Consider the following 115,343-nt stretch of genomic DNA (forward strand, 5'->3'; position numbering starts at 1 on the left):
GTTGTACTGCTAAATGTTCCACCAGTTAGACCTGTAATAGAAGGAGTTGTATTTGGTTGATTTTCACAATATATTACTTGGTCATAGCTAAAGCTAGGATCATCAATAGGATTAACGTTTATTGTAATTGTTAAGCAATTAGCTGTCGTTTCATCTATACACGTGATATTACCATCTTCTGCTCTTATATAGTATGTAGTGCTGGGGGCAGTTGGAGTCACTTCGAACGTTGAAGTGTTTGTGGTGGTAGTTCCTAGTAAATTTCCTCCACAGGAGTCCGTATAAATAGACCAGGTGGAAGCAATATTAAGATCACCAGATATGGTGATATTAGTCGTTTCACCTTCACATAACTCGGTAGTTGCAGAAATATTAGGAATACTAGGAGCTATACATACTGGAATTTGTTTAAACCAGGCAAACCTTGCTACATTAAAACTACCTAGAATTGCATCTTTTAAACCATCTCCATCAACATCTCCAAAATCAATAGTAGCGAAACTTCCAATTTCTCCACGAGTTAATTCACCATTAAACATATTCTGAACTGAAGCAAAATTAGGAACTGTAGATGTTCCGGTATTTTCTAACCATCTAACAAATCCAGTATCAATCATAAAAAACATGTCTAAGTCTCCGTCTTTGTCAAAATCTTCAAAAACGGGTATTGGAACATCCATATTATTAAAAGCACTTTCATCAACCCAAGGACTATTTGCTTCAGATTGCCGTTCGAAAATGGGATTATTTTTGGTTCCAATATTTTTATAATAAGTTAGTTTATCACTACCTAGTGCTACGAGATCGAGATCAGAATCATTATCAAGATCTACAAAACCTAAACCAGGAAATTCGGCTATCTCTTGATTATCAAGTCCCGATAAGCCATCCGGAATATATTCAAATACAGGAATTTCAGGGGAGCCGATGTTTCTATAAAAAAGAACGTCATTATTTCGGTCGCGTTCATAATCATAATCTGTACCTATAAATAAATCAAGGTCTCCGTCATCATCAATATCTGCAAGTTGAGGTCTATTTTGGTTTCTTACTGTTAAATTTCTATCAATCCAAATAGTATCTAAAGTAGGTATAGATGCCGATACCCAGTTTGGAGATGTAATCGTACCTTCATTTTTAAAATAGTGTACTGTACCTCCTTGGCTACCAGAAATAAAATCTAGATCCCCATCATTATCTAGGTCACCCAATATTGCGGATCGTAAACGGCCTCTTGTGATAGATGTGTTTGGTATTGTTGCGACATCTAATCCTGCAGGTACTGGTCCTGGTCCTGTAGATGTTCCGTTGGGATTATTAAGAAGACTTCCTCCTCTAAACTCCCAACTTACATGATCAACTTGGGAAAATAAGAGTTGATTCCCTAGCATAAGGAGTAAATAAATAGAAATTAATTTTTTTATCATTTTATTCCAAGTATAGCGGTTAGTTCTATAAAATCTAGAGCCTAATTTTAAAGCTTTTTTCTACAATTTTTTAAATAATACTATTATTGATAAAAACCAATTACATAAAAGGCACATAATCGAGAATTGTTTATATCTCGTTGCCTTTGGTTTTAAGAATAGTATTGTAATTATCTAGGGGAGGGGATGTTAGATAATTTTTTCCTTTATTACTTTTCGGCAAAACTAATAATTAAGTTTTTGTTTAACAAAATAAAGTTATATTAATAATTTACTTTGTGATAAGGTAGAATATAGTCTAAAGATTAATTCAACTATTTTAAAAAATATAATGATGTTAAAGGTCATAAAAGTATTCCTAATTATCCCTGTTATACTATTGTCTCTGCAGTCTTGTAAAAATGAACTGAATCCTAAGGAAATAATACTAAAATCATTAGAGGCACATGGTGGGTTAGAAAAATGGAAGAGTGTAAAGGAGATCTCTTATAAAAAAACTACTATTTTATATGATAGTCTTGGAGCTATAGAGAAGAAAATTATACAAACCCATAAAAATACATTCAGTCCAAAATTTAGGGCAGAAATGGTATGGGTAGAGAATACTGTTCAAAAGAAAGTTGTATTCGAGGATGATAAAATTAGTGTGTATTTTGATAACGTTATACAAGGTGATTCAGATTTAAAAGAAAAGTACTATAAATCTGTTATTGCAGCACACTATGTTATCTGGCAACCTTATAAATTGTTAGATGAGGAAGTCATATTATCTTACGTTGGAATAGATACAATAGATAGTAAGGAAGTCTACATAGTGAAAGTTACTTATTTTAATGATGATGGTTCTTCTGCGAATACTTGGTGGTATTATTTTGATGTATTAACGTATAAATTAGTCGGTAATATGGTACATCACGGGACTACTTATAGTTATATTGTTAATACAAAATATGAAGATAAAACGGGCTTATCCCTTAACGCTGAACGTAAAAGCTATATGACGGATAGTTTAAGGAATCCTAGGTTTTTAAGAGCAGATTACTCTTATGAAATTTTAGGATTGAAGAACTAAAATGTATTTGCCTGGTTCAATAATAATAGTTTTTTAAATGAAATTATTTTTTTGTTTATCATATTTGTACTGATGGATAAACAGCTTAAATTTGTTAGTATTAGTTTCAATTTTGTTATTATTTCTTGAGTAAATAGTTTAAAATTGCTTGAAAATTTGTTGAGGAATGCTTCGTATAGAAAAAAATGATGAGATTGAGCAATTGCGTCAAATGGCCAATCATTTTAGAGCGGACTTTAAGGAATATTATAATTCTGGAAAGTTAGTTTTAGATAATGAACGTGGTAAGGGTTATATATCTACTTATCAAGTTTTTCCAGGCTTAGTGGCTAAAACTTATAATGTAAGGTTTAATAAAGAGTTAAAGTTTATAAAGAATGAAAAAGGAGAGCATCCCATTTATTTTATATACTGTGTAAAAGGGTATTATTTTCATAAATTTGGAAATGAAGATTCATTAGAGAAGATTTCTAAAAGTCAAAATGTTATTCTTTCAGGTAATGAATTAGATGGTCATGAAATTATTCTTCCAGGCAATGTAGATCTTGAGATTAGCATTCTATTTTTAAACGTTAGTAAATTTGAAAAACTTGACAATCGAAAAGCGAGACGTTTAGATTCTGCTCTTAAGGAACTTGCTAAGAACTTTAAGCTTGACGAAAACAAAAAGTATTTTGGTGAGATAAATTTAGAAACTTCTCAATTTGCAGAAGTTCTAGTTCGAAATGAGAGGATAGATACCATAGGTATGTTAATTACCGAAGGGTCAATATTAAACACACTAGCATCCCAGTTGATTAATCATGAGGAACATCGAGAGAAAATTAAGCCAAAACGAATATCTAAATCTGATTTAAAAAAGATCATTGATCTTGGTGTTTATATTAAGGAAAACATTGATCGTAAAATAAATATAGATGAGTTGACTAATATTTCGGGATTACGCCCACATAAATTACAAAAAGGATGTAATTATCTTTATGGTGAATCTGTGGGAAACCTAATTCAAAGACTAAGAGTTGAACGAGCAAGGCAATTACTTCAAAACACAGAATTTTCGGTATCTGAGGTTTGTTATAAAGTAGGATTTTCTAGTAGAAGTTATTTTTCTAAAATTTTCGAACAATATTTTGGTATGTTACCCTCGAATTTTAAAATGTCTATTGATAATGGAGCAATGATTTTTGAGCTATGTTATACGTCTAAAGCCATAACAGGATTAACCACTTCAAGTATAGAGGATATCGTTTCGGAATCAATATCTAAAAATTTAGATAATTCTATTACAGGTGCATTGGTTTTTTACAAAAAGGTATTTTTTCAAATTATCGAAGGACCTAAGTCTAACATACTTGAGCTTTATAGAAAACTTCTACAAGACAATAGACATTTCGATGTAGAGTTAATTTGGCAAGGTGTAAAGACAAAGCGTATATTTGATGATTGGTCTATGGCTTTTTTAGCAGAAGATGATAATCAAAGTTCTGAAATGGCTATAGGCAATATTACATATGCAAAGCTAGCTCCAATAATGGAAGGATTGAAAGATTCTGAGGTTTTTTCAGATATTTTATGGAGAAGAGTTCTAAATATTCTTAAAACATCTGCATAATTTTTTCTCTTGAGAATTTTTTGTAAATAAGAACTCGTTTGTTTTTAGTGCTAACCAAGCAATTCTATTTTGGTTAATAGAGTAAATTTACATTAGATAAGAAAACAAAAAAGCCTAAACTTTAAGTTTAGGCTTTTTTTGCTCCCCCTCTTGGACTCGAACCAAGGACCCTCTGATTAACAGTCAGATGCTCTAACCAACTGAGCTAAGGAGGAATATCTCTTTACAATCGAGAAGTGTTTTTCTCTTTTGCGAGTGCAAATATATACTATTTTTTAAAACACAAAAAGATTTTTTTGATTTTTTATTGTTATTCGAAGATAGCTCGATAAATATCATTCCCATTTGCAAAAAGTAACAAAGCGATTAGTATAACAAAACCAACAAGTTGTGCATACTCCATAAACTTATCATTAGGTTTTCTGCCAGCAATGATTTCATATAATAAAAACATTACATGTCCTCCATCTAATGCAGGAATTGGTAAAATATTCATGAAAGCCAAAATAATCGAAATAAAGGCTGTTGTACTCCAAAAGGCAGCCCAATCCCATACAGGTGGAAATAAATTACCTATGGCAGCAAATCCACCAATTTGAGTAGCTCCTTTCTTAGTAAAGACATACTTAAATTGCGCAATATAATCGTGAAGTTTCCAGTAGCTATAATTAAATCCTGCACTGATACTTTCTCCAAACGAAAACTCATCTTTATTTATCTTATAATAAACAGGTAATACGCCAATAGTACCTTCTTCATCGGTTTTTATAGAAATAGTTTGTTCCGATCCATCTCTAAGAAAGGTAACCTGAATTTCTTCTTCTTTTTTTGGTTTTACTTCCTTCTTAAACTGATGCCACCAACTAATTTTTTTACCATTAACAGATAAAATTTCATCTCCATTTCTAAGTCCCGCTTTATATGCAGGCCGATCAGCAACTACGGTATCAAGGACAGGTTTTAGTCTTATTCCAAAAGGTTCCATAACACCTTCTTCAAACATGGTTGTGCCAATGTCTTCCGGGATGTCGATAGTTTTAGTGTTTCCATCAATTGATAATACGGTAATGTTTTTTACATCTCTTAAGAAAAGATACATATTTACATCTCTTGCATCTTTAAAATCTTCACCATTTACCTTAAGGACTCTATCACCATCTTTAAACCCATATTCTTCAAATATTTCTGCAACTTCATATCCATCCGGAATATCATCAGAAGAAACATAAGAAATTCCCCAAGTGTATATAATTGCCATATATATTAAAAACCCAAGGATGATGTTTACTGTAACACCCCCAAGCATAATAATTAATCGTTGCCAAGCTGGTTTTGATCTAAATTCCCATGGTTGTGGTGGTCCAGCCATTTGCTCCTTATCCATGCTCTCATCGATCATTCCAGAAATTTTAACATACCCACCTAATGGTAACCATCCAATTCCATAAACTGTTTCTCCAATTTTTTTCTTAAATAACGAGTATTTTACATCAAAGAATAAATAGAATTTTTCTACTCGTGTCTTAAATAGCTTTGCCGGAATAAAGTGTCCTAATTCGTGAAGAACGATTAGGATAGACAAACTTAATAATAGCTGTAATGCTTTTATAATTATCGGACTCATATGGTCTTATTCAAAATTAAATCACGCAAAAGTAACCTTTTAGAGTAGTTTATGAAAGAAATCAAGGATACAGATTCCGGTTTTAATATTTTTTTAGCGAAAACCATAATTTTGTAAAAGATAAACCTTGTAATTTTGTAACTCTAAAATGTAAGTATGCTTCGATTTTTTGCTAAGTACAAATTCTTTGCCATAGTTTTATTTATACTATCTGCGATTATTATTTCAATAATTTATTCAATTCTAAAACCCAAAAGAATTTTACAGGTATATGAACCAGATATGGTGAGTTTAGAATTAGTAGATAGTACGGTTCAGCATGTACGCAAATACCATAAAATAGCAGATTTTAATCTTCTAAATCAGAATGGTGAGAAAGTTACGCAGTCTAATTATGAAGATAAGATTTATGTTGCGGATTTTTTCTTTACAACATGTCAGACTATATGTCCAATAATGACAGATCACATGAAACTTATCCAGGGAAGATTAAAAAATGATCCAGATATTAAGCTATTATCTCACACGGTAATTCCAGAAACAGATGGGGTACCACAATTAAAAGAATATGCAATTAGAAAAGGAGTTGATGATACTCGGTGGAACTTGGTAACTGGCGACAAAAAGCATATTTATGATCTTGCACGCAAATCATATTTAGTAGCAAAATCGAATGGTGATGGTGGGCGTTATGATATGATTCATACCGAAAATTTCGTGTTAGTTGATAAGAAAAAGCGTATTAGAGGCTTTTATGACGGAACTGATTTAGAAGAAATTGAAAGGTTATTAGAAGATATAGAAGTCTTAAAAAATGAAGGAGTAAAATAACACAGTTGCTTTTTGTGTAAAATTCGGGTTTTTAAAAAACAACTGTGTTTTTCTAGGGAAAAAATAATAAGTGATCTTATGAATTCTATCCATAATATTACCATTCAGGCTCCAGGCCAATTGTAAATGAGGTAGGAGTACATCGTGTATAGGAAACTGCAACACCATCCTTGTTTACGTAGCAAATTAATTTTTCGTCCCATCCATCAGGACAATCTGGTCTCCAAGGAGGTAAATTTTCTGCTGTAGGGATCACTAGTTTATCAAATATAATAGTATTTCCATCTCTTTGCAGAATTTGAAAACTTGTGATATGTGCATTATGTAGTTTGTAAGATAATTGACTACCTGTATGCTCGTTTTTTGCAACTAGATAAACTCCATCTTTTTTAGGTTTTCTAACTGTATATTGATCATATTTTTCGATTTTATCGTTTTTATTTTGACCAGATATGTCCAAACTTTCTTGTTCTAAATTATTCTTTTCACAAGAATAAATAATTGCAACCAAGCAGATCATTAATGCTTGAAGTAATAGTTTTTTATAATTTTTCATTCTATAATTTTTTAATTAGACTTTATTCTATTTAAGGCTTTTTAGTTTCCACCTTTTTCTAAATTTAGATATGATGAAATTAAAGCGACATACCTTCGTAGATATCCGAAAAATTTGAATTTCAATGATTTTGGACTTTTTTTGGGTTGTTAACCCTTTTTTGAATAGGTTTAAAACTGTTTTTATTAATGAAATCTAAAAAGAAAAGACAGGAAGAATATTTTAACAACTCGTAATAGGTTTTTCTAAGAGATAGTTTTTTCAATAGATATTTTTCCACTACTTTTGCCTTGTTTAAAATTATTCTAAATAAAGGCTTGAAAATTACTATAGCAAATCTCAAAAGGGGTCAACGTGCGTTGATTAAGGAAATAACTTCTGATACTATTCCATTAAAGTTATTGGAAATGGGATGCTTGCCAGGTAATGAGGTGCAATTATTACAAACCGCACCGTTTCAATGCCCAATGTATCTTACAATCAATGGTAGCCATCTCGCCATACGTAAAGAAATTGCTTCACAAATTGAGATTGAAATTATTTAATAGGATTACTTTTTATGGCCAAGCAGATTAAAGTTTCACTTATCGGAAACCCAAATACAGGTAAAACATCTGTTTTTAATTTGCTAACTGGATTAAACCAACAAGTCGGCAATTATCCAGGAATTACTGTAGAGAAGAAAGAAGGGGTTTGTAAATTGCCACGAGGAGTTAAGGCACATATTCTTGATTTACCAGGAACATATAGTCTTAATGCTTCATCTTTAGATGAAAATGTAGTTATAGAAATTCTACTTAATAAAAAAGATAAGGATTTTCCTGATGTGGCCGTAGTCGTAAGTGATGTAGAAAACCTTAAAAGAAATCTATTATTATTTACCCAAATAAAGGATTTAGAAATTCCCACGATTCTAGTCATTAATATGGCAGATCGAATGAGTAGGAAAGGGATTTCTCTTGATATTCCACTACTCGAAAAAGAGTTAAATACTAAAATTGCTTTAGTAAGTGCTAGAAAAAATGAAGGAATAGATGAACTTAAAAAGCTGATTCTTTCATATGCTTCAATACCTACTAAACCTTGTGTAGATGCATTGACTTTTGCTCCTGAATATTTTGATAGACTTAAGAAAGCATTTCCTAATCAATCTATTTATAAACTTTGGTTAGTAATTACACAAGATGTCAATTTTAGAAAAATTGATAAAAAGAAGCCCGAAGTTCCGCCAGATTTTGAGATCAAATCGGAAAGTGAGCTCAAGCGATTTCAGCAAAAAGAAACTATTAAAAGATATCAATTTATTAATCAAGTTCTAAAAAAAGGATTGATAATTGATGAAAAAGCGGCAACCGGTATACGTGCTAGATTAGATAGAGTATTAACTCATAAATTCTGGGGGTACTTTATTTTCTTTGCCATATTGTTGTTGATTTTTCAAGCTATTTATGATTGGTCATCATACCCAATGGATCTAATAGACGAAGGATTTGCGTGGTTAAGCGAGACTGCAAAATCAGCTTTGCCGTCAGGACCTTTTATAGACTTAATAACCGAAGGTATAATTCCTGGATTAGGCGGTATTGTTATTTTTATACCTCAGATTGCATTTTTATTCTTATTTATTTCCATTTTGGAAGAAAGTGGATATATGAGTCGTGTAGTGTTCCTTATGGATAGGGTAATGCGAAAATTTGGATTAAGTGGAAAAAGTGTTGTTCCCTTAGTTTCTGGAACAGCTTGTGCAATTCCTGCTGTAATGGCTACAAGGAATATTGAAAGTTGGAAAGAACGTTTGATAACGATTCTAGTAGTTCCATTTACGACATGTTCTGCAAGACTACCTGTTTATTTGATCATAATAGCACTGGTAATTCCTGATGAAAAGGTTGGATGGATATTTAGTTATCAAAGTCTGACTTTGATGTTATTATATTTTATAGGTTTTGGTGCCGCTGTAGGTTCTGCTTGGATTTTAAATAAAATTCTAAAAATAAAAAGCAATAATTACTTCGTGATAGAGATGCCAGGGTATAAAATGCCTTTGTTTAAGAATGTAATATTTAATGTTATTGAAAAAACTAAAGCGTTTGTTTTTGGGGCAGGGAAGATAATTTTAGCCATTTCGATTATCTTATGGGTTTTAGCCAGTTTCGGACCTAATGAGAACTTTAGTAATGCAGAAGAAATAGTAACATCAGAGCACTCTAATCTTTCTCAAGAAGAACTAGATCAGAAAATTGCTTCTTATAAATTAGAATATTCTTTTATTGGTTATGCAGGTAAAGCTATTGAACCTATTGTAGCTCCGTTAGGATATGATTGGAAAATTGGAATAGGGATCATTAGTTCTTTTGCAGCACGGGAAGTTTTTGTTGGTACTTTGGCGACTATTTATAGCGTAGGAAGTGATGAGGAAGAAACCATCAAAAATAGAATGGCTTCTGAAGTCCATCCTGTAACGGGAACCCCATTGTTTAACCTGGCAAGTGGAATATCTCTGTTATTGTTTTATGCATTCGCAATGCAATGTATGAGTACACTAGCTATTGTAAAAAGGGAAACTAACAGTTGGAAATGGCCTATGGTACAGCTTGTGTTTATGAGTGTTTTAGCGTATACTGTTGCATTGGTGGCATATCAGATTTTAAAATAAGTTTTTGTATCTTTATTCGACTAAGAAATTATGAATTTATTTGTCCAGAACATATTAGTATTTGTTGTTTTTGCTATAGCAATAGGATTTTTGATTAAGAAATTTATTTGGAAACCAAAGCCAGTTACTTCAAGTAAAAAGACGCCTGGAAGTTGTGGAAAGAACGGCTGCGGTTGTCACTAGTCAATTAGACCATTAATAATATCTATTATAGTTTTGTCCACTTATTGATGGTGCATCTTATCAAAAAGTAATTTATTTTCTTCGTATCCATTTTAGAGAGCTATTACTGCTAATCAAATAAACACCTACAAAAATTAAAGAACAACATAACAGTTTTACTATTGTTATATCTCCTTTATATTCACTATCAATAATGAAATAGGCAATTCCTGCAACCAACAACATGGCTACTGCGGGCTGTACATAAATATAACTACTAGAAACTGTAGGTTTTACAAATTGTAAAGCAAACATATTTAATAAATAAGCTAAGAACGTTGGGCCTATGATTACATAACATAATGATATCCAATTGGTCGTTTTATAAGAATTAAAATCTGTTTCTAATAATTGACCAATACAAAATGGAAACATAAAGATAAATCCAAAGAAAAAAGTCCAGATAATAACAGTAATTGGTTTATATTTTTGCATTAATGGTTTCACTAGGACTAAGTAAAAAGCAAATGATAATGCATTTAAACCTATAAAAATATTTCCTTTTAACGATCCTGTTCCTAAACCTGAGTTGCCTAAATATATTAATAATACTGCGCCACCACCTCCAATACATATACCTAAAACACGAGATAAAGTAAGAGGCTCTTTTAACAAAAAATAACTAATAATCACTGTAAAAACAGGCATGGCAGTAACTATGATAGCGGCATCTACAGGAGATGTTAAACTTAATCCATTCATTGAGAAGAATTGATTTGTTGCTACACCCAAAAGCCCGCAAAGTGCTAATCTTGGAATATCTTTTTTCTGAGCTTGTTCTTTTACAAAAAACTTTAAAATAAAGAATAACAATCCAGCACCACTTATTCTTAGAAATACTAGGGCAGATGCACCTATTTTATCAGGCATTAAACCTTTTGCAATAAGATAATTTGCTCCATAGATCATATTTACACTTAATAATGCAATATGAGCTTTGGCTTTGTTAGAAATCATTTGGCAAAGAAACTAAATATAGAGATAAGTACTCTCATGGTTTTAGCACTATTTATTTAACCAATAGTTCTAGATAGTAGTTCGAGGGATCTATTTTTTCAGAATTAATTGGATAAGGACTTAGATTGTGACTATAGACTGTCTTCTCCAATGACTTTAATAGTTCTTTTGCTTTAATAGGAGCCTTGATTAAGATTTCTTTTTCTTCTAAAAGTGTATCGTTTTCATAGAGACCAATCAAAATTTTTGCTTGTCCTGCCCATACACAGGATACTCCTTTTGGGCAACGAGAATCTTCTAATACTTTTATAAAATGTATACTTTTATTTCCAAAATTAGCTTTTTTGCCAGTTTTTAATTTGGTAACTATTTGAGGAGTTTTTACCTTTTTATTCGTGTCTTGAGCCTTTATGAAAATAGGGCTGAATATTAAAAGTAGATAAATGAATTGTTTCATTATGAGGATTTTTATTCTTGATTTTTACTTAATATAAAATATCTGTGTTCGTCTAAAGTTTTACCATTTTTAATAATCGCTTTTCGAAAAACCCCTTCTTTACTATACCCGTTTTTTTCTAACGTCCGCATAGAGGCAATATTATTTTCGAAAACACCAGCATAAATTCTAATTAAATTTAGTTTTTTTAATCCGTAATGGGTTATTAGATTCACTGCTTTTGTGGCTATTCCATTTCCCCAATATGGTTGACCTATCCAGTATCCTATTTCTGCACTTTTTCTATAAACATCGTTTTGTATGATTAAACTGATTACTCCGCATAGCTCATTGTTACATTCAATACCAAAACTTTGTGGAGGATCCTGTGTTTGAGTAAAATTAATGAAAGTTTCGGCGTCACTTTCTGAGTAAGGATAAGGGATATAATCTCTTAGGTTATTCCATATGTTTTTATTGTTAGCTAGTTTTGCCAACTGTAATGTGTCAGATAATTCGAGTTTTCTTATTTCAATTTTTTGATTTTCCAAACTAATAAATCTATTAGATACAAGTTAGTTTAAATATGTTTAAAATTAAAGATATATAAAAATCCATACTAAATTATGGCAATTGTCTTCGCTTTATAATTTTTCATAATATCTTTATGCACATAATATGTCAAACAAGAAAGCAATAATTATTGGATCTGGTATTGCCGGTTTAGCCTCTGCAATCCGTTTAAGCGGTCAAAATTTTAGTGTAGAAGTATATGAGACTAATTCTTATCCTGGAGGAAAATTAGCCGAAATTCATAAAGAAGGATATCGTTTTGACTGCGGACCATCCTTGTTTACAATGCCTCAGTTTTTAGAAGAGTTGTTCGCTATCTCTAAGAAATCAATTTCGAATTATTTTGAGTATTCCAAAAAAGAAATAGTATGTAATTACTTTTATGAAGACGGAACTAGATTTACAGCGTTAGCCGATATTAAAAAATTTGCAGAAGAAGCAGAAAAGAAGTTTGAAGTAGAAAGGGATCAGATTTTTAAATATTTTAAATCTAGTAAGCAAAAATATGACTTGACCTCTACTTTATTTCTAGAAAAATCATTACATAAATTATCCACATATCTGTCTTTGGACACTATAAAAGCTATTATTAGAATTAATAGCCTAGGAATAGATAAGAAATTACACAGTTATAATGATGAAATATTTAAGGATGCAAGATTGGTTCAGTTTTTTGACCGATTTGCAACTTATAATGGTTCGTCTCCTTATGTTACGCCTGGAATTATGTCTATGATTCCGCATTTAGAACAGTACTACGGAACTTTTTTTCCAAAAGGAGGAATGTATAGTATTACAAAAGCTCTTTATCAGTTGGCTGTTGATCTTGATGTAAAATTTCATTTTGAATCAGAAGTGGATCAAATAGTTGTTACAAATAAAAAAGCAACAGCAGTAGTTGTTGATGGTTTTATACGAGAAGCGGATGTAATTATATCCAATATGGATGTAGTTCCTACTTACCGTAAATTACTTCCAAATGAGCAAGCACCGAAAAAAACTCTGAAACAACCAAGATCAAGCTCCGCCTTAATTTTCTATTGGGGAATCAAAAAAGAATTTCCTGAATTGGATCTACATAACATCTTTTTTTCTAAAGATTATAAAAAGGAATTTGAATATATTTTTGAAAAGAAGGAAGTAAGTAATGATCCAACCGTTTATATAAATATTACTGCTAAAAATGAACCAAATGATTCTCCTGAAGGATCCGAAAACTGGTTTGTTATGATTAATGTTCCTAGTAATGAAGGACAAGACTGGAAAGAAATAATACAACGGTCTAGAAAAAATATTCTGGATAAATTATCAAAATTGTTAAAAGTAAATATTGAAGAGTTAATAGAAATTGAAGAGATTTTAGATCCTATAAGTATTGAAAGCAAAACACAATCTTATCAAGGTGCATTGTATGGTTCCAGTAGCAATAATAAATATGCAGCTTTTTTAAGACATCCTAACTTTTCTAAAAATATTAAAAATCTTTATTTCTGTGGAGGAAGTGTGCATCCTGGAGGAGGAATTCCATTGTGTTTATTGTCTGGTAAGATAGTTTCTGAGTTAATTGAAAAAGATTTTAATGATTAAACTATGCGTCTAGAAAGAAAACTTCTTATATCCATAATTTTAATTTGGTTGTTTAATATTTCAGGAATAATTGGAATTCTGATAGGATATGAAAGTTGGTTCTTGCCATTAACGCCTCTCAATTTACTATTGTATTTAGGTTTAATGATTTGGAATTCTAGAATTAATAAAAAATTGATTTTAGCATTGTTAATTCCTTTTGGTATTGGAATGATTACGGAGTATCTGGGAGTTAACTATGGATTGATTTTTGGCAACTATCAATACGGTAATAACTTGGGAAGTAAAATTTTAGGAGTACCATGGATTATTGGTGTAAACTGGGCATTACTAGTATATTGTACAGCAGCAATATCAAAAAAGATACACACAAACATAGCTATTTCTTCTTTTATTGGTGCAGTGTTGATGGTGGCATTGGATATTATCATCGAAGTTTCCGCTCCAAGATTTGATTTTTGGGAGTTTGAAGGACAGATAGTACCAATTCAGAATTATATAGGATGGGTCGTAGTTTCCTTTGTAGCACATTTTTTATTTCAAAAAGTATATAAAACTTTGCAATACACGATTTCGGTTCATATTTTCATTGCTATATTTATCTTTTTTACCACATTCTTATTTTACTAGATGCAGAAATATGATTATATTATTACAGGCACCGGAGCATCAGGTTTGATATTGGCTTATTATTTAATTAATGATACTTTTTTTGATCAAAAGAAAATACTGTTAATTGATAAAGAGGAAAAAAATAAAAATGATCGTACTTGGTGTTTTTGGGAAGAAGGAAAAGGAACTTGGGATTCTGTTGTAAGTAAAAAATGGAATAATATCTTTTTCGGGAGTACTGATTTCTCAGATACAATAGATATTTCTCCATATCAATATAAGATGATTCGGAGTAAAGATTTTTACAATCACGTTTTTAAGCAATTAAGTAAAAAACCGAATATCACTATAGTACAGGAAACCGTAATAGGATTTGTAGATGAGGGTAGTATAGTAGAGGTAGAGACTGATCAAAGAATGTATTTGGGCGGTAAGGTTTTTAATAGTATACCATTTTCTAAACAGTTTAAAACACAAAAAAAATACCCTTTATTAAATCAACATTTTATAGGATGGTTTATAAAGGTAGAAAACCATACTTTTGATAGTCAGATAGCTACCTTTATGGATTTTGACATTGATCAAAAAGGGAATACAAGATTTATGTATGTATTGCCGATGTCTAAAACAGAAGCTTTGTTTGAGTACACCTTGTTTTCTAAAGATCTTCTTTCTAAAGAAGAATACGAAAAGGAAATTAAAGCATATTTACATGCGACCGGGATTAAAGAGTACAGTATTATAGAAAAAGAAATAGGATGTATTCCTATGACTTCGTATGAGTTTGGAAAACAAAATTCTAGGAACATCATTCATATCGGAACGGCTGGTGGATGGACAAAAGCTAGTACTGGATTTACTTTTCTGAATACAGAAAAAAAGGTAAAAAAACTCATCAAGTTTCTTAAAAGACGCGGGGATTTATCCAAATTTGAGAAACGAACTAAATTTTGGTATTATGATTTATTCTTTTTAGATCTATTATCAAAAGAAAATCAGAATGGTGCTATTTTGTTTTCACGATTATTCGGAAAAAATAATACATATAAAATCTTGAAATTTTTAAATGAGGAAACCTCATTGATAGAAGATCTAAAGATAATGTCAACAATGCCTACTAGTAAATTTCTTAAAATGGTCTGGAATCGATTGATTAAGTAGATTTATTTATTCAATTTTAAATCCTACCATAGGAATCTCATTTATAAATATAACAAGCTCTTTTGCATTAGGGTGTGATAAGTCTACATTAAAACTAATTTTCCCGTCATTATATGCTATTTTTCCTTTGTAATTGAATTGTTGATTATTAACCAAATAAACAATCGAGTGCACAGGTTGATCGTATTCTATAACGAACTCTTGAATTACGGCATCTCTTTTTTTTAGGATTCCTGTTAATGGAGAAATTAGGCTAAAATCTTTTGACTTTTCATGTTGGTAAAATAATGGAGCTTCAGAAAACTCTTCTTTACTAATATTATCTACTAACAAGCTGTTTTCATAAAAATTTGGATAATGCCCTTTAATAAAAACTTCGGCTGGCGTACCGAAATAGAAATAATTAGGTTCTTCGATAAATTCTTGTGTATCGACATCGTAATATCCTGTACTACCCCAGGTAGCATCTATTAAATACTTTTTAAAATCTATTTCAATAATATTCCAGGCGTGATCAGAGCGGTATTCTTTTCCAATATGATGAATTTGATTTTTACCATTTCCTAAAACGTAGAAGCTAATGATTCCAAGGTGATCACAGACATCTTTAAAAAGTTGAGTGTATCCTTCACAAACTGCTATACCACTAGATATAACACGTTTAGATATTTTTTCTCTATATTTTTTTTCTGTCTGTAGATGCTTTTTAGATCCTGATTTATCCCTATGATAATCTATATAATTGGTAGAACGAAAGCTAGGAAAGGGGTTGTGTTGGACTGATTTATAAGAATTTGCATAATCAGTGTAATATTTTCCTGATTCCTTATAATCATAGGATATGTTTTTTGTAATCCAAGAATATAGGGCTTTGGCCTTATCTATTTCAGAGTCAAAATCCTTGGAGATCTGTTCTGCTAGTTTTTTAGGAGTTTTATATTTTTTAGGGTATAAATGTACAATAGCTTCAATTCTATCAAAATCTTGACTGTAGGATTGACTAGCAGATAATAGGCTTAATAAAATAAATAATACTAGCTTAGGCATATTGTTTTAGCATCAAATATTAAACCAAATAATATACAACTATTAGTTTTATTCTGAAAGAGAAACGGATGATTATGTTAGACCACGCTCTTTTTGGATCTGTTCATAAGCCTTTTGTACTTCTTTAAATTTTTCTTCTGCTCCTTTTATATGCACAGGATCCATATGTTGTACTTTATCAGGATGGTATTTTTTAACCATGGTTCGATATGCCTTTTTTATTTCTGCATCAGTAGCGGTTTTTTCAACTTCAAGAATTTTATAGGCGTGATTTCCGGTCTTAAAGAACATGGCTTTAATACTTTCAAAATCACTAAAATTTATTCGCATAAATCCAGCCATTTTCTGAATTTCTATCGCTTCAGCGTTACTTACATTACCATCTGCATTTGCAATTCCGAATAGGAAATGAAGAATTTGTAACCTTGCTGCATAGCGAGTGCGTTGGGTAAGAAACAAACAGATACGTTGGGCAGAAATCTCTCTACTTTTTATAATTTCATTAAAGGTTCTAAACGTGGCATTAGCACGCTCTTTTCCATAAGCACTTACGAAATACTGACGAACATAATCTAGTTCTGTTTGATTTACATGACCATCGGCTTTTATTACAATTGAAGAAAGAGAAAGTAGATTTAATTCAAAATCTCCGGGACTTACTTTTTTTTCTTGAGAGAATACTTGAGTAAATCCTCCACTTCCTTTACTCTTGGTAGTAGTATCTAACAAACTGCCTAGTATAAAACCTAATATGGCTCCTGGAAATCTAAAAAAAATACCTCCTAATAAAGCAGCAATCCATTTAATCATTCATAGTCAATTTTGAGGGTGTAAAGATAATTGAATTATTTACACAATTTAGAGTATACTTAATTAGTAACATATTCATTAAAAATGTTACGAAAAAATGATTTGTTAGATAGTTGTAAAGATGTTTTACGACTACTTGGCAGTCATATTGATATGGTACATTATTTGTATCTTTGTATCAAAGTTTAAATAAAAAATAGTTAAGAAATATGTATCCAGCAGATTTAGTAAAGCCAATGCGTGAAGACCTAACAAATATAGGTTTTGATGAATTACAAACAGCAGCTGATGTAGAAACTGCGATTGCAAAAGAAGGAACAACTTTAGTCGTTGTAAATTCTGTTTGTGGTTGTGCTGCAGCGAATGCAAGACCAGGAGCGAAAGCTTCTTTGGCAAATGATAAAAAACCAGATAATTTAGTAACAGTATTTGCGGGCGTGGATCGCGAAGCTACTGATAAAGCACGTGGATATATGATCCCATTTCCTCCATCATCACCTTCAATGGCGTTATTTAAAAATGGAGAATTAGTTCATATGTTAGAGCGTCATCATATCGAAGGGAGACCTGCTGATATGATTGCAGAAAACCTTAAAGATGCTTATAATGAGCACTGCTAATATATTTAGATAAAAAATAAAAATCCGGTTAGTACCGGATTTTTTTATTTCTTTTTTTGCATGGTTGGCAATCACTACCTTCAATACTTCCTTGTTCATTTCCACTATCATTAGAGTATCCATCGCATTGACATCCAGTTCCTCCAAGCACTTGTTTCAATGCATTTTAGTTAATAATTTAGCTCCTTCTAGTTTTAAGATTTTGTGTAACATACTGTAAATTTTAAAATTATATAATACTCTGAATAATTATAGATCCACAAAGCATATGTCCATATGTTAATGATTATTTCCCCCAAAATGTTGCCTGAAATTTTTAAAAAAGTTTTATTTAAGTGGTGTGTAACATTTCTTTTACCACATATTTTCATTAAAAAAACCTAAAAATTTTCAGTAGTAAATAGAAAGTTCACTGATTGATTTGATTTTAGTTCTTTAAACTGTTGCTAAACAAAAAATAATATCAGACCTTGCACTGCAGTAACACAAGTCAAAATTATTAATTGCTAAGAGAAGTTATGGGGGCATTAAAAAGGATAATTTCATATCCGCTTTCGATAGTTTTCTATTTATTTTTTGGATTAACATTAGTAGTTTTTCATCCCTTACAATGGTTGGGAGTTAAACTGGGCGGAGCAAAAGGACACAGAGGTGTGGTTAATTTAATGAACCTTTGTCTGCTTCGTTGTTTACACGTTTTAGGAGTAAGAATTAGCTTTAAAAATTCTTTTAAATTACCTAAAAATCGTTCCTTGATTATTGTATCAAATCATCAGAGTATGTTTGATGTTCCTTTGATATCTTGGTATTTGCATAAACATCGACCAAAGTTTATCTCTAAAATGGAGTTAGGAAAAGGAATCCCGAGTATTTCTTTTAATTTAAGAAATGGAGGTCATGCTTTAATAGATAGAAAAAATGCGAAACAATCGATACCAGAGATTTCTAGGTTTGGGAAGTATATTGCCAAAAATAATTTTTCAGCTGTAATTTATCCGGAAGGAACTAGAAGTAGAAATGGAAAACCTAAAAGTTTTGCCCATACAGGATTAAAAATATTAATGAAAAATGCTCCTGAAGCTTTAATAGTTCCGGTAACTATTAATAACAGTTGGAAGTTGGTTAGATTTGGTAATTTCCCTATGGGAGTAGGAATACATCTTACTCTAGAAGTCAAAGAACCTATAAATTCAGAAGGAGTTACTAAAGAAGAAATACTAGATATTGCAGAAAAGAGAGTAATCTCTACCATAAAAACGTAAATAAGTAGTCATGGCTATAGATAATATTAGATTAGAAGTAATGCAATTATTGGAAAAGAAAATAGAATCTTTTATCGATAAATTTTTGATTCCGATAGATAAAGTATGGCAGCCAACAGATTTTTTACCTGATTCACAAAATGAAGATACATTTTTTGATGAGGTAAAGGAGTTAAGAGAGTTGGCAAAAGAACTTCCATATGACTTTTGGGTCGTTTTAGTTGGAGATACGATTACAGAAGAAGCACTTCCTACCTATGAATCCTGGTTAATGGATGTAGAAGGGGTAAATCAACACGAAGGAGAAGGAGGAAATGGCTGGTCTAGATGGGTACGATATTGGACTAGTGAAGAAAATCGACATGGAGATACTTTAAATAAGTATTTGTATTTGTCAGGAAGAGTAAATATGATAGAAGTTGAACGTACAACGCAACATTTAATTAATGATGGGTTTGATATCGGAACCGATAGAGACCCTTATAAAAACTTCGTTTATACTAGCTTTCAGGAGTTGGCAACTAATATTTCGCATACTAGAGTGGCAAAGTTGGCAAAAGGGTATTCAAACAAATCTCTAGCTAAAATGTGTAAAATTATTGCTGGTGACGAGATGCGTCATTTTAATGCATATAGTGAATTTGTAAAAAACATATTCGAAGTAGACCCAAGTCAAATGATGGTAGCTTTTAGTGATATGATGAAGCATAAAATTGTAATGCCAGCGGTTTTTTTAAGAGAATCCGGAAATACAATCGGAAGTGCTTTTGAAGAGTTTTCTAATGCCGCTCAACGAATAGGAGTATATACTTCTCAGGATTATATTGATATTATGCAACGTTTGATCGATAAATGGGAAATTGACAAACTTGTTGATCTTACTGATGAGGCAGAAAAAGCACGTGATTTTGTAATGAGATTACCTGCTAGAATGCAACGTATTAGTGAGAGATTGGTAATTCCAGAAGAAGTTTTTGAATTTAAATGGGTGCAACCTGCTTTAGTGAAATAAATTATTATGGCGTATATGACCAAAGAGCAGATTATATATGAAACTGTTGATTTTGTAAAAAATACGCTGAAAGATGCTGAAGGAGGACATGATTGGTTTCATATCGAACGGGTTTTTAAAACATCAAAAACCATCGCCGAAAGTGAAGAGGTGGATGTTTTTATAGTTTCTCTTGGAGCATTACTTCATGATATTGCAGATTCCAAATTTCATAATGGAGATGAAACGATTGGTCCAAAAGTCGCAAGGAACTTTTTAGAAAGTCTTCAACTAGAAAAAGATATTGTTAATCACGTAGTACTTATTATTGAAAATATCTCCTTTAAAGGAGGTAATACTGAGCAGAAATTTACATCCCCAGAATTGAATGTTATACAAGATGCAGATCGCTTAGATGCTATTGGGGCTATTGGAATCGCTCGTTGTTTTAATTATGGGGGATTTAAAAATAGAACGCTATACGATCCGGAAATAGCGCCTAATTTAAATATGACCAAAGAAGAATATAAAAACTCTACTGCTCCAACGATAAATCATTTCTACGAGAAATTGTTATTGCTTAAAGATAGAATGAACACGAAAACTGGTAGAGAAATGGCAAAAAAAAGACATCGTTTTATGGAGGTCTTTTTAGAGCAGTTCTATAGAGAGTGGGAAGGGCAGTAAAAAGTGTATTTTTTGCGTATAAACTTGCTATAAAAAAAGTACAGAGTCGAAAGCAAAATTGCGTTTACCCTGTACTTTAAAAAAGCATAAATATGACGATTGCTTATAGCTTACTATTGTTTGAGAATCTTTATATTTTTCTGTACTCCATCTTTTTGCATCTTTAAGATGTAGAAGCCTTTTGCTAATTTCTGTGTATCAATTGTTGCCTGTTTTCCATTGATAGAAACTTTAGTTTTCTGAACAGCACCATTTGATCCGATAAGCTGAATGGAACGAGCTGTTTTTTTAGAGCTAATTCCATCTATGGTTATCTTATCTGTAAAGGGTATAGGGAATACTTTGATTCCATCAAAATCGGTAAGATCTACCAATGGTGGAGTAATATCAGTATTTTGAATTGCAGGCATTATATCGGTTTGTTTTGATGTGTTATACCTAACCGTGAATTCTGCAACAGATGCCCATCGTTTATCATCGACTTCAGAAAGTGCTCTGAAATAAAGATAGCGACAATTAAAGGTGTCAAACTCTACTGTTTGTTTTAAAGTAGATTTCTGAAAAGTTCCTACAGATAACTGAATCCAAGCGTTACCATCCCAACCAAAAAGTATATAGTCTTTTACCATTCCAGTGGTACCTGTTTGTCTTCCTTGATAAGAAAATCCAACTAAGTCCCTCGATACACCAAGGTCAATGGCAATAAAATGAGGATGCGATGTATTATCATCGTACCAATTAGAGTGCCAATAGGTGTTTGGGTCACCATCTGCTGCTTTTTCTTTGGCATGATCAGCATTTGTCGTTTCCTCACTATTAGTATCGTAGACCATACAACCTTCACAATTGTCAATAATATCAGGAGGATTAACAATAGTTCCTACTTCTACCTGTATCAAATTTGAATAATTAGAATAACTATCTACATCATAAGCTCTAACTCTATATGAATAAATTCCATCTGCTACGTTTTTATTAATATAGTTGGTTACACCAGTCCCTACATAATCTATCCTTTCGAACGAGTTACCACTACTTCTTTCAATAGTAAAACCATTTTCATTATTAGAATTATCTGTCCAGGTTAAGGTTATATCATTTTGATTAATTTGAGATCTTAACTCACTTGGTGGATTGATTTCATCTGTGTCGGTACCTTCATCAAAAAGATCAGCTTCCCATATTCCACGCCCGTAGGTAGCAACACGAATTTTTCGAGTAGGATAGTGTATTTCTAAATCTGAGGTTTGTACCCTTGGTAATTTTGTAGAGAAAGGTATCCAAGAATCAAGAGTGTCATTAGTATAATATACTCCAGATTGCATTCCTACATATAATCCATTGACAGCAGTGTCATCAAAAACTAAGCATTGAGCAGAAATATTAGGTAGGTTTCCTCTTATGTTTGTCCAAGTATTTCCTGAGTTTGTAGAAATATATACTCTGGATCCTGTAGCGGCTATAGCTACTCTTTCAGGATTGTTAGGATCTACCGAGATAAAGTTTACATCTCCTCTAAAATCACTTACTTCAGTCCAAGAAGGATTATTACTTTGCCCATTTTTGGTTCTCCATACTCTTCCTTCTTCAGCTATATAAATGTAGTTATTGTCAGAGTTTGCAATTGCGATTTCATCTAGTTTACCACTAATATTGATATTTGCTGTAATGTTTCTCCAACTGCCATTACTACCTCCATTATTACTCCGGTATAAGTCGTTATAACCAACATATATCTTTTTATTATCAATTGGATCCATCATAAAGGGAGTTACCCATTCTCCACTAAAGTTTCCTGGTTTACTTATGTTTCCAATGCTATTTCCACCATCAGTACTTTTATAAAGAGATCCGAATTGAACAGTTCCGTAAACAGTATTTTTGTTTTTATGATCTATGAAGCATTCCATTCCATCAGCTCCTAACCATTCTTTAAATTGACGATTAGAACCGCTCATAATATTAGTTCCATTATCCTGAGCACCTCCTACGATCATATTAGCATCCGTTTTAGAACCTCCAATGCGATAATATTGTCTTACTGCTAATCCACCTTGGGTAAGATCGGTTGTATTATTTCCTCTATCTCGACTTCTAAAAATACCACCGTCAGAGCCTATATATATGGAACCTTTTACATACTGCATTACTTCTATATCAGCATGTACATAGGAACGATCACCAGGAGAACTCCAAGTTGCTAAGGTGGTAAAACTCGAACCACCGTCCAAAGATCTGGAATAATTCATTCCTCCTACATGAACTTCATTTGCATTAGTGTCTGATACGGTGATAGCCATATCACGAGAAGCCTGAGTGAAATAAATCTGATCAGTGGAAATATTATTATAGCTTGCACGAATACTAAAACTGGTTCCTTCGTTTAAAGATCTATATAGATATCCAAAACCGCTTCCTCTTTTCTGTACAAGATATACAGCGTTTGGATTTGCTGGCGTCACAGCCATCTTCATACGTTCACTACTAGCAATACCGCTGGTAACTCGGTTAAAAGAGCTTCCACTGTTAGTAGATCGATAAAAACTTGTTCCGCAGGCATACACTATATTTGTGTTTCCAGGTTTAAATGCAACATCTTCAGAACGAGTATTTAGAACATTACTAAAATTGGCACCACCATTGGTGGACCTATAAAGTGCTTTTGTAGTACCGATAAATATAATATCACTATTGGGGTGAATAAGGATAGTCCTTGGTGTACCACTTACCCTGTAAATTTGTGACCAGGAATTCCCACCATTAGTAGATATCATAATTTGACCTGCAGAATTTCCTAAATAAACAATATTGCTGTTATTTGGATCGATAGCGATTGACCATATAGACATATTTGCCATTTGATCTCCTAAGGGTTTCCAGTTTTGACCAGCATCAGTGGACTTCCAGATCCCTCCTCCCGGAGATCCTGCATATATTGTATTTTGTTGATTTGGTTCTACAGCTATTGCTGTAATTCTCCCTAATCCAGGAGACCAGCTTCTGGTACGTGTCCAGTTAAAAGGTCCAAGTTCGGTCCAACCACTATTTTGTTGAGCATTTTTATTTAATGATTCTGTGTTCTTTAGAAATTTTTCAGTTTCATCTACTACTTTGCGGTCACTTATTATATATCCATTAGTGTCAGCATTTCTCTTAGCCCAATATAGATTTCGCATAAATAGCTTATAACCACTTCCTTTTCCTTTATCTCTATTTTCAAAATGACGTTTTCCTATGCGCTCTAATTTTTTTATTTTCACGTTTTCTTCTTCCATAACTTGGAAAAATTCTTGTGCTTTTAATGGTATATAACATATGTTCATAAATAGCAGTAAGAGAAATACCTGCCTTTTTTGTAGTGCATATCTGGTTTTATAAAGTATCATAATATTTTTTTTGGTTAAAAGAATAGTTTGATAATGGATACTGAAAAATCTTCAGTATCCATTATGTTTTTATTGCACGAAGAATTTTTTGGTGCTGATATTATCCGCATTAATTATCTGAATAAAATAAACTCCAGTTACTAATTCATCTATCACAATACTTTGTTTAAAAGATAAATAGCTTGGTTTTTCTTTGGGTTTGATTGTTTTTATAACACGACCATTAATATCTCTTATCAAAATGTGCTCAACCTTATTCGTTGAGTTATTAGCTTCAATATTTAAAACATCACTTGCTGGATTAGGATATATACTAAAACTTGGAGGGAGTGCAGAATCATCAACCTCACCAGGAAAAAGAGAACGAGAAGCATTACTACAGGATGCTAATTGCTCCCAGCCATTAGCAGTCCATTCGAAAAGGTTACCTTGATATATGATTTTATCTCCGACAGCATAAGAAGTATTTTCATTCCAATCATCTACTCCAAAACAAGGATCATTATTTTCACAAGATCCAAGGCTATCCCAATCTTGGTTGTTATTACGTCTAAATAAGTTTCCTTGATATATCACTAGATCTCCAGGTGAGTAAGTAGTATTTTCATTCCAATCATCTACTCCAAAACAAGGATCTATGCTGCATACTCCTAAAGTGTTCCAATCATTGTTTGTGGTTCTTTCAAAAAGATTTCCCTGATATGTAACCTTATCTCCGGCAACATATGTCACATTTTCTGACCATTCATCTATACCTGCGCAACTAACTTCATCACCATTTCCGCCTCCGCCATCTGTGTTACAAGTGTCTACGCAATTAGCTCGATTGATTGTTCTGCGAATTGCATCAGCAGGTTGATTTCCAAACCCTTTACTTAGGTTTATTCCTGCACTAGTTAAATGACAATAACTCATGGTGGTTCCGCCGTTTGATGGAATTCCAGGTCTGCCACAGCTACCTTCTGTATTGTAGCAACCATCGATCGCGGTATTATTTCCGTTCCAAACGCAAGAATGCGTATGATTAGATCCAAAATTATGACCTAGTTCGTGTGCAATGACATTTACTGTCCAGGAATAAACAGGAACATTACTATAATTTCTATTAATACCGGATAAACCATATCGATACGATCCACATAATCCATTTAACCAGGCTACACCACCAGAATAGTTATAGGTAACAAAGTGACCAAGATCACCATTAAATCCATTTTGGTTTCTATAACTGCGATAGTTATCTAAATTATTAAATGGAGCCGAGGATGTCCAGGCTCTTATACCCGATATTTTTATTTTTATTCCTTCGTTGTTATATAATATTGCAACCTGATTAAAAATAGATTGGATATAGTTAGAAGCAGCTTGTGAACCTCCTTTATCTCTAACAATATCATTTCCGATATCAAAAAATATCTCAGGACATTTAGTTTGATTAGCCGCGGGAGCATTTTTTTGATAATCTTTTTTTTTCGGAGTTTCTATCGAACGTAAATTTTCTGTTTGGCAAACAAAATCATTTAGATGATTGATATCTTTATCTTCGTATAGAATATGATCGTCACTAGTATCCAATTTAGCAAGTACTAAATTGCCCTGTCCATCACTAAGACTAATAATTCCAGATATTTCGCCATCTTTAATAGTAATTGCGGCAATAGAGTTTGGACTGTTTTTAACAATACCACGATAATGTGTAATGTTTTTTAATGGTTCGATCACTTTTCCCGAAGGCATTTCTACAATCGAAAAATCATCAGAAACGATAGTCACTCTAACTAATTCAAGAAGCATAGATGATTTTTCACTAGGTAATTGAAGGTTTAAAGCTTCAGGAGCAGCGCCAATTTTTTTCATAGCAGACTGCCGTAATGAAAGAATTGAATAGTTTTTAAATTCTTTTGGAATGATCACATTTGATTTACTAGATTTTAGATTAAAAAGAGAAATTTCTTCAAAATGTTTTCCAGATAATTTAGCAGAAGTTATCTGATGTTTAGGTTTGATATTCTGGGATTGGGCAAAAAAAGGTAATGTCATCAATAAGGTGATGAGCAAAGTAAAAATACGTTTCATAAGTTTAGGTTTTAAGGTATTATTAGTTTTGAATTGATTTTAGTTTTTCATAAAAGGATGCTTAAAAGGGTTATATATTTTATATAGTAAATAGGACCGATTACTATAAATCGATCAAAACGTTTGTAAAATGAAGGATCTGATAAAGAACATTTTTCAGATCATACCTTCAAGTTAATTTTCGGATGTATTCAGAAATAGTTTTATTCTATTTAAGTATTAATTAGAATTTGAAACTAGGAATTAAGTACTAACTTAAATTGAGATTAGCACATAAATTTTGGCAGGGATAGGCGAGGTTTTGCATTGTAAGAGTTTTGAGGTTAGTGTAATGTTAATAATTGTTAAATTGGTTGACCAAATTTACGTTTTTATTATGATAATTAAGCAAAATAGTATTAAATAATTGTTAGCCTATTTATGAATGATTCGAGGGAAGTATTAGGTATTTGTGAGAAGAAATAGGATTTAAAAAGAAGTAATTAGGATAGTAATAATCCTCTAGACAATAAAGTTTTTGGGGTAAATAGATAAATTGTTAATCACAATAATCTTTTACAAAAATTTAAAACTTGGATAAAGTATATAGGTGGACATTGATGAATTGTCCACCTTCTTTGTATTCCAAATGCTCGTTTTTTGATAGAATTTGATTGTCCGTTTTTTGATTATGCGAAAATGCTGATTACAAATTCAACTATAAAAAGAAAATAGTTCAAAATAAAGTCGATTAATAATTTTGTAAGTGCTATCATGATTAGTGATTTATGTTTCCGTTACTTATTGTTACTAGTTTTGATGAATTTCGATTGACAAATTCTAGTGTAAACCTGTCGATTTCTTGATATCCATCAACTTTTTTAATTAATAATTCATTGATTCTATTTGCCTCTGTGGTTAAGTCAGAATATTTACAATTTTTTAGTTCGTACTCTGCAGTTTCTGTAGAAATTCCTTTTTCCGAACTTGCTAAGCCTTTTACATATAAAAATTGTTTTACCTGATCACAGTCGCAATGAGATTGTAATACCTTTAGAATAGCGTTTGATTTATCCTCTACTTTATTTCCGACATACATAGCATAAACTAAAATCCCGGCTAAAATTCCTATAGAAAATAAAACAAGTTGCTTTTTCATCAGATTTTGATACAACCACTATTTAATTGATTGCTTGATCAAAGTACCTTTAAAAAAACCGTAATAACAAGAGGAGTAAACCCAATTTAAAGAAAAACGGGTATGGTTTATTATTATAAATAATTTAATATCAATTATTTATAATAAAACAAGAAGTTTGGTTTCCAAAAATTACTGAGAGCCCTATTTTTATAAATTTAGGGTAATTTGTTCATTTTTTTTGTAAAAGTTAATGGATCAATTTTTAGAATTTAATTGTTTCACATAGAAAGATGGGAGTAGTCCTGTGTGAATTTTAAAGTACTTAGAAAAAGAATCGGCACTTTTATAGCCAACATCTTTAGCAATCGATTTAATAGAATAAGATCTAAATTTAGAATCGTTTTTAAGTCGAACTATTGTATAGTTTATTCTTAGATCATTGATATAGGTGTTGAAATTCTTATTAAAGTGTGCATTAATTACTTTAGATAGGTAAGAAGTATTTGTATTGATCTTCTTGGCTACATTATATAGATTGCAATCTGTTTTAAGATAATATTCTTGGGATTCTATTTTTTTTAATCCAATAAGTATTTGTTCATATAAATCATCACTTATATCTAATTCACTGGATCGGGATTCTAATTTTTTATCTTTAGTGTCGATAATGGGGTCGTTAATTGCAAGGTCATTAACAGTTATTTCCGAAGTATTTGCTTTTTCTTTTCTTTCAATTTCAGCGAGTAATGTTTCAAACTTTTCTTTGTTCTTTCTCTTTGTTTTCTGAAAAAAGAAGGTTACCAAGATAAGTCCAAAAACTACAATAACTAATCCAATCTGAGAATAGGTGAGTTTGCTTTTTTGTTTCTTTTTTTGATTTTCTAGATCGTTTATTTCATTTTGAAAATCATTCATGGTTATGTCTTGAACCTTTCTAGATGCTAATGATCTCTTATTATTGAGTTTACTTAAACTTAAAATATGTTTTTCATAATACGAATTAGATTTTTTTAAGTCACCATCCATTTTATAGGCTTGACCAAGTAATTTATAACATTTGCTTATTTCGTCAGAGTTACTATATTTCTTGGTAAGAATTTCTTCAGATTCGAGTAATACTTCAATGCTTCCTTTGTATTCTTTTAAATCTAGTTTACATTCTGCGAGTAAATTGAGAATTTTTCCTAGAAAGATAATATCATTTGCCTTATAGCACAGCTCTTTTGCCTGGTTTAAAAATGTAAGCGCATTGGTATAATCCTTTTTGTTTTTATAGATAATACCTCGATGCATTAACAGGTCAATATGTATATTATCAACTTTTACTTTTTCAGTATACGATAATCCTTTATTGTTAGCATATAATGCAGAATCTAGTTTATTTAATTTTATATAAGCTTCAGAAATTCGAGCATTAAATAACATGATCCCTATATTAACTCCTTCCTGACTTCTTTTATATGGGTTTATTAAAAGTTCTTCTTCACTATCTTTTAGTTCTTTAAGAGCAGTCTTGTAATCACCTGTTCTTAGTTTTATAAATGCAAGGTTAGTTTTAATTACAGACATATAAGAAGGATTGTTAATCTCTTCTGCTTTAGATAATGCCTTTGAATACGCAGAACTTGACTTATCGTATTCTTCAATGTCAAAGTAGTGATTTCCTTTAAGATTCATTATCTGTACCTGTTTCTGGTACATTTCGTTTTTGGATGCAATAGAAGAAGCGTTGTCGAGATACTCAATAGCTAAATTATTATTTCCAGAATTAAGATTGGCAATACTTAAATGTTCCAGAGCATTTATCATTCCTTTTGGATCATCGTTTTCAAAGGCTATTTTATATAAAATATTACTTAAGGAAATGATTTCATCTATTTTACTTTCCTCAAGTGCTTCTAACTGAAGACGTATATCTTCTTCATTCTTTGTAACAATAATATTCTCAACCTGAGAAATTAAAGTATTACAAAACAAAAGAATAGATAAGATGAATAAACGATGCAATCTCATATAAGCTTAGGGTGAAGGACCAAAAATAACCAAAATAGTGTCAAAATAGCTTTAATTGCCCATCTTTATGAGAATCATGCAAGTCACAATTCAAAAGAATATTGTTTTTTTTGGTAAAGTATTTTTTCCTAGCAATGGTAAACATTTGATGGATCTGATCAGCTATTTTACCACTTCCTTTCATTCTTCTACCAAATTCGCTGTCGTTAAGGTTACCATCATGACATTCCATAATTTGGTGTAATATTTTATCTTTTTTATCAGGTAATGTATGCTCTAGCCATTTAGTAAAAATTTGACCAATGGAACCATTTAGACGGACAATTGTATAACCAATACTTTTTGCCCCTCTATTAGATACTTCTTTAGAAAGAGCCAGAATTTCGTGGCTGTTTATGGATGGGATAATAGGGGCCATCATAACATTAGTTGGAATACCCAATTGATTTAATTTCTCTAAAGCTTCTAATCGTTTTTTTATACTTGCTGTTCTTGGTTCCAGTATTTTTCTAGTAGATTCTTCTAAGGAAGTGATAGAAAGAAAAATCGATACAAGATTATCTTCTGCTAGTTTAGAAAGGATATCTATATCTCTTAAAATTAAAGCGTTTTTTGTTATAATACCTACAGGATGCTTATACTTTAAAAATATCTTAAGCAGTTGTCTTGTTATTTTAAGTTTTTTTTCTGCTGGTTGATAGCAATCAGTGTTTCCTGAAAGAGCAATAGGATATGCTTTCCAATGTTTGCTTTTAAGTTTTTTTTCTAATAATTCTGGGGCATTTTTTTTTACTAAAATTTTACTTTCAAAATCTAGACCTGCTCCATATCCCCAATACTCATGTGAGTTTCTGGCATAACAATATACGCAACCATGTTCACAACCCTGATATGGATTGAGGGAATATAGCATGCCAACATCCGGACTACTTACTTTATTGATAATAGTCTTAGGAAAAGTTTCAATGAATGTTGTCTTGTTATTTTGAATCGGTTCACCTTCTTTTTGCAGATAGTTGAGAAAGTCATCTCTTAGTTCATAATGATTGGCAGAAAAACGATTATGAATTTTTTCTTGAGCACCTCTTCCTGTTATAATTCTTTTTGGTTTCAAAAGCTTTGATTTTTACGGTTTAAAAGTGTAACAACATTAAAATATCAAACTTTATCAGAGAATAAGCCTTGTTTAACAATGTATTGTAATTATTGTTCTAATTTAATTATGCTAAATTTTGTGCTTTTTTGATTATGTTTGTCCCGTAATTGTGCCTTTATTTTGAAAGGGCACAAAAAGTTGATTACAATGAATGTTACTTTAAGAAGGAAAAAACTAAAGGATGGTCGTGAAAGTTTGTATTTAGATTATTATGTACCAAAAGCGAAACAAACACGAAAAAAAGAGTCTTTAAAGTTGTATTTGCTCAAGAATCCAAAAACACGATTGGATAAAGAACATAATAAAAAAATATTGATTTTGGCAGAAAGTATTCGATCTAAGCGACTACTTGCATTACAGCACGAACAATATGAATTTTCCCATTTAATCGAAGATACTAAAAAAACTTCAGATGAATGTTTTGTCGCCTATTTTAGATCTCAAACCGATAAAGTTAAAAATTCTACAGTTTATGGTGTTTGGCAAAGTACATTACGACAGATCGAATCCTATTGTGATGGTAAGAGACCTTTAATTTCAGATGTAGATACTAGGTGGATTGAAGGTTTTATCGATTATCTAAAAAATGAAGCGGTTTCGACTTATGGAAAGAAAATGTCACAGAATACAGTACACGCATATTATTATAAATTAAAAGCGTGTCTAAGACAAGCTATAAAGGATAAGATAATTATAACAGATCCTACTTTGGATATTAAGGCAATAACCAGAAAAGAATCTGAAAGGGAATTTCTAACATTAGAAGAATTAAAGGCGGTTACAAAAGTAAGATGTAAGGTTCCCGTTTTGAAAACAGCTTTTCTTTTTAGTGCTTTGACTGGTTTACGTTGGTCTGATATTGTTAAATTAACTTGGCAGGAAGTACAATATTCTAAAGAACAAGGATGGTACATAAGGTTTAGACAAAAGAAAACAAAAGGAGTTGAAACACTTCCTATATCTGTACAAGCTAGAGAGCTTTTAGGGGATTCCGGAAATCCTGAAGAACTAGTATTGTCTGGTTTGAAATATACGTGGTGGACTGGCACAAAACTGCAGCAATGGATGGATAGAAGTGGCATTACTAAAAAGATCACTTTTCATTGTGCCAGACATACATTTGCTACTTTACAATTAACTTTAGGAACAGATATATATACCTTATCAAAAATGTTAGGGCATAGGGATCTTAAAACAACTCAAGTATATGCTAAAATAATAGATAAAAAGAAAGTAGAAGCTGCTAATATCATTCCGAATCTAAATTTTTAATAATGATTTGTGATAAAATTAACACTTAATTATAGAACATTTTAGGATTTATTGACACTTATATAAAGATGTTAATAAGTCACTGATGCGATACGCCTATTTATTTAATCCAAATGCTAGAACCTTCTTTTTCTTATTATCATATTAATACGGTAGATATCTGGGATTTTGAATATGATAATTTTTTTAATCCACTTATAGAATTTAAGAATTTTTCTGCTATCAGAGTTATGGAAGAACTCTGTAAAAAAATTCAAAGTATTGCTATCCTAGAAACAAGACCTTTTATAACTTTTGATGATTACATAAATGGTGATCAAGATTCAAGAAACTATTATAAAAGTAAATCTGATAGATTTATAAATTCAGGGAGTTTTAGTAATTATATAAGGTTGAACTACTTTTTTAGTGATAATAATGGGTATCAGTATAGAGTCAATAAAGAAATTCTTAGCAATAATACTGACTTTGCCTATTGGTTTTCTTTAAAGCTTCGACAATATGAACTAGGTCTGCATCATATAGATGGTTTTTTAGAGCATCACTTAAAGCATTCTTTTGAAGATTACCTTGTTTATTTTATTGATTTTTTAATGAAAAGAGTATTTAGACAATATGAGAATATCTTTTTTTCTTCAAGAGTTCGAGTAACAGTTTTAGAGTATCTGGAAAGTTTTACGAAAAATGTAGAAACTACTATAGAAAAGAAAGAGAATGTTTATCTGATAAAGTCTAATGGGAAAAGTAATAAGAGACCTCGAACTAGAGAAAACTATAATTCTTATTACCTTACAATTCTACAGAAAGAAGCTACTTATTTAGAAAAGAATTCCAATGGGCTATATGATGCATTTCAGAAACTAGTTTCACATCAATTTATTAAAGCAGACATAGATTTAGATTTTGATAATTTTAAAAAAATATTCTCTGGTAGAGGGGTGACGAAATCAAAGCGGTTTATTTGGTCAGGAGGAGCTATATACCTTAAACTATTTGTACACTACATGTTGAAAACCCAAAAAATTGAAGCTATGGGTAATGAAAACTGGACTACAACTATCAAGTGTTTTTTAAATAAAAATGGAGAAGAATTTAAGACCTCTCAACTTCAGTATGCCAATGGTGGTACTGATAAAAAAATAGAAATCTTATATGGTATAGTAGACTTATTATGATTTTCGGTAATAATCAAATATAGTCAAAGAGAATAGCGATATTTTTAGAATAAATTTAAGGGTGGTTTTAGTGAAACTTCTATTTTGAAAAGTGCATAGGGCTGCATCAAAATAGATAGTTGAACTAATCCCGCCCCATGACGGGACCCCATAAATTCTACCTCTAAGCCTATTAAGTTCAATAAATCGGTTTATTTTATAAGTTTATGAATTAACACTTAAATGAACTAGTATGTTATTTGGATATGCTCCTTTATTACTCTCTCTCAGAATTTGATTTGTAAAAGAAGGATTACAAAAAAAATCAGGGAAAAAATAGTCTATTAATTTTATTTTGTTAATTTAGAAGCAACAAAAAATTATGAATCACCCCATGCCTGAAGATTTCTTCGGGTATGTTTTTTTTTATTAGAGACTAATTGAAAATATGTGGAATATAAAGGGCATATATCCTATATATTATTGTTGGCAACAAGCTCAAAAATGAACTACGAAGAAGATTTTGAAATATCGACATCTAAAACGACAGCAAAAAGAGTTGCTGACAATAAGCTAGTTCACGCTTCAGAAGTTACCAAAAGAGACGGTCCGTTTTACTGTGATGAAACTTTTGAAGAACTCATCGTCAGAAAGTGCATTGAAAAAATTGACCATTTTGCATATAAAGCTAGAATGAGTCCAATTACAAAAAGACAAAGTGAATTACACACAGAATGCCAAAATGAATTATTAGAATTGCTTCAAAAAACTTTTCCAAATGGAAAATGGGAAGCTGAAAGACAAAACTTCACAGAAAATAAAGAAAAAGGTTATAAAAAAGTTATTCCTGACTTAAGTGGGAAAATAAATAACAAAGGAGTAATAATAGAAATCCAAAAGAGTACCTTATCTGTCAAAAAAATATTGCATAGAACTGAACAATATTCTAAACGTGGAGGCTACATTTTGTGGATTGTTCCACTAACGGAACAATTAGGAAGTGAAAACTTTAGACCACGATTATTTGAGCGTTTTTTACATACAATGTATTATGGTCGAATATATTATTGGTACAAAGGAAATGGAACAAAATTAATTCCGGTACATTTGGGAACGGCTGAAAGATGGATTGAGGAAACAACTTGGTTTGACGAAAATGGAGAAGAACAAACTGCTGGTGGTTACGACAAACCATTTTTGAGAGTTAAAAAACCAGAATTAGGAAAAGTTGTTGATTTAACAACGGACTTTAAATTTGACGACCGAAAATCATTTGAACTGGAAAATGATAAACTGTCAGCACCGAAAAGCAAAATATTTATGGATAAAAACAAAGTATGGTGGCAATAAAAAGCCAGTCGCCAACATTGTATCATCGCAATTATGTTGAATTCGACTACCCCACGAATCCACTCGGAATTGCTAAAGTCTGTGCTAAACCGAAAATCAATGCATATAAACCCGTAACTGACTGTTATACATCGCAGTTAGCATACATACGAAAAACAAACTATGGGAACATTTATTACTTTAGTTATTATTGGAGCAATTATAGTTTTAATTGCGAAGTCTTCGAAGAATAATAAGCAACCAAAAAATAACAGAAAGGAACAAAATCCAATAACAGTTGAAATAAAAACCTCATATAGTTCAGGTTCGAGTTCATACCGAGAAGAAAAATTTCCGCCAATTAAACAAGATGCAAATCAAGATTGGATTTTAAATCCCAAATCACCTTTCGAAATTACCTTACAGAACGCTGAAAAGCAAACAGCGGAAAAAATACGAAAGATATTAGATGATGATGAGAGTCGTGGATATAAAAAAGAACAAGAAATTGTCGAACTATTCGCGTTACACAATTTACGGATTAAAGAAATAGAATCTTATAAATCAAAATATGCAAAACAATATTTTGAAAAAATCGAAGAATTAAAAAAGTCATCAAAAGAATGGGAGATTTCAGGAATTAAGGACAAAGAAGATATGCTCGTGGATTTTAGAGAAGAGGCCATCAATGAACTTTACGAAAGAGCAAACTGCGATTTAGAAGTATTGTTTGAATACGAGCCAAAAGACATAACCATTGACGATGAACTAATAAAAGAATACGGATTTGAAAATATTCAAACATATTTAAATTATGCAGACAAATTGGACAAAGTTCGTCTTATATCTGCAGATGCTTATGCTCGACCAATGTTTGAAAAGCTTTCAGAATTAGGTTTAGCAAAACGTGGAAATGAAATACCAAATGATGAAATATTATTGACTTTAACCCTAAAGAAATTAAACGAAATAGCAAATAATCCGGAAAAAAAATATTACAGAAAAAAACAAGCTGTAGAATTCATTTTAGAGCAAGGAAATAAAGAAGAACTTATTGGAAGTAAGATTTCTCTTCGAGAGCTTTTTAAATTAAATCCATTACCAGAAAAATACAATTCTATCAATCCTGATGAACTTTCTCAAACCTGGCGACACCATGAAGAAGAAGTTAAGTTATTAACTCAAACTTTTAGAAATTCATTTTACTCTTGGCGTGAATTGAAAGAGGATAAAGAGTATATTAAAGGCTATACAGTTGAACCTTTGCATAACGAAAATGCTTGTCCAAAGGCTGTTCAATGTTCCAAGAAAAAGTATTCTAAAAATTCACCACCGAAAGTACCCTTTCATATTGGTTGTGACTGTTATTTGAATAAAGAGTTGGACTTTTGAATTGAAAAACGGAATAAGTACGTGTACTAACAACGGTAACCGTTGCACAACCCTATAATTTTTAAATAAATGATAAAAAAAATACTTAATATAGATAAATAAATTAGCAATTATGTTGACGAAATAATATTAGAGACAGATAAATTAAATTTAAATGTGCTATGCGAGTTTAGGTTAGATAAGAATCATATAGAAAAGATTTCTTGGAACACGTTTCAATATATTGGAATATACTTATTTAAAATTAAAAACAATAATCTATACAAAGATTTTCATTCTTGGGTGTCTAATTTTAAAAATAAATGGATGCAACCTAAATACGTTAAGTCTTTTACCCCTAATTTGACAAAAAAACGTGTTTTGGATCATGAAGTTTTAGATGAGTGAATTCCTATTTATATAGGAAAATCAAGGATAATTGAAGGATGTGTTCACGAACATATTTTTAAAGAATTGAAAAAGACAACTTTTACTCTCAAGCTTAATTCAAGAGACAATTTGTACAATGAAGTTTTTAGATTAAGTACTATTAAAATTGATATAAAAAATTATGACTCAATAATGCCTCTTATAGATAGAATCAACACTGAGAAATAAAATTAATCCAATATTAGGGAGACAGTGATTAAAAGTTCAATAAAACGATCTAGTACGTAAAATAATTGCGTAGTTAGTATTTAATTTTGATCTGTCCAATAGTAAAATATTAATAAAATGATTGAAAAGAAAAAATACAGATCCAAAAAAGCCTCTCAAAAAGAAATACATCTTTATACTTTATTGGGAGAATCTCTAAGTGCAGTTCAAATATTAGAGGACGCATTAAGCTATGCGATTGTTTTAAAAAAAACGGAACCGGATCAAAAGAAGGAAGCAGATGATCTTTTAGAAAAGCAACGCTTTTACACATTTGGTAAGGCGATTGAGGTTGCCAAAAAAGAATCTTTATTACCTAAAAATTTGGAGATTGAATTGTCAAAACTTCTAATTGAAAGAAATTGGCTTATTCACGATAGCATTACAAGTAATAAAAATGATTTTAAATCAGATGCTTATTTTAGTAAGCTATTTGAAAGAATAAAACCTATAACGACAAAAGCTCTTAAATTACAGATTTCTATTGAACTTGATCTAATTGAATATTCCAAAAAGAAAGGAATTGACATGAGTAATGTAGAAAATGAAATGAATAAACATTACGAAATTTAAAGTCTAAATAAACGATGATAATAAGGTTGGTAAAGAAAACATATGTAATATTCTGGAGTTTTGTTCTTGTGTTATTGCTGTTATCATTTTGTCAGGATGATCAAACATTAGATATCAATATTCACGATACTTATTTTGTGTTTTCTCAACAACAAATCTTGATACTTATAAGTATGTTTTTTGGACTTACTGGGCTTATATATTGGACCCTAGAAAGATATAGGTTTAAAACCTCAGTTTTATTGAATAGTTTACACGTTATTTTAACGATTGGTATATTTATTACAAATGGAATTAGAAGTCTTGTAAGTGATCATTTTTTAGGTGAAAGATATTATACAAATACTTATGTTCCCGATTCGTCTATATGGTTGTGTATATTTATCATATTCATTGGGCAACTTGTTTTCATTATAAATATTATTTTGTCAATTATAAAAGGAAGGAATTAAAAGTTCAATAAAACGATAAAATATTATACATATAAAAGAGTAAGATTATGACACTTAAACCAGGACCTAAAAGAAAAGCAAAATCTACAGGAAAACCAGATAGAAGACAGAGGGATAATAAAAACACCCCGGGAAACACACTAAGTTAAAACCTTCTATCAACTAAAAAATAGTTTAACGAAGCGATGACTCTGACCAAGCTATTATAGAATATTCGAATTTCTTAATGTATAATTAATAGCGATGATTGGTGGATAGGGAGACAAGGAATTATGCTAAATAACTATCAAAAATTGTATGGAGATATTATTAGAAAAGGAATACAAATTTGTATCCTATTACTTTTAAAGGAATAGATTTTTTTTCATTTAATAGTGTAAATTATGGAATTAATATATGGAAGAAAATAGTTTAAGGGTTTATCCTGCAAATAATGGAGATAGTTTTTTATTAAATTTTCTTGGTTTTACATTTTTAATAGATGGCGGGTATGTTAATACATATAGGAGCTTTATTAAAGATGATTTATTAAAATTACAGAAAAAAACGGGCAAGTTAGATTACTTAATTGTAACTCATATAGACCAAGACCATATTTCAGGTATAAATAAGTTAGTAGAAGAAAATAATCAATCAACATTTATTAAAATTGATAATGTTTGGCATAATTCACTTAAACACCTGAGAGTTAAACGAGGTGAAGCAAAAGAAAATATATCTCCAATTATTGAAAATATAACATCACAAAGTTATTTACGTGAGCAATTAGAAGGTGAAAATGAAATTAGTGCTATACAAGGCTCTACATTAGCGAGATTAATTAATGAAGGTGGGTATAATTGGAATGCTGCATTTGATATGAAAGCCATTTCAATAAATAATAATCCAATTGTCCATATAACAAAAGATATAAAACTTATTTTATTATCTCCGAACAATGATAAAATTGATAAACTATATGATTATTGGAAAAAAGAGTTGTTGAAATATGGATTTTTAGACGAAGTATTAGAGAATGTAATTTTTGATGATGCTTTTGAGATAATGGTGTCAAAGCAGAAATGTAAAAAAAAACCTAGAGCAAAGGACATTTCTAATTCAATAGATCAAGTTGATAGTTTATTGTCATTAAAGTTTAATGAAGATGATTCTGCATCGAATGGATCATCCATTGCGTTTATACTAGAAGGGTGTAATAAAAGAGTATTATTTTTGGGAGATTCACATCCTTCATTGATTTGTAATTCCTTGAAAGCATATTATAAGTCGTATGAGTTTCCTATTCATTTTGATTTAGTAAAACTATCTCATCATGGAAGTTTTGCAAACAATAGTCCCGAGCTTTTCTCATTAATTAACTCAGATAAAATGATATTCTCAACTAATGGAAGAGGTCACGGGCATCCAGATAAAGAAACAATAGCAAACATTATTTCAAAAAAAAATAAAGAATTGAAACTATATTTTAATTACAAGTCAGAAACGTCAACTATGTTCGATAATTCAGAACTTAGAAAGAAATATGGATTTCAAATAAATGCAGGAACTGGTGAAACTCCGTTAGATATAAAATTTTAGAATGGAAAAGATAATTAGCAAATCACAAGTTGAGCAAATTTGTGTAATAATAAAGTGTGGAGATGTTAACGGGACAGGTTTCTATATCGGAGAAGACATAGTATTAACAGCTAGACATAATGTTATTGATTCAATAGATAAAGGAGTTGTTATTGGTATAGATAATATCGAATATGAATCAAAAGCTATCATGGCTCAGGACGCTAAGCTGGATATGTGTTTAATTAAAGTGGAGACTAAAAATCTTAATTATTTGTCATTAATTATTACTCAACTTTTTTTTAAACAAGATTGTAGTACTTACGGTTTCCCAAATTACAGTGATAAAAGTGGAGAGCATTTTGATGGCAAGATAAACACACTTCCTAAAGATAGCCCCTATGATATACGTTTAAAAATAAAAGGAATTGAAGATTATGATTATAGTGGATTATCAGGTGCTCCTGTTATTATAGAAGGAAAACTAATCGGTATAGCGAGGATGCAAATTGATGATGAGATCGGTGTTGTTTCATTTATAAAAGCAAAAGAGTTTCTAAATTCAAATTCTATAAGAGTAATTGAAGATCCCAAAACTATGGATCTACCAGAAGAGATTGAGGATAGTGTTGTTTCTTCTGTAGCAAATTATAAAACATCTGATAAGCTAAACAAGGCTATCAAAGATAAATATAAATGGCTTCTTTGCTCTGGTTCTCCTGGATCTGGCAAAACAACTTTTACAGCAAATTTTAAACCTTACAATGAAGAGATATTAATATGTGGTAAATATTTTATTAAGATTCCTAATGACAAAGAGCCAATAGAGGTTAGAACATCTGTTAGATCAATCCTAAGCTGGCTCGAAGTTTCTATTTCAAAAGCTCTTAGAAATAATATAGATCTATTAGATAAGCTAGAAGATCGAATAAAAAGAGTAGAAACATTGCTTTCAACTTTATCAATTTCTGGTGTTTCAAAGAGATATTTGTTCATAATAGATGGATTAGATGAAGTTAAAAATATAGAATCGTTTCTTGGAATTTTTCCAATTAATATCCCCCAAAATATTCAGATAATTATTTCCTGTACTAATAAAGATATTCTACCGTCAAATATTAAGAATGAGATAGAGAATGAAAACGAAATACGCATTGATCCACTTGAATTAGGTGATTGCGAGACGTATATTAAAAGTAAGCTGAAAAGAAAGAAAGTGAGTGTTGAAATAATTCAGAAACTAGCTATTAAGTCCGAAGGACATCCGTTATACCTTAATTATCTTATAAATTCTTTGAATGCATTAGAGATAAACGATGATGAACTAGAGGAATGGATTAGTAATAATCCAAGTATAGGTGGAGATATTGAAAAATATTATCATAGTATTTGGGATTCGTTCTTTAGGTCTCAAGAAAAGCTTTGGATAATTTCCACAATATCTCAGTTCAGAAATCCTGTAAATGAAAAATTACTGATTAATTGTTTACCAAAAGAACATAAACATTCTTTCTACTCTGAATTACCACAGATTAGATATTTAACTAATGGTAGTAAAAACTTTGAGTTATATCATAGATCTTTTAAGAATTTTATAGGTAAGAAAGTTCCAGAAATATTACCAATTATTAATGATAATATATTTGATTATTGTGATTTGAATAAGGGAGATGTTTATTCTATTGAAAACTGGTTATTTCATAAGCAGCATAGTACTAAATCTCGAGATTCAGTTAGAGATTGTAATCAAGAATGGGCAGATTATTTATGCTTTAACCATATCAATCCAGAGCTGATTATAGAAGATATAAAAGTTTCTGTTTCTAAAGCCGTTGATTTTGAGCTAATATCTGAAGTTGTTAGAATCTTATTGCTACTACAAAGAATAGAGTTTAGGTATGATAGTCTATTTGCTGAGAATAGCTTTGAGTTATGTAAGAGTATGATTTCGATGGGAGAGTTTTCTGCATCGCTTAGATATTTAGTTAGAGAAGATAATTTATTAGTAACCGATTATGATGCATTATATTTCTTACAGCAGTATTATGAGAATAATGCAATCCAAGAAGGAGATCAATTACTTGATGTTCTTGAAAGTAGATTCAGATTATACTTAGAAAATGAGTTTAAGAAACCGGAAGTAGGGTTTTCATTGATGCCATTTCAAATTATGATGCAAGCATTTGCCTTATCTGTACATAGTAAAGGAAAAAAAGCAATATCGTACTGTCTAAATTTAACGGAAGATCTTAAAAGATTTCAAGATGCAGCATTGAAGGATAAAGCTTTTGAATTGTCCGATGTGTTTTTAAATACCAGAGCGATAGGGTCAGCTTGGTTGAATGCCTACACTTTGAGGTGTTTCGATTACTATACTCCAATCGATGAAATTAAGAAGCTACCAAAAAATACATTGAATAAGACTTGGATTCAAATGATAGCTCTAACTGTCATTTTTTATAATGATTTTGATGACTATGACACTGTTCAGTATAATGAAGCTGAAAATTACATAAATCTTATTAAAGATATTGAATGGCTAATTGACAATCATGAAATAGAAGATGATATTAGCTTAAAAAAAATTGTTTTAAAAGCTTTAATTAATGATAGTTCTAGGACTGATATAGTTGAAATGCTTATTACTAGTATTCTGGAATCTGAGAATCCTTCTGAAGGGTTGTTGAAAAGTAAAAATGGAGTTGACGTAAATTTTGAAAAGATGGCATCCAATGAATTTAAATTTCTATGTGAAGGTTTTATTCAAAAGGAAAAGCTTTTTAACGAATTAGAATTAAGTAATAGTGATTGGGAGAGTTATCTTTTTTCAATTTTTAAGGAGGTTCATTTGTTAGAAGGTAAAATTCTAAGGGTTAAAAAACATAGTTCTAGCTATGAATTAATAGATTGTTATAATCATCTAAATAATATAATTAGTTCAATTAGTTTTAACTTATCAGAAAGAGCATATTGGGATAGAAGTTATTTAATCCCTGAAGATACTCTACCTATCATTTTCTCTAAAATAACATCTTTGTATTTGCTGTATTTTCTAGATAAATTAAAATGGTACACTGATTACTTAAAATTAAGATACGATGACCAGTTAGGACTTTATAATGAAGGTTACAGAGCTACATTAATAAAAATAATTCAACAGTTTATTTTTTTCAATATTGAAAAAAAAGAAACTGTTTTAATAATAGATGCGTTATCAAATTTTATAGTTCAAAATATAGAAAACAGATGGGAAAGAACACCAGAGCTTCTATTAGTTAATCAGTTTTATAATTTAGTTGGAGAACACAAAAAAGCTGATAATATATATAAAGAAGCAATAAAAACATCTATGGGACCTTCTTGGTATAAAGAATCTCAATTCTCAATTCTTAACACAGCTTTTTCGTTATCTTCTAAAGGTAACGACGTTATTACTAATGCTAGTAAAGTTGCATATCTATTAAATGAAGCGTCTGGAGAGATGACATTTCAAAGATACGTTCGACAATCAAAAGAATCATTTATTGGTTTACTAACTGAGAAAGGTTGTTATAGTAAAGCAATTGAATTACTGAAATTTGAAACTGTTCCTCCAAATAAAGCTTTAGTTGAAGGAGCTGAATTTTATGATTTTGATTTAATTCGATCTGGATCTGGGTACTCATATGGAGGCAATAACATAGCTATTGAGGCGGGGATTTTAGAATTAATAAAAAAATGTGATGTTAAAAGACCTGAGTTAAAAATAGCACTTGCGTATATTTTTGCGTTACATAATGAGGTTTTTAGACATATTAATGATTTTGGAAAATCAATAGGGAGTAATTTAAACCTTATAGATAATGTTGATTTAAAGAGAGTTGTTTTTAGTTGGATTTTTGAAATATCTAATTCTTCAAAAATTAAAGGAGAAGAAAAAAACTTTATTAATGCTATTGATTCTGTACTGTCAAATATGCTTAAGAAGGATTTTAATACTTGGGCTAATGAAGAATCAGTAGATATTAATTTCAAAATAGTTGAGGTAGAGTCTATAAGTAAAGAAAAAGACGAGGGGAAAAAGAAATTAGATGCATTTGATGAATTTAATGAAAAATATCAAAAAAATCTTTTTGAAACTGATTCTCAGATTATGCAAGAAGCTGCTTTAGTATTTTCTAAAGAGAAAATGAGTGTTTTGATGGGCAGAAGATGGTCAACATCTTCAAAAATAACAAGAAGTATTATTAAGAAAAACACTAAAGACTCATCTCATTTATTAAAAATATTTAATCATTATCTTCAAAATATAGATGAAGAAGCTTGGGAAATTGCGGATGACTTAATATGGTTTGGAAATGAAATATTTTCTGATGAAGAAATAGAAAGTATTCAGGATAATATCTATAACCATATAGATTTATTAGTTTATAGAAAGAAGACTATGAAAGATAGATATAGTTGGTTGTTAGAAGATGAATTAATTAATAATTCTGATGATGAAATCTTTAGATTATTATTATGGTTAATGGATTATCCAGATAATGAAATTAGAAATAAGACAAATAATATTGTTCATCAACTTTTTGATTTTAGTGATGTAAATTTTCTTACAATAGCTATAAAAGAGGCTAAAAGTAGTGACTCAAAAAACCTTCGTATTAAATTATTTAAAATGATATTAGATGTTGCGTATAGTAAGCCAAATGAAGTTAACAATGCTCTTTCTAATATCGGTATCACGTCTTTAATGGAGAATTTGGATTTGATATCCTCTAAATTTTTGAAAGATATAGGAGTTGTTTTGAAAAGTTTTGATTTTAAGGAATTAAGTGATAAAATAGTAAATAAATTTAATGTTAAAAATGATGAGTCGAGGGATGTGTTCTTTGAAGACGATAGATTTGACTGTATAGATTTTGTAATAGAAGACCTAGTTGAAAATGATTTCCTTAGCCCTTCGGTCTGCAAGAATTTAGAAAAAGCGGTTAGAAATGGTTTCAATAATCAAGATATTGAACTGTTAATGAAATCAAATCACTATTTAAGGCAAAGTTTTAGAGAATCTAGAACTCTTAGTAATAGTTATAAGGATAGAGCTATTCTGTGCCTTAATGATGGTATAATGCCAATAGTTAACATAGAAAATATGGATAGAGTTTTTGAATTAATTAATGTATAATCCTTTATGAAAACTAAAAGAGCTCATGTTGAGACTAGGAAAGAATTTGAAAGAAATCTGAACATATTAAGGGAATTGATGATTAATGGTAAAATAAAGTTTTCTAAAAGCTTAGATGATATAGAACAAACAAAAGCAAGTATGCTTCGAGCGCGGGAGTTGCCAAACAAAAGATTTGATTTTAATACGGTTAATGAGTTGTTAAGACTGACAGCTAATACAGCTGGACAGATGCAAGATAGACAACATGAGGAAGAAGAGTAAATATGGAATGCCCCCACCCAAAACTAGAAAAGAGTTCGAGCATAATATAAATCTAGTTTTGGAAGAAGTTTTTGAAGCGAGTGATAAAAATAATTTAGAGTTAATTAGAAATAGAATGGTGTTTACTATACCGCACTTGGAACGTGTTCGTTATTTGCCTAATAGAAGATTAGATTTGAATACTGTAAACGAGATGTTAAGAAATCAATCCAACATGATGCATTGGATGTCTATGATGCCTCCTGTTGAGAGGGTGTCAGAAGAAGAGTAAGAATAAATTTATTGTCGATCTTAAAACTTTTGACTGACTATATCTTATTAATTAGCTGAAAATAGTAACTGTTTTAATTCGATATGAAAATCCTTTTGGAAGTGTCAGTTTTTCAAAACTAAAGTTAAATAAATCGATCTAGTGCGTAAAACTATTACGTAGTTAGTATTTAATTTTGATCTGCCTAATACTAAAATATTAATAAAATGATTGAAAAGAAAAAATACAGATTTAAAAAAGTCTCTCAAAAAGAATTATCTCTTTACATTTTACTAGGAGAATCTCTATCTGCAATTCAAATATTAGAGGACGCGCTAAGCCATTCGATTGTTTTAAAAAAAACAGAACCTGATCAAAAGGATGAGGCAGATGATCTTTTAAAAAAACAAAGGTTTTACACATTTGGTAAGGCCATAGGCATAGCCAAAAAAGAATCGTTACTACCCAAAAATTTGGAAATTGAATTGTCAAAACCTCTAATAGAAAGAAATTGGCTTATTCATGAAAGCATTACAAGTAATAAAAATGATTTTAAATCAGATGCTTATTTTAATAAGCTATTTGAAAAAATAAAACCTATAACATCAAAAGCTCATAAATTGAAGATCTCAATTGAACTTGATTTAATTGAATATTGTAAAAAGAAAGGAATTGGTATGAACAATGTAGAAAATGAAATGAATAATCACTGTGGAATTTAAAGTTAAATAAAACGATGATTATATAACTATGTCAGGAAAAACATAAAATTTATGGAAAAATCAACCTTTTTAGATAAATATGAGCAAATAAGTTCTTCGGATGACTTTAGAAGACTTCTTCGAAAGTGATTAACAAATCTAACTTATAGAGAATTCAAAATACTTTTATTTATTACAATGGAAAATGAATTGAATAAGGAAAATTTCGAAAATGAGGTTAAAAGACTACAATCTATAGTAGATAAACTTAATCTCAAGAACAAAGATTTAGAGTCAAAGTTGGATGAGTTTAATACATCACAACAGAAAAAAAAGAAAGTATTTGGTTGGATTGGTAAAACTGTTTCTAGTGTATTTTTTGGTTTAGGGTTAAAAAAAAGTATACAACAAGGTTTGGATGAATATTCTCAAAATAAAAAATTATCTTCAGATTCCGTTTCAAATATTACTTCTAGTCTTATAAAGAGATTTACCCGTATTCAATTCTTTGGATTTTTAATGGCTGTTATTACAACGACATTTGTAGTTATACAAACAAATTTACTCAGGAATCAAAATATAAAAACTGATACTCAGAATATATCTATTGATAAACAAAACGATCTAATAAACACGCAGAATATCTCATTAGATAAGCAGAACAACCTAATCAACACACAAAATAATCATTTAGTTCAACAAAAATCTTTGCAAGAAGCTAGTAGACGATCCAATTTAGTGTTTCAATTTTCTAATATCTTGGATGCAATGGATAAGGAATTAAAAAGGACTACGAATTCTGAACGCAATTTATCAAGTCAATTAATCGCTCGAATTATTGCATTATCACGCGGTTTAAAACCATACCGATATCTTTCTAATGATACCCTAACTAAATCAATTAGTCCAGAAAGATCGCAACTATTCATAACCTTAGTTAATTCAAAACTTGGAAGTTCAACATACAAGGAGATTTTTGAAAAAGGGAACTTTACGTATTTAGAATTAAAAGATATTTGGATAAGAGATATTCCATTTGGAAGGGTTGACTTTAATTATTCTATATTTGATAATGTCAATTTTGAATATTGCAGTTTTGGATATTCTACTTTTGATTATACTTTTTCGGATGTAATTAATTTTCGAGATTGTACCTTCTCAAGGTTCCGAGCAATTGAAAGTTATTTTGATGATATTAGTTTTAATTCTTACGTTTTTAATAATGGGCTAGAATTAAGAAACTCTTTGGTTAATCGTTTTTGGTTTACGGAGTCTTCGGCGGGAGCAATTCAGGTAGATCACAGTTTTGTAAAAAGAATGAACTTGGAAAATGCCTTTTGTGGTTATTTTCATTATAATTATAATGAAGATGAGTATCTTGAAAAAATAACTTCTTTAATTCCTAAGCCCTTTAATCTTTTTACCAAAAAATTGAACAGTAAAAGTATTGAATGTGAAAAAGGTATTATCGGGGTTAGAAATACCTTTTTAGTCAATTTGTTTGGTATCCCCAATTTTTTTACTGATTTATACAAGCCTTCTAATGAATTAAATATTCATAAATTACATATCAAAAATAAGGAAGAATGGAAATTAATCGATGAATCAGTAGATATCCATCAAGTAGAATATTCAGAAAGTGCTACTTATAACTACACCTTGATTGATACAACTAAAACACCTTCAAAAATGTTAAGACAGATGAAAAGTATTACCAAGGATACTACTTGGGACAGAAATTTTTATCTTGAATATATTCTTGAAAATTCTGAAAGAATTTTAAAAAAACAAATCACTAACAAATTCAATTAGAGATAAATAGTGTTTTCCCTTGTTATACTACAGATAAATAGAACATCTTAAATGAGCTGAATCTTATTTTGATACAATAGAAGTCCACTCTATCCTCTACACTCTACGATTTTTCTTGACATAAAAGAGCAAAATAAACCACCTGTATTTACAAGCCTCATCCAAGAATCTTGATAGTAAACATTTTGTAAACTCTATCCTCTACGTTTTTTTCAAAAAATGCCTTGATATGTTTTGTTATTTAGTCCCAGATATCTGAATAAACAATGCATTACGTAATGCTCATTTCATTTTAAAATAAGTAGTATATGAGCAATTTATCAAAACCTTTGTACACCCTAACTGTAGGAGAGTATAAAGAATTACAAAAGGAAATTTTCAAAGAACAAGCAAAAGATTTATTGGAAAACAATACAGGGAAGTTGCACGAAAAAGAAGATAATGATATCATTTTCTTAGAAGATGTATGCCAGCTAACAGGATATACCAAACCTACTTTATATTCCAAGATTAGCAGGTTTGAAATCCCTGTGCTTTCAAGAGGAAAACCTCTTACTTTCTCAAGAAAAGATATAATTCAGTGGATACATCAAGGTAAACCAAACTTGCTTGAGAAAGAAGCCAATACGTATTTGAATAAAAGAAATATGTAAAGGATATGGTCACGAAAGAAACGATTTTGCGTAAAACCCATTACGGACTAAAGATATTTGCCTATATCCTTCGGCAGTATTATACTAAAGAAACGGTACTACGGGTAAGTGGAAGTAAATGCAAACCTACCTTCAATCCGTTTGCTGCACATCGAAGGAAAAGTTTACAAATAACAATAGTGAACAATAGTGCTGTTTATCAGGATTTGGAAAGCAAAGAATTCCAAGGTGATGTATTTGACTTTGCACAGCTTTATTTTAAAGAAGATACCGAAATAGAACTGTTGCTTAAGATCAATGACATTATGCACCTGAATTTAGAAACAAAACTATCCACATATGATCTAAGGCAAGAGGATATTCAGAATTTGCTGGATGGTATCGGAGATACAGAATGGGAGCCAAGGTTTAGCTATTTTTCTAAAAATCTGTATAACCTTACTCCAACCAAAACTATTGGATTATTAGAAGTATATCAGATGCTTACGGACACATCCCGTAAGCATCATACGGAATACTTGCGCAAGCTCTCATCCGAAAAAGAACAAAAAGACTATAAGAAAAAACACTTTGATTATGTTACTTTTTCAGGAGTGTTTACCAAACGTAACAACAGCTCTCTAAGGACACACTCTAAGTTATTAACTCTTGATATTGATGGAATTCCTAACAAACAGGAATTACTGGATATTAGAAAAACTTTGCTAAAAGACCCTCGCCTTCCATCTCAACTATTATTTGTTTCCCCAAGAGGAAATGGTCTGAAATGGGTTATTAAAATAGCTTTAGATGAAGTTTCCCATGTAGAATACTTTCAGGCTGTGATTAACTATGTCAAAGAAACCTATAGCATCCAGATAGACATTTCGGGTAGTGATGTAAGCCGGGGATGTCTTCTACCTTATGATCCTGAAACTTATATCCATCCAAAATACAAAACTGATGTTGAAATTTGAACCTAAAAAATACCTGCCTTCAGCATCAGAAGCTGAAAATAAAAAAACAAAGAATTCGGAAGTTTCTGAAGCGGCTTTGACAATTGATGATTATGAAAAGGTAAAAGAAGTGGTCACTATACTGGAAACTTCTGGAATTGATATTACTGCAAACTACAATGATTGGATTGTGATAGGGTTTGCCTTTGCAGATGCTTTTGGTAATATGGGAGAGGAATTATTTCTAAGTGTGAGTAGTAATTATCCAGAATACAATGCCGATAGTTGTCGCAAACAATACCAAAAATGTTTACAGAGTAACAATTCAGGAGCTACGTTAGGCACATTTTTCCACTTGGCTAAATTAGCCGGAGTTACGCCTTCAAAGCATAAACCGAAGGTACTTTCATTAACTACACCCAAAAAACATATTTCTGAAAAAGAAGAATTACAGGAGGAAGAACCTTCTTTACCTTCAATACCTCTATCCGTTTACAAACGACTACCTGGTTTTTTCAAAAAAGTAACAGCTTGTGCAACAAGTAATCAGGAAAGGGATTTATTGTTGTTGGGAAGCCTTACAGTAATCAGCAGCTGCTTACCAAATGTATATGGGATCTATGATCAAAGTATAGTATATCCAAATCTATTTTTATTTGTGACTGCTCCGGCTTCTTCTGGAAAAGGAAGAATCAATCTTTGCAGAAAATTAGTGTATCCTATCCATAAACAAAAAAGAGATACTACCAATTCTCAAAAAACACAGTATGAAGTAGAAATGGGTGAGTATTTTGATCTTAAGAAAAGTAAAAAAGGGGAAGCTCCGCCAAAACCTGAAGAACCAAGAGACCAGTTGTTATTTATCCCTGCTAACAATAGTGCTACTGGAGCTTTTGAATTACTGGCAAATAATGACGGCAAAGGCTTGATTTTTGAAACCGAGGGCGATACCCTTGCACAAGCATTTAAAAGCGAACACGGGAATTATAGCGATGGGTTTAGAAAAGCCTTCCATCACGAAGAAATTAGTTACTATAGGCGCACAGCAAGTGAATATGTAGATATTAAAAGTCCTCAGTTATCCGCTGTACTTTCTGGCACACCGGATCAAGTATTGTCTTTAATGCCAGATTCAGAAAATGGACTGTTCAGTAGGTTCATATTTTACAAAATGCAACGGCAAAAACAATGGAAAAATGTATTTGTTAATACCGATAAGGAATCACTAGATAGCATCTTTGATAAGCTTGGTAATCAATATTTTCAATACTACCAAATACTGGAAGGCTTTAACGAAGGAATAAAAGTAAGTTTACAATTGCACCATATTGAGAGATTCAATGCTTTCTTTAGCAAAGAATATGACAAGTTCTTATTCTTACAGAAAACAGGGCTAGAAGCTTCTTTATTGCGGTTGGGATTGATCTGTTATCGCATCGTAATGATATTTACTATCATTCGATCTTTAGAAAATAATTCACTTGCCAATGTGTTGTATTGTCAGGATATTGATATGGAAAATGCGATTACTGTTGTGGAAGGTTTACTGGAGCATACCCAGCAGGTGTATCGTTATTTACCACAAAAGAAAAAAGTATTGCCAAAAAATAAAACCAAAAAAGAAAACTATTTGGATGGATTACCCAGCTCTTTTTCTGCTCAGGAATATAAAAGTATAGCGAATAAGCTTCAAATACCGGATAAGACTGCGGAACGTTACATAAAGCAGTTTGTTGAAAAAGGATATCTACAACGTATCGGTCATGGGCAGTATCTTCATACAGGTAAAAAAGAAGATTAAACTATTTAACGAAATTTAGAAAACCTTAAAAACCTCAAAATAGACTAGTGAGGTTTTTAAGGTTTTTGAGGTTTTGAGTGCAATGAAGCCTATTTCTTTCAATTATTTAGTGGTAAAATCTAACAAAAAGAGTAAAACCTCAATAACCTCAAAACCCGCAGTTCCTTTTTTTTTAGGTTTTGGTTTTATTGATAGGGTAAATTCAAATCATCAAACTATAAGTCAATTCAAATTAATATGCGTTTATGTATGTTCTCATGATTGTGATTAATACTGTAATGGTATGGACATAAATTAATTGATTTTTTACTGATAGATCGAGCCTAACAATACTATCATTAGGTAAATATAATTTTCAGGCTTAGAAGCTTTCTAACGATTTTTACACGTACCTTTTGGAACTGAAAAATAAACATCCCGATTGAGAATCGAATACACATCCCATTGGGGTCTGTATTTTTCAAGAATACACATCCTGATTGAGATTTAGGAATCTGAAGGTTTTAAAGAATTATTTTCATAACACTACGTACTCTTTTTTGAAAATTCTAAATTAGATTATAACTTAACTTTTTTAATGGTAGGAAGTAAGTTTTTCCTATAGGAATGACGCGTAACTTTTTACTATAGTAATGACTTCAAGTATTTTCTATAGGGGTGACACACGTAACTTTTTGCTATAGCAATGACTTCAAGTATTTCCTATAGGGATGACACACGTAACTTTTTACTATAGCAATAACTTCAAGTATTTCCTATAAGAATGATACACGTAACTTTTTACTATAGGGAGGAGCTACAACTATTCCTTATAGGAGTGAGCTGCAACTATTCCCTATAAGAAGGAGCTGTAACTTTTTCCTATAGGAATGAGCTAGAACTATTTCCTATAGGAGTGACCTACAACTATTCCCTATAGGGGTGAGACACAGCTATTCTCTATAGGAGTGAGCTACATCTTTTCATTATAAGGAATAGTTTCATTACGACAATATTAGAAACTAGAAAAGTATTGCATTCTCTTGCGAATCTTTAGCGAACGAAAGCAACTTTTGATAATCAAAGAATGTATTTTAAGAATCTAGTATTTTACAAAATTCGTTGAGTGAGATTTTCAATATTTTAAGCGAATAAAAGCTTCAAAAACATCTTAGTTTACTACTTCTCTGTTTTGATTATTAAAGCTCTTAGAAACCCTTAAAACACGTTTAAACGAAGGATGAACTGTATCTACTAACCATTGCATAGCCTTGATTTACTTTTCTATGAATCAAAGAAATAATGAAGTTGAATTTACCTTCAACTTATTTTTGTACCTCTTTTACTACAGTTTTAGTAGGCTTAATTTATAGGGGGTATAAATTCGCAAGTATTGGTATTGTTGGAGTACGAGATATTTTGAGCTTTTTTTAAGAATATGGTTACGCAACGATACGTACCGTTTATATTTTTTTTGATTTGTGTATGCTATTTATTTTTCAGAAATTTAATCTACTTCATCGGTAGTCATTCTAAAAAATATCCAGAACATCCAATCTTTAGAACAAGGAAGCACAAGTGCTACTTGTAAAACTATTCAATGAAATATTACATATTAACAGCAATAATTATTATGGAAAGAAGAAAAAGAATCAGAAGGAAACAGCTTAAAAATACTCAGTTATTAAAAGACAAAACCAAAAGAACTTTAACAGATCAATCTAAAGAACTACTAAAGAATCCTATCATAAAAGGTATTGCTATTGTAGGAGCGTTTTACGGGGTGCTTTTTATCTCAAAATACATCATAAAGGAATATGCGGAAGTGGTGGCTGCTACCAAAAAGTTAAGGGATGCTCATCGACTTTAATATTTTATTGAAATTATAAGATTATGAATAGAGTAATAGAAAATGCATCAAAAAAAGATGTCATAACAACAGTTCTAAAAGTTCTTTCTGCTGTGTATCTGGTTATGAATATTGTTAGATTAGGAAAAGAATTGAATAAAAAAAGATCAAAAAAGGCAGAATACATCGTAAAAAAATAATGTAAACATGTTTTCCAAAATAATGAAGACCTTTTAATCCAAGCAAAACAAGGGTTTACTTCATTTTAAAGAGCATGTTTTCCAAAAGTGGAAAACATGTTTACATTTTATTAGCAAAAAACCACACTACGTTTCTTATAAGGGCTTTTACCATTTGTGATGTCTTATTTTTCAGGAATTAGAGTTAGTGTTCTTAACATCCAATGTCTGTTTAACTCATTTTTGGTATCATTATTAAGAAGTTCAATATTAACCGATTTATTTGTAATTAGTTCTTTAAGCTTATTTGATATTTCTATTTTGTTGTTCCAATAGGTGTTATGTAAATATGAATTTTCTTGAGACTCTGCAAGTAAAATATGATTAGGTAATGAAATTTGAAAAACGCCGCCTTGTTCAAATATATTCCCTTTCTTTGTTATGAAAAAATCATCAATTGCTAAGACGTCTAACTGATTAGTTAGGAAACAATTAATAGCATCTGCAGCAGAGTCAACAATTGGCTCGACATTGTTGTTGAACGAAGTGTTCAACAAAATAGGAATGTTAGTAATCTCGTTAAATTTACTAATTAGCTTCCAATATTTGGGGTTAGATTTTTTGCATACTGTCTGAATTCTGGATGTCCCATCTATATGAGTTGTTGCGCCTAAGATAGATCTATATTTCTCTTTAACTTTTAGTATGAAAGTCATAAAGGGATAGTCCTTTTTTTCTTCATTGGGAATGTCAAAAAATTCTTCAACTGAGTCTTTTAAAATTGAAGGCGCAAATGGGCGGAATCCTTCCCTCATTTTTATTATGGCATTTACACGACTTTTATTTTCTTTAGGTCTTGGGTCTGCAAGAATACTTCGATTGCCTAATGCTCTTGGGCCATATTCAGATTTACCCTGAAACCACCCAATAACTTTATTTTCAGCCAGACTATTTGCTACATCTTGGCATATATCAACTTTTTTTTCATAATTAATATAGTCATTCCAAGTTTTTAATATCTTTTCTATTTCATTAGAGTTTTCACAATCAGAACCCCAATAGATATCTTTCAAATTTGAAAAACTATACTCCTGTTTTTTATTTTCTTCGTGATAACATAATAAAGCACTACCTATTGACAGTCCATTATCAGCCGATGCCGGATGAACAAAAATATCTTTAAAGAAATTATTATATAAGAGTTCTCCTGAAAGTTTACAATTGAGCGCTACACCCCCCGACATGCATAGATAATTTATACCCGTTTCCCTTTGAAAGTAAGAAATTAGATGAACAACAATCTCTTCCAGTGATTTTTGCAAAGATGCTGCTATATCCATATGTAACTGTTCAACTTTTTGTCCAGCTTTTCTTGGTTCACATATCTCTTCTAATTTCTTAAAATTCTCTTTATTAATGGAATACTTACCTTCAGGTAGAAGGGTGTAAAATTCTTTAAATATACTGTAAAAACGTTCTGATTTACCATAAGGTGCTAATCCCATTACTTTGTATTCATCAAAGAATTTAAATCCTAAAAACTTAGTAAAATAATTATAATAACTACCTAGTGAATCAGCGCCTTGAATGGTTCTATAGTGTTCTAATTCCCCATTAATACCTTTATAAACAGACCCAGAAATACCATCTCCCATGCCATCTAAAGTAACTACTAAACTATCCTTAAATCCTGATTGAAAATACGCCGTAGCTGCATGTGCATAATGATGATTATAAAATTTTATTTTAGAAGAATCTATTTCTTGATCAAAAATATCCGAAAGCAAAAGTTGAATAAACTTTTTCCCTTTTAAATCGTAACCAAATTTTTTAAGAACATCATCAAGATGAACTTCCTCCGTACTTATTGTAAAATAGTCGATATCATTATAAGAAAAGTTTCCTGACTTTAAGCATTTTTTGATAGCGTTTATCGGAAAAAGATTCGTGTGTTTAATTCTAGAAAGACGTTCTTCCTCATATGCTGAAATTATTTCACCATCCACTAAAAGTACAGCGGAAGAATCATGATAATTATAAGGAGTTACAGCTTTACATACATTCCAATCTACTAGATTTGGTCCTCCACTGATCCCAAGAATCGTTTGTCTTTTCATATTAGTTTTTATGTCTTATTTTACTATCGAAGCCTATTTTAAGTAAAGAGCTTATTAATATTTGCAAAATTCGTTAATGGCAACTGAAATATCTTCTTTGTAGAGTTGTCCGAAAACTTCTCTAAATGCATCATTTTTTATATAGTTAGAGTAATTAAAAGCTAAAGAAAAATTTTCACACGCTTCCTTATTTTTTTGGAGTTTTTTCAAAACCGCACCTTTATGATAATAAGCTTCTGGGAATGTTTGATAGTACTTAATAGCTTTATTAATACTTTCTAAAGCTTCGTTATACTTTTCTATTTCATAAAGGCAAATACTTTTATACAAAAAAGTATCAACATTTACCCAATCTTCTCCAGAGCTATTTACTTCTTCTTCTATATAAATGTCAAAATATTCTATAGCTTTTTTATATTCTTTCATTTGCCAATAGGTTTTTCCCAATAAAAAAAGTACGGGTTCTCCTCTAGCTGCTAAGCCTTTAACATTTGGATTGAATTTAATTAATTGATTAAAATCATTAATTGCTCCTTCATAATCTCTTAAGTAATAAAGTCTAACAGCTCCCCTCCAGCCAATATGTACATTAGGATTATACTTAACTGCTTTATTCATGAATTCAAAATAATCAATATAATCTCCTTCTTTTATTGACCAAGAAGATTTTTCGGACCAGACATCGCTTAAAGTCGAATCAATAGATATTACACTATCAAAATAAATTTTCTGAATTTCAGAGCCTTGTCTTACATAGTCATAAGATGCTCCTTTTTTTAATAAATAATTCATTTTAGATTTATCATTCTTTGGTTCCGAACAACAAAGCAGAAAGAATGACAAAACAAATGTGACTAATATGTTTATATTATGAGAGTTACGAATCATGGCAGTATTTCTTTTATTTGACCATTCTTAATTTTAAAAGTAAGGTGTTTATAGGTGTCAATAACTTCTTTTCTATAAGAACTATTAGGAATCCATTCTTTAAGGTCTTTAGTCAATAAGAATAACTGCGAAACTATTTCCGGATTAAACTTAACTTCTTTAAAATGAACATCAGTCTCTTGTATACTATACCTCCCTGTTTTTCCATTACAGTTAACTACAAACCTTATTCGGACATAACCGTTTTGTGATGAGTCAATTGGGGATGAATATTTTTCTAAGAAATACTCACTTAAAAATCTCTTACCCCCTTTATATCTTGTACCTCTATTTCCATAATAGTATTCTCCAATTTGATGCTCATTGCAAATTGAAAAAGACGAATCACTATCTATACCTCTTTTATTCCTTCTAGTTGATATTAATCGTTTTTGGTAACTATAAAAAGAATCATTGCTAATAAATGATAATTCTTTTTCAGTTAATTTTGTTAGTTGGTATATTCTAAGATATTTTTTTCCTTCCTGTATTAAAAACTTATATCCATGGTAGGATAAGGTATCTATATCATATTTTTCATTTTCTAAAAAAAAATCATTCCCATTAAGAATATATTTACGGCTTAACAACCATTTATTAGTATCAAAAGTGTTTTCAATAATAAAATCTATAGATTCTTTAGATTTATTAATTTTTTCTTCCCAAACATTCTCGTATAAATCGTTAAATGATTTGATTTTAGGAACTTTAATCGCTTTGTGAAATAATAATGTTATGTTTGTGTCTTTGACAGATCTATACATTAAGGTGTTATTCTTTTTATAATTTAATAAAAAATTATTCCCCTTTATCTTTAGAGTATCAATTGACGAAAACGATATTTCTTTTTTTGAATTTATATTTAATAGTTTCTTTTGGGAATAATTTAAAATTATTGGGTTGGGGAATTCTATTGCGTCTTTATAATAAGATCCGGCACCCATCCATATTTCGTAAGATTTTTTTTTATCACTACAATTTAAACATAAATAACTCAAGACTAACGGGAAAAAATAATATTTTAATCTTTTCATTTTGGTAATTCGTTTATTTCTTTAAACTTTAGGTAAGAGTAAACAAATGGTTGATTAGAAAAATCATATCGGTAAAAAATATCGGTATTTGAGGAAAGGATTTCATAACAACTTTCATCGAGATAAGTATAAATTTCCTGACCTTCCTTTGTTAAAACTTCTTCAAACTTAATTTTCTCTATTCCAGTTCTAAATCTTGTACCTTTAATTGCAAGTCGCCCCAGTAATTCATTCTTAATCTCAGTATCAAAACTATAGTTTCTAAAAACTTTAGTTAATACTCTAACACCTGTGCTTACTGTATATAAACCGTGAAATGCATCGTAGAAGCCTCTAACTTCATGTCCGCTTTTATCTATATGTATCAAATCTCTTAGTGGAGTACTAGGATTAATATTAATGTATTCTTTTAGATTTGACGTAATAGCATTAAAAACATTATGTGAACATTGATGTACAACTTCATCTAAAAAAAATGTTTCATTACTGTTACTTTCTACACTAAAAAATGAAGTGCCATGAATATTTTTAGTCACAAAACCTCTCATAAATGGATTATTAAAACAGAATATCTTCTTAGTAGATTGAAGATACTTTTGATACTGATCTGGGGCAATTTCTTTTAGTATAGAAAACGACTTTTCCAGTCTATTTTTAATTAGAAGAGCCTCTTTTTTTAAAGTTTTTAAGTAGTCATACTGATCATTATATTGTTCTCTATAATTCGGAATAGAATTGTATTTGATTATTGAATTTCGTTCAATAATTTCCCAACCATCAAGAATTTCAGTGTAGATAGGATTAGAGTAAACACAAAGCTCAATACCAGGTGCTGAATCTAAAAACAATAAATTTTCAAATTCAAAACAAATCATTTCTTTTTCTTTGGAAAAGAGACTGATTTCACTTCTTTCTTTGTCCCATTTTAACAGCAACTTTTTTTCTTTTAAATCTTTGATTTTAAGATATCCAAGTTTAGGTAAATAAATAACCCCAAATTTATCTACAAATACTGTTATTTCAGAGGGTCTCTTATCTTGATGTATATAACCAAATAGAATTTGTTCCAAAGTCATTTTGGTATGATTACCAGTGAAGAAACCAAATAATAATGGTTCTAAAAACACATTGTCATCATGAAAATCAAGAAGATCAAATAGTTTTTGAATTTTTTTATATATAAGAGTTCTAATACTATCACTTAACTCATTTTGTCCCTTATTAAAATGGTAATCGAGAACTTCTTTTTTACTCATGATTCATTAATTTTTCTTAATTGATCAATGTACTTTATATTTTTCATTCCCACTAAAACATGATTTATTCCAGATTTATTAAAGTAATAGTCTAATGCTATTTCGGTCAATGGTTTTGTTGTGTTTGCAGAAATTATTTTTCTGTTGATTAAATCATTCTTTAACCTCAATGCGTTTTCGGTTAATTGTTTTTTAGTATATGTATACCAATGTGTTCTGAGTTCATTAAGCAAAATTAATACAGGTTTGTCAATTTTTTCTTGATATAAAACATTTATAAATGGTATCAAGTGCTGATTAATTGCAACATCTAAAGCTTCAGGATTGGCAATTATTTTTCTATTTTCAACAAAGAATTTAATAGGGGCAAAAGAAAATATATAAGACTTTTCTTTACTGATCTTATTTAATTGAATTTGTAAAACATCTATAAAATTTCTGAATAATTTTTCCTCTATATTAGGATTTAATTTTTTTATTTCTTCATCATAGGTAGCTAATCTTACAACAGTATTATTGAATGTTGTATTTAGAGGCCTGTTGGTAACCGAAATCATTTTATTTTTATGGATAAGTTCTAGTAGAGATTTAGTATTAAATTTTTTCTGACTTGCATCAGTTTCATTGAGATTATAAGGAAATTGTATGAATTTAAGATTTCCGTCTACTTTCTTTTCTGTCAATAAGTCCATTATTTTTTGTAAATCTACAAACTTATTGTTTTCTGGTAATGCAAAAGTATTTGAACTAATACCTAAGTATCTAATAATCCCTTTTTGGACTAAAGTATTCAAAAACTCTATTGCTGAAACGATATCATCATATATTTGAGGCTCTTTATTTAAATCTAAAAAATAACGCTCTACACTATGAAGCATAAAACAATCTATATAATCCCTCCCCAATCTTTTAAGTGAAGTTTCAATTTGAGACAAAAGGTATTTTGGATCTATGGAATAATACGAATTCTTGCCAGTTTCAAGATAGTTAAGTTGATTCTTTGATTTTACTTCATGGAAATATTGCGTATTGACACCACCAATGTATCCCGCTTTGGTTATAATAAAACTTTTGCTCGAAATATCTTTTCTTTTCTCAAATAAATTGCCGATAAGTTTCTCTGATAATCCATTTGAATAATTGGAAGCTGTATCAATAAGATTTATGCCATTATCGATGGCATATTCTAAAGCTTTCCAGTGTTCAATATTTTTTAAAGACATCCTATAGGTGCCAATACCTAGTCGCGATATTTCGTTCAGTGAAATCATTCATACTTATTTTATTCAAAACATACAAAAGTAATATTTTATTCTATTTTTGCCTCACATATTTTAACCATGCTAAAAAAGAAGTTTCCATTTTATAAACAATACGATAATACAGACTGTGGACCCGCTTGTTTACGAATTATTGCTAAATATTATGGTAAAGTGTTTTCTCCGCAATATTTGAGAGAACTTTGTCATATAACGCGAGAAGGTGTCACAGTAATGGGCATTTCTGATGCTGCAGAGGTAATTGGTTTTAGATCATTACCTGTTAATGTAACCTGGGATTCTTTAGAAAAGGAAGTGCCGTTACCCTGTATTGCACATTGGAAGCAACGTCATTTTGTGGTTGTTTATAAGGTAGAGAAAGACAAAGTATACATTTCAGATCCAAATTTCGGTCTTTTGAATTATTCTCGGGAGCAGTTCATTAAAGCTTGGCAGAATACAAAATATTTAGAAAAAGATGATGAAGGTTTGCTTATTTTATTGGAGCCGACACCAGAATTTCATAGCAATTCTGATGTCAAAGAAAAGCAAATAGGGTTTAAATCTCTCATCCCTTATTTGACCAATTATAAAAAGTATTATTTTCAATTAATTGCAGGATTAGTTGTAGGAAGTGTAATTCAAATAATTTTACCATTCTTAACCCAATCCATTGTAGATCGTGGAATTAATTACAGAGATCTTAATTTTATTTACATCATATTAATAGCTCAATTAACCCTGTTCCTTTCGCAAACTAGTGTTAATATTATTAGAAGTTGGCTTTTAGTATATACCGGGTCAAAAATAAATATTGCTTTAACGGCCGATTTTTTGGTTAAATTATTAAAACTTCCAGTATCATTTTTTAGTTCGAAAATCTCTAGTGACATTTTACAAAGGGTTCAGGATTCATCAAGGATAGAAAATTTTTTATCAAGTTCTCCAAATACTGTATTTTCAGTATTCAACATGATCATTTTTTCAGTTATTCTTTTTTATTATAGTCCCATTATTTTCTTAATTTTTCTGCTTGGTGCTAGTCTTTATCTTCTTTGGATATTTCTTTTTATGAAAAAAAGAGCAGAAATAGACCATAAAAGATTTCAAGAATCATCAGGAGGTTCTTTCAATTTGTTGCAAATTGTGGATGGTATTCAAGAAATAAAAATTAATAACTCAGAAAAAAGAAGAAGATGGGATTGGGAAGAACAAAGAATAAAATTGTACAAAACTTCTATAAAAAGTTTGAAACTAGCTCAAATACAAAACAATGGAGCAAGTTTTTTTAATGAATTAAAAAACATAATAATATCATATGTAGCGGCAGTATCAGTAATTGAGGGGTCTATGACATTAGGTATGATGCTGGCTGTGCAATATATCATAGGTCAAATTAATGCACCATTAATAGGGTTAGTGCAGTTTTTTAAAGATATGCAGGATGCTAAAATTAGTCTTAAAAGGATTAATGAAGTACATGGGCTAGAGGATGAAAATAATTTAGAAATTTCACAAAAAAATATACCCACTGATGATATTACTCTGAATAAGATAAAATTTCAATATGGAGGAATTAGATCAAAAGTTATATTAGAAGATGTAAGTTTTCAGATTCCTAATGGAAAAGTTACGGCAGTGGTTGGAGCAAGTGGTAGTGGTAAGACTACTTTATTAAAACTACTACTTAAGCTTTATAACCCAACTTCAGGAACAATAAAAATAGGAGGAGCCAATATTGAAAATCTTGACACAAAAGAATGGAGAAGTAAGTGTGGTGTGGTTATGCAAGATGGTTTTATCTTTACTGATTCAATTGCACGTAATATAACGGAATCAAATTCCGAAGGACTTATTGATAAAGAGAGATTACAAAGAGCTGTTCAAATAGCTAATATAGAAGGTTTTGTTGAGTCACTTCCAGGAGGGTATAATACCAGGATTGGACCACCTGGAACTAGTGGAGTAAGTGTTAGTGGAGGACAGGCACAACGAATATTGATTGCTCGCGCTGTTTATAAAAATCCTGATATATTATTTTTTGATGAAGCCACATCGGCATTAGATGCTAATAATGAAAAAGTAATAATGGAGAATTTGGAAAGATTTTTTATGAATAGAACTGTTTTAATTATAGCCCACCGATTAAGTACTGTAAAAAATGCAGATCAAATTATTGTCTTGGACAAGGGAAGCGTTATTGAACAAGGAACTCATATAGAACTTACTAACCTAAGGGGTGTATATTATACGTTAGTGAAAAATCAATTAGAATTAGGGAATTAGGTATGTCTGGTAGGAAAATAAAGAAAATTGATCTGTTTGATAATAAAAGTGATTTTGTGAAAGAAGTATTATACAAAACTCCCAATTGGATCATAACTTGGGGTAATACTATTTTTTTATTATTCATAGGACTATTACTATTATTAAGCTGGCTAATAAAATACCCCGATGTGATTTTAAGCGAAGCTATAATCACTTCTTCAAATCCTTCTATCAAAATTATTGCCCAAAATAATGGGAAAATACAACATCTTTTTATTTCCGAAAATGAAATTGCAAAGGAGAACAAATGGCTTTGTATAATAGAAAATACAGCAGATTATAAGGATGTACTTAAGTTGAAGGAATTTTTATTGCCAAAAAAAACATTGTTAAACGATTCACTATTATTTAAAAGCGTGGAGAATTTAAAATACCCTAATCTTAATCTTGGAGAAATACAACAAAATTATAATGATTTTTTAAAAGCAGCCAAAGAATACGGTAATTTTATTAAGAACAGACCGCAACTTGTTTCAAATGAGTATAATCAACAAAGGCTTAAGAAATATTACCTTTTAAAACAAGAATTATTTTCGCAAAAAAAGCTCGCTTCCAAAAAGCAAAAACTTTTACAAGAGGATTATGATAGAAACCTAATTCTATTCAAAAAAGGAGTAATTTCTAAAAAAGAACTTGAAAACAAAGAAATCACTCTTTTAGAACAGCAGCAAAGTCTTAAGAATATTGATTCTGAATTAGCTAGATTAGAAACTGAAGTAAATTTAGTTTTAAGAGAAGCTTCTGGGCTAAGCATGAATGATATAGAATTTGTTCTCGAATATCAGACTAACTTAGTAAATAGTTATTATGTATTGATCGAGACTATTGATAATTGGGAACAAAAATATGTTCTGAAATCTCCGATAGAGGGAAGGGTTAACTTTTTTAATTTTTGGAGCAAAAATCAATTTGTCAAACAAGGAGATAATTTTTCAATAATTACGCCTATTACCCAAGACACTGTTTTTGCAAGGGTTAAAATACCTATACAAAATGCGGGAAAGATTAAAAAAGATCAACAAGTTCTCATCAAGTTAAATAGCTATCCGTTTGAGGAGTATGGTGTTATATTGGGTAAAATTAAACAAATTACCTCGGTCTCGGATAATAATTTTTACACAGGATATGTTTTGTTGGAAAATGGTTTAAGCACAACATATGATAAAGAATTAGAACTAAAAAATGAATTATTAGGTAATGCCGAAATCGTTACAGAAAACCTAAGATTGATTGAAAGATTTTTCTATAAAATTATAAAGCAAATAAAATAAATCCTTTATAGTAACATTTTTTAGGAATAATACACTAATAAATGAGAAGAGGCGTAAATAATATATTTTCTAAACAAAAATTATTATAATTGTGCCTTGAAATAATTATTTAACTTTTAAAAATTAAATTATGAGTAGATTATCATTAGATGCTTTTAAAGCTAAAGCACAAACTAGTCAATCAGAAGAATTAGAAAATCTTACAGGTGGTATTTTAGGTGCCTGTCATCCTGGTGAAAAAAGCTGGTTCACCGAAATTATCGAAGAGATTTTGGATGATTTGAATAATTAGAAATATATTTTTCTAGTTCTACGGAATAGTTAGACAGTTGTCTACAATTAATTAAGTCCAGAGAAAAAAGTTTCTCTGGATTTTTTGATCTTAAACATTATTATGATCCCTTGTTTGAGCTATTGTTAAAAATTTTTGAACTGAAAAAATACTTTTGCCCAGTTTATAATAATGTTGTTCAGGAATAAGGTGCTAAAATAAAAAAATAAGATTATAATATCTCAGTAGAACTTAGGTGAAATTTAGTTGTTTTCAAAAAAATCTTAAAAAAATTAAAATTTACAGGTAACATTCTTTAAGAATAAGACACTTATATAAAGCGAGCAATAATATTATTTTTTCTAATAAAATTTATTATCATTGCTACTTGAAATAATTATTTTAACTTTTAAAAATTAAATTATGAGTAGATTATCATTAGATGCTTTTAAAGCAAAAGCGCAAACTAGTCAATCAGAAGAATTAGAAAACCTTACAGGTGGAATTTTAGGTGCTTGTCACCCGTCGGATGCTGAGATGATAGCAGAAGGATATAGTAACCTTTTGCAAACTTTGCATGATAAAATAGAAGATCTTCTTAAATAGTAATATCCGTTATTTAACAAAAGAAAAAGGAGGGATTCCTTCTTTTTTCTTTTGTAATAAGCTTTACCTCTTTTTAATTCACTACTCTGTAGAATATGGCGAGTTTCTGAAAGGTATAAAAAAAATTATTTGGTACTGAATCATAAGTAGATATTTTTTAAATTGATTTTAAATGAATGCAGGAGATAAAATAGGAACAAAAAATGCAGCTTGGTCATTTTCTGGTAAAGTTCCTACAAGTTTTGATAATCACGTATCTAAATCAGTACCTCTTTATAACCAAGGTCATGATTTGACCTGTAGATTGAGTGATTTTTTTATATCAGATGGCTCCATCTGTTATGAAATAGGGAGTAGTACTGGGGAATTAACAAAGAAAATATCATTACATAATCAACATAAAAATGTTCAGATTATTGGAATTGACCCGGTAATTGAAATGATTGATGTTGCCAATGAAAAGTGTAAGGATATACCTAATGTATCTTTTGTCTGTGATGACATTTTGAATTTAGATCTTCAAAAGGCTGATTTAATCGTCTCTTATTACACGATTCAATTTATTAAACCTAGAATACGTCAATTAATATTTGATAAAATATATGAATCCTTAAATTGGGGCGGAGCTTTTATTCTTTTCGAAAAGGTAAGAGCTTGTGATGCACGTTTTCAGGATATAATGACAGCACTTTATACCGATTACAAATTAGAACAAGGGTATACCGAAGAAGAGATAGTGTCTAAAACAAGAAGTCTTAAAGGCGTTTTGGAGCCTTTTTCGACTAATGGTAATTTAGATTTACTCAAAAGAGCTGGTTTTGTAGATGTCACATCTATTATGAAGTACGTTTCATTTGAAGGATTTTTAGCAATAAAGTAATCATATATGATTTTTAATAAAGAATGCACATCCTTTGGTGATGTATCTGTTTACCTAGAAGAAAAAGATTTACATAATTATTATGCAGAATCATTTTATCTTTTAAATTCTCATTTAAAGTACTTACATTATAATATTAACAAGTTCTCAAAAACTCCTAAAAGCCGCACAGAATATTACGAACTTCTTTACAAGGCTTTTTCTCACAATGCCAAAGAAATTACTAAGCTAGTAGATTTACTAGGTTCAAATGTTGATTTGTCGGCTTATACTAATATTAGACCTAATAAAACGGATGATACTCAGATGCTTTTAAAGGACTATTTTTACTTAAGTAGAGACTGGAGCGATTTGGATAGTGGTGAGAATCAAGTAAATAAAATCAATGAGGAGATAAAAACAGAATTGTCAAAATTAAAATTTGACACTTCTAATGCCTTACTTTTGGGAGCTGGTTCGGGTAGATTTGCAGTTGATTTACTTGATGTTTTTGATAAAGTGTATGCAACAGATAAGTCTTTTTCGATGGTCTGGCATTTCCAAGAATTATTAAAAGGTAAAAGCATAGATTTTTATAAACCTCAAACTAAGAACATTTTAAAGCTAGAAAATGTAGCTCAAAAATATTCTGCGAAGATTCCAGAGAAAGATTTACCAAAAGCAAATAAGGTAAACTATTTCGTATCTGATGTTTTGAATTTACCTTTTGAAGAAAAGACGGTTAATGCTATTTTTTCTATCTATTTCACTGATGTAATTGCCCTTAAATTATGGTATAATCAAGTTAACAAAACATTGACTGATAATGGGATTTTTATTCACTTCGGTCCTTTGGATTATTTTTTCTCTTCCGAAATGGAAATGCTTACTGCAGAAGAGTTTAGACAATTCTTTGAAAACAATGGCTATACAACTTTGGTGGATAAAGTAATAGAAACCCCGCATTTAGAGGACGAAAATTCAATGACTTATAAAGTTTACAGGAATTGGTTTTTTGTAGCTCAAAAACAGGAAAAAAAAGCTTTAAATATTCAGATTGAAAATGATTCAATTTTGAAGATAACAAGAACACTATCGTTTGAGACAAAGGGTGTTATTTCTTCTGAGGGGAAAAAAGAATTAGATACTGTTTTAGAACTCCCAACCGGTGCTTTTGAAGGAGCTTCTCCAGTAATTGAAATACTCAGGGAAATTGATGGCTCTAAGAATTACGCTCAAGTTTTAGATTCTTTGAAAAAGAAAGGTTTTGATATAGCTAATAAGGACCAAATCACTAATCTTCTTAAGGATTTTATTAGTCAAGAAATAATTACTATCGAGAATATCTAATTAATCGACTTATTTCTTTTAGTTAATTTTCTTATTAGAAACGTTATTATTATAAATTGATAGTCTAATATTTTCCAAAGACATTTCTAACTGTTAGTATAATTAATGAATTATTTTAAGCAAATTCTTCGCTTTGCGAAGCCTTATAGAACTTATGCAATATTAAATATCATATCAAACATTTTCTATGCTTTATTTGGTACACTTGCCATGGTGTCATTATTTCCAATGCTAAGCGTTTTATTTGGAAAAACAGAAAGGATAAAAGAAAAGCCAATATGGAACGGAGTATTAAATGCAAAAGAATATGGAGAAGGTTATCTCAATTATTTTGTAACGCAAAAGGCAGAGCAAGGCAATGACGATGTGTTAATGTTTATGGTTATTTTAGTAATTACAATGTTTTTTCTTAAAAATATCTTTGGTTACCTTGCAATGTACTTCATTACTTTCTTGAGAAATGGCGTCCTAAAAGATATAAGAAACGAGCTATATGAGAAAACGATTTCTTTACCACTTTCTTTCTTTTCTGAAAAAAGAAAAGGCGATACCATAGCAAGAATATCAACTGATGTTCTAGAAATACAACACTCTTTTTTGTCTATTCTTGAACTTATTGTAAGAGAACCTTTGATGATCTTATTTACGATTTTTACAATGGTGATAATAAGTGTTAAGCTAACTATATTCGTTTTCATTTTTATTCCAGTATCAGGTTTTTTGATTTCTCTAGTTGGTAAAACATTAAAAAAGAAGTCTGATAAAGTACAAAAAGAACAAGGGTACTTCCTTTCCATTATAGAAGAAACGCTTGGAGGATTAAAAGTCATAAAAGGATTCAATGCTGAAAATATTTTCGGAGGAAAATTTCAAGAGTCAACTTCACGGTTTTTTAAGTTTTCTAATTCCTTATTAAATCGCCAAAACCTTGCATCTCCTACAAGTGAATTTCTGGGAATAACGGTCATTGCCATTTTGTTATGGTATGGAGGACAAATGGTATTGGTTGAAAAAACTTTAGATCCAAGTCTTTTTATTGTTTATATGGGGCTCGCTTACCAGATACTAACCCCTGCCAAAGCTATCTCTAAAGCCAGTTATAGTGTAAAGAAAGGAAACGCAGCAGCAGAACGGGTATTAGAAATTCTAAATATAAAATCGCCTCTGGAAGACAAACCAGAAGCAGTTGAGAAAAATGATTTTAATTCAGAAATCTTATTGGATGGGATTTCTTTTAGATATGAAGACGAATATATCCTCAAAAACTTCACTTTAAATGTATCAAAGGGAAAATCTGTAGCCTTAGTAGGGCAATCAGGTAGTGGTAAATCTACCATTGCTAATCTAGTCACGCGTTTTTATGATATCAATAAAGGTGCTATTAAGATAGACGGTATTGATATTAGGTATACTACAAAAAAATCTTTACGAAGCTTAATGGGACTAGTAACCCAAGATTCTATTCTGTTTAATGATACTATTAAAAATAACTTGTTGATTGGCGATAAAAATGCTTCTAATAAAGATATAATGGAAGCTTTAAAAATTGCAAATGCATGGGAGTTTGTAAAAGATTTACCTAAAGGGATAGAAACCAATGTAGGAGATAGTGGTAACAAACTAAGTGGTGGTCAGAAACAACGTTTATCTATTGCACGAGCTGTATTAAAAAACCCTCCAATCATGATTCTGGATGAAGCCACTTCTGCTCTGGATACTAAGAGTGAACGTCTGGTGCAGTCTGCTCTGGAAAACATGATGAAAAATCGAACCAGTATTGTAATTGCACACCGATTATCGACAATTAAAAATTCCGATTTGATTGTCGTTATGCAAAAAGGCAGTATTGTGGAGAAAGGTACACACGATGAGTTAATCTCTAAAAATGGAGTTTATCAAAATTTAGTGACTATGCAATCATTTGACTAATAGATTTATTATTGGTTGACAAAAATTAGGCTCTTTTAAATATCGAAAAATCTCCTCTGTTTTATCTGTTAGTGTTTTATTAAACCTATTTTTTGAACTTATCTATATGGCCTGAACCCCTATTTTAATTATTTTGATAATAATTATGATAAAGACTTTTAGGAAAACCTTAAGCAATTCCATTAAAAAATCAGAAATTTTACCAATCACTTTATTTTTGAAGTATTGCTTTTTTATTCTAAATAGTTCTATTAATTTATGAATAGACTATTTCTAAATATTTTCAAATCAGAAGTTGTTTATATTGATTTCGGGTATCGTATTCCACCTTTTGTTCCTCTTATTTGCACCTTTTTGTTTTAAGGTGCTGATAGTCAAAACTGTAAAAAATTACGGTTTAAAAGTAAAACTTTTGTTGGAATATTTCCAATAAAAAATGGAATATTTCCAAATAAAGAAAGTAATTTTGTATAAGTCAGTTTTAGGTTAAAAAAATAGTCAGTGATGAAGAATAGAAGTTATGAATATGATGTGGCTTTATCTTTTGCAGGAGAGAATAGGGCCTATGTAGAGAAGGTAGCGAATAGCTTAAAAACAAAAGGAGTTAAAGTGTTTTATGACTTGTTTGAAGAGGCTAATTTGTGGGGAAAGAATTTATATGAGTATTTGTCAGAAATTTATCAGAATAAAGCAAGGTATACAGTGCTTTTTGTATCTAGTTTTTATAATAAAAAATTATGGACGAATCATGAGAGAGTTTCGATGCAAGCAAGAGCTTTTCAGGAGAGTAGGGAATATATATTACCTGCTAGATTTTCTGATACAGAAATCCCTGGAATTCTTAAAACTATCGGTTATATTAATCTGGTAAATAGAACTCCAGAAGAATTAGCCGTTCTAATTGAGAATAAATTAAAAAAGGATCAAACTTTTTTAAAAAACCGATGGTCGAAACTCTCTACCATGATTAGCCCCAAACCGTTTATTTTTACAATTAAGGTAGTTGATGAAAAGTCGCAACTGATTAAGCATGCGAAGGTAGTTTTAGTAGCAAACAATTCGACATATCTCGAAGGATTTACAGATGAGAACGGTCTAGCTCATTTTGTTATTAGAACAAGAAAATTATATACAGTTCTTATCGCCCATTCAGAATATCCAGCGGTGGTTTTTAATAGTATGAACCCAAAAGAAGATGTAGAAGTTACTATTGAAAAAACTAATAATTCAGGTTCGATTATTATCAATAAATCAGGACAAATCCCTGGGATTTCTGGTAAAATAGAACCTGTACTAAAGTCTGATAAGAACTTGTCATTGTATGCGGATAATATTGCTATTGAAGGAGGAAAAGATCAACCCTATGATTTTGAATTAAATAAATCAATTGCTCTAGAGGATAATAAGGGTAATATTGTATACTTAACGTTTAGGTTTTTTCAGGCAAGAATTGCTTTAATTGATTTTTATAAAGACAGAAGTATGTGAGCATATTTGAAGAGAAAATGGGGTTTTTATACTTAAAATCCAAAAAATCACCATTTTCAGGGGATCAGTACGTGTAAAAATGTCTTACATTTATATGGTCAACTAAAATCATTCAACATGCGATCATCACGGATTCTATGCTTCTTCTTATTTGCTACGATTATATTTTCTTGTAAAAAGAAAGATGCTAAATCATTAGCTGAAGCAAATACTTCAGAACTAAATAAATATCAAGATTATGTTTCGGACCTTTCTACCGGTGTAATTTCGGTATTAGATAATGTGTATGTAGTGTTGCAAACACCTGTTGAGGGTTGGGATGATAATCAAGAACTTTCTGATAAAATCCTTTCAGTTTCGCCGAAAGTAAAAGGAAAAGTATTTGCTGTTAATAATCAAACTATTGCTTTTAAACCAGAAGATGGTTTTAAAGAAGATACGGAGTATACCTTTACATTGAATTTAGAAAGTTTGGTTAAGGATCTAAAAGAAGACTTAGATGAAGAGTTTGTCTTCAGTGTTAAAACGTTAAAGCAGCAGTTCTCCGTGCTAACAGAAAATCTTCAATCCTATAGTAAAGATTGGCAATATGTAAATGGTACCATTACGGCCAGTGATCAATTAAGTTTTGAAAAGGCAAAACAACTAATTACTGCTACTCAAAAAGGAAAAAATATTCCAATTAATTTTGGAGAATCACTAGATAAAAGTCGTCAGTTTAGTTTTAGAATTGATAGTATACAAAGATTTGAAGATGATTCTGAGGTGACTGTAAAATGGTCCGGAAAATCAGTTGATATCGATACGGAAGGTGAAAACACATTGAACATTCCTGGGAAAAATAATTTTTCTGTAATAAGCGTATCTGTTTCCAATTTTGAAGGACAATATGTAGAGATTAATTTTTCTGATCCGTTGGAAAAAAATCAAAATTTTGATGGTTTAGTTGCCATTGAAGGAGCAAAAGGACTAAAGTATACTGTAATAGGTCAGAATTTAAAAGTATACCCCAAACAGGAACTAAAAGGAACGTTAGAAGTAACCATTTTTGAAGGTATTAAGAGTGTAGATAATTATAAACTTAAAAGTACCTATTCAGAAAATATCTCGTTTCAGCAACCAAAGCCAGAAGTTAGGTTGTTACAAAGCGGGGTTATTTTACCAACTTCAGAGAATCTGAAATTTAATTTTGAGGCAATTAACTTGCGGGCAGTAGAAGTACAAGTAGTCAAAGTATTTGAAAACAATGTACTTCAGTTTTTACAAAATAATGATCTTAATGGAGCAAGTAACTTAAGAAGCGTTGCTCGACCAATCGCTAAAAAACTAATTAATCTGCAAGAGAATACATCTTTAAATTTGAGTAAATGGAATGCTTTTGCAATAGATCTAAAAGAACTCATCTCGCCGGATCCGGGGGCAATTTATAGAATTGAGTTAAGGTACAGAAAAGCGTATTCTCTTTATAAATGTGACGGTTCGAGTGCAGATGATACTCCAATCAATGAATTATCAGAGAATTATGATAGTGAAGAAGAGTCTAGTTTTTGGGATAGCTCACAATATTATTATGAGGATTATTATGATTATGATTGGAGTGAAAGAGATAATCCGTGTAGTAATTCTTTTTATAGAAATAAGAAAATAGCTGCTAATGTACTAGCTTCTAATTTAGGAGTAGTTATAAAAAAGGGATTGAATAATTCGTATATGGTAACAGTTAATGATATCATCACCACTAATCCAGTTCCTAATACTAAAGTTACTTTCTATAACTATCAACAACAAGAGATTGGTGTTGCTACCACAGATGCGCAAGGAATGTCTGGATTTGATGCAGAAAAACAAGCATATTTTGCGATTGCTCAATCTGGAAAACAACAAACATATGTAAAACTTAATGATGGGAATGCATTATCTGTAAGTAAGTTTGATGTTTCTGGAGTACGATTACAAAAAGGTATTAAAGGATATATATATGGTGAGCGTGGTGTATGGCGACCTGGAGACACCTTATTCCTTTCTTTTATGCTTAATGATAATGCTAATAAATTACCAAAAGGGCATCCTGTAAAATTCAAATTAAAGGATCCTTATGGAAAAGTAATTTATCAAGAAACTAAAACAGAAGGAATAGGGAATTTTTATAAGTTTAGTGTAACAACGTCTGATGATGCACCCACTGGAAATTGGCAAGCTCAAGTTAATGTAGGAGGAGCCAGTTTTTCTAAAGCTTTAAAAATAGAAACTATAAAACCAAATCGTCTTAAAATAAAAACAAGTTTTGATGATGAGGTATTAGGAGCAAATAAAAGTATCAATGGAGATTTAGAAGTGTTGTGGTTACATGGTGCGGTAGCTAAGAATTTGCAAACAGATATTAATGTTCGTTTTAATTCTAAAAGAACAAACTTTAAAACATTTCCGGGGTATATTTTCGATGATCCTTCAAGAAGATTTAGTAGCGAAGAGCTAGAAGTTTTTAATGGTAAGATTTCTGGAGAAGGTAAAGCCAGTTTTTCCATAAAACCTAAATTAGAAAATAAAGCTGCCGGAATGCTACGAGCCTCATTTATTACCAAAGTCTATGAAAATGGTGGTGATTTTAGTACAGATGTTATTTCCAAAGACTTTTCACCATATAACACATATATAGGACTTAATGTTCCAAAAGGAGATAAAGCGCGTGGAATGTTGTTAACAGATACAACACATAATTTTGAGGTAGTCTCCGTTGATAAAGAAGGAAAACCTAAATCGGTAAAAGACCTAGAAGTATATGTTTATAAGGTGAACTGGCGATGGTGGTGGGATACCTCAGAGGATAATCTTTCTTCCTACAATCGTGGATCGTATCAAAATGAAGTATTTAAAACTAAAGTTTCCACGAATAGTAAGGGACAAGCCAATTTTAATTTTGAAATTAAGCATCCAGAATGGGGTAGATATTTAGTAAGAGTAGTAGATCCTAATGGTGGGCATGCTACCGGAAAAGCGATTTATATCGATTGGCCTGGTTGGGCAGGTAGAGCTAACAAGAATGATCCATCTGCTGCTACGATGCTTATGTTCTCAGCAGATAAAAACACATATAATGTTGGAGAGACGGCTACAGTTACATTTCCTTCTAGCGAAGGAGGAAGAGCTTTAGTAACTGTAGAAAACGGTACCGAAGTACTATCTTCTCTTTGGGTTACACCGCAAAAAGGAGAAACTAAATTCGAATTGCCTATTGAAGATATATATACACCAAATGTATATATACATATAACATTATTGCAAGCGCATAACGCTACAGCGAATGATTTGCCGATTCGACTATATGGAGTTATTCCAGTTTCTGTCGAAAATCCAGCAACTAGGATTGAACCAATAGTAAAGATGCCTGATGTGTTGCGTCCAGAAGAAACAATTGATGTTAAAATTAGTGAGACAAATGGTAAAGCAATGACCTATTCTATTGCAATTGTAGATGAAGGTTTATTGGATCTTACAAGATATAAAACTCCAAATCCATGGAATACATTTTATGCTAGAGAAGCGTTGGGAGTAAAAACCTGGGATGTGTATGATGATATTATTGGAGCATATGGAGGAAGTATCAACCAAATTTTTAGTATTGGAGGTGATGCCGAAGCCGGAGGAGGAAAGGCAAAAAAAGCCAACCGATTTAAACCAATGGTTGTTTATAAAGGACCTTTTGAATTAAAAAATGGGGAAACAAAGTCTCATAAAATTAAAATACCAAAGTACATAGGTTCTGTTAGAACTATGATTGTTGCTTCTGATGCTAATAATGCTGCCTACGGAAGTACAGAGAAAACAACACCAGTAAGAAAACCATTAATGGTGTTAACATCTATTCCTAGAAAAATAACTCCTGGTGAAAAAGTTACCATTCCCGTCACAGTTTTTGCGATGGAAAAAAAGGTGAAGGATGTGAATGTAACTTTAAAACCAAATAAAGGATTTACGGTAATTGGAGAGCCTACGAAACAGATTTCTTTTGCTCAACCAGATGAAAAGATGGTGTATTTTGATATAGAAGTAATCGATGGTGCATCTATTACTAATATTGAAGTAGTAGCAAGTGGTAACGGAGAAAAAGCTTCTTACAGTATTCCAATTGATATTATTAATCCTAATCCTATGACTACAGAGATTACCACCATAGTTTTAGAACCAAATAGTCAACAAGAAGTAGATTTTACATCTTTTGGAGTAGATGGAAGCAATAGTACTACAATTGAATTATCTTCTTTACCACCAATGAATTTTGAAGGTAGATTAAAGTATTTGATACGTTATCCTCACGGATGTGTAGAGCAAACAACTTCTGGAGCATTTCCGCAGTTATATTTAAATGATGTATTTACATTACCTTCAGATAAAAAGAAAAAGATACAGCGTCATATGGAAGCTGCTATTTATAGATTAAAAAGTTTTATTCAGCCTAATGGAGGGATGTCCTATTGGCCTGGATATAGTAATTCTAATGATTGGGGGACAACATATGCGGGACATTTCTTATTAGAAGCTAATAAGAAAGGATATGTATTGCCTATTGGATTTAAAAGTAATTGGATTAATTATCAGCAGCAACAGGCTAAACGTTGGAGAAGTGGTGGTAGTGATTTGGCGCAGGCATATCGACTGTATACTTTAGCATTAGCCGGTAGTCCAGATTTATCCTCTATGAATAGATTAAGGGAAACATCGAATTTGTCTAATAATGCAAAATTAAGATTGGCAGCTGCCTATGGTCTTATCGGTCAGAAGAGTGCTGCAGATAAATTATTGAATAGCGCTAATATCGATTTTCAGCCAAGGAAAAATCATTATTATACATATGGGTCTACTAATCGAAACAGAGCAATGGCTTTAGAGACATTAGTATTATTGGATGAAAAAATAAAAGCACAAAAGATAGCAGAAGAATTAGCTAAAGAGTTATCTTCTAAGCAATGGATGAGTACCCAAACTACTTCTTATGCTTTAATGGCAATGGCTAAATATGCCGCTTATGTAGGTGGAAAAGGAATCGATGTAAATTATACACTTAATGGGCAATCTAATAATGCCAATACAGATAAAACATTGCAGTCATCTGGAGAGTTGTCTATTATTAAGAATAATAAATTACTACTTAAAAACAATAAAGACAATACTATTTTTGTACAGTTGGCAACAAGTGGAATTTTACCAGTAGGGCAAGAAAAAGTAATACAAAGTAATTTTAAAGCTATCGTAGATTATAAGAATCGAGATGGAAAAATTATTGATGTTACTCGATTATCACAAGGAACGGATTTTGTCGCAGAAGTAACTATAACTAATACTTCTGGAACTGAAGTGAAAGATATAGCGCTTACGGAGATTTTTCCTTCGGGTTGGGAAGTTGTGAATACACGATTTACAGATTTTGGTTCATTCAGAAGTAATAAAGTTACATATACGGATATTCGTGATGATCGTGTTAACTTTTATTTTGATTTAAAACCAAGAGAAAGTAAAACAGTAACTTTATTATTAAATGCTTCTTATTTAGGAAAGTATTACTTACCAGGAATTCAATGCGAAGCAATGTACGACAATGATTATCTTGTACGTACCAAAGGAAAATGGATTGAAGTTATAAAGTGAATATAACAGAATAGAGTTGATGTTTTATCATCACAATAACTATATATGCAAGTCTAATGACTTGCATATATAGTTATAAATAGTTTTATTTCTTGCTTCTTTGATAGTATGTCACGATGCTTGCTTTAGCAAGCGTATTATTCCATAAATAATACCCAACTACAGCGGGATTAGTATTTTCATTTAATCCAAGAGTATCTGTTTTTAATGCATAAACTGTAATAATATATTGATGTAAACCATGTCCTTCTGGAGGACAAGGACCTCCATAGCCATTTGTCCCATAATCTGTAATACTTTGGATAATTCCATCAGGTGCTAACTTTAATTTAGTGTTTCCTGCATCAGATACTAATTCATTAATATTTGCTGGTATATCAAATACAAGCCAATGCCACCACCCACTTCCTGTGGGAGCATCTGGATCATACATAGTTATAGCAAAACTTTTGGTTCCTTTGGGAGCGTTTTTCCATGATAATTGTGGTGATTGGTTTTTACCAGTGCAGCCAAAACCATTAAATTCTTCATTAATAGTGGCTTCACCACCCAAATTTTTGCTAGATAAAGTAAATGTGTTTTGACCAAAAATTGAACTTGAAAAAGTAATTATAATCGCTAAAATTAAATTCGATTTCTTCATAATATTTGTTTTTAATTTCGAGAACAAATTTATGATGTGAAGGGTAATATTCTATATTGAGTTTAGTTCAAAAAGTATTGGTAAAAGCTCAAGTTGATTGATATTGTTTTGGAGTTACACCGAATTTTGTCCTAAAAGCTTGAATAAAATTAGAAAGATTTTCATATCCGATCTCTTCAAATATATCTGACGGACGTTTCGATTTATTTTTTAATAGAAAAGCAGCATGTTCAAGTCTTTTATCCAGAAACCATTTACTAGGTGAACTATGGAACTGTTTTTCAAATTCTCTCTTAAAAGTGGATACGCTCATATTAGATAAGAAAGAAAGTTCTTTTAATGTTAATTTATTTAATGTATTGCTCTCAACAGTTTGTATGAATTTTTGCGTTTGATTATCATTGTTTTTAATTAAAGAATATAAAAAATCTACTCCATTTTGCTCAATAAGATATAGCATTATTTCTTCAAATTTCGTAAGTAAAATGTTATTTTGAATAGCACTAGAGAGCTTAGAAATATCCAAGAGACTGTTTACAAATCTCTGTATATAGTCATCATAGTTAATTGAATATGTAGAGTAAAACTTTTTGGCTTTTGGAGCTTGAAGTTTAAATTTTCGTATGAACTTTAATACTTCTTCTTCAGAAAAGAATAGTAAAATACTTTTATAAAATTTTGAATCATTAGAAAGTTTCTCAGTCATTAAACAATGTCCTGATTTCATTAATAAAAACTGAGAGTTATCAATTGCATAGGAAGAGTTATCAAAAAATACTTCTTTACTACCTTCCTGAAGAAAACTAAATGTATTTTTATTTAGTAAGACTTGTTGTTTATCTATTTCCTTATTGCTTTCATAAGCAAAAACAGTAATCGATATAGAAGGATTTAGGTTTAATTGATCCGGTAGCGTGACTGTCTTCATTAAGTTAAACTATTTATGATTGGTTTCAAATCCGTAAATAGTGGTTTGCATACCAGCAATTTTCCAGGACCCATTTATTTTTTCCATAAGTCTTGTTTCACGTTTTAGTCCACGTAAAGAGTCCTTTAATTCATATGTTACCCAAGCACCATTGCCGTAAAGACGTATGTCTATGTCTTTTAGTAGTTTTGGTATAGGTTCAGGTTCTGGATGTTCCTCAATAAAAGTTTTTACATATAAGCTTATTTTATTCCAACCCACAGACTCCGAAAAAGTACTGTCTGCAAAGTTGATATAAGTTTTTGTTATTTTTGGATCATGTACCCACGTTTTTTTCCAGCTTTCGTAATTTCTGTTAAATGCAGCTTTGGTTTCATTATTTAGCGTTTTTAGTATAGCTTTTTTTTCTTGTTCTATGTCAACTGTTTGTTTTGTGGTTTGATTAAAATTATCAGGTTTAGAGTCTTTGCAACTTAAAATTAATAGTAAAATAATGGGCGCGAATATTGAGAATACTTTGTTCATCATCTTTTGTTTGATTGATTTATTTCTTAGGTGCTTCGAAAGACGTTACTAGTCAGAACTTCTATTGGTCTTTCGTTTTATGTTTCTTCGCATAAATAGTAATAGTAGAATTATTGAGCTTAAAATTAAACTAAGTAATAAGATATCCCAATCTCCATTTTTTACTTTGTTTTCAAACTTATCAAGGTTAATTTGATTTCTAATCAGGGAATAGTTTCCTAGAGCTACGTTTGAATCAATGTCTACATTTAAATATTCTGTTCTACAGGAAAAAAAGTCATATTCAGTGTTTGCAGAATTATCCAATGCATTAGGCGAAACCAAATAATAACTGTTAATTTTAAAATTAGATAAGTATGGTCGACATAACATACCATTATCTCCTAATATTTTTATTTTCTTTCGTTGTTCGTTGCCTTTATATTTTTTTATTATTTCAACAGTCATTGAATATGGCATTTTACCATTATGACCTAAGATATCTTCGTCAAGGTATTTGTCAAAGGAAATTATTTTGACTAAAGCAACGAACTCCGAGTTTTTTATAGTTCTACTAAATGAATCGTTCCAGGCAAATGCACAACTACAAGCAAAGACATTCGATGAGTAAAAGAAGATAAATAATATTATTAAAACAGAGCGTATCAAGATTGTTTCATTAAAGAATGCCAATCAAGTTATAATAATATTATAACATCTATCACCTTATTTCATTGTCTATAACGATTTACAAAGATGTATTGTTTTATGGCTATTTCAATTATAGATTCTAAAAATAACTTAAAATTTCGCATTTAGCAAAATGATATAGTTCTAGGTAGAAAGTTTTGTGAAATGCATTAATTATTAATGTCAATACTATCAATCGTCAGATTTCGGAAAATAACGTCTTTTAGATCGTTTTTGTTTAAAGGTTTGTTTACTAAGTCATTCATTCCAGCTTTTATACATTCTTTTTCTACTTCACTAAGTTCAGAAGCGGTTAATGCAATAATTGGAGTAGAGGTATCAAACTCTCTAATTTTTAGTGTTGCTTGCATACCGTCTAATACTGGCATATTAATATCCATAAGAACAATGTCAAATGTTTCTTTTCGCAATATTTCTAAAGCTTCCTGACCATTTTCTGCAATGGTACTTTGACAATGAATGTTTTTTAGTAGATTTTTGGTTACTATCTGATTGATCTTGTTGTCTTCTGCAATTAGTATTTTTGTTGGAAATAAATTTGAGATGTCTATATTATCATCATTATTTGGTTCCGAAAAAGAATCCTCAGGGATACCAACAGTAATAGTAAAAAAGAAATTGGAGCCAATATTTTTTGCACTATGACAATGTATATCGCTATCCATTAGTTTTAATATTTTTTTGACAATATGTAGCCCTAGTCCAGTACCCTGTTTGTTATCGTAGACGCTCCCTAATTGGGTAAACTCTTCAAAAATATATGCAATTTGATCTTCTGGAATTCCTATACCTGTATCCTGTATTTCGAATCGTATGGTAGCGGTATTTGCTTTTTTATCTATAAGCTTTGTTCTAATCCAGATGGTCCCATTTTCCGTAAATTTAATGGCATTACTAATTAGGTTAATCAATACTTCAGAAATTCTGATCGTATCAATATTGATAATTTCCGGAAGAATATGGTCATACTCTAGCTTAAGTTGATTATTTTTTTGAGAAGCTTGATACTCTAAAGTTTTTATAATGCTTTTTACATGACAAAGTAGGTTTACTTTAGAATTTATTAGGTTTACTTTTTCGGAGTCTATTTTGCTAACATCTAAAACTTTGTTTACTAAGCTAAGTAAGTAATCGGCGGAAAAATTCAAAGAATTTAATAATTCTATATCTTTTTCTGGTCGTTCTTTGTTTTCTAATAACATAGAAGATATTCCCGCAACACCATATAAAGGAGTTCTTAGCTCATGACTAATAGTAGAAATAAATTGGGATTTTATTTTACTTAATGTTTCTGCTTGATTTTTTGCTTCAGATAATTCTATATTTTTTAGTTTTAGAATATCACTTGTTTTCTTTTTCGCATGATATTCTCTAAAGTAAAAGAATAGTACACCAAACACTAGTATAAGCCCTATAATTGTTATGTATATGATCGTTTTGTTATTTTTATCAATACTAACCAATAAATCCTTTTCTCGTTGACTAACTTTTAGTTGACGTTTGTATTTTTCTACTTCGTGAATATTGGATTGAATGCTATGTAGAAACTCTTTTTCTTTTTGTTTTTTAAATTCTGAGCTATCGGATAATTTGTTTAAAAGGGTTAAATCATTAGTGTTTTTAAATTCTTGTCTGGATTGTGCGAATAATATGCAGGGGAGTGCAATTATTGCAAACAATAATGTAATTTTTTTCAAGGGGAGTTGAGTTTTTGAATTGAGTAATTTGTGCGGGTATTTTTTTTATCTTATACAAAGGGGTTTATAATAAAACAATTAACTATGTCAAACCCCTAATTTTTTTACTGTAAAAATATAATTAAAGAGCTTTTGCAAATTTATCGCTAATATTTTATAAGAATATAATTTTTTGGGGAAATTTTAGTTAAAAATTATTTATGATGTTTTGCAATACAGTTTCTTAGGTCTTCTTTGTTTAATGGTTTATTGATAAGATCATTCATTCCTGCTTTTTTACACTCATCAGAGACTTCACTAAGCTCCGAAGCAGTCAATGCAATTATTGGAGTAGTAGTATCAAATTGCCTAATTTCTATTGTAGCTTGAACTCCGTCCATAATGGGCATATTAATATCCATTAGGATTAAATCAAAAGATTCCTTTTTTAGAATTTGTACGGCGTCTATTCCATTTTCTGCCATTATACAACTACATCCAATATTCTTAAGTAGATTTTTAGTTACTAATTGATTGATTTTATTGTCCTCTGCAACAAGAATCTTTGCAGAAATATTAGTTGTACTTTCCTTATTTTCGGACTGATTGTTTAGATCATTTAAGCTTTCGGCAATGTCTAATTCTAAATCAAAATAAAATAGAGATCCTATGTTTTTTTTGCTTTCGAAATAGATTTGACTACCCATTACTTGAACCAAATTCTTAACAATGGAAAGCCCTAAACCAGTTCCTTGTTTATTATCATAAACACTTCCTACTTGAGAAAATTCTTCGAAAATATAATCTTTTTGATCTTCAGGTATACCAGTTCCAGTATCTTCTACCTCTAATCTTATGGTAACGGTCTTATCATCAGTTGATAGTAGCTTAACCCTAAGCCAAATCTTTCCTTGGTGGGTAAATTTAATAGCATTTCCGATTAAGTTGATTAAAACTTCAGATATTCTTAAGGCATCTATGTAAAGTAATTTTGGGATGCTGTGATTATGATCCAAAATCAAGATATTATTTTTTTTATGAGACTGATATTCAAAAGATTGTAATATATTTTGGGACAATGAAAATAAATCTGTTGGTGTTTTGATAAGTTCCTTTTCTTCCGAATCAATTTTACTAACCTTTAAAACTTTATTCACTAAGTCAAGTAAATAGTCAGCTGAGAATTTAAGTGAATTAAGTAGCTTTTTATCTTTCTCTGATTTAGCGTCATTTTCAAGTAAAATAGAGGAAATACCTACCACTCCGTATAGAGGAGTTCGCAGTTCATGGCTAATAGTAGAAATAAATTGGGATTTAATTTTACTTAATTGTTCAGCTTGAGATTTAGCTTCGGATAGTTCAATATTCTTAAACTCTAATATTTCGGAGATTTTTTTCTTAGATCGATATCCTCTGTAATAGAAGAAAACTATGCCTGCTAATAATAAAAGTGCCGTAGTGGAAATAAAAATAATCTTTTTGTTGTTTTTATCTATATCTAATAATAGGTCTTTCTCTCTTTTTGCTATTGCTAGCTGTTGTTCATATTGATCTACTTTAAACCTCATTTTGGTAGTCTCATCGGTTTTAGATCTTGCATTTTCAAAAACTTTCTGATCATTTTCATTCAATAACTTGAGATCATTAATCGCTTTTGTATGATCACCTATCTTTTCATACATCTCTGATCTATATCGATAGAAGTAACTTTTTCCTTTTGGCCAATACGTTTCATCCTTTAAGTATTCGAAGGATTTATCGAAGTTTTCCTCAGCTCTTATAATGTCGTTATTATGAGCATAATTTCTCGCTCTTAAGAGGTAAAGCGAACTTCGATCTGTTTGTACACTATCCGGAATTGAACTGTCAATACTATCGGCTTCTCTTAAATATATTGCAGCTTCATCAAACCTGTCTAGATCCATATATGTCCATATTAAATTATGTAATGGTATCTGATATTGCTGGATATGAGGATTTCCTTTTCCTAGTTTGACAGCTCTTTTATAATATTTTAAAGCATTCTCATAGTCCTTGTTACCATCATAATATACATTTGCTAAACTGTTCAGTACATATGGTAAAAGAACTTTATTTTTTGTTTTTTCCGTATATTCTAATGACTTTAGAAAGTTTTTCGTAGCATTTTCATAGTCAATGATTTCATATTGTACGGTTCCCATCAATAAATATCCGTGTGATAAATAGTGGTTATGTCCTAGGTCCTGAGCATAATTAACCACTTTAAAAGCGTATTCTAATGAGGCGTACATATCATTAGCGACTCTTAATTTCTCCGAAGTTCGTAATAAAACATCTAAAGTATCAATTTTTTCAAATAGAGGCTTTTCTTGGGAGAAAGAGGCAAGTGAAAAAATAAAGACAAAATATATATATATTGGATTTCTTTTCAACGTAAAATAACTTTTATTAAAAATGATTATACTCGATGCAATAACATATTTAGTTGCATTATATAATTTCATTTTTACATTCTAAGCCCCAATATTTTTAATCATTTAGCCAATGTATTCATAGCTAATTGTTTTTAAGAGTGATATAATTTAATAAAATTATGGGGTTTATTTGTTAAGATCTAAGAGAAAATTCAGTGTCGAAGACTCTTAATTTTTGATAAAACGGGGAGATTTACGCTTTTTTTTTAGAAAATATATTTGTTGTAATTATTGATTAAGTCGTTATTGCAATTTATTTAAGTATCGTTTTTTCGGATATCTAAAGACATTTACATAAATTTCAGCGTTGTACTAATTGTAAGAAAATTGTTTAGCCGATTCAGAAATTATGTGAATAAGCATCCTAAGAAATTTTTTCTTATTGGAGTTTTTCTTATTTGGTATTATTTTTCCTTACCAAAACCATTATTTGATGATCCTACGGCAACCGTTTTAGAAACCAGATCTGGTGAGTTATTAGGTGCTAAAATTGCAAAGGATGGACAATGGAGATTTCCCGAAACTGATAGTGTGTCTAAAAAGTTTGAACATTGTATTCTTGCATTTGAAGATCAACAATTTTATAAGCATTTCGGTTTTAATCCAGTTTCGATGATTGAAGCTATTAGTGAAAATATAAAAGCGGGCAAAATAGTTCGAGGAGGAAGTACTATTACCCAACAGGTCATAAGACTTTCTCGAAAAGGGAAAAAGAGAACCTATTTCGAGAAATTGAAAGAGCTGATTTTGGCTACAAGATTGGAGTTTGGAGCTTCTAAAAAAGAGATTTTAAGATTATATGCTTCCAATGCTCCTTTTGGAGGTAATGTAGTAGGGATCGATATGGCTTCTTGGAGATATTTCGGATTACCAGCTCATCAATTATCTTGGTCAGAAAGCGCAACTTTAGCAGTTTTGCCTAATGCTCCATCATTAATTTACCCTGGAAAAAACCAGGTACAATTGTTACGCAAAAGAAATAGATTGCTGAAAACCTTATTAGAGAAAGAAGTTATTGATTCTCTAACCTATGAGTTATCCATAAGCGAATCTTTACCTCAAAAACCATATAGTCTTCCGCAAGAAACACCACATTTATTAGATCGTGTTGCTCATACGAATAGAGGGCAAAGGGTACGGACGACTATTGATAGATCTTTGCAACAAAGAGTAAATCAATTAGTAGGACAGCATTATACATTGTTACGTCAAAATGAAGTACATAATATGGCGGTATTGGTATTGGATGTTGATACTAGAGAAGTGATGAGTTATGTAGGTAATTCACCAACAGATAAGGTGCATCAAAAAGATGTAGATGTTATTAGAGCCGCAAGAAGTACAGGAAGTACACTCAAGCCCTTATTATATGCTGCTATGATGGATAAAGGGGAATTATTACCTGAGCAACTGGTATCTGATGTGCCTACTGTAATTGCTGGATATACTCCTATGAATTATGATGAAACTTTTAGTGGAGCAGTGTCGGCTAGTACTGCGTTAGCTAGGTCTTTAAACATACCTGCGGTGCGACTATTACAAAAATATGGATTACAGCGTTTTCGAGATGAATTAAGTGTGTTTAAGATTAAAGATCTTAAGTATAGTGCTGATCATTATGGTCTATCACTAATTGTTGGTGGGGCAGAAGGTAATCTTTGGGATTTATGTAAAACGTACGCGGGATATTCGGGTACGCTCAATCATTATGAAAACTCTTCTAGTGAATATTTTACAAATGAATTTACAGAACCAATTATTTTAGCAAATGAAAAAGTTGATTTCGGAAAAAAAGTGAAACAAAAACCAGTTGTAGGAGCAGGAAGTATTTGGTTAACTTTTGAATCTATGAAAAAAGTTAACCGTCCTCAAGGGGATGAGGCTTGGGAATTTTATGATTCATCGCGAGAAATTGCCTGGAAGACAGGAACGAGTTTTGGAAATAGAGACGCTTGGGCTATCGGAGCAAGTAAGGATTATGTCGTAGGAGTATGGATTGGTAATGCAGATGGAGAAGGAAGACCAGATCTTACCGGATTAAATTCTGCAGCACCTTTGTTATTTGATGTGGTGAATTTATTACCTAATTCTAATTGGTTTCCCATACCTTATGATGATTTAGTAATGGCCAAAGTTTGTGCTAAAAGCGGTTTTTTAGCGTCAAAAGAATGTCCTGTTAAAGATGTCTATGTCCCATTGGCAGGAACCAAAACCAAACCTTGCCCTTATCATCAATTAGTTCACTTAGATCCTGTAGAGGAATACAGAGTTAATTCTTCCTGTGAATCTGTTGATAGAATGATACATCAACCTTGGTTTGTATTACCACCTTTGCAAGCGTATTATTATAAAAATAAGCATGCAGATTATAGATCTCTACCTCCTTTTAGATCTGATTGTAGTACTGATTTATTGGCAAGTATGGCTTTTATCTTTCCGAAAGGTAATAGTAGTGTTTATCTACCTAAAGGGTTTGATGGTAAAATAAACGAAGTAGTTTTAAAAATTGCTCACACGAAACCAGAGACAAGAGTGTTTTGGTATATCGATAATCATTTTGTGGGGGTTACCAAGCAATTTCATGAAATGCCAGTACAGCCAAGTCCAGGAAAACATGTTATAACTGTATTAGACGAGAATGGGAACGAATTAAAGAAGAAAATAGAGATCAAAGAATAAGTTTATATCCTAATTTTTGAACTAGATATAAACTTATTCTTTGATAAATAATTGATTACAATGGTTTGTAAACTAAACCAAAAGAAAAAGAAGTTTCTTTGTTAAAATTACGACCATCTAGGTTGTGATTATAAGCTGTAGAGACACCTATTTCATTTTTATATAGAGGGATGTATAGATTTAGATTTAAATTGGTGTAATCAACCTCCGTTTGAGGGAGCGCTCGAGGACCGCCAGCTTCAACAAATTCTGGCGTTCCGATATCTAATCCATCCATAGAATCCTGTACGGCTAATTGTACGTGGGTATAAAAATGACTGTTAAAATATCCAATCTTAATGCCATATACTTGAGCATTGGGTACATCAAAATCACTATTATCTTTTAAACTATATCCATACTGAAGTTCTGTAAAAAAATTAACATTCGTAGTTAGTTGTGCTAAAACATTTGCATGAATACTATTTGCATTATTCCCTAAAGACAGAACACCTTCTGCTTCATAATTGCCGACAGGAATACTAGCTCCAACCGCAGCACCTAATCCTAATCTTCCTAAGGATTTCACATTCTTTTCTAGTATTCTTCCTTTTATAAATATACTTAGATCCTGAATCCCTTCAACACTAGAAGTTCCTTGAACAGGATCTGGTTCTCCATTTTCACTTTCTATAAAAATATATGGCATATTAAGAGAAGCGGATAACCAATTTGTGATTCCATATTCTCCATATAAATTCACAATATATGAAGATATTGCACCCAACCCTGCTGGATTTCCGTCAGTAAGTTCATTGCCTCGGTAGAATCGATCATATTGTTTGTAGGAATAACTAGGAGCTATGGTGAGCTCATTTTTTTGTGGATAGAATCCACTAACTTCTGTTTGTGCAACTATCGGAGTAGATAGACATAATACGAGTAATGTCTCTAAAAGAGACTTTTTAGATTTGTGTAACATAAATATTTTATTAATGGTTAATAATTCTCCTTAGACGGGGATAATTCTCCTTTAATTACATTTAAAAATGTTACAAATTTGTTAATTGAAAAATAGTCAGTTTACGATCTTTTTTTTTGCCAATTTCTGAATGGATGCTTACTTAATTGCGAATTATAGAATTTAGAATCTCCGGTAACTTCCTTTCCTAACCAATCTGGTTTTTGAAATTTTTCATGTTCATCAGATAATTCTATTTCTGCTACAATCAAACCCTCATTTTCGCCATAAAATTCATCTATTTCATACGTATGATCTCCTACTGTAACTTCATATCGGGTTTTTTGGATGATACCTTTTTCACACAATTTTAATAACGCTTGCGCTTCTTTGATATCAATTTCCTTTTCCCACTCAAAGCGAGAAGTACCCGAATCATTACTTCTTCCTTTGATAGTTAAAAAACCTTTTTCTCCTTTGATTCGAACTCTTACGGCTCTTTCGGGATTAGAATTTAGATACCCTTGAGATATTTTGGTTTTTTTTTGAGCTATATCTTTAAAAGAAGTAGATTTTAGTAAGAATTTGCGTTCAATTTCAATCATTAATGTTGTATAATAGTATCTTCTCTCTAAAAGAGTAGATTTGAAAATTATAAAAATTTATTATTTTCAAATCTACACCTAGAAATTTAAAAAAGTCCTTATTTAGACCATTTTTTGATATTTCTTTCATTTAATCTAATCAGATCTTTATTTCCTGCTTTTTTTGATAATTCCAGAGATTTTTGAGCTACCGCGATAGCTTCTGGTTTTCTATCCATATCAGCCAAGATTAATGATTCACGATATACTTGAAAGAATAAAGGATTTTCTGCTTTAGTAACTTTTTGGATATAACTTAGTGCAGTATTTAGATCTTTTTGTGTCTCGTGCAGATATAATGCCGCTTGGAAATAATCAAAATTTGATGGACCAGAAAGTGCCTTCTCTATATTAGACATTGTTTTTTTGTGTGTGTTAAATTTTAATGGTAATGTTATTTTTGTGGTACCCCAAGAAAACACTAATTCAGCACTATCAAGAGTGATGGTATCTATATATATTAAAAATGATTCTGAGACCTCCTTTTTTTCAATGGTTTTGGTTGTAAAACTTACTATAGGTTTTTGATTTACATAAGTAGTCCAATTTCCTGATTTATAAGTGTATAAATATATTTGCCAATTAGATTCGTTGGGTTTAGTAAGAATAGTATAGGACCCTTTTTTTAGTGCTATTCCAGAAATTGTTAGATCATCACTAAACGAAATTTTAGTAGCAGCGTTTGCACCTGTACGCCATAACTCACCAAAGGGAATAATACCATTTTCTCCAAAAATGATTCGATTTCTTTTACTAGGTCGAGAATATTCGATCTCAATTTCTGTTAATCCAACGGTTTGTGTAGTTTTAGAAGATGGACTTAGTGCAGGAACTTTAAGTTGCGCGTTCACAGTCGCGACAGTAATTATACTGAATAAAAATATTTTGAACATGATGTTGTTTTAATAAGATTATAGATTTGAGAAGTACTCTTTTGGTGTAGTACCCATTAAACCTTTAAATGATTTGTTAAATGTAGTTTTAGAATTAAAACCTGCTTCTTGCGCAAGACCGTAAAAGGTCATGTTTTTAGCTTGATCAGTTTTTGCTAATGCAATAAATTCTTTGATTCGATAATAGTTTACATATTCGAAAAAATTCATCCCGATACGTTCATTTAATAAACGAGCTATCTCTGGATTGCTTACTCCAAGCATTTCAGCCAGTTCTGATTTTAGTAATTTTCTATTTAAGTAAGGCTTTCTATCTATCATTAAATGTTCCAATTTAGATTTTAAATTATCCAATTCTAAATTAGATAGTTTAGATTGCGCGTATTTTTTAGGCGTTAGTAGCGAAGGAACTTTAAATAAATCAGGTTCTTTCATACCATAAAAAGTTATAAATAATATTATTAGCGCAATGCTTATCCAGATAACTTGCCAACTTGTTCTATTGAATAACTCCAAGTCTAGAAGCCAATTAATAAACATGATGGACCAACAAATCAAACAAATCCCTATCGCAATCAGAAAATTAAAGAAGAACTGAGATTTGATATGATAACTTAGCTCATTTTGAATGTCTTTTTTAAATTTTAGAAAAATTCTGAGACTCATAATCCAATATGTAATATTGAATAGTAAACCTATCGCAATAAAGACTAAAGTGATTTTAAATTGCTCTCCTGTTGTATTTCTAGTTTGTAATATCTTATCTGATGGTATTATAAATGCGATAGTAACACCAATGTTATATGCCACAGCAGGTAAATAATGAAGTAATTCTTTATACGAAAAAGGTTGGTTTAATAAACTAGATCGTGTAAAGAGATAAATAGTAGCTCCAAATAATAGCGTTGAAAATTCTGAAAAAATAACCCATCGATAATTATCACCGAAAAAACCTGATATATACAAAACGCGTCCTGTTAGTCCAATGGAAAGTACAAACACCAGAAATGCTATGTACTTATTGATGTTTTTTCTTTTGTCTTTAGAAAAAATATAAATAAACAGCAAAAACAAGCTTTGAAAATATCCAAAATAGACAAGTTGATTTAGGAATGTCTGCATATAAACAAGATCTTTTTCGGGTTTAATATACTAGTTTAAAACAAACTGATTTACGTGCAAGATACCTTTATGATTCATTTTAAGATTTTCTTTATAAAAAGAATCAAATGCAGCCTTGCTTTCCCATTGAGTAATAACAAGTAAATCAGGATTATGATAATAGCCTACAACTGATTTTCCGTTTGTGAGTTCTATAATTTTCTTACCGCCATTAGCTGATGATTTTTGTAACCATTGCTCCTTGAATTTCTTGAAAGATGTGGTCTCTTTTTTCCAGTATGAAGTGGCAACATTGTATTTGGTTTTATCTATTTTGAAAGAAATGTCTTGAGGCATTTCATAGTATGTTAAATTAAATAGTGACCAAATATTTCTTCTTTGTACATGAAAATCAGGAACAATACCTTCAATTTGAGCTATGAATTCTTCACGATTTTTTAAATCTTTCCATTTACCAAATATAAAATTAGAAGGCTGTATGTTGCCTTGAGTTGTTTCTGAAATACCGAAACCGGGTAATGGTTTGTAGGTTTTTTCGATGCCAACAGGAAAGATTGTTTTTTTGTATTTCTCAAAGTCTTTTTTGGTTCCAGGTTTAGTAGTTAATAATAGAATATCTAGAATTTCACCTTTTTTAAAGTCATAAGATTTAATGTCAGATTGGGCAAAAAGATTTAGTGTAAATAAACAGCTTGCAAATAAGATTAAGCTTTTGAATAACTTCATAATTAGTCATTTTTTAATTGTTTGTACTTTTTTGAACAAATTTAGAAGCTTAAACAAATACTCAGTAATAATAGGGGCTTAGAAACATACGCATACGGTATGTGAACTAATTATAGCTGTTTTTTAGTGTGAATTGTTTGTATTTCATCCGAAACTATTCTTTTCTTTTCAGAAGAGTTATTTGCTAACCATATCATTGCCGACGCTATTGTTGTAGGATGAATAGAACGGTATTTTTTTAAAGGTCCAAAGAGTAGAGGATTTAGAATCTTCATGAATTGTTTGAAAAAATATTCTCCTGCTCTTTTTTCGTTTCTTTTTCCGCTAATAAGTGAAGGTTGTAAAATATGTGTTTTAGGTATTTCAAATGCTAATATTGTCTCTTCCATTTCACCTTTGGTACGGTTATAAAAGATTTTACTATCACTATCAGCACCTAATGCAGAAATTACAATAAAAGTCTCAATTTTATTTTGAACACAAAGCTGTGCTGCGGTAACAGGGATTCCGAAATCAATTGAACGATAAAGACCTTTATCTGGAGTTTTTGAATTTGTGGTTCCTATACAACAAAATACTTCGTCCGCTTTAAAATTGTCTGCGATTGATTTTAGTTGCAGTACGTTAATCAAATGTTCTTCAATTTTGGAATGCGAAATGCCTATTGCTTTTCGCGAAAACAATTTGATTTTAGTATAACGACTATCATCAAGTAATGATGCTAAAAGAATCCTTCCTGTTAATCCTGTTGCGCCAAGTATGATCGCTGTTTTGGACATGTTGATTTTGTTTTTTAGGAAATAGGAACCTTTTACAGTTATCGTTTAATATCCCCTAAGGAATAAATATTTCATAAGTAAACTTGGTAGTAACATTGTACTCACTTATCCGCTGTATCGGTATTTATTTGACAGAAAATTATTTTTGTTCGACCATAACTACACTTTCTGGTCTACAATCTTCGTTATCTCCATCAGCAGTTGAAGTTAACTCTACGACCGCTTTGTCTTTGTTAGTAGAATCTAACTGTAGCAAGATACTATAATCAGATTTACTGTCTTTGTATTTAGTAACTTCAAAAGAAACTCCCTTATAGCTGCTCATAAAAGGTTCTTTTTTTGGTTTAATACTATTGGCTCTTCCTTTGATGGTTTTTTTACAAGAATTATTGTTCCAAGTAAGTGTATATTCCACGATGTTGTCAGAAATCCAGGAGATTAACAAATTTTGAGAGTAACTACCATTAGCATCTTTTTGTTGAGCAACATATGTTTTGGTAGCAATAATGGTATTGACGATTTTAGTTTCAGTATCTAAATCTTTAGCTACCTGCGTAGTATTAGTTTTATTCTCTTTTAATTCATTAGAAGATTTACTTTCCGATTTACAACAGATAAATGCAAAGAGTAGAAGTAGGGTGTAATTTTTCATTTTTTAAATATAATTTAGTTCAAATTGATTGGGATCAATAAAGCAAGATATTATTTTTATCTCATAAAATCTATACAAATATAGTAATATCATTTTTTAGAAGTATTTAAGAGTCAAATATTTACTCGTTAAACCGTGTAATTTTAGTTGATAGCCAGTATGTTGTGGTTTATTTTAAATGATTTATAACTACTATTTTTGTAGTGTACAAGAATGAAAAACGATAGAAAAATAATACATGTTGATATGGATGCATTTTATGCATCTGTTGAGCAAATGGACAATCCAGAACTTAAAGGAAAACCTTTAGCGGTTGGTGGTGGTGGAAAACGAGGTGTGGTAAGTGCAGCGAGTTATGAGGCAAGAAAATTTGGTGTGCGTTCTGCAATGCCTGGATTTACGGCTAGAAAACTATGTCCTGATCTATTGTTTGTTAGACCTAGGTTTGATAGATATCAAGAAATTTCTAAGCAGATCCGTAAGATATTTTTTGATTATACAGATTTAGTAGAACCACTTTCTTTAGATGAAGCATATTTAGATGTTACCGAAAACAAAAAAGGGAATCCAAGTGCATCTTTGATTGCCCAAGAAATAAGACATCGCATTTTAGAAGAAGTTGGATTGACGGCATCTGCGGGAATATCTATTAATAAGTTTATTGCAAAAGTTGCTAGTGACTATAACAAACCAAATGGACAGAAAACTGTAAATCCTGAAGAGGTATTGGTTTTTTTGGAAGATTTGGATGTCAAAAAATTTTATGGAGTAGGAAAGGTTACACAAGCTAAAATGTATCAGATGGGTATTTATACAGGTAAGGATTTAAAAACAAAATCTGAAGAATTCCTTACTGAGCATTTTGGTAAATCTGGAGGGCACTATTATAATATAGTCAGAGGAATTCATCTAAGTGAAGTAAAACCGAATAGAGAAAGAAAATCACTAGCTGCCGAAAGAACTTTTAATGAGAATATATCCTCTGAGATATATATGTTAGAACGCTTAGAAAATATTGCCGAAGAATTACAAAAACGATTAAAAAGGAGTAAAGTTGCTGGAAGAACGGTTACTCTAAAGATTAAATATAGTGATTTTACGTTACAGACACGGAGTAAGACATTACCATATTTTGTTAATGACGCTGATATTTTATTAGAGACATCGAAAGAACTATTGTACCAGTCAGAAATGAAAAATTCTGTACGTCTTTTAGGAATTTCTTTGTCTAATTTGAATACCGGAAATAAAGATCAAAAAAAGAAAGAAAAAGAAGAAATTGAGATTATACAGCTCAGGTTTGATTTTTAGCAAAGTCCTTTTTTTAGTATTACTATAGGAACCAGTTATAAAATTGAGTAAAAGTCAGCTAAGTAACTGACCTTTACTTTTTCAATTTTTAATGATGATTCTTACTCATATATGTATTTAAATGTTCCATCGGTTATATTGAAATCAATGGGTGATGAAGGGTCAAAGGTTCCATCCACTGTTGTAAATGAAAAGGTTCCGGTTACAGTCTTTGTTGAGGTATTTACTTCCGTGATCTCAATTGTGCCATTTTTCGTAGATTCATCTATTTCGTTTGTAAGGTCTAAAAAGTCGATAAAGTGAGAAGGTGTGGTGTCGAAGGTTTCAGGACCTGTTTCATAAGAACCAACTATAATATCACTCTTTTTTAACCAAATTTTAATTTCTTTACCTCCTATAACACCTCCCTCTCGACCAATTAATAAAACAAAGTCTTCTTTTGGGAAGTAATTGAAAATAGTTGTGCTAGACGGTTCATTATTTCCAAAAGGATTATTGGCTTGGAAATCTTCTCCATTTATTTTAGCCGTCATTGCATAATTACTATTTTCAGGTGACGAGTCATCTGATGATGAACATGATAAAAAAGTTAAGACTGTGATCGTAATAAAAAGGATAAATTTAATTTTCATAAAGCTCTGTTTTTAGTAAATGATTAGCATAAATGCATCTCAGAATAATTTTAGATTTTATATAAGTAACACTTTATGTTAAAATGTTACTCTATAAATTGAGCTTTTAGTGCTTATATATTAAGATAAGATTAAATACTACACAATATTTCTGCAGCGCTTTTTAGAGTATCATCCGTTTTTGCAAAACAAAACCTAAGTACTTTGTCATCTTGTTGATTTAGATTAAATACTGAAATAGGTATAGAAGCAATTTTGTATTCTTTTGTTAACCTTTCTGCGAAAGTTACATCTCCCTCATCCGTAATATTGGAGTAATCTAATAATTGGAAATAAGTCCCGGCAGCTGGGACGTATGAAAATCGAGAATCTTTAATTAATGATAAAAATAAGTCTCTTTTTTTCTGATAAAAATTAGGTAAAGACATATAATTTTCAGGAGTTTTTAAATATTCGGCTAAGGCGTATTGCATAGGGTGATTACTACAGAACACATTAAATTGATGTACTTTTCTGAATTCTTCCATCAACTCTTTAGGAGCTATACAGTATCCCATTTTCCAACCAGTAGTATGAAATGTTTTTCCAAAAGAAGAAGTGATAAATGCTCTTTCGGATAATCCCGGAAACCTGGCAACACTTTGATGCGGTTGACTGTCAAAAATTATATGTTCATATACCTCGTCACTAAGTAAAATAATATCTGTGCCTTTTAATAAGTTTTCTAGTTTTAGCATATCCTCTTTGGATAAAATTGTTCCTGTAGGATTATGAGGTGTGTTGATAATAATCATCTTTGTTTTAGAAGTAATTTTATTAGCTACTTCGTGCCAATCAACGGTAAAGTTAGGAGTGGATAATTGTACAGGAATAACTTTACCCCCAAAAAGTTTTACTGAAGGTTCGTAAGAATCATAAGCAGGTTTAAATATTATAACTTCATCTCCTTGGCGGATAAAAGCAGAAATAATAGTAAAGATCGCTTGGGTTGCACCTGAAGTAACGGTTACTTCAGTATCGGGGTGATAATTACTATTATATAAAGTATTTGTTTTTTCCGCAATGATTTCTCTAAGAGATACCAGGCCAGGCATAGGAGCATATTGATTATATCCTTTTTGCATTGCGTTAGTAACCAAATTCGTTAGTTTACTATCCGTTTCAAAATTTGGAAAACCTTGAGACAGATTAATTGCTTTATATTCATTTGCCATATTACTCATAACAGTAAAAATAGTGGTGGATACTTCTGGAAGTTTGGAATGTATGTGTCGCATGAGATAAAATTAATATGATTATAAAATGCAGTATTGTCTTTTGTTCAAAGTTAGCACTATATTTCAAACGATTTCGTAATGAATCCTCAACAAAATTTGAATTCTATTTTAATTCATTATAAATACTGCATTACTGTATCAAAATCTTGTTAAAAACAAGTTTGAAGCTTATTTTTGCTAATCAAATTTTTAAACATTCTTAATAATGAGTGGATTGATAAAATCTTCAATAGCTAGAAAGGTTGCGATGGCACTTTCGGGACTTTTCTTAGTATTTTTCTTATTACAGCACTTTACGATCAATTTTACTTCTATTTTTAGTCCGGATACTTTTAATGAGTTGTCTCATTTTATGGGTACAAATCCTTTGGTTCAATTTGCGCTGCAACCCGTATTAATTTTTGGAGTAGTTTTCCATTTTGTAATGGGATTTATTTTGGAAGTAAAAAATAGAAATGCAAGAGCGGTTAAATATGCAAAATATAGCGGTGGGGCTAATGCTTCTTGGATGTCACGAAACATGATTCTTTCAGGTTTGGTAATTTTAGCATTTTTAGGATTACATTTTTATGATTTCTGGATTCCAGAAATGGTTCATAAATATGTAGAATTTGCACCAGAAGATCCAACTCGTTATTATCACGAGCTCTTAGAGAAATTTGTAAGTCCAGTACGCACAGGAATATATGTGCTTTCATTTGTTTTCTTAGCATTACATCTTTGGCATGGTTTCGCGTCTTCCTTTCAATCAGTTGGTTTTAATAATAAATTTTCTGTGGGAGCGACTAAGTTTGCTAAAGTGTTCGCTATTATAATTCCTCTTGGATTTATAATCATATCCTTGGTTCTTCATTTTAATCATAATCATTAAAACCACTATTATGTCAATTTTAGACTCTAAAATACCAGAAGGTCCACTGGCTGATAAGTGGACAAAACATAAAAATACAATTAACCTGGTAAATCCGGCAAACAAACGTAATATTGATGTTATTGTTGTTGGTACTGGATTAGCAGGTGGAAGTGCTGCTGCTACGTTGGCAGAACTTGGTTATAACGTTAAAACATTTTGTTATCAAGATTCTCCAAGACGTGCACATTCTATTGCAGCACAAGGAGGAATTAATGCTGCAAAAAATTATCAAGGAGATGGAGATTCTAATTATCGCCTTTTTTATGATACTGTAAAAGGAGGAGATTATAGATCAAGAGAAGCAAATGTATATAGATTAGCAGAGGTTTCAGGAAATATAATCGATCAATGTGTTGCACAAGGTGTGCCTTTTGCACGTGAATATGGTGGATTGTTAGATAATAGATCATTTGGTGGAGTATTAGTATCTCGTACTTTTTATGCTAAAGGACAAACTGGACAACAGTTATTACTTGGAGCATATTCTGCAATGAATCGCCAGATTAATAGAGGTAAAATACAAGCTTTCAATCGTCACGAGATGTTAGATCTTGTAAAAATAGACGGTAAAGCTAGAGGTATTGTAGCCAGAAACTTGGTAACCGGAGAAATCGAACGTCATTCTGCACATGCAGTAGTATTGGCAACTGGAGGATATGGAAATGTATTTTTCTTGAGTACCAATGCAATGGGTAGTAATGTAATGGCAGCTTGGAGAGCACATAGGAGAGGAGCCTTTTTTGCAAATCCTTGTTATACTCAGATTCATCCTACATGTATTCCTGTATCAGGTGATCATCAATCGAAGTTGACACTGATGTCTGAATCCTTGCGTAATGATGGAAGAATTTGGGTTCCAAAGAAAAAAGAAGATGCTGAGGCTATTCGTGCAGGTAAATTAAAACCTACACAATTATCTGAGGAAGAAAGAGATTATTATTTAGAAAGAAGATATCCTGCATTTGGAAATTTAGTTCCACGTGATGTAGCTTCTAGGGCTGCAAAGGAACGTTGTGATGAAGGCTTTGGAGTTAATAAAACAGGTGAAGCTGTATATCTTGATTTTGCGGCTGCAATCCAACGATACGGAAAAGAAAAAGCATTAACTTCTGGTATTCATAATCCAACTGCAGAACAGATATTGGAATTTGGAGAAAAAGTAATAGAGGATAAGTATGGTAACTTATTCCAGATGTATGAAAAGATCGTAGATGAGAATCCTTATAAAACACCAATGATGATTTATCCTGCAGTACATTATACAATGGGAGGTCTTTGGGTAGATTATAATTTACAGACAACTGTTCCTGGATGCTATGCAGCTGGAGAAGCTAACTTTTCTGATCACGGGGCAAACAGGTTAGGTGCTTCTGCTTTAATGCAAGGTTTAGCTGATGGATATTTTGTATTACCATATACAATAGGAGATTATTTATCACATGATATTAGAACAGGAAAAATACCTACAGATACTCCAGAGTTTGATCAAGCAGAGAAGGATGTAAAAGATCGAATCGAAAAGTTAATGTCTGGATCTGGAGAGCATTCTGTTGATTATTACCATAAAAAATTAGGTAAAATCATGTGGAACAAATGCGGAATGTCTCGTAATGAGAAAGGATTAAAAGAAGCAATTGATGAAATTGCTGTTTTAAGAGAGGATTTTTGGAAAAATGTAAAAGTTCCTGGAGATGCTAATAGTATGAATCCAGAGTTAGAAAAAGCAGGAAGAGTTGCAGATTTCTTAGAATTGGGAGAATTATTTGCCAAAGATGCTTTAGACCGTAATGAATCTTGTGGGGGACATTTTAGAGAAGAGTCTGTAGAACAATCTGGAGAACAAAAAGGAGAAGCATTGAGAGATGATAAAAACTTTAAGTATGTTTCTGCTTGGGAATACAAAGGGGAGCCTAAAGATGCTGTACTTCATAAAGAAGATTTAGTATTTGAAAACATTGAATTAAAAACACGTTCTTATAAATAAAAGCTATGAATCTTACATTAAAAATATGGCGTCAAAAAGATGCTCAATCTAAAGGAAAGATAGTAGAGTATCCGATATCTGGAATTGAAGGAGACATGTCTTTTTTAGAAATGCTAGATGTGTTAAATGAAGAATTAATTACCAAAGGTGAAGAGCCTGTAGTTTTTGATCACGATTGTAGAGAAGGTATTTGTGGAGCTTGCTCTTTACAGATTAACGGAGAACCTCATGGACCAGATAGATTAGTTACTACTTGTCAGTTACATATGCGAAAGTTCAATGATGGGGATACTATTTTTATAGAACCTTTTAGAGCACAGGCATTTCCTGTCGTAAAGGATTTAATGGTAGATAGAAGTGCTTTTGATAGAATTCAACATGCTGGAGGTTATATTTCGGTAAATACTTCTGGAAACACTATAGATGCGAATGCTATTCCAGTAAATAAAGAAAATGCAGATGATGCTTTTGCCGCAGCAACTTGTATTGGTTGTGGAGCTTGTGTAGCCGCTTGTAAGAATGCTTCTGCGATGTTATTTACATCAGCAAAGGTATCTCAATATGCATTGTTGCCACAAGGACAAGTAGAAGCGACTGAACGTGTAATGGCTATGGTAAATCAAATGGATGAAGAAGGGTTTGGTAATTGTACGAATACAGGTGCTTGTGAGATAGAGTGTCCTAAAGGTATTTCTTTAGAGAATATAGCACGTATGAATCGAGAATATCTAAAAGCAAGCTTGAAAGGATAGTTTATTAAGTACATACATAAACAAGAGGAAAACTCCAAATCAATTGATTTGGAGTTTTTTTTTGAAAAGGAATGTTTTTTGTGGTAACATTTTTCGAACTAAAGACATTAATTAATAGATGATACGTTAAGTTAAATGATTTATATAATTATGGAGTAAATTCGCCTGCTAAGTTTATGGATCATGAAAAATATTATATCGAGATTGATGGTAAGATGGTGCATCTTAAAATGAATAAAAGAAAGATTGTAAAATCTTTTCCTGGCAAACAAAGTGAGTTAAAAAGTTATATAAATAAAGAAGGTTTAAACTTTAAGAAGGAAGTGGATTTAGTTAGATTGGTGGCATATTATGATACGCTATAGGTAAAATTTTGTTAAACGCTAAAACTCCAAATAGCTTAATATTTGGAGTTTTTAGATAATCCCCGAATGCAATGTATAAAATTATATTCTATTTAATTGTCCTACTTATCCTATCAGCTAGTTGTACGGAAAAGGATGCAGTAAGTCAGGATATTATGCGAGAAGTAGAAGGTCTGGTTACAAATGATGAAAGAAGGTTTTTCTTAGAAGAAATACAGCAAGTGAATTGGAAGATGCGTAAACAGATTAATGATATTGAAATGGTATATGGTTATGATAGTAAAGAAAGAAAAGAAGCTTTTCAATTGATGTTACAAACTAATAAAATTAATCTACAAAAAATTGAATTATATTTAAAAAAGTATGGCCATCCATCTGCTGCAGTGCATGGAGATTTGGCAGCAAAAACTCCTTATATTATAATTCATCATTCAGGAAACTTAGCATCTAAAGAGCGAAATTTTGAGCATCTCTATAAAGCATATAAGCATGGAGATTTAGGACCAAGCAATTTTTCAGTTTTTTTAGGTAAATATTACACTTCAAAATTCGATAAACAATATAATTTACCTTAGTTTTTGAAATAGATTAGGGTTTCAATATTAAAGAAGTATCATGAATAAGGTTATATATTGCTTGATCTTTATATTAATATTAGGTTGTAATAAGGAAGATAAAATAAGCAAAGAAATTGTTCTTGAGGTTAAGTCTTTGTATACTAATGATGAGAAGATGGCTTTTTTAGAGGAAATACATTTACAAGATCAAAAAGTTCGTAAGAATCTTGCCGAAGTAGAGCTAGAATTTGGGTATGATAGTGATGAGAAAAAGGGAGCGATACAGCGGATGATTAAAAATGATCGAATTAATCTTCAAAAAATTGAACTGTATTTGCAGGAATATGGGCACCCGTCTAAAGATACACTAGGAGAACTAGCGGCTGGAACTCCCTGGATCGTTATTCATCATTCAGGAAACATTGAGTCAAGGCAAAGAAACTTTACCTATTTGTATAATGCTTACTTAAATGAAGATCTTAAACCCGGTAGTTTTTCATTTTATTTAGAAAGGTTTCATCGTATGAAATTTGGTAATCGATTTACACTTCCTAATCCATATAAACAAGAACAATTAATTGATTCTTTAATCAAACGTTTAGATTTATCAGGCTTAACTAAATAAATACAGGTTTCTTTTAAAGCTGTATTGCAAGTCGTGTTGTAATTTTTTTGAATCAATAATTTTTCCTTTTGACGGAGTGTCAAAATCATAATCGGGAACGGGTAATTCCATTTGTTTACAGATTGCACTATAATAGGCCGATTTTTCAGGATGATCAGGGTAAGATGCATTAAAGGTTTTATTCCATTTGTCGAGCTTGATAATTTTTTCGATAATTCCAATACAATCTTCCCGATGGATAAGATTTACTGGGGCTAGAGGGTTTTTAATATTTTTCCTTTTAGATAGCATTGTTGCCGGATGCCTTCTAGAATCAAATAAACCTGCAAAACGAAGTATAACAACATGAAATTTTTTATTTTCTTGTAATAGTTTTTCTACTTCTATTAGCTGTTTTCCTGCATTTGTAATAGCATTAGGAGTAGTTTCTTGCGTAATTAGAGGGAAACCATCTTCGTCAGAAAAAACGGAGGTAGAGCTTATAAAAATTACTTTTTTAATTGTTGATGTTTCAATTAAAGGAACTAATTTTCTAATTTTAGCTACGAAGTTACCTTCAGGATTTCTGCGTAATCCTGGTGGGATATTAATAATTAATATGTCACTTCCATCGAGAAAAGACTGAGTGTTGCCCTTAGGCCCATTTTCAGTTATTTCTAACAGATACGAGTCAATCCCTTCATTTCTAAGGTTGTCTAATTTACTTTCTGTTGTAGAAGATCCCTTAATTATGTAGTTTTCTTTTAAAAGAGCTTTGGCTAAAGATAATCCTAGCCACCCAGTTCCTAATACACTAATTTGTTTGTTCATTATCTTCTGATAGATTTGAAGATTGATTGGTTTGCAAAGATGCGGAATCTTTGATTTTTTCGACATATTCTAATGTCAATGTTTTCTTAATAGTTATGGCATCATTTAATACAAATGGTTTTGGAATCATCGTTTCAGAACGCTTAGGAATAGAAAATAAATCGTTTTCTAGCAGGTCATAAGAAGATTCATAAAGAACAATCTCTGGAACTGAATCTTTATGAAATTCCATTTTTAATTCTAGTGATTCATTATTCCTTAGATGATACGTCAGTAAGCGATTACCAGTACGTTCAGTAAAAGAGTTTTTTACAAAACCATCTTTGCCAGTTATATCTTTAGCAGAAATTCCATTTGCAGATAGCTTATTAAATTTAAAAGATTTTCGGATAAATAAATCCATTCTATTAATATTTCTCTGTGGTCGTATGCATAAATCTAAAATTCTTGTATCTCCTTGTATACTATCAAAAGAAGTTTCTATTTTCGAAGAACTAATGTTTTTTAAAGGAGCTTCGTTAACATAGTTAAAAGAATTACTGTACTTACTTTCGATAGTGTTTTGATTCCAATCTTTAGCAATGTTTTTAAGGCGGTCAATATAGTTTTTAGTCCAAGAGTCTAGCGTATGATCATAAGATGCCCAATATGCTTTGTTATTGTCCTCATGTATGATGTAAACCAAACTGTTAGGTTTTTGTCTTTCTTTGGTAAAATCTGATTTAAAATGAGATGTACCAAGACAGGCTAAAGCAATTACGAAAGCAACTGTACCCAACATACTTTTCTTAGTATAAAAACCAATCACTGGTAATAATAATGTACATAATAAAACTGTAAGTACAGAAGAAGCAAACGTTATTTTTAATCCTAAGGCCACAGGGAAAGTCGCAATAAAAGGTGCCATCATAAAAATAGAAGGTAGACATAGAATTAGCATCAATAAAGGAAATGGTCTCTTTTGGTTAATCAATACAAATTGACATAATAAACATAATAATACCGGAATGATAAAATAGCTTGCACCTTCTAAATATACAGCAGCAGCTCCGCAGATTAGTATCCAAAAAAATAATGGAGCTACTAATATACTTGGCAGTTCTTCTACATTATTAAAGATACTGTATACTTTAAAAAATGCTGCTATAGCAAGGAATATAGCTCCAGCTATATAGTAATATCCATTGTATGGAAATCCATGTAATATGTCGTGATACTCTGGGTATATTATTAGCACTAATTTCCATAGCCCAAAACCAAGTACTCCGGCTAATCCTGTTGAAATAATAAATGCTAAAAATCCACTTCCTACTTCACTAAAATTAATACGAAACCTTGCCTTTCCATAGACAATAAGTCCAATAAAAAGAAAAATGGCTATTCCAAGTAGAGGATAAATCCATTTAAATGGATATTTAATGATTTTGAATATTGGAATATTAAAATATAAAAAGTCTTGTTCTGATTTTAGGTTAGAAATATTAGCATCAGAAAAATAGGTTAGTAATGGCATTAAATAACTACCCTGATGTTGTAATGTGTTAAGGTCAAGGTTTTGCCAAGTATCATTTGCTGTGTGATAATCAAAATGATCATCGATGAAAGCAAAATTGTACCCTTCAATATTTCCGTGTTTTCTAAAAACGGTTAGGTCCGTATCGTTAGGAAGTAGTTTATAAATACTATAGGCTAGAGAGTTTGTTACAGGGAATTTAGGGTCGGCTTTGATGAATTCTTCAATCATTTTACCATTTTTACCATTGGTTTCCATTAACATAAAAGAATTTCCTCCACTTCCTCTAGCTTCAAAATTAAGTACTAATCCGATATCTTTTGCCCATTGGTGTTCCGACACAAATAAATCTGCACCATTTAGCCCTAATTCCTCTGCATCTGAAATACAAATAATAATATCGTTAGTCGGAGTTTTATTTTGACTTAAATATGCTCTAATACTTTCTAAAATGGTCGCAACACCGCTTGCCGCGTCACTCGCACCATAAGAAGAGTGTTGACTACTATCGTAATGTGATAATAAGAGTAAAGCTTTTCCAGGTTTGGCACCTTTTATTTTTGCTATGATATTTTGGGGTTTACTCATTGTCCCTTTATCGCCCAAGGAAAATCCTTCTTGAATTTCTGGAGATAAACCTAATTTTTTAAGTTCTTCTAGGATATAGTTTTTTGATTCTTCATGCCCTGAGCTTCCTAAATAATGTGGTTTTTTAGAGATTTTTTTAACGTGCTCTAATGCTCTTAATGTAGAGAACTCTTGTTCTGGTGTGTCCAAACCTGATATTTGTTGAGGCATACTACTGTAAAAGGTATACCATACAGATAAAAGAATGCATATGAACGTGATTACTGAAAGAATTTTTTTCATCAGTTTTTAGTTTGTTTTGTTAGTCTAGATAAAAGTATATCGTCTAAGATTTGAATAGAAGAAGACAAGTTTTTAATAAGTAATAGAAATAAACTCACTTTTGTCAAATTGATTCTTATTTCCCTCATTTGTTTAATATCCTTTAAGATAGTTTACGCGAACCATATTTTTTTAGGAAATATCTAAATTTTGATGATTCGAATAATTTTGATAAAGGTAATAAAATCAGATTTTACCATCGTAAATGTTAAAATGCTATTGAATAAGTAATTGAAAATGACTATATTTAAGATTCACTAAATCACTATTATTATGGGAATTATAAGTTTTCAGGGCGCGAGAACCAAGGTAAAAAAGCAGGATAATACTCCAATTAAAGTTTCAGATTACATGACCAGAAACTTGATCACTTTTTCTCCAGAACAATCTGTAATGGAAGTGATGGAAACCTTAATAAAACATAAAATTTCTGGAGGTCCAGTAGTTAATGAACGAAATGAATTGTTAGGAATTATTTCTGAAGGAGATTGTATTAAACAACTAAACGAAAGTCGTTATTACAATATGCCAATTGACGATGCTAATGTAGAAAGGTTTATGGCAAAAAATGTGGATACCATAGACGGTAATATTAGTATTTTTGATGCTGCTAATAAATTCTTAGAGAGTAAAAGAAGGCGTTTTCCAATATTGGAAAATGGTAAGTTAGTAGGACAGATAAGTCAAAAAGATGTTATGAAAGCAGCTTTACAGATGAAAGGCCAAAACTGGAGAGACGTATAAGTAAGTTTAAGTCGTTTTTTTTGATTTTTTTGCTTTAGAAAGATCAGTAATGATAAGTTTATGTTCGCTATCACCTGATATGTACATACTTTTGGAAGAATATCGGTCAAAGTTATGATCGGATTCTTTCCAATTTCCTATACCCAATATTGTAATCTCTTCACCTATTTCTATCGCTCCTTCTTTATAACGAATACTTTTATTAAAGCCTAAAAACCCTGTGCTTTCTTTTCCATGAGATTGAAGGAACTTTTCTAAAAAAGCAGGTGCATCTTTCCAAGTTCCAGAAGTGTATTCAACATCTTGATCGAGGTATGTGATTTTACTTTTTTTCGGGATATTTGTGTCAATAATTGCCTTATTTCCGTCACTTTCTAGAATGAAATTTTGATATTTTTCTTCGGTAATGATTGTTCTCCAAGAGCTGTTTTTTCCATTACTTCTTTTTTCTTCTACCTGAATTTTATAATACAAACATTCTCTTTTTCCAATAGGCGAAATTAAATGTTGATCAATAGGTAAAGCTTTACCCTTAACTTTAATGTATTCGTTTTCTTTACAAAGAGGGATTTTTTTAAAAGAGTGTTTTTTTAACTTCCTTAGCATCCTATTTTTCTTACTATAAACTTGAGATAGAATAAAAAAAACGATAATGCCGAATAGAAAAATGAAAAAGAATCCACTATCTCCTATAGCCATTAATTGAAGTTTTAAAAAAGACATATTAGTTATTTCTTTTTACTAAAGCATAGTATTCGTTTTCTAAAGGAAGATATCCCTGATCATAAACGAAGTAATATACTGTTCCAACTTTTGTAGTATAAATACTGGTGAAAAATTGAAAATCAAACCCTTTAGCAATTAACTTTGATTTGGTAGTTTTTGTTTTTTCTTTTGGATTGAGTTCCTCTAGAATGCGGTAGTTTTTTCTAAGGCGGTTATTGATATTTCGTACTAAGTTTTTACTATCCTTATTAAGTTTATTATTGAAGGCATTTCTGCAATAATCACTACAGAATTTTTTGTCAGCGCGACCAATAATTTTTTCACCACATTCTGGACAGTCTTTTTGCATAAAGTATTATTTGATAGCAATATACAATAATCCGATTTAATCGTTTGTAAATGGATAATATAGGGGTTAAAAAAATGGAGTACACTAATTAGTATACTCCATTTTTTATTGGATATGATAAAAGATCTATTATTGAATGATTATTTTTTTAGTGAACGTTTCTTTGGAGTTAGTAATAGTGATTTTAGAAAGATATACTCCAGCAGTTAGTTTAGAAACATCATATAAATAGCTATCAGAAGATAAAATTTCTTGTGCAATATGATCCACTTTTCTGCCATTAAGATCATAAATACTGATAGAATTAATACTACCCTGTTTAAAGTTGAAATTTAATGTTTGAGATACTGGATTTGGGTATACGCTAAAAGAAATATCAGAAAGATCATCTACCGCTAATACGTTACCTGCAGAACAATTAGGGATTGGATTTGATAAAATGGGCTGTAAATAATCCATTTTCCATTGCACTACTGTGCTCCAATCATCAGCCAAAATACCTCCAGTATCACCAGAATTAGGATTTAATGCCCAAAACGTAAAGTGTAATTTCTTTTCTTTGATAAAATCTATAAACTTGGCAAACCAGATTTCATCTAATCCTCCTTGCCCCTTAATTCCTAATTCTCCAACGAGTAGAGGAGAAGTTCCGTTTGTATTTAAGAAGTTAAATTGTTCTTCCCAGATTCCCGGCATATTATCAGGAAAATCTGGTGCAGAAAACCACTCCTGTTCAAATACGGTAGGACCATATTCGTGAGGTGAATACATCAATTTATTTGGATTACTTAACGTAATAGGGTAATCTCTGGCTCCTTGCAGATTTCCTCCCCACCAATATGATGTTTCTGTACCATCTGGTTTTGTGTATGCTTCAATCCCTTCAACCATGATTAGTACATTTGGGTTTACTTCTAGGATAGCATTACCACACTTTTCGGCTGCTAATCGCCAGTCGAAAGCATCATTAGTTCCCCATCTAGCACCTTCTGGATTATCAATTTTACCGTTTGGTTCATTATTAATATCCATTCCGATAACGGCATCAAAATTCTTATAACGATCTGCTATAAACACCCAGTCATCAATCCATTGTTGTTCGGGTACATTATCGGTATACCATAATTTTTCAACGAGGTATGCATCAGGGTTTCTAGAATGACAATCTAGGATTACTTTCATATCGTTTTCTTGGCACCATTGGATTGTTCTATCTAATAGCTCTAATGGAGTTGTAAAAGTTGATTCTTCTTCATTCATAGGTGTTACTCCGGTATAAGGATCAGAACCATAAGAGCCAATGTTTATTGAAGCACCATCTCTTAACATCATATTATGCCAAGGTATTCTAAAGCAATTAAAACCAAGGTCTTTAGACTGTTGTAGTACACTTTTATGATCTCGAGACCAGATTCCATGAAAACTACTGAGTTGTGTTTCGAATCCGAACCAGTTAACACCTGCTAGTATTACTTCGTTACCATCGGCATCTAATAATTTGTTGCCGTTTACAGTTAACCAATTGCCGGGACAATCTTCTTGAGAAATAACGTATTTTGATGACATTAAAACTGTCATCAGAAATAGGATGTAAATTTTTTTCATTTTAGTTAAGCTTAGTTATGATTTGTATAACAGCTATAACGATTGCGTAAAAACTTTTAGTATTTCATTATTGATTCTATTTTTGATAAATATCATTTTTATTAAAAAGCTTTTAATGGTATTGATTTTTAAAGTTTTATGCACTAAAACTTTATGTTAAATGAGAATTTGTTACATGGATTTTTCGTTTGTAGGTATACTATGATAAGGAGGTGTAGTATAAAACTTATATTATTAAAAACTTGCAAGTTTTGTTTGTATTAGAAATAGATTTCTTGCGCTAATCTGAAGGTATTAGCATGCGCCTCAATAATAGTCTTAATATCTGGAGAGTATCCTCCACCCATTGAACACATTATCGGAATAGAATGATCCTTACAAGTTTGTATTACAAATCGATCTCTTTCTTTGCAGCCTTTTATAGTACACCCCAATTTACCCAATTTATCGGAGCCTAAAATATCAACTCCACAGAGGTAGTATATAAAATTGGGTTTTTGTGTTTTAATAAGTTTAGGGAGTGTTTCTTTCAGAATTTTTAGATAGTCTTTATCTTCTGTTCCATTAATAAGTGGAATATCTAGGTCAGACTGTTCTTTTTTAAAAGGATAATTGTTTGCTCCGTGCATGGAGAATGTAAATACATTTGGATCATTCTTAAATATTTCTGCAGTGCCGTTTCCTTGATGCACGTCAAGATCTATGATTAGTATTTTCTTTGCTTTTTGCTGTCGTAATAAATATCTAGCAGCAATAGCTTGATCATTTAATAAACAAAAAGCTTCGCCACGATTACTGTAAGCGTGATGTGTTCCTCCAGCGATGTTCATAGCTATACCGTACTTCATTGCATATTCTGAAGCTTTAATAGTGCCATCAGCAATAATCACTTCTCGATCAACGAGCTCCTGCGATAGCGGGAAACCAATCTTACGTATCGCTTTTCGATCTAATGTAAGCTCAGTAAGTTCTTGATAATATTCTGTGGTATGAACTGCTAAGATAGGCTTAGAATCAGGTATTTCTGGGATAAAAAAGTGTTCTTGATTGCAAGTACCTTCATGTAATAATTGCTTAGGCAATAGCTCATACTTGATCATCGGAAAACGATGCCCTTCTGGTAACGGATGTTTGTATATAGGATGGTATGCTATTTTTAGCATTTAGATAAGGCATTAATCATTTACTTAATGAATACGAAGATACTATCTTTGCTAAACAACCAATTACCTTTTTGATGAAAAATGATCCTTACTCAGCATTACGATATAAAGAGTTTACAATTTTTTTATTAATACGGTTGTCACTGGTTATGGCGTGGACTATGCAATTTATAGTAATCGAATGGCAAGTATATAGTCTTACAAAAGATCCACTTTCTTTAGGTATTATTGGCTTAATGGAGGTTATCCCGGCAGTATCTTTGGCTTTATTTGCAGGTCATATTGTTGATCAAAAAGAGAAGAAAAGCTTACTACTTACGTGTATTTTAGGATTTTTGGGAATTAGTTTAGGTTTGTTACTATTAACGTGGCCTAGTATTTCAGGTTCTTTGGCTGAATCTACTATTTTGTATGGAATTTATTTTCTCGTTTTTTTAGGAGGTATTGTTAGAGCTTTTTTAGGTCCTACTTTGTTTTCCTTGTTAGCGTTGTTAGTTCCTAAAAAGGTGTACCCTAATGCTGCCACTTGGAGTAGTTCCACTTGGCAAATAGGAGCCGTTGCTGGACCAGCACTTGCTGGATTTACAATAGGTTTTATTGATGTGCATTGGTCGATGTTAGTGATTGTTGGTTGGGCGTTAATAGCTTTCATTTGTTTGTTTAGGATTCCTAAGAAACCAATAATGAATCCTAATATTGGTGAACCTATATTTAAGAGTTTGAAAGAAGGGTTAACGTTTGTTTTTAAGACCAAAGCGGTTTTAGGGGCACTTACTTTAGATATGATCGCTGTTCTTTTCGGAGGTGCTATTGCCTTATTACCTGTTTTTGCTCAGGATATTCTTAAAGTAGGACCACAAGGTTTTGGTGTTCTAAGGGCTGCTCCTGCTGTAGGGGCCTTTATAATTATGTTTACCACTGCATATTTTCCGATTAATAAAAAAGCAGGTATAAAACTGTTATTAGCTGTTTTTGGATTTGGAGTTAGTATTATAATTTTTGGTGTTTCTTCTGTTTTTTGGATTTCTGTAATAGCATTATTTTTTAGCGGAATCACGGATGGAATTTCAATGGTGATACGACAAACAATATTACAACTTAAAACTCCTGATCATATGAGAGGGAGAGTTTCTTCTGTTAATTCCATGTTTGTAGGATCTTCAAATGAATTAGGAGCTTTTGAGAGTGGTATTACTGCCAAATACATGGGCACAGTAACAGCCGTTGTATTTGGCGGTAGTATGACATTACTAACTGTTATTTTTACTTCTATCGTTTCTCCAGCTTTTAGGAAATTAGACCTCAGAAAAGATATTGAAGAAAATTCAAGTAGTTAAAAGTATTCAAACATTAGCTAATCATAGCGCCAGGATTGACACCCTCTTGATCTGGATTTAAGAATACTAGTTTCCCATCAGGAGTTTCAGTCATTAGGATCATCCCCTCACTTTCTACACCTCTTAATTTTCTAGGAGCAAGATTTACTAAAACAGTCACTTTTTTACCAATTAGGTCTTCTGGTTTAAAGTGTTCTGCTATGCCTGAAACGATCGTTCTAGTATTGATTCCAGTATCTACTTTTAATACTAACAGCTTTTTTGCTTTTGGCATTTTTTCAGCTTCTACAATAGTTCCAACTCGCATATCCATTTTAGTGAAATCTTCGAAAGTAGCTGTGTCTTTTTGCGGTTCTACGGTTTTGTTCTCGGCTTGGTTTGCTTTTTTAGTAGCTTCTAATTTATCTAGCTGTTTTTGGATATCAGTATCTTCAATTTTGGAAAATAATAGTTCGCCTTTTTCAATCTTATGATTGGCAGGAAGAAGTGCTTCTTTTGTAGAAATATCATTCCAGTTGGTTTTTAAGTCATCAGAATTGATAGCAAGGATATTCTTTAATTTTTGAGATGTAAAAGGCAAAAATGGTTCTGATAAAGTAGCTAAAGCAGCAGCAACTTGTAAACCAACATACATAATGGTTTTAACACGCTCAGGATCTGTTTTAATAAGTTTCCAAGGTTCTTCATCTGCTAAGTACTTATTACCTAATCTCGAAACGTTTAATAATTCTTGTGAACCTTCTCTAAATCTATAGCGCTCAATAGAGCTACTGATAACATCAGGATAAGCTCTTAGTTCTTTTAAGGTTTGTTGATCTACATCAGACAATTCATTTGGTTCAGGAATGATACCGTCGTAATATTTATTCGTTAACACAACAATACGATTGATAAAGTTTCCAAAATTACCAACTAGTTCGTTGTTATTTCTATCTTGGAAATCTTTCCAAGTAAAGTCATTATCTTTCGTTTCTGGAGCATTTGCGGTTAGTGCATAGCGAAGCACATCCTGTTTACCTGGAAAATCTTCTAAATACTCATGTAACCAAACAGCCCAATTCTTAGAAGTAGAGAGTTTGTTTCCTTCAAGGTTTAAAAATTCATTTGCAGGAACGTTTTCTGGTAAAATATAGCTTCCTTCTGCCTTTAACATACTTGGAAAAATAATACAGTGAAATACGATATTATCTTTACCGATGAAATGTACAAGTTTTGTGTCTTTGTCTTTCCAATAAGGTTCCCAGTCTTTTCCTTCTCTTGCTGCCCATTCTTTAGTTGAAGAAATATATCCAATCGGTGCATCAAACCAAACATATAGCACTTTTCCTTCTGCTCCTTCTACCGGGACAGGGATTCCCCAATCTAAATCACGAGTTACTGCTCTTGGTCTTAATCCATCATCAACCCAGGATTTGATTTGACCATATACATTGGTTTTCCAGTCTTTTTTATGACCTACTAGTACCCATTCCTTAAGGAAATCTTCATATTGATCTAATGGCAAAAACCAGTGTTTGGTTTGTTTTAATGTCGGTTTTGCCCCAGAAATTGTAGATTTTGGATTTATCAAATCTGTTGCATTCAGTGAACTACCACAGTTTTCGCACTGATCTCCATAAGCTTCTTCGTATCCACATTTTGGACAAGTACCAGTTACAAAACGATCTGCAAGGAACTGATCTGCTTCTGCATCATATAATTGTTCTGAGGTTTCTTCAATAAATTTTCCATCTTCATATAATTTTTTGAAAAAATCAGAAGCCGTTTCGTGATGGATAGGAGCAGAGGTTCTAGAATAATTATCAAAGGTAATTCCGAAATCTTCAAAAGACTTTTTAATGATTGCGTGGTATTTGTCAATAATTACCTGAGGAGAAACTCCTTCTTTTTTAGCGCGCATTGGTATGGCGGCACCATGTTCATCACTACCACAAATAAAGGCCACGTCATTTCCCGTAATTCTAAGATATCTAGAATATATGTCTGCAGGAACATAAACTCCTGCAAGATGCCCGATATGAATTGGGCCATTTGTATATGGTAAAGCTGATGTAATTGTATATCTCTTAGGTGCGCTCATAATGCTTATAAAAATGAGGCACAAAGGTAATAAACACTTATATAAAATAAGAAAGCTTTATCTAATTAATACTAATCTTATTTTATGCTTTTATATTAGTGTCTCTGACTAGGTTTAATTAGAAATAACATTCTTTTTAATAGAAAAACAGTATCAAGAAATAATCCTGATACTGTTTAAAATAATTTGTTGTATTAAAATTGTTATAAGATCATAACGGGTTTGCTATATCGTTTTTTGCCTTTAGTTATTCTATAAGCATAAAACCCTTCGGATAGATTAGTTTGAGCGGCTTCTTTTACGTTTATTACATGTTCTCCTTCTAATAGCATTTCATTTTTTAGGTTTGCTATTTTTTGCCCACTCATACTATAAAGATCTACATTTACATGACCAGCCTGCGCATTGGTAATATGAAGAAATGATTGGTTATCTGTATACGTAACTGTGTGACCGAAATTTTCGAAGGTTGGGATTTCTTCATCTGTACCTAAACTATTACAGCCAAAACCAAGATCCAATGGATCGTATTGCTGACCTAAAAGAGTTTGATCAACAATATTACCGTCTATACATAACCATTCCTTCATAATAGAAGCATACACTTGTCTAAAATCATTGGTATTATATAGATTCCCGTTATTATTTAAATTTGACAAATCAGGATGATCTCCTATAAAACCATTTCCATCTAATCCTGTTCCGAAAAGCATCATAGGAGCCGCAGTTCCATGATCTGTTCCACGAGAGCCATTTTCTTTTACTCTTCTTCCAAATTCTGAAATTGTCATGGAAACTACTTTATCATCCCATCCAGCATCTTTAAGATCATCATAGAAATAAGACATAGTCTCTGATAATTGAGTCATCAATTCTTCTTGCCTATTTAATTGGTCATTGTGGGTATCGAAACCACCTAAAGTAACAAAATATACTTTGGTTCCTAAATTTCCTTTTATAAGACGAGAAACAACACTTAATTGTTGTGATAATCTATTGTCAGGATAATTTCCGAAATCAGAAGTGCTTTCATAAGCATCATTAATTACTCCTGCATATGTAAATGTAGTATTTGCCACTCCTTTTAGATAACCTACTTTTTCTCCATGTGTACAATCAGGAAGATTACTTAGGTCATAAAGAGATCCATTCTGAGCTATTTCATAAAGTTTTCTTGGATCGGCTACAGAAAAAGCAAAATTGTTTTGGTCTCCATTAAATATAAGATTCCCACTACTTCCTATCTGTATAGCTGCAGGGCGATCTGGAGGACTTAATAGATAGTCTGGATATAGGTTTTCAAAATACCTTCCCATCCAACCAGAACTTTCTTGATCGGTTACATCAGAGGTTGCCCAAATATCGGAGCCTGTAAAGTGTGATAATGCACTTTGTTCATATCCTACTCCATGCACAATTTTCATCTGACCATCTCCCCATAATTTCTCAAATTTATTAGCATAATTCGGCATTCCATAATCATCATTAAGGTTGAATAATTGATTTTCTGGAATCTTTATGTTAGGGCGTGCATTGGCATATGTGTCGTATTGATTGATTGGGATTACTGTGTTTAATCCGTCATTTCCACCTTTAAGTCTTACAATTACTAGGACTCTATCATTTTCTGATTCATTTAGAGCAGCGGATAGTGGAGAAGGTTTTGATACAGACAAAGCGGTGTTAGCAAATGCCATAGTACCTCCACCAACGATTCCTAGAGCTTGTAAAAATGAACGACGGTTCCATTTCTTATGTTCTTGATTATTACAGCTACCAGATTTTGGTGTGAAATTTTTATAATGAGTATCGCACATGATGTTATTATTTAAGTTGGAATTCAGGGATTGTTATTAGAAATTGTAAAAGGCTATAGACCTGTTTGGGAGCAGTTTCCCAATCAAGATTCCAAGTGCCATCTTCAAAATAATTTTCAGGAACTTGATCTTTAAAAATTTCTAAACCTTGGCTATATTCTGTAGCGCTAATAAGCTCTTTGGACAAAAAATTATCCATAATTTGTCGAGATACTAACTCAACATCATTAGAGTTTTCATCACTTACAGCCTTGCCGATTACTCTAAATTGCTCTTCGTTATGCCTCCAAGCTCTCCATAGATACCAACCAATTCTATCCCACCTTGTAGTAATTGTACTAGAATCTATCCAATCTTTATCTCCTTGCCAACCAGCAACATCAACTGGTTTTAATAATTCTTGTCCCAATTCTTGACATCCTCCACGTATTTTGTTGTTAAATTCGAAATCCGCGGGTAATTCAAAACCTAAGTCTTTAAAAAAGTTGATTTGTACATCAACAGGACTTTTAATATGAACACCTAAACTTTTCTGGTCAAAAAAATGTTCACTTTTAAACAGTTGTCTTAGTACAGGAGCTATTTCAAAATTATTATCTAAAAAAGTTTGAGCTAGTTGATTGACAATAGTTTCGTTGGTTGCTGGGCTAATAAAGTAGCGATAGAGTTTACCACAAATAAATGCTGCTATTTGTTGTGGTCTTTGCTCAAATAAAATTCTAATTACATCATAATAATCCCAATTTCCAGTTTGACCAAAAATTGTTTTATCATCACTATCAAATTTGTTAGCATCAAAGGTAATTGGACCCCAACGTTCTTCTCTTTCGTTCCAACCTGTTAAAGCTCTTGCAGTTTCAACAATATCATTTTGAGTATATCCATTGTCTACTCCTAGAGCAAAGAGTTCATATAACTCTCGTCCATAATTTTCATTGGGTCTATTTTTCGTGTTCTCATATCCGTTTAAATAGATAAGCATAGCCGAAGAAAGTCCCATATCACTTGCAAAATCCTTAAAATTCCCCAAAGAATGAAGTTGTAGTAAATTGTAATATTGAAACATATATGCAGGGCTTTGATATGTATTATCTTCTGTTACAAAATGATTACTCCAAAATAAAGTTAGACGATCTCTAAGATTATTCTGAAACATATCTGCCACCATTTGATTTTTCCAATCTCTTCTGTATTCAAAAGGGTTTTCTGGTCTTGCGTCAAAGTCATCTTTTATCCAATAGCCCCAAGCCGGTGCTGGAGTTGGATTAAGGTTCAAAGCTTCATCGATAAGACTATCAATATGGTCAGAAGGGTTTTGATTGAGCGCATTATTCACCATTTCTGGAGTAGCACCAAAACCAAGTCTTCTGTACAAATGATTAACTTTTTGTCTATTCCAAGGATTTGAGTTTGTCGGGGAATAGATGTTTAATGAAGCAACATTACACGAAGTATTTGTTGTTAGCATAAATAGATTGAGTTAGTTAAGAATTTACGTTAGTTTATTTTTATCGAAACGTAATTATCTGACAGTTAGTTTCTTGTTAAGAAATATTTAGTCATAATTATGATAATTTTTGATATTGTTTATTAATATCAATTTTTGCAATAAAAATGATTTTAAACTAAATATTTTAGATCGATTTCTTGCTACTCTTTTAGTATTCGTTTGTGATTAACTAGTATCTGTTTATGTCGTTTAGAATTTTTTTGGAGTTAACGGTATAACAAAATAAATCCCTTAGTAAATATATTATTACTAAGGGATTTATTATATATTTATTTTATAACTTTTACTATATTAAGAAATTAACAGTGATTTACTAAACTCACCTGCTCCGGTTTCGATTCGGTATACATATTGACCTGTACTTAATCTTGTTCCAGCAGATTCTTTTACATCAATAACATGCTCTCCTTCTAATAGCATTTCATTTCTTAATGTGGCTACTTTTTGCCCAATAATGTTAAATAATGTTATATCTACATGTGTAGTTTCTGGGTTATTAATGTTTATAAAAGTTTGCCCTCCATCATAAGTAACTATATGGGATAGTGTTTCTCCATCTCCGGGGATATTAGGACTAACTCCGCCACAGGTGAACCCTAAGTCTAAAGACTCAAACTCTTCACCAAGTAAGGCGTCGCTTACAGTACTTGGATCAATACACAACCACTCTTTCATAACGGTAGAATAGATTTGTCTAAAATCATTAGTACTTTCTGCGTTGAATCCAACACTAGGATTATCTGGTAAGTCCGGATGTTCTCCAATAAAACCATTACCATTAAGTCCTGTTCCAAAAAACATCATTGGAGCAACGGTACCGTGGTCAGTTCCTAAAGAACCATTTTCTACTAGTCTTCTCCCAAATTCAGAAATCGTCATAGTAAGAACCTTATCGTCCCAACCAGAAGCTTGTAAATCTGCATAAAAATTACTAATACCTTCAGAGAAAGAGTTTAGTAACTGTTGATGTCTTTGTATTTGATTGTTATGAGTGTCAAATCCTCCAAGTGTAACCATATACACTTTGGTTCCTAGATTTCCTTTTATCAAACGAGCAACAATACGCATTTGTCTAGCGAAACTATCATCTTCTAAATATCCTCCGAAATCTGTAGATCTATTAAATGCTTCAGATATTGCCTCTGCATATGTATATGTTACGTTTGTACTTTCTCTAATAAAATTTAACCGATCACCATATGTACAATCAGGAGCTGGGTCCAAACTATAACCTTGATTTTCGATATAAGCTTCTAATCTTCTAGGATCTGAAATTGCAAAAGAAAAATCGTTTTCTGGACCTCTAAAAATTAGATTACCAATACTACCAATCTGAATAGAAGGCGGACTTGGTGGTGGGTCTGTAATATAACTAGGATATAATCTTTGAAAATATCTACCCATAAAACCTGAACGTTCTTCTTCGGTTAAATTGGTATTCGCCCATATATCCGTACCTCTAAAATGTGATAACGTTTGATCTTCATATCCTACTCCATGGGCTACTTTCATTTGCCCGTCACCCCATAAATTTTCTAATTTATTCATAGGTTTGGGCATTGCGTATTCGTTTTCTTCTAGATTAATAAATTCACTAGGGGGTATTTTTATTAAAGGTCTGGCATTTGCATAAATATCATATTGATTTACTGGAATAATGGTATTATAACCGTCATTACCTCCACCAAGTCTGCATATGATTAAAATATTATCTGTTTCTGCTTGACTTAAAGCTACGGATAGAGGAGACGGTCTGGAAACGGTAAGATTTGTGTTTGCCAGCATCATAGATCCTCCTCCTACAAGTCCTAATGCTTGTAAAAAAGATCTACGATTCCATTTTTTGTGATCATCAGTATTACAAACGCCTTCTTTAACGTTTGTTTTTATATTTTTGGGGTGGTGTGTATCGCACATAGGTTAATTATTTAAGTTGGAATTCAGGCAATTCATCAATGTGACTTAGTAGCGCATAAAACTGATCAGGAACTCCTGATAAATCTAATGTCCATAAAATAGGAGCAACGGCATCAGGTTCATAATAATTTTCAGGATAAAATTCCTTGAATATTGCTAATGCTTCATCGAACAATGTTTGATCTTCTAATCCTCTAGGCAGAAAATAGTCTAGAATTGCTTTTACCACGATATTAACCTGTTCTCCTTGTAATGTGTTATTTACAAAACCATCAGCTAAAGTTCCAATGGGAAGACCATTTAGGAAATCACT

The 115,343-nt window shown here is 31.2% G+C and carries 92 protein-coding genes and 1 tRNA gene (1 of these 93 running past the window's edge); 47 read left to right on the forward strand and 46 right to left on the reverse strand.

Annotated elements, in window-relative coordinates; genetic code table 11:
- Positions 1–1,427: FG-GAP-like repeat-containing protein (locus H526_RS0111895; RefSeq protein WP_027393208.1), on the reverse strand; the 1,427-nt coding region annotated here is incomplete at its 3' end.
- Positions 1,428–1,761: 334 nt separating this feature from the next.
- Between H526_RS0111895 and H526_RS0111900 the strand changes: the two genes are divergently transcribed.
- Entirely contained in the window at positions 1,762–2,499 is a 738-nt protein-coding gene (locus H526_RS0111900; protein WP_035085428.1) for a DUF6503 family protein, read from the forward strand.
- Positions 2,500–2,665: 166 nt separating this feature from the next.
- A complete protein-coding gene (locus tag H526_RS0111905) occupies positions 2,666–4,111 on the forward strand; it encodes a BLUF domain-containing protein (RefSeq protein WP_027393210.1) in 1,446 nt (481 codons plus the stop codon).
- A gap of 141 nt (positions 4,112–4,252) precedes the next feature.
- Here H526_RS0111905 and H526_RS0111910 read toward each other — a convergent pair.
- Both H526_RS0111910 and rseP read right to left on the reverse strand, forming a co-directional pair.
- A tRNA-Asn gene (locus tag H526_RS0111910) sits at positions 4,253–4,326 on the reverse strand.
- Positions 4,327–4,421: 95 nt separating this feature from the next.
- Positions 4,422–5,735, reverse strand: a complete 1,314-nt coding sequence (gene rseP / locus H526_RS0111915; protein ID WP_027393211.1) for an RIP metalloprotease RseP — start codon at positions 5,733–5,735, stop codon at positions 4,422–4,424.
- 156 nt (positions 5,736–5,891) lie between these two features.
- Here rseP and H526_RS0111920 point away from each other — a divergent pair, with 156 nt between their 5' ends.
- Complete coding sequence (locus H526_RS0111920; RefSeq protein WP_027393212.1) at positions 5,892–6,566, forward strand: SCO family protein; 675 nt, start codon at positions 5,892–5,894, stop codon at positions 6,564–6,566.
- Positions 6,567–6,663: 97 nt separating this feature from the next.
- Here the strand turns inward: H526_RS0111920 and H526_RS0111925 are convergent, their stop codons facing one another.
- Positions 6,664–7,122 carry a hypothetical protein gene (locus H526_RS0111925; RefSeq protein ID WP_027393213.1) on the reverse strand — a complete coding sequence of 153 codons (459 nt, stop codon included), beginning with the start codon at positions 7,120–7,122 and terminating at the stop codon, positions 6,664–6,666.
- Between the two features lie 317 nt (positions 7,123–7,439).
- Here H526_RS0111925 and H526_RS0111930 point away from each other — a divergent pair, with 317 nt between their 5' ends.
- Together H526_RS0111930 and feoB are read left to right on the forward strand one after the other, a co-directional pair.
- A complete protein-coding gene (locus H526_RS0111930) occupies positions 7,440–7,667 on the forward strand; it encodes a FeoA family protein (protein ID WP_027393214.1) in 228 nt (75 codons plus the stop codon).
- A 14-nt stretch (positions 7,668–7,681) separates the two neighbouring features.
- The gene (feoB, locus tag H526_RS0111935) at positions 7,682–9,778 is read left to right on the forward strand and encodes a ferrous iron transport protein B (RefSeq protein ID WP_027393215.1); all 2,097 of its coding nucleotides are present in this window, start codon (positions 7,682–7,684) and stop codon (positions 9,776–9,778) included.
- A gap of 255 nt (positions 9,779–10,033) precedes the next feature.
- On the opposite strand, the gene H526_RS29030 is transcribed toward feoB, so the two are convergent.
- Genes H526_RS29030 through H526_RS0111955 form a run of 3 tightly spaced genes read right to left on the reverse strand, consistent with a single transcriptional unit; the run spans position 10,034 to position 11,944 of the window.
- On the reverse strand, positions 10,034–10,957 hold the full coding sequence (locus H526_RS29030) for a DMT family transporter (RefSeq protein ID WP_051336128.1): 924 nt from the start codon (positions 10,955–10,957) through the stop codon (positions 10,034–10,036).
- Between the two features lie 52 nt (positions 10,958–11,009).
- Entirely contained in the window at positions 11,010–11,414 is a 405-nt protein-coding gene (locus tag H526_RS0111950; protein WP_027393216.1) for a hypothetical protein, read from the reverse strand.
- Positions 11,415–11,425: 11 nt separating this feature from the next.
- Entirely contained in the window at positions 11,426–11,944 is a 519-nt protein-coding gene (locus H526_RS0111955) for a GNAT family N-acetyltransferase (protein ID WP_027393217.1), read from the reverse strand.
- 127 nt (positions 11,945–12,071) lie between these two features.
- Between H526_RS0111955 and crtD the strand changes: the two genes are divergently transcribed.
- From crtD to H526_RS0111970, 3 genes are read left to right on the forward strand one after another with little or no spacing between them, the layout of a single operon-like run.
- A complete protein-coding gene (gene crtD / locus H526_RS0111960; RefSeq protein ID WP_027393218.1) occupies positions 12,072–13,553 on the forward strand; it encodes a 1-hydroxycarotenoid 3,4-desaturase CrtD in 1,482 nt (493 codons plus the stop codon).
- A gap of 3 nt (positions 13,554–13,556) precedes the next feature.
- Positions 13,557–14,183 carry a carotenoid biosynthesis protein gene (locus H526_RS0111965; RefSeq protein ID WP_027393219.1) on the forward strand — a complete coding sequence of 209 codons (627 nt, stop codon included), beginning with the start codon at positions 13,557–13,559 and terminating at the stop codon, positions 14,181–14,183.
- Positions 14,184–15,326: a lycopene cyclase family protein gene (locus H526_RS0111970; RefSeq protein WP_027393220.1), complete on the forward strand. Its 1,143-nt coding sequence runs from the start codon at positions 14,184–14,186 to the stop codon at positions 15,324–15,326. It begins immediately after the preceding gene.
- Positions 15,327–15,332: 6 nt separating this feature from the next.
- On the opposite strand, the gene H526_RS0111975 is transcribed toward H526_RS0111970, so the two are convergent.
- Complete coding sequence (locus H526_RS0111975; protein ID WP_027393221.1) at positions 15,333–16,373, reverse strand: transglutaminase domain-containing protein; 1,041 nt, start codon at positions 16,371–16,373, stop codon at positions 15,333–15,335.
- A 72-nt stretch (positions 16,374–16,445) separates the two neighbouring features.
- Complete coding sequence (locus H526_RS0111980; RefSeq protein ID WP_027393222.1) at positions 16,446–17,183, reverse strand: TerB family tellurite resistance protein; 738 nt, start codon at positions 17,181–17,183, stop codon at positions 16,446–16,448.
- Between the two features lie 209 nt (positions 17,184–17,392).
- Here H526_RS0111980 and H526_RS0111985 point away from each other — a divergent pair, with 209 nt between their 5' ends.
- Entirely contained in the window at positions 17,393–17,803 is a 411-nt protein-coding gene (locus H526_RS0111985) for a BrxA/BrxB family bacilliredoxin (RefSeq protein ID WP_027393223.1), read from the forward strand.
- 28 nt (positions 17,804–17,831) lie between these two features.
- Here the strand turns inward: H526_RS0111985 and H526_RS32490 are convergent, their stop codons facing one another.
- Positions 17,832–17,963, reverse strand: a complete 132-nt coding sequence (locus tag H526_RS32490) for a hypothetical protein (RefSeq protein ID WP_281171950.1) — start codon at positions 17,961–17,963, stop codon at positions 17,832–17,834.
- Between the two features lie 358 nt (positions 17,964–18,321).
- Between H526_RS32490 and H526_RS0111990 the strand changes: the two genes are divergently transcribed.
- From H526_RS0111990 to H526_RS0112000, 3 genes are read left to right on the forward strand one after another with little or no spacing between them, the layout of a single operon-like run.
- Positions 18,322–19,065 (forward strand): lysophospholipid acyltransferase family protein, encoded by a 744-nt coding sequence (locus H526_RS0111990; RefSeq protein ID WP_035085431.1) that lies wholly within the window; start codon positions 18,322–18,324, stop codon positions 19,063–19,065.
- Positions 19,066–19,075: 10 nt separating this feature from the next.
- Complete coding sequence (locus H526_RS0111995) at positions 19,076–20,077, forward strand: acyl-ACP desaturase (protein ID WP_027393225.1); 1,002 nt, start codon at positions 19,076–19,078, stop codon at positions 20,075–20,077.
- A gap of 15 nt (positions 20,078–20,092) precedes the next feature.
- A complete protein-coding gene (locus H526_RS0112000) occupies positions 20,093–20,743 on the forward strand; it encodes an HD domain-containing protein (RefSeq protein WP_027393226.1) in 651 nt (216 codons plus the stop codon).
- A 113-nt stretch (positions 20,744–20,856) separates the two neighbouring features.
- On the opposite strand, the gene H526_RS0112005 is transcribed toward H526_RS0112000, so the two are convergent.
- The 5 genes from H526_RS0112005 to H526_RS0112025 all read right to left on the reverse strand — a co-directional run bounded on the left by H526_RS0112005 (position 20,857) and on the right by H526_RS0112025 (position 30,452).
- The gene (locus H526_RS0112005) at positions 20,857–24,129 is read right to left on the reverse strand and encodes a VPS10 domain-containing protein (protein WP_081415611.1); all 3,273 of its coding nucleotides are present in this window, start codon (positions 24,127–24,129) and stop codon (positions 20,857–20,859) included.
- Positions 24,130–24,198: 69 nt separating this feature from the next.
- On the reverse strand, positions 24,199–26,205 hold the full coding sequence (locus H526_RS0112010; protein ID WP_035085435.1) for a carbohydrate-binding protein: 2,007 nt from the start codon (positions 26,203–26,205) through the stop codon (positions 24,199–24,201).
- A 757-nt stretch (positions 26,206–26,962) separates the two neighbouring features.
- Positions 26,963–27,343 carry a hypothetical protein gene (locus H526_RS0112015; protein WP_027393229.1) on the reverse strand — a complete coding sequence of 127 codons (381 nt, stop codon included), beginning with the start codon at positions 27,341–27,343 and terminating at the stop codon, positions 26,963–26,965.
- Positions 27,344–27,580: 237 nt separating this feature from the next.
- The gene (locus H526_RS0112020) at positions 27,581–29,338 is read right to left on the reverse strand and encodes a helix-turn-helix domain-containing protein (RefSeq protein WP_027393230.1); all 1,758 of its coding nucleotides are present in this window, start codon (positions 29,336–29,338) and stop codon (positions 27,581–27,583) included.
- 40 nt (positions 29,339–29,378) lie between these two features.
- Positions 29,379–30,452 carry a PA0069 family radical SAM protein gene (locus tag H526_RS0112025; RefSeq protein WP_027393231.1) on the reverse strand — a complete coding sequence of 358 codons (1,074 nt, stop codon included), beginning with the start codon at positions 30,450–30,452 and terminating at the stop codon, positions 29,379–29,381.
- Positions 30,453–30,641: 189 nt separating this feature from the next.
- Between H526_RS0112025 and H526_RS0112030 the strand changes: the two genes are divergently transcribed.
- From H526_RS0112030 to H526_RS31785, 16 genes are all read left to right on the forward strand, one after another.
- Positions 30,642–31,766 carry a site-specific integrase gene (locus tag H526_RS0112030; RefSeq protein WP_035085437.1) on the forward strand — a complete coding sequence of 375 codons (1,125 nt, stop codon included), beginning with the start codon at positions 30,642–30,644 and terminating at the stop codon, positions 31,764–31,766.
- Positions 31,767–31,879: 113 nt separating this feature from the next.
- A complete protein-coding gene (locus H526_RS0112035; protein WP_027393233.1) occupies positions 31,880–32,941 on the forward strand; it encodes a hypothetical protein in 1,062 nt (353 codons plus the stop codon).
- 483 nt (positions 32,942–33,424) lie between these two features.
- A complete protein-coding gene (locus H526_RS0112040) occupies positions 33,425–34,270 on the forward strand; it encodes a competence protein CoiA family protein (protein ID WP_027393234.1) in 846 nt (281 codons plus the stop codon).
- A gap of 162 nt (positions 34,271–34,432) precedes the next feature.
- Positions 34,433–35,641 carry a hypothetical protein gene (locus tag H526_RS0112045; RefSeq protein WP_027393235.1) on the forward strand — a complete coding sequence of 403 codons (1,209 nt, stop codon included), beginning with the start codon at positions 34,433–34,435 and terminating at the stop codon, positions 35,639–35,641.
- A gap of 714 nt (positions 35,642–36,355) precedes the next feature.
- On the forward strand, positions 36,356–36,850 hold the full coding sequence (locus H526_RS0112055; protein WP_027393237.1) for a hypothetical protein: 495 nt from the start codon (positions 36,356–36,358) through the stop codon (positions 36,848–36,850).
- Positions 36,851–37,698: 848 nt separating this feature from the next.
- Positions 37,699–38,880: an AVAST type 1 anti-phage system MBL fold metallo-hydrolase Avs1a gene (avs1a, locus tag H526_RS0112070; RefSeq protein WP_027393239.1), complete on the forward strand. Its 1,182-nt coding sequence runs from the start codon at positions 37,699–37,701 to the stop codon at positions 38,878–38,880.
- A 1-nt stretch (position 38,881) separates the two neighbouring features.
- Positions 38,882–44,020: a S1 family peptidase gene (locus H526_RS0112075; RefSeq protein WP_027393240.1), complete on the forward strand. Its 5,139-nt coding sequence runs from the start codon at positions 38,882–38,884 to the stop codon at positions 44,018–44,020.
- A 6-nt stretch (positions 44,021–44,026) separates the two neighbouring features.
- Complete coding sequence (gene avs1c, locus H526_RS29035) at positions 44,027–44,284, forward strand: AVAST type 1 anti-phage system protein Avs1c (RefSeq protein ID WP_051336129.1); 258 nt, start codon at positions 44,027–44,029, stop codon at positions 44,282–44,284.
- Positions 44,268–44,555 carry a hypothetical protein gene (locus H526_RS0112085; RefSeq protein WP_027393241.1) on the forward strand — a complete coding sequence of 96 codons (288 nt, stop codon included), beginning with the start codon at positions 44,268–44,270 and terminating at the stop codon, positions 44,553–44,555. Before avs1c ends, H526_RS0112085 begins: the two co-directional genes overlap by 17 nt.
- Before the next feature lie 206 nt (positions 44,556–44,761).
- On the forward strand, positions 44,762–45,256 hold the full coding sequence (locus tag H526_RS0112090) for a hypothetical protein (protein WP_027393242.1): 495 nt from the start codon (positions 44,762–44,764) through the stop codon (positions 45,254–45,256).
- 177 nt (positions 45,257–45,433) lie between these two features.
- Entirely contained in the window at positions 45,434–47,047 is a 1,614-nt protein-coding gene (locus H526_RS0112095) for a hypothetical protein (protein ID WP_027393243.1), read from the forward strand.
- A gap of 308 nt (positions 47,048–47,355) precedes the next feature.
- Positions 47,356–47,700, forward strand: a complete 345-nt coding sequence (locus H526_RS0112100) for a helix-turn-helix transcriptional regulator (RefSeq protein WP_027393244.1) — start codon at positions 47,356–47,358, stop codon at positions 47,698–47,700.
- A gap of 5 nt (positions 47,701–47,705) precedes the next feature.
- Positions 47,706–48,656 carry a BT4734/BF3469 family protein gene (locus H526_RS30860; protein WP_051336130.1) on the forward strand — a complete coding sequence of 317 codons (951 nt, stop codon included), beginning with the start codon at positions 47,706–47,708 and terminating at the stop codon, positions 48,654–48,656.
- On the forward strand, positions 48,643–50,436 hold the full coding sequence (locus H526_RS0112110) for a DUF3987 domain-containing protein (RefSeq protein ID WP_035085440.1): 1,794 nt from the start codon (positions 48,643–48,645) through the stop codon (positions 50,434–50,436). Before H526_RS30860 ends, H526_RS0112110 begins: the two co-directional genes overlap by 14 nt.
- Before the next feature lie 1,579 nt (positions 50,437–52,015).
- Positions 52,016–52,285, forward strand: coding sequence for a hypothetical protein (locus tag H526_RS0112115; RefSeq protein WP_027393246.1), 270 nt, complete (start codon positions 52,016–52,018; stop codon positions 52,283–52,285).
- A 23-nt stretch (positions 52,286–52,308) separates the two neighbouring features.
- Complete coding sequence (locus H526_RS31785; RefSeq protein WP_155839679.1) at positions 52,309–52,464, forward strand: hypothetical protein; 156 nt, start codon at positions 52,309–52,311, stop codon at positions 52,462–52,464.
- Between the two features lie 164 nt (positions 52,465–52,628).
- Here H526_RS31785 and H526_RS29045 read toward each other — a convergent pair whose 3' ends face one another.
- From H526_RS29045 to H526_RS0112145, 5 genes are all read right to left on the reverse strand, one after another.
- Positions 52,629–54,560: a carbamoyltransferase family protein gene (locus tag H526_RS29045; protein WP_051336131.1), complete on the reverse strand. Its 1,932-nt coding sequence runs from the start codon at positions 54,558–54,560 to the stop codon at positions 52,629–52,631.
- 54 nt (positions 54,561–54,614) lie between these two features.
- Entirely contained in the window at positions 54,615–55,352 is a 738-nt protein-coding gene (locus H526_RS0112130; RefSeq protein WP_027393247.1) for a tetratricopeptide repeat protein, read from the reverse strand.
- Positions 55,353–55,444: 92 nt separating this feature from the next.
- The gene (locus H526_RS30865) at positions 55,445–56,251 is read right to left on the reverse strand and encodes a hypothetical protein (protein WP_155839680.1); all 807 of its coding nucleotides are present in this window, start codon (positions 56,249–56,251) and stop codon (positions 55,445–55,447) included.
- Positions 56,252–56,517: 266 nt separating this feature from the next.
- Positions 56,518–57,777: a hypothetical protein gene (locus H526_RS0112140; RefSeq protein ID WP_027393248.1), complete on the reverse strand. Its 1,260-nt coding sequence runs from the start codon at positions 57,775–57,777 to the stop codon at positions 56,518–56,520.
- Positions 57,774–59,048 (reverse strand): aldo/keto reductase, encoded by a 1,275-nt coding sequence (locus tag H526_RS0112145; RefSeq protein ID WP_027393249.1) that lies wholly within the window; start codon positions 59,046–59,048, stop codon positions 57,774–57,776. Before H526_RS0112145 ends, H526_RS0112140 begins: the two co-directional genes overlap by 4 nt.
- A gap of 69 nt (positions 59,049–59,117) precedes the next feature.
- Here H526_RS0112145 and H526_RS0112150 point away from each other — a divergent pair, with 69 nt between their 5' ends.
- The 9 genes from H526_RS0112150 (at position 59,118) to H526_RS0112190 (ending at position 74,781) form a co-directional block, all read left to right on the forward strand.
- Positions 59,118–61,322 (forward strand): peptidase domain-containing ABC transporter, encoded by a 2,205-nt coding sequence (locus tag H526_RS0112150; RefSeq protein WP_027393250.1) that lies wholly within the window; start codon positions 59,118–59,120, stop codon positions 61,320–61,322.
- A 56-nt stretch (positions 61,323–61,378) separates the two neighbouring features.
- On the forward strand, positions 61,379–62,635 hold the full coding sequence (locus H526_RS0112155; protein WP_162144494.1) for an HlyD family secretion protein: 1,257 nt from the start codon (positions 61,379–61,381) through the stop codon (positions 62,633–62,635).
- Between the two features lie 130 nt (positions 62,636–62,765).
- Complete coding sequence (locus H526_RS31790; protein WP_155839681.1) at positions 62,766–62,927, forward strand: hypothetical protein; 162 nt, start codon at positions 62,766–62,768, stop codon at positions 62,925–62,927.
- A gap of 402 nt (positions 62,928–63,329) precedes the next feature.
- A complete protein-coding gene (locus H526_RS0112165) occupies positions 63,330–63,512 on the forward strand; it encodes a hypothetical protein (protein WP_027393252.1) in 183 nt (60 codons plus the stop codon).
- A gap of 172 nt (positions 63,513–63,684) precedes the next feature.
- The gene (locus tag H526_RS0112170) at positions 63,685–64,392 is read left to right on the forward strand and encodes a methyltransferase domain-containing protein (RefSeq protein ID WP_027393253.1); all 708 of its coding nucleotides are present in this window, start codon (positions 63,685–63,687) and stop codon (positions 64,390–64,392) included.
- Between the two features lie 6 nt (positions 64,393–64,398).
- Positions 64,399–65,721, forward strand: coding sequence for a hypothetical protein (locus H526_RS0112175; protein ID WP_027393254.1), 1,323 nt, complete (start codon positions 64,399–64,401; stop codon positions 65,719–65,721).
- A gap of 105 nt (positions 65,722–65,826) precedes the next feature.
- Positions 65,827–67,650, forward strand: a complete 1,824-nt coding sequence (locus H526_RS0112180) for an ABC transporter ATP-binding protein (RefSeq protein ID WP_027393255.1) — start codon at positions 65,827–65,829, stop codon at positions 67,648–67,650.
- A 504-nt stretch (positions 67,651–68,154) separates the two neighbouring features.
- Positions 68,155–69,138, forward strand: coding sequence for a TIR domain-containing protein (locus tag H526_RS0112185; protein WP_035085447.1), 984 nt, complete (start codon positions 68,155–68,157; stop codon positions 69,136–69,138).
- Between the two features lie 117 nt (positions 69,139–69,255).
- The gene (locus H526_RS0112190) at positions 69,256–74,781 is read left to right on the forward strand and encodes an alpha-2-macroglobulin family protein (protein WP_027393257.1); all 5,526 of its coding nucleotides are present in this window, start codon (positions 69,256–69,258) and stop codon (positions 74,779–74,781) included.
- A gap of 85 nt (positions 74,782–74,866) precedes the next feature.
- Here the strand turns inward: H526_RS0112190 and H526_RS0112195 are convergent, their stop codons facing one another.
- The 6 genes from H526_RS0112195 to H526_RS30875 form a co-directional block, all read right to left on the reverse strand.
- Positions 74,867–75,424: a YbhB/YbcL family Raf kinase inhibitor-like protein gene (locus H526_RS0112195; RefSeq protein WP_027393258.1), complete on the reverse strand. Its 558-nt coding sequence runs from the start codon at positions 75,422–75,424 to the stop codon at positions 74,867–74,869.
- Between the two features lie 88 nt (positions 75,425–75,512).
- Positions 75,513–76,352, reverse strand: coding sequence for a helix-turn-helix domain-containing protein (locus H526_RS0112200; protein ID WP_027393259.1), 840 nt, complete (start codon positions 76,350–76,352; stop codon positions 75,513–75,515).
- Between the two features lie 9 nt (positions 76,353–76,361).
- On the reverse strand, positions 76,362–76,877 hold the full coding sequence (locus H526_RS0112205; RefSeq protein WP_035085449.1) for a hypothetical protein: 516 nt from the start codon (positions 76,875–76,877) through the stop codon (positions 76,362–76,364).
- A gap of 48 nt (positions 76,878–76,925) precedes the next feature.
- Positions 76,926–77,324 (reverse strand): hypothetical protein, encoded by a 399-nt coding sequence (locus tag H526_RS30870; RefSeq protein ID WP_051336133.1) that lies wholly within the window; start codon positions 77,322–77,324, stop codon positions 76,926–76,928.
- 392 nt (positions 77,325–77,716) lie between these two features.
- Positions 77,717–79,264: a response regulator gene (locus H526_RS29060; protein ID WP_051336134.1), complete on the reverse strand. Its 1,548-nt coding sequence runs from the start codon at positions 79,262–79,264 to the stop codon at positions 77,717–77,719.
- A 194-nt stretch (positions 79,265–79,458) separates the two neighbouring features.
- The gene (locus H526_RS30875) at positions 79,459–81,729 is read right to left on the reverse strand and encodes a tetratricopeptide repeat-containing hybrid sensor histidine kinase/response regulator (RefSeq protein WP_051336135.1); all 2,271 of its coding nucleotides are present in this window, start codon (positions 81,727–81,729) and stop codon (positions 79,459–79,461) included.
- 321 nt (positions 81,730–82,050) lie between these two features.
- Between H526_RS30875 and pbpC the strand changes: the two genes are divergently transcribed.
- Positions 82,051–84,378 (forward strand): penicillin-binding protein 1C, encoded by a 2,328-nt coding sequence (gene pbpC / locus H526_RS0112225; RefSeq protein WP_245591208.1) that lies wholly within the window; start codon positions 82,051–82,053, stop codon positions 84,376–84,378.
- A gap of 55 nt (positions 84,379–84,433) precedes the next feature.
- On the opposite strand, the gene H526_RS0112230 is transcribed toward pbpC, so the two are convergent.
- The 7 genes from H526_RS0112230 to H526_RS0112265 form a co-directional block, all read right to left on the reverse strand.
- Positions 84,434–85,339: a transporter family protein gene (locus H526_RS0112230; RefSeq protein WP_035085453.1), complete on the reverse strand. Its 906-nt coding sequence runs from the start codon at positions 85,337–85,339 to the stop codon at positions 84,434–84,436.
- Between the two features lie 101 nt (positions 85,340–85,440).
- On the reverse strand, positions 85,441–85,923 hold the full coding sequence (locus H526_RS0112235; RefSeq protein WP_027393263.1) for a CYTH domain-containing protein: 483 nt from the start codon (positions 85,921–85,923) through the stop codon (positions 85,441–85,443).
- A 98-nt stretch (positions 85,924–86,021) separates the two neighbouring features.
- On the reverse strand, positions 86,022–86,855 hold the full coding sequence (locus tag H526_RS0112245) for a DUF2911 domain-containing protein (RefSeq protein ID WP_027393264.1): 834 nt from the start codon (positions 86,853–86,855) through the stop codon (positions 86,022–86,024).
- 18 nt (positions 86,856–86,873) lie between these two features.
- Positions 86,874–87,977, reverse strand: a complete 1,104-nt coding sequence (locus H526_RS0112250; RefSeq protein WP_027393265.1) for an AraC family transcriptional regulator — start codon at positions 87,975–87,977, stop codon at positions 86,874–86,876.
- Positions 87,978–88,007: 30 nt separating this feature from the next.
- Positions 88,008–88,703, reverse strand: coding sequence for a hypothetical protein (locus tag H526_RS0112255; RefSeq protein WP_027393266.1), 696 nt, complete (start codon positions 88,701–88,703; stop codon positions 88,008–88,010).
- Positions 88,704–88,813: 110 nt separating this feature from the next.
- Positions 88,814–89,482, reverse strand: a complete 669-nt coding sequence (locus H526_RS0112260) for an NAD(P)H-binding protein (protein ID WP_027393267.1) — start codon at positions 89,480–89,482, stop codon at positions 88,814–88,816.
- A 139-nt stretch (positions 89,483–89,621) separates the two neighbouring features.
- Positions 89,622–90,134, reverse strand: coding sequence for a hypothetical protein (locus H526_RS0112265; protein ID WP_027393268.1), 513 nt, complete (start codon positions 90,132–90,134; stop codon positions 89,622–89,624).
- Positions 90,135–90,347: 213 nt separating this feature from the next.
- Here H526_RS0112265 and dinB point away from each other — a divergent pair, with 213 nt between their 5' ends.
- Positions 90,348–91,445 carry a DNA polymerase IV gene (gene dinB / locus H526_RS0112270; RefSeq protein ID WP_027393269.1) on the forward strand — a complete coding sequence of 366 codons (1,098 nt, stop codon included), beginning with the start codon at positions 90,348–90,350 and terminating at the stop codon, positions 91,443–91,445.
- A 101-nt stretch (positions 91,446–91,546) separates the two neighbouring features.
- On the opposite strand, the gene H526_RS0112275 is transcribed toward dinB, so the two are convergent.
- On the reverse strand, positions 91,547–92,077 hold the full coding sequence (locus H526_RS0112275; protein ID WP_027393270.1) for a DUF6252 domain-containing protein: 531 nt from the start codon (positions 92,075–92,077) through the stop codon (positions 91,547–91,549).
- Between the two features lie 131 nt (positions 92,078–92,208).
- The gene (locus H526_RS0112280; RefSeq protein WP_027393271.1) at positions 92,209–93,354 is read right to left on the reverse strand and encodes a methionine aminotransferase; all 1,146 of its coding nucleotides are present in this window, start codon (positions 93,352–93,354) and stop codon (positions 92,209–92,211) included.
- Positions 93,355–93,559: 205 nt separating this feature from the next.
- Between H526_RS0112280 and H526_RS0112285 the strand changes: the two genes are divergently transcribed.
- From H526_RS0112285 to H526_RS0112310, 6 genes are all read left to right on the forward strand, one after another.
- On the forward strand, positions 93,560–94,225 hold the full coding sequence (locus H526_RS0112285; protein WP_027393272.1) for a succinate dehydrogenase cytochrome b subunit: 666 nt from the start codon (positions 93,560–93,562) through the stop codon (positions 94,223–94,225).
- Positions 94,226–94,235: 10 nt separating this feature from the next.
- The gene (locus H526_RS0112290; protein ID WP_027393273.1) at positions 94,236–96,251 is read left to right on the forward strand and encodes a fumarate reductase/succinate dehydrogenase flavoprotein subunit; all 2,016 of its coding nucleotides are present in this window, start codon (positions 94,236–94,238) and stop codon (positions 96,249–96,251) included.
- Positions 96,252–96,256: 5 nt separating this feature from the next.
- Positions 96,257–97,003: a succinate dehydrogenase/fumarate reductase iron-sulfur subunit gene (locus H526_RS0112295; protein WP_027393274.1), complete on the forward strand. Its 747-nt coding sequence runs from the start codon at positions 96,257–96,259 to the stop codon at positions 97,001–97,003.
- 176 nt (positions 97,004–97,179) lie between these two features.
- Positions 97,180–97,368, forward strand: coding sequence for a hypothetical protein (locus H526_RS0112300; RefSeq protein ID WP_027393275.1), 189 nt, complete (start codon positions 97,180–97,182; stop codon positions 97,366–97,368).
- Positions 97,369–97,523: 155 nt separating this feature from the next.
- Positions 97,524–97,943, forward strand: coding sequence for a hypothetical protein (locus H526_RS0112305; protein ID WP_155839682.1), 420 nt, complete (start codon positions 97,524–97,526; stop codon positions 97,941–97,943).
- Between the two features lie 40 nt (positions 97,944–97,983).
- On the forward strand, positions 97,984–98,550 hold the full coding sequence (locus H526_RS0112310) for a hypothetical protein (RefSeq protein WP_027393277.1): 567 nt from the start codon (positions 97,984–97,986) through the stop codon (positions 98,548–98,550).
- Here the strand turns inward: H526_RS0112310 and H526_RS0112315 are convergent.
- Together H526_RS0112315 and H526_RS29070 are read right to left on the reverse strand one after the other, a co-directional pair.
- Entirely contained in the window at positions 98,539–99,360 is an 822-nt protein-coding gene (locus H526_RS0112315) for an NAD(P)H-binding protein (protein ID WP_027393278.1), read from the reverse strand. The two genes, H526_RS0112310 and H526_RS0112315, sit on opposite strands and share 12 nt — an antisense overlap.
- A complete protein-coding gene (locus H526_RS29070; RefSeq protein ID WP_081415613.1) occupies positions 99,344–101,743 on the reverse strand; it encodes a M28 family peptidase in 2,400 nt (799 codons plus the stop codon). Before H526_RS29070 ends, H526_RS0112315 begins: the two co-directional genes overlap by 17 nt.
- Positions 101,744–102,055: 312 nt before the next feature.
- Here H526_RS29070 and H526_RS0112325 point away from each other — a divergent pair, with 312 nt between their 5' ends.
- On the forward strand, positions 102,056–102,526 hold the full coding sequence (locus H526_RS0112325) for a CBS domain-containing protein (RefSeq protein WP_027393279.1): 471 nt from the start codon (positions 102,056–102,058) through the stop codon (positions 102,524–102,526).
- A 6-nt stretch (positions 102,527–102,532) separates the two neighbouring features.
- Here the strand turns inward: H526_RS0112325 and H526_RS29075 are convergent, their stop codons facing one another.
- The 4 genes from H526_RS29075 to H526_RS0112345 form a co-directional block, all read right to left on the reverse strand.
- Positions 102,533–103,249, reverse strand: a complete 717-nt coding sequence (locus H526_RS29075; RefSeq protein WP_027393280.1) for a hypothetical protein — start codon at positions 103,247–103,249, stop codon at positions 102,533–102,535.
- Between the two features lies 1 nt (position 103,250).
- Positions 103,251–103,601 (reverse strand): hypothetical protein, encoded by a 351-nt coding sequence (locus H526_RS0112335; protein ID WP_027393281.1) that lies wholly within the window; start codon positions 103,599–103,601, stop codon positions 103,251–103,253.
- Between the two features lie 129 nt (positions 103,602–103,730).
- Positions 103,731–105,206 carry a cellulase family glycosylhydrolase gene (locus tag H526_RS0112340; protein WP_027393282.1) on the reverse strand — a complete coding sequence of 492 codons (1,476 nt, stop codon included), beginning with the start codon at positions 105,204–105,206 and terminating at the stop codon, positions 103,731–103,733.
- Positions 105,207–105,466: 260 nt separating this feature from the next.
- On the reverse strand, positions 105,467–106,369 hold the full coding sequence (locus H526_RS0112345) for a histone deacetylase family protein (RefSeq protein ID WP_027393283.1): 903 nt from the start codon (positions 106,367–106,369) through the stop codon (positions 105,467–105,469).
- 71 nt (positions 106,370–106,440) lie between these two features.
- Here H526_RS0112345 and H526_RS0112350 point away from each other — a divergent pair, with 71 nt between their 5' ends.
- Positions 106,441–107,706, forward strand: a complete 1,266-nt coding sequence (locus H526_RS0112350) for an MFS transporter (protein ID WP_027393284.1) — start codon at positions 106,441–106,443, stop codon at positions 107,704–107,706.
- 13 nt (positions 107,707–107,719) lie between these two features.
- On the opposite strand, the gene metG is transcribed toward H526_RS0112350, so the two are convergent.
- From metG to H526_RS0112375, 5 genes are all read right to left on the reverse strand, one after another.
- Positions 107,720–109,786 carry a methionine--tRNA ligase gene (gene metG, locus H526_RS0112355; protein WP_035085458.1) on the reverse strand — a complete coding sequence of 689 codons (2,067 nt, stop codon included), beginning with the start codon at positions 109,784–109,786 and terminating at the stop codon, positions 107,720–107,722.
- 203 nt (positions 109,787–109,989) lie between these two features.
- Entirely contained in the window at positions 109,990–111,603 is a 1,614-nt protein-coding gene (locus H526_RS0112360; protein ID WP_027393286.1) for a DUF1501 domain-containing protein, read from the reverse strand.
- Between the two features lie 7 nt (positions 111,604–111,610).
- Positions 111,611–113,071, reverse strand: coding sequence for a DUF1800 domain-containing protein (locus H526_RS0112365; protein WP_027393287.1), 1,461 nt, complete (start codon positions 113,069–113,071; stop codon positions 111,611–111,613).
- A 333-nt stretch (positions 113,072–113,404) separates the two neighbouring features.
- The gene (locus H526_RS0112370) at positions 113,405–115,030 is read right to left on the reverse strand and encodes a DUF1501 domain-containing protein (RefSeq protein ID WP_027393288.1); all 1,626 of its coding nucleotides are present in this window, start codon (positions 115,028–115,030) and stop codon (positions 113,405–113,407) included.
- 7 nt (positions 115,031–115,037) lie between these two features.
- Positions 115,038–115,343 carry the end of a DUF1800 domain-containing protein gene (locus H526_RS0112375; protein ID WP_027393289.1) on the reverse strand. 1,239 nt of this gene lie beyond the right edge of the window, so the window shows 306 of its 1,545 coding nt (coding positions 1,240–1,545); its start codon lies off the right edge, out of view; the stop codon is at positions 115,038–115,040.

The organism is Aquimarina latercula DSM 2041, from assembly GCF_000430645.1.
In the GTDB taxonomy this organism is placed as follows: Bacteria; Bacteroidota; Bacteroidia; order Flavobacteriales; family Flavobacteriaceae; genus Aquimarina; species Aquimarina latercula.

What these genes read in the sequence shown, in the direction of transcription:
- H526_RS0111900 (WP_035085428.1), top strand. Translation starts at nt 1,762, where the DNA reads ATGTTAAAGGTCATAAAAGTATTCCTAATTATCCCTGTTATACTATTG.
- H526_RS0111905 (WP_027393210.1), top strand. Translation starts at nt 2,666, where the DNA reads ATGCTTCGTATAGAAAAAAATGATGAGATTGAGCAATTGCGTCAAATG.
- rseP (WP_027393211.1), bottom strand. Translation starts at nt 5,735, where the DNA reads ATGAGTCCGATAATTATAAAAGCATTACAGCTATTATTAAGTTTGTCT.
- H526_RS0111920 (WP_027393212.1), top strand. Translation starts at nt 5,892, where the DNA reads ATGCTTCGATTTTTTGCTAAGTACAAATTCTTTGCCATAGTTTTATTT.
- H526_RS0111925 (WP_027393213.1), bottom strand. Translation starts at nt 7,122, where the DNA reads ATGAAAAATTATAAAAAACTATTACTTCAAGCATTAATGATCTGCTTG.
- feoB (WP_027393215.1), top strand. Translation starts at nt 7,682, where the DNA reads ATGGCCAAGCAGATTAAAGTTTCACTTATCGGAAACCCAAATACAGGT.
- H526_RS29030 (WP_051336128.1), bottom strand. Translation starts at nt 10,957, where the DNA reads ATGATTTCTAACAAAGCCAAAGCTCATATTGCATTATTAAGTGTAAAT.
- H526_RS0111950 (WP_027393216.1), bottom strand. Translation starts at nt 11,414, where the DNA reads ATGAAACAATTCATTTATCTACTTTTAATATTCAGCCCTATTTTCATA.
- crtD (WP_027393218.1), top strand. Translation starts at nt 12,072, where the DNA reads ATGTCAAACAAGAAAGCAATAATTATTGGATCTGGTATTGCCGGTTTA.
- H526_RS0111965 (WP_027393219.1), top strand. Translation starts at nt 13,557, where the DNA reads ATGCGTCTAGAAAGAAAACTTCTTATATCCATAATTTTAATTTGGTTG.
- H526_RS0111970 (WP_027393220.1), top strand. Translation starts at nt 14,184, where the DNA reads ATGCAGAAATATGATTATATTATTACAGGCACCGGAGCATCAGGTTTG.
- H526_RS0111975 (WP_027393221.1), bottom strand. Translation starts at nt 16,373, where the DNA reads ATGCCTAAGCTAGTATTATTTATTTTATTAAGCCTATTATCTGCTAGT.
- H526_RS0111980 (WP_027393222.1), bottom strand. Translation starts at nt 17,183, where the DNA reads ATGATTAAATGGATTGCTGCTTTATTAGGAGGTATTTTTTTTAGATTT.
- H526_RS0111985 (WP_027393223.1), top strand. Translation starts at nt 17,393, where the DNA reads ATGTATCCAGCAGATTTAGTAAAGCCAATGCGTGAAGACCTAACAAAT.
- H526_RS0111990 (WP_035085431.1), top strand. Translation starts at nt 18,322, where the DNA reads ATGGGGGCATTAAAAAGGATAATTTCATATCCGCTTTCGATAGTTTTC.
- H526_RS0111995 (WP_027393225.1), top strand. Translation starts at nt 19,076, where the DNA reads ATGGCTATAGATAATATTAGATTAGAAGTAATGCAATTATTGGAAAAG.
- H526_RS0112000 (WP_027393226.1), top strand. Translation starts at nt 20,093, where the DNA reads ATGACCAAAGAGCAGATTATATATGAAACTGTTGATTTTGTAAAAAAT.
- H526_RS0112005 (WP_081415611.1), bottom strand. Translation starts at nt 24,129, where the DNA reads ATGATACTTTATAAAACCAGATATGCACTACAAAAAAGGCAGGTATTT.
- H526_RS0112010 (WP_035085435.1), bottom strand. Translation starts at nt 26,205, where the DNA reads ATGAAACGTATTTTTACTTTGCTCATCACCTTATTGATGACATTACCT.
- H526_RS0112015 (WP_027393229.1), bottom strand. Translation starts at nt 27,343, where the DNA reads ATGAAAAAGCAACTTGTTTTATTTTCTATAGGAATTTTAGCCGGGATT.
- H526_RS0112020 (WP_027393230.1), bottom strand. Translation starts at nt 29,338, where the DNA reads ATGAGATTGCATCGTTTATTCATCTTATCTATTCTTTTGTTTTGTAAT.
- H526_RS0112030 (WP_035085437.1), top strand. Translation starts at nt 30,642, where the DNA reads ATGAATGTTACTTTAAGAAGGAAAAAACTAAAGGATGGTCGTGAAAGT.
- H526_RS0112035 (WP_027393233.1), top strand. Translation starts at nt 31,880, where the DNA reads ATGCTAGAACCTTCTTTTTCTTATTATCATATTAATACGGTAGATATC.
- H526_RS0112040 (WP_027393234.1), top strand. Translation starts at nt 33,425, where the DNA reads ATGAACTACGAAGAAGATTTTGAAATATCGACATCTAAAACGACAGCA.
- H526_RS0112045 (WP_027393235.1), top strand. Translation starts at nt 34,433, where the DNA reads ATGGGAACATTTATTACTTTAGTTATTATTGGAGCAATTATAGTTTTA.
- H526_RS0112055 (WP_027393237.1), top strand. Translation starts at nt 36,356, where the DNA reads ATGATTGAAAAGAAAAAATACAGATCCAAAAAAGCCTCTCAAAAAGAA.
- avs1a (WP_027393239.1), top strand. Translation starts at nt 37,699, where the DNA reads ATGGAAGAAAATAGTTTAAGGGTTTATCCTGCAAATAATGGAGATAGT.
- H526_RS0112075 (WP_027393240.1), top strand. Translation starts at nt 38,882, where the DNA reads ATGGAAAAGATAATTAGCAAATCACAAGTTGAGCAAATTTGTGTAATA.
- avs1c (WP_051336129.1), top strand. Translation starts at nt 44,027, where the DNA reads ATGAAAACTAAAAGAGCTCATGTTGAGACTAGGAAAGAATTTGAAAGA.
- H526_RS0112085 (WP_027393241.1), top strand. Translation starts at nt 44,268, where the DNA reads ATGAGGAAGAAGAGTAAATATGGAATGCCCCCACCCAAAACTAGAAAA.
- H526_RS0112090 (WP_027393242.1), top strand. Translation starts at nt 44,762, where the DNA reads ATGATTGAAAAGAAAAAATACAGATTTAAAAAAGTCTCTCAAAAAGAA.
- H526_RS0112095 (WP_027393243.1), top strand. Translation starts at nt 45,434, where the DNA reads ATGGAAAATGAATTGAATAAGGAAAATTTCGAAAATGAGGTTAAAAGA.
- H526_RS0112100 (WP_027393244.1), top strand. Translation starts at nt 47,356, where the DNA reads ATGAGCAATTTATCAAAACCTTTGTACACCCTAACTGTAGGAGAGTAT.
- H526_RS30860 (WP_051336130.1), top strand. Translation starts at nt 47,706, where the DNA reads ATGGTCACGAAAGAAACGATTTTGCGTAAAACCCATTACGGACTAAAG.
- H526_RS0112110 (WP_035085440.1), top strand. Translation starts at nt 48,643, where the DNA reads ATGTTGAAATTTGAACCTAAAAAATACCTGCCTTCAGCATCAGAAGCT.
- H526_RS0112115 (WP_027393246.1), top strand. Translation starts at nt 52,016, where the DNA reads ATGAAATATTACATATTAACAGCAATAATTATTATGGAAAGAAGAAAA.
- H526_RS31785 (WP_155839679.1), top strand. Translation starts at nt 52,309, where the DNA reads ATGAATAGAGTAATAGAAAATGCATCAAAAAAAGATGTCATAACAACA.
- H526_RS29045 (WP_051336131.1), bottom strand. Translation starts at nt 54,560, where the DNA reads ATGAAAAGACAAACGATTCTTGGGATCAGTGGAGGACCAAATCTAGTA.
- H526_RS0112130 (WP_027393247.1), bottom strand. Translation starts at nt 55,352, where the DNA reads ATGAATTATTTATTAAAAAAAGGAGCATCTTATGACTATGTAAGACAA.
- H526_RS30865 (WP_155839680.1), bottom strand. Translation starts at nt 56,251, where the DNA reads ATGTATAGATCTGTCAAAGACACAAACATAACATTATTATTTCACAAA.
- H526_RS0112140 (WP_027393248.1), bottom strand. Translation starts at nt 57,777, where the DNA reads ATGAGTAAAAAAGAAGTTCTCGATTACCATTTTAATAAGGGACAAAAT.
- H526_RS0112145 (WP_027393249.1), bottom strand. Translation starts at nt 59,048, where the DNA reads ATGATTTCACTGAACGAAATATCGCGACTAGGTATTGGCACCTATAGG.
- H526_RS0112150 (WP_027393250.1), top strand. Translation starts at nt 59,118, where the DNA reads ATGCTAAAAAAGAAGTTTCCATTTTATAAACAATACGATAATACAGAC.
- H526_RS31790 (WP_155839681.1), top strand. Translation starts at nt 62,766, where the DNA reads ATGAGTAGATTATCATTAGATGCTTTTAAAGCTAAAGCACAAACTAGT.
- H526_RS0112165 (WP_027393252.1), top strand. Translation starts at nt 63,330, where the DNA reads ATGAGTAGATTATCATTAGATGCTTTTAAAGCAAAAGCGCAAACTAGT.
- H526_RS0112170 (WP_027393253.1), top strand. Translation starts at nt 63,685, where the DNA reads ATGAATGCAGGAGATAAAATAGGAACAAAAAATGCAGCTTGGTCATTT.
- H526_RS0112175 (WP_027393254.1), top strand. Translation starts at nt 64,399, where the DNA reads ATGATTTTTAATAAAGAATGCACATCCTTTGGTGATGTATCTGTTTAC.
- H526_RS0112180 (WP_027393255.1), top strand. Translation starts at nt 65,827, where the DNA reads ATGAATTATTTTAAGCAAATTCTTCGCTTTGCGAAGCCTTATAGAACT.
- H526_RS0112185 (WP_035085447.1), top strand. Translation starts at nt 68,155, where the DNA reads ATGAAGAATAGAAGTTATGAATATGATGTGGCTTTATCTTTTGCAGGA.
- H526_RS0112190 (WP_027393257.1), top strand. Translation starts at nt 69,256, where the DNA reads ATGCGATCATCACGGATTCTATGCTTCTTCTTATTTGCTACGATTATA.
- H526_RS0112195 (WP_027393258.1), bottom strand. Translation starts at nt 75,424, where the DNA reads ATGAAGAAATCGAATTTAATTTTAGCGATTATAATTACTTTTTCAAGT.
- H526_RS0112200 (WP_027393259.1), bottom strand. Translation starts at nt 76,352, where the DNA reads ATGAAGACAGTCACGCTACCGGATCAATTAAACCTAAATCCTTCTATA.
- H526_RS0112205 (WP_035085449.1), bottom strand. Translation starts at nt 76,877, where the DNA reads ATGAACAAAGTATTCTCAATATTCGCGCCCATTATTTTACTATTAATT.
- H526_RS30870 (WP_051336133.1), bottom strand. Translation starts at nt 77,324, where the DNA reads ATGACTGTTGAAATAATAAAAAAATATAAAGGCAACGAACAACGAAAG.
- H526_RS30875 (WP_051336135.1), bottom strand. Translation starts at nt 81,729, where the DNA reads ATGAAATTATATAATGCAACTAAATATGTTATTGCATCGAGTATAATC.
- H526_RS0112230 (WP_035085453.1), bottom strand. Translation starts at nt 85,339, where the DNA reads ATGTTACACAAATCTAAAAAGTCTCTTTTAGAGACATTACTCGTATTA.
- H526_RS0112235 (WP_027393263.1), bottom strand. Translation starts at nt 85,923, where the DNA reads ATGATTGAAATTGAACGCAAATTCTTACTAAAATCTACTTCTTTTAAA.
- H526_RS0112245 (WP_027393264.1), bottom strand. Translation starts at nt 86,855, where the DNA reads ATGTTCAAAATATTTTTATTCAGTATAATTACTGTCGCGACTGTGAAC.
- H526_RS0112250 (WP_027393265.1), bottom strand. Translation starts at nt 87,977, where the DNA reads ATGCAGACATTCCTAAATCAACTTGTCTATTTTGGATATTTTCAAAGC.
- H526_RS0112255 (WP_027393266.1), bottom strand. Translation starts at nt 88,703, where the DNA reads ATGAAGTTATTCAAAAGCTTAATCTTATTTGCAAGCTGTTTATTTACA.
- H526_RS0112260 (WP_027393267.1), bottom strand. Translation starts at nt 89,482, where the DNA reads ATGTCCAAAACAGCGATCATACTTGGCGCAACAGGATTAACAGGAAGG.
- H526_RS0112265 (WP_027393268.1), bottom strand. Translation starts at nt 90,134, where the DNA reads ATGAAAAATTACACCCTACTTCTACTCTTTGCATTTATCTGTTGTAAA.
- dinB (WP_027393269.1), top strand. Translation starts at nt 90,348, where the DNA reads ATGAAAAACGATAGAAAAATAATACATGTTGATATGGATGCATTTTAT.
- H526_RS0112275 (WP_027393270.1), bottom strand. Translation starts at nt 92,077, where the DNA reads ATGAAAATTAAATTTATCCTTTTTATTACGATCACAGTCTTAACTTTT.
- H526_RS0112280 (WP_027393271.1), bottom strand. Translation starts at nt 93,354, where the DNA reads ATGCGACACATACATTCCAAACTTCCAGAAGTATCCACCACTATTTTT.
- H526_RS0112285 (WP_027393272.1), top strand. Translation starts at nt 93,560, where the DNA reads ATGAGTGGATTGATAAAATCTTCAATAGCTAGAAAGGTTGCGATGGCA.
- H526_RS0112290 (WP_027393273.1), top strand. Translation starts at nt 94,236, where the DNA reads ATGTCAATTTTAGACTCTAAAATACCAGAAGGTCCACTGGCTGATAAG.
- H526_RS0112295 (WP_027393274.1), top strand. Translation starts at nt 96,257, where the DNA reads ATGAATCTTACATTAAAAATATGGCGTCAAAAAGATGCTCAATCTAAA.
- H526_RS0112300 (WP_027393275.1), top strand. Translation starts at nt 97,180, where the DNA reads ATGGATCATGAAAAATATTATATCGAGATTGATGGTAAGATGGTGCAT.
- H526_RS0112305 (WP_155839682.1), top strand. Translation starts at nt 97,524, where the DNA reads ATGCGAGAAGTAGAAGGTCTGGTTACAAATGATGAAAGAAGGTTTTTC.
- H526_RS0112310 (WP_027393277.1), top strand. Translation starts at nt 97,984, where the DNA reads ATGAATAAGGTTATATATTGCTTGATCTTTATATTAATATTAGGTTGT.
- H526_RS0112315 (WP_027393278.1), bottom strand. Translation starts at nt 99,360, where the DNA reads ATGAACAAACAAATTAGTGTATTAGGAACTGGGTGGCTAGGATTATCT.
- H526_RS29070 (WP_081415613.1), bottom strand. Translation starts at nt 101,743, where the DNA reads ATGAAAAAAATTCTTTCAGTAATCACGTTCATATGCATTCTTTTATCT.
- H526_RS0112325 (WP_027393279.1), top strand. Translation starts at nt 102,056, where the DNA reads ATGGGAATTATAAGTTTTCAGGGCGCGAGAACCAAGGTAAAAAAGCAG.
- H526_RS29075 (WP_027393280.1), bottom strand. Translation starts at nt 103,249, where the DNA reads ATGTCTTTTTTAAAACTTCAATTAATGGCTATAGGAGATAGTGGATTC.
- H526_RS0112335 (WP_027393281.1), bottom strand. Translation starts at nt 103,601, where the DNA reads ATGCAAAAAGACTGTCCAGAATGTGGTGAAAAAATTATTGGTCGCGCT.
- H526_RS0112340 (WP_027393282.1), bottom strand. Translation starts at nt 105,206, where the DNA reads ATGAAAAAAATTTACATCCTATTTCTGATGACAGTTTTAATGTCATCA.
- H526_RS0112345 (WP_027393283.1), bottom strand. Translation starts at nt 106,369, where the DNA reads ATGCTAAAAATAGCATACCATCCTATATACAAACATCCGTTACCAGAA.
- metG (WP_035085458.1), bottom strand. Translation starts at nt 109,786, where the DNA reads ATGAGCGCACCTAAGAGATATACAATTACATCAGCTTTACCATATACA.
- H526_RS0112360 (WP_027393286.1), bottom strand. Translation starts at nt 111,603, where the DNA reads ATGTGCGATACTCATTATAAAAATTTCACACCAAAATCTGGTAGCTGT.
- H526_RS0112365 (WP_027393287.1), bottom strand. Translation starts at nt 113,071, where the DNA reads ATGCTAACAACAAATACTTCGTGTAATGTTGCTTCATTAAACATCTAT.
- H526_RS0112370 (WP_027393288.1), bottom strand. Translation starts at nt 115,030, where the DNA reads ATGTGCGATACACACCACCCCAAAAATATAAAAACAAACGTTAAAGAA.